Genomic DNA, 112,455 nt, shown 5'->3' on the forward strand with positions numbered 1-112,455 from the left:
GCAGCAGAATACTGCGGCGGATCTTGTCTGAAATGATCCCCATCGGCCATTGCGCCAGTAGTCCGGCAAAAATGGTGATCGACATAAACAGCGCGATCTCTTCTGCATTAAAGCCCGATGAATGGGCGAAGGTCGGGGCAAGGCCATAAAAGCTGCCATTGATGATCCCGGCAAACAGGATGGCTGTCATTGACTGGGGCACCTTACGGATGTAACTGAACAGGCTGACCTGAATAGGTTTAAGCGGTTTAGGATGGATCCGGCGGGTAGTTGAAATCGGAATGATCCCCACCGACAGTGCCATGCACACTAAAAACAAAGGTGCATAGCCCAGCTCCGGAAAGTGCGACAACGCATATTGTCCTGCCACCATGCCCAGATAAGAGGTGATCATGTAAAAAGAGAACACCCGGCCACGGGATTCCGGCGCGGCTTGTTCATTTAACCAGCTTTCCAGCACCATGAAGTTACACATCATTCCGAGCCCGACAAATAAGCGCAGTGCCAGCCACAGATAAATGTTATCGCTCACCCCGTGGGCAGCCACACAGGCGATGACCGCAGCCGTACTGGCAGCAAAGGTCCTGATATGCCCCACTGATTTGATCAGGTGATAGCCCAGTTTGGAACCCAGTAACAGGCCCAGGTAATAGCACGAGGTCAGTAAACCTATCCAGAAGGTGGAGACCCCTTGTTTACCCAGGTACAAAGCCAGATAGGTGGTCAGTAAACCGGTGCCACTGATCAAAAACAGATTGGTAAAATAGAGCGACGGGAATGATTTCATTTGATTATTATTTATGCGTCAATACAGTCACATAGTAGATGAAGAATCGCGCTTTGACTAGCAAACTTTGGGGGGCTGGCAGTGGGAGTGTGTGCGCTTTATTTCGAGGTTTGCGGGGGCACGGGCCCCCGACACGCCGGCAGTCTTACAGCGCCCGGACGTGAGATTTGGCTTAGTTTTTAATACTTTTCCATAGTGATGACGCTAGTGTCTTCAGCTTGTTATTAGACTCCTTCTCCAGGGCATTGGTACCTACAAACTGTTGGTATGCATCGTAAGCAGGTACAGATAGAGTCAATAAGTGAACATCCTGGCACTGTTTAAAAATCTGGTCTGGATGAACATCCCAATCAGCAGCAATCATTTTTAGCAGTTCAATCCCATCGATTTCTTTAAGTGTTGACGGACATTCACTCAACCCGTGAATAGCATACTCCTGGGACAGGGCTGTTTCTATGGGTGTAGGGTGCCCAGAGCTAAAATAAGCCTTTTCCGGGTTGTTGCTCTCGCACAAGTCGTCATTCTCTTGTGGCTCAGACACAAATGATCTGACAAGCTGTCCATTTGCTGATTGAAGCCAAAAGAAAGAATTTCCTGAGCTTCTGATGCCATAAAAATGAGTTTTGCCAAAGCGCTTACTCAGAGCATTGGCAAGCGCCCCCTGTAAGTTGATTTGCTTTTTCAAAGCATCAGCTAGCTCGTAATCTACATAGTATGGAAAGTTACTTGGTCTCAATGATGAGTGGGTGTAGGGTAAGCCCCAGCCACCGAGGTAGATGTGATCATCTAGTTTCGCTGCGACGATCCCTGTTGCGTTGTAGACTTTAGACTGATTGAAGTCGGGCTGAGATCTTTGTGTTTGTTCTATTTCAACGAACTCATCAAGAAAGTTCAGTATACCGTTAATATCCTGAGATTGAATGGTCATCCAGATAAAATTACCATGCAAAGTTGGAAAACACATGCGCTTAATACCTCGTTATTCAAGCTGGTGTATGGAAGCAGGTAAACCATTTTAGATCCACCCTGAAAATCGCTACTGGTTCAAATGGACGGTGTGGGAGTATAAAAATAAAGTCAGGCGTCTAGTCACTTGGTACAGCAACATTATAAGGTTGATAAAATATCGGCCACTCAGATTCTGCCAACAATAAAAACACTCATCTTCTCTGTCAGCACGGTACATCTTGGCTATTTTAAAGTAAGTAAATTCAGAGATCTATTATCACAACTCGCGATGCGTGTTTGAAGCGGATAAGGCCATAAAAAAGGCGATACCTAAGTACCGCCTGACTGCTTGTTCTCAATAGTAAATCATGGGGTGCTTAGTTACAGGCACCTAAGTCTGTCCAGACTTTCCAGGCATTACCCACGTTGGAGTTTTGTGCCGGGTTCTTGCCACGGTGCCACCAGTTGCTGTGGTATTTACGACCATTGTAGGCAACTTCATTGCCTGAGCGATAAATCTTGCTGGCAGACCAGGTTTCCAGGCCAGTACAGCCGCTATTATTATTGCCATCCGTGACGGAGACCGACTGAGTCACGGTGTGTGTAGCACCTGCATCGTCTGTTACCGTCAGTGATACCTGATAGCTGCCGGCGTTAGCAAAAGCGTGGTTCACGTTTACACCTGTGGTTGCGAAGCCGTCGATATTCCAGTCATAAGCAACAACCTGGCCATCCGGATCGCGGCTGGCACTGGCGTTAAACCCACAGGCAAGGTCGGTACAGCTGGCGGTAAAGCTGGCTACCGGAAGTTGGTTTTCCTGCGTGCCGCTACAGCCATTGGTAGTGATATAATCAGACGCAGCCTTGGCCTGAACTAAGCCATGGCCGTATTCATGGTCGCGACCTGCTGAGCCTAAGTCGATGGCGGTGGCATTCAGGGCATTACGGATATCGACATTGGTACAGCTTGGATGCTGGCTCCAAACCAGCGCGGCAACACCGGCTACGTGTGGGCTGGCCATAGACGTACCCGACTTTTCATCGTAATCCAGTATGGCTTCTAGCTGCACTTCGACCGTGCTGCCCACAGATGCCAGAAGGGCTGTGCCGTCTTCCTGAGACAGAGAAATCACCGGGATGGTCACACCGTGTACCCCGTCACCCAGCGTACCACCAAAGGAGCCCGGGGCATTGTTATAGACTATGGCTGCCACACCACCACCGGCCTGGCAGTTTGCCGCCTTATCTTTGAAGGATGCACCACCACGTTCAATTAAACACACACTTTGCGTGGCCGCACAGGCGCTCAGACCTTGGCCACAGTCGACGAGTTCAGCACTGACCTTACCTTCTACCGAGTTGGTCATACCGCCACCTTTAACAAACACCCCATTCGCGGTGACGCCTGCTGCAACCCCGGTGCCACGCGGTACCGTTGATAAAACGTTGGTGCCAGGTGCAGCAATCTCGACCTGCGCATTGTACTGAGATGAGCTGTTTTTAACGCGGTTTTCGTCAATGTTGGCCACCGATACCACCGTATCGTAGCTGGCAGGGTAGCTGAGGGTCGCGTCGCCGCCGTTACCGGCTGCTGCAATCAGTAATACGCCTTTGTCGTAGGCTGCCTGCAAGCGCTCCTGAAAGTATTGGCTGGGGCTGCCACCACCTAAGCTCATATTGATGACTTTAGCGCCATTTTCAACACAGTTATCAACGGCGCGGGCAATACGAGAGGTTAAACCTTGTTTGCCGTCATTGTCGAATACGCGCACGTTATGTACGCCAATTTTATCATTGGGCAGCACACCCACTACACCCTGGCCGTTTTTCAGCGCCACTATGGTACCTGCAACGTGGGTACCATGGCCGGAGCCATCCTGATACCAGGTCAGACCGCCCGGCAGATCGGTAAAGCCAGTGGCGTTTTGCGGCAGGTCCGGGTGGCCCAGATCATAGCCTGAGTCAATCACACAGACCTTAAACAGATCAGCATTGGTGTCTTGCAGCAGAGGAGCCTGGACTTCAGCAAGACCATACGGTGAGACTTCCGCGCTGGTAGTCGATGAGAAAGGTACGTACTCATAATCTTCTTCAATGTAGGCATACTGGCCAGATGCTTTCAGTTTAGCGACTTGCTCAGCAGTCAGCTCCATGGTTACCACAGTGCCATTGTTATCATTTGACAGTACTTCTGCCACAGGCTCAGCGGCAAAGTCCTGCGCAATAGCTGCGCGGGCAAAGCGGCTGGTTTGCGGTGCAAAAATGGCTAAATCGCTTTGTTTAAGAATGTACTGTTTGGTTTCTTGTGCGGTGACGGCGGTGGACGACAGGGCCGATAAGGCAAGCGCCAACGAGGTGAGTGTGAATGTCTTGTTCATCTTGCTTCCTACTGATTTATTATTGTTGCTACTTGTTATGTTTGCTGCGTCCGTTGCAATGGTGTCCTGTTTGTTGGTTATTTTGTACCCCAATAAGGATCAAACTAACCTTTGATGTTTTTATTTGCAACCCATTGTTAATTTAAATGACACAAATAAGTAAAAATGATGAACAATTCGGGTACATACTCATGCTGAGGTGCTTTGATAAGATGCACTTTTGCCGATTGGCTGACAATACCTGGTCTGGAAAAGAAACTGGCGACTGTAGAGGCACATATTCGCGGTTGTCATCGTGATACTCGTCAAGCCCGGGATGATATTGCCGCTATGTAAGGTGGGCTTAAACTGGAACAAGTGCAGCGCTGAAGAGAGCCGCCGCACTTGTTCCGGATAGCCAGAGGTTAAGACCCCCGGGCTTCTTTTGAATAACTATTGAAGTCGGAGATGTAATTAGGGTCTTTTTCCGACACAACCCCGAACACGTGCTCGATGGCGTTATGGATCCCCCAAATATCTATGTACTCAGGTTCACCCTCGGCCAGGTTATACAGGGCTTTTTCGCGGTTATATCGCGCATTTACCCAGTCAAAACACAGTGGTTTTCGGTGATGGTAATCGTGCTGAGGTAAGTCGCCTACCAGAATAAACAGGCGCACTGGCAGATGGTAAAACAGTTGCACAAAATACCATTTCAGTTTGCTGATGATGCCTTTTTCCGGATATTTTGAGCCACAAAAGCGTCCCCACGAGATATCGCTGTAGAAGTAAGGATCTTCCAGCAGATCTTCGGTACTTTTAATGTTATTTTCAAACCAGGCGTGCTCACTGCAAATCTCTATGAAGGCACTGATCTGATATAAGAAAACGACGGGTACGATGAAGGCGAAAAACAGAGCGCTAAAACCACCGGTCAGATAGTAAGGTACGGCCAGCAGGGCGGCAATATAGGCGATAGACAGCAGGCTTCGGATGCTTCGTTCGGCACTGATATTGTAGCCCAGGCGGGTAATAAAGAACGACAGGTGGAAGATTGGCGAGAAAATGCTGATGAAGAAATTCAGATACAAATTTTGCTTTTTCGCCCCTAAATCTATACCAAATACCGAGAAAAACTGCACGATAGGGTCATACTTGGTCGCAAAGGTCAGCGGACCATGATGGATCTTACAGTGGTCGACCTTATAGGTTTCATAGTCCTGAGTCAGCATGAGTAGCGTCACAAAGTCGCCTAATAATTTATCAAACAGGCCGTTGCCACTGAGCCTCTCGTGAACGCTCTGATGGAGAATAACCGCCGCCATTCTGCGCGTAGAAAACACCAAACCAGCCCAGCACAGCAACATGATGGCAATGCTTTGATCGGCAACCTGATTGTAAAAGCCGCCAATATAGGAAAGAAAGAAAATAGCTAGCACAAACGCGACGTACAGTATCCAGTGTAGTTTGAATAGTGGCTTTTGCCCGGCACATGGCTTGCCGGTAAGCCAGGTAGCGACTGCTTTTGGAATAAGAGTACGATTGTATGACTCTCTGATTAACGCACTCTGCTCTTTATTTAGTTTCATTGTCTTAGTTCACTCTATTGAATAATTTCAATGTCAGATCTTGGGTAACTTTGGCATGCCAGATAACCACCGGCATTGGGGTTGCTTTCAACTTCACCTGACACCAGGTGATAGCGACACTGGCCACATTCGCCCGAGCCACAGCTGTATTTGAAATTGATTTCATTGGAGCGCAAGATGGTATCCAGGATGGTCTTACTGTCCTTTCCTTGCACTTGTGAATTGTTCACTGTTATCGTGAACTTTTTGCTTCTTTTAAAAAACATACTATCTCCTTTAGCTTAATGCTGTGTTTTAAAGTTGCTTTAATAAGTTGTTGTCAGAGCATGGTTTTTAGAGAAAAGAACACCCCCATACTGGCCAGTACAACGAATAAGGTATTTTTTACCAGCAGGCTCAATACGATCGCGATAATACCGGCCAGTAAAAAGGGGTTAGTGATGTCTTCGGCCGTAAAAACCATCTCGCCAAATACAATGGGCGCTGCCATGGCGGTCAGAATACAGGGGGCGGTAAAACTTAAAAATCGCTGTACTCTCAGGTCGAGCTTGATAGGCAGTTTTTCCATAAAAAAAGCGTAACGCATGAAAAAGGTGATCAAGGCCATTAACAGGATCAGGTCATAACTCATTGCTGTGCTCCTACAGTGCTTCTTTATCCAGGCTATACCCCACGACCATGCCTATCAGTGCAGAGAGCAACAGGTCATTGGGTACATCGAGTTTGTGGAACAGCACAGCGCAAAACGCCGATACCAGTACCGCGACTAACACGGGGGATGATTTTATGTTGGGCACCACCATGGCGATAAAGGTTGCGGCTATGGCAAACTCCAGCCCCAGGCTTTCGAGGTTAGGAATGCTGGTGCCAGCGATAATGCCTGCCAGCGTAGACAGGTTCCAGATAACATAGAAGGTGGCCCCTGAAATCAGCGCATAATCCAGCGGAAAGCGTCCCAGCTCTTTGCGTTTGTTTTCCGTGACCGCGAACATTTCATCGGTGAGTAAAAAGGCCATGAGCATCTTGTGATGCAGTGGCAAAGCGATGGCGCTGTTACGAAAGGTGGCGGAATACAGCAGATGGCGTGAACTGATCACCGCAGTACTGCCCAGAATCGTGGCGATCCCACCGCTGGCACCGACTATGGTCAAAGAAGAAAGTTGTGCCGCCCCGGCAAACACCAGCAGTGACATTAATTGGGATTGTAAAGGGCTCAACCCCACTTGTATTGCCAGTGAGCCGCATAAAATACCCCAGGGGATCACGGCAATAGACAAGGGAAGGATATCAAAAAATGCGGCCAGTCTGAGTGACCTGACTGGCTGTGTGCTCATGGTTCGCTCCGTGCTCATGGTGTCTACCTAACTTGTTTATGAATGTAACAACCTAAGCGGACCACGATCATGACTGAACGGCTTTATTTCGCTGAGGTTGATGATCTTTGCTGTTTTTTTGCGGAAGAATGTACCCTGAATAGAACCCGGTTGCAACAATAAATACCCATAAATAAAACGAAATATTTTCAATGTTGCAGTAATTTTATTATTGTGTTTTTCGAAGCGTGAGGGTATTCGTCTTCAGTAAGAAAAATTTAATATAAATAAATACTTATAATTAGTTTGTTGGGGCGTTCATTCGCTGCCTGAACTGCTTAAAGGAGGGCCAAACAAGCAGCAATGATGCCTGGCCCGGTGAGGCTAATAATCTTGATACAAATAATGGATTTTCTGACTTTTGTCTGGCTCGCAGGAAGAATAGCCAATCTTGATTATTGTTCCGGTCGCAGCAGCTGACAGCAGCATGGCAGTATTAATGTCTGCGGCACCATCAGACAGCTCGTAGTACCAGCAGGTGTTACCATTGTTTGCGTTTTTTTTGCATTCATCTCCTTTCAGTCGAAAGTTGACCCTTGTATCAGTGGGGTAGATACGTTCAACCATGCCGACTCCTTTTGCCGCCATTGCCGATGGTGCAAGTGGCAGTAGCAGCGAAAATGCTAACATCAATTTGGTATTCATTGTTGATTCCTTTTATCCGGATAAGTAGGTTGTTACTTTTTTAACGTGCCGTGTTTTTGTCGTCAAGCTGGTTCAAGCTGGTTCAAGCGGTGTCATTCGGCGTTTTCAAGCGTGTTTGGCAGCACTATGGTGTAGCGACACCCTTGTCCTGCCTCACTGTGGCACTCTATGGTACCTTTGAGTTTTTGCGTCACAATATTAAAGACTATGTGCATCCCAAGCCCAGTGCCACCGTTGCTGCGCCGGGTGGTATAAAAAGGCTCGAAGACTTTACTTAGGGTGTCGTCACTCATGCCAGCACCATCATCAGATACAATCCAGGTGATCTGTTCGTCACTGGTACTGAGCGAAATCGTGACCGTACCGGGTTGGGTGCCCTCATCAAAGCCATGCTTAATGGCATTATCCACCAGATTTGTCAGGATCTGAGCAATCGCGCCCGGGTAAGTCGACATCCTGGCTTCACCGGGAAAGTCGGTTTGCACTGAGACCTGAGTATGCTTCCACTTAGGGTGCAAACTGGTGAGTACGTCGTTCAGGTAGTCTGGCAGGTTAATGGTACTTAGCTCTTCAATGGACTGGTCGACAGCCACCTGTTTGAAGTTCTTTACTAACTGAGCCGCACGATTCAGGTTGGACTCAAGCAGTTGCAGACTTTCTTTCAGCAAAGCCATAAACTGCTCAAGGTTGTCTTTGGTCAGTTTGCCACTGGCCAGCTTTTGCTCGCACTCCGAAAGCGCCTTGCTGGCATAAGACCCTGCGGTAATGCCAATGCCCAGCGGTGTGTTGATCTCATGGGCAACGCCAGAGACCAGTCGGCCAAGTCCCGCCATTTTTTCCTGCTGGACCAACTGTTGCTGGGTCACTTTGAGATCGTCATGGGCGGTTTGTAGCTGCGCAAAGGTACTTTCGAGCTGAGCAACAGAGTCGGCGTTGGCCAGTGCGATGGCGGTATAGTTGGCTATGGTGCGTAACATTTGTACGTCGTTGTCGCTGAAGGCATGCGGCTGAAAGCTTTGTACGGTTAAGCAGCCAATGATACGGGTATCAATAATCAGAGGCAGGTAGATCAGCGACTCACTTTCGGCACCACTGACCGGCGCTGCAATGTGGCCGACATAGTGCGTTAGTTCACTGATCTGATTGACCCTGAGCTCTTTTTGGTGGGTGACGCACCACACGGCAGGGCGCTGAGTGTCGGACAGAGCATATTCAAATTCGGGTAGCTTTTGCCCTTTTTCAATCGCCAGTCGACAGGAAATCCGCTGCTTTTCGGTATCCAATATCCCAACCACAAAAACATCGGCGCCCATTAACTCATTGACGTGTTTATAAACACGTTCCAGCACAGACGAAAGATCTAAAGTAGAGGTGATGTCTTTGCCTATGGTGCCCAGCATCGAGATATTGGCGGTGCGCGATTGCACAAGACTGTCCAGGGCAACCTGTTGCTGCTTGAGTTCTTTGATCCGCCATAAATACGCCAGGTATAACAAAGTGGTGATCAGTAGCAGTAGCCCCAGGCGAAACCACCAGGTTTCATACCAGGTCGGTAACTGAATGACTGCCAGGTTTAACTGCTGCTTGCTCCATTGTCCCTTACGGTTGCTGCCTTTGATCTTGAGTTGGTAGTGACCGGGCGGCAACCGGGTGTAGGTAATATGGCGTTTACTGGCATCCACCGGGATCCAGTTGTCGTCATAACCGACAAGCTGATAGGCATAACGATTGCTGTGTGGTGCAGTATAATCCAGCGCGGCAAATTCGACTGAAAAGCTGCGGGTGCTTGGCGGCAGCACCAGCTGCCTGGATACTGTGACAGGCTGATTATTAACAGCAAGCTCACTGATCACCACTGGCGGGTGATAGGTCCACTGCGTCCAGCGTTCGGGGCGCAGCAACAGGAGCCCTTTTGTGCCACCAAACACTAAGGTGCCATCACGTAGTTTAGTATAGGAGCCCGTCCACATGGTCCCTGTGTCCCAGTCATCGGCAGTGCCCAGATCTTCAAAGCTTTGCGCTGAGGGGTCCAGCCAGCCATAGCCATTCCAGATCCGCCCTTGTGCATCTTCCATCAGGTTCCCTGCGGTACCAGTTGGCCTGCCAACCAGTTGATCCAGGGATTCGAACTGTGCGTGATGACCATCGAAGTGAACCAGCCTGTCGAGCCCATGTGGGGTAGCGACCAGCAGGCGTCCCTGACTGTCAACCAGTAAGCTTTTTATGTAATTGTCTGAAAGCGTTTCAGTGGTCAGTGCCTGGGCACTGATCTCGGTCACGGTTTTCGCTGTCAGGTTAAGTACAAATAAACCAATACGGGTGCCGACCCACAGCAGATCCGGGGTCATATAGGCCATGGTCAGGACGGGCTTACCAGACAACAGGGTATGATTTTTAAAGGTGTTCAGGGGCTGCAACTGGCGGGTCTGAATGTCCATCAGCGCTAACCCGTCGTCGGTGCCAACCCACAGCTGACCATTGGCGGTTTCCTGTAACATCACCACCTGATAACCGGGCAGACCATCGGCTTTGCTGTAACGTGTGAACTGCTGACTCTGGGGATCAAAATGGTGCAATCCGGTATTTGCTGAGCCGGCCCAGAGGCTGCCATCAAAGGTTTGCCGGATCACCCGGACATAGCCGTCGGCGAGTTTGCTGGGATCCGCAGGATCGGGTCGATGACCTGTTACCACGCCAATACGGGGATCTATGATGTCGATCCCTGTTTGTGCATTGCCAACCCAGATCTGACCATTGTTCAGTTCTGTAATGCTGCGGACATCCTCATGACTGAGTGAATGTGGGTAGGATAATCGCCGGACAAACGTTCTGAACGCACCATTGTGGGGGTTATGACGATTCAGCCCGTTGCCCCAGGTGCCAGCCCAGATCAGTCCGGAAGCATCAATAAGCAGGGCACCCATAGAGTCGAGATTGATGCTGTAGGGGTTAAGCGGATCATGGCGAATATGTCGGATCACTGCACCGCTGTTGGCATTCACCACAGTGATCCCGCCTCCGGAGGTGCTGAGCCAGATATGATCCGGATCCGGTTGGATAATGCCATTCACCCAGTGATGGCTGAGGCTGGTTGGATCGCCGGGGCGATGGCGGATACGGGTCACCTGATCCGAACCGGGCGTGAAAAAAGCAGCACCATGATCTGTGGTGCCAACCCAGATAGTGTGATCGGCTCCCTGAAACAGACGAAATACGTTTTGCTGATTAAATGCCGACTCAGTTTGACCACGTAGTGGTTGTTGCCAATCGGCCTCCCCGGAAGTATGTCCATTCGGTAAGGAGACGCGGCAGAGTCCCGTTTTGCTGCCCACCCACAGTGTATTTGTATCCCTGAGCAACAGTGAACGCAGGCGTGGTTGTGCAAGCGGCTGATCGCAGCCAGTAATTTTCAGTCGTGAAATCCGACCTGTGGTGGCCTGAATGTGATTCAGGCCGTTATCCGTTGCGGCGTAAATGTTACCCTGATCATCCCCGATTAGCGCACGTACCGTGTTGTTATACAGGCTGTTGCTCTCGGAGCGGTTATGTTCAAACCGTTTAAAGCGCCCCGTTGCAGGGTTGTAGACGGATATCCCGTCAGCAAAAGTCCCTATCCAGATCCGGCCATCCTGAGCCACCCATAATGACCTGATAAAGCTGCCCGACAGGCTTGTATCATCTTTCGGGTCATGAAGAAATGACACAAAGCGGTAGCCATCAAAGCGGAGCAGGCCAAATTGGGTGCCTATCCAGATAAACCCGTCCCGGTCCTGCGCTAGTGCGGTGACCACCCCCTGGGGAATTTGCTCGTTGTCGCCTATGGTCTGAAAAATCAATTCGCCAAGATCGAAAAACGCACTGCCAGTCGTTGGTTGTTGCTTCTGATGTGTGTTTATCTCAGTTGCTGTAACCGCCGCCCAGATCTGAATGGGTATCAGGTAAATACCTAGCAGTAAAAATAAAGCCGCCACGCGCAGCTGGCTGTGTACTCGAGTCACTAGTGCTCCCCCAGGTTTAGTGCGCTGAGGTAAAACCGATATAGTCCTATCCAGTATAGATAATCTGGCACGGTGTGCGCCTTGTTTATTCCGGTTTATTCTGTTTAATGGCTTCAAGATAGCGACTTTCCACGAAGTTCTTCTCTTTACTGAGATGTTTTAGCTTTTGTCGGGTTTGGTCTAGCTCCGCTTTCAGGGCGGCCACTTCGGCACTGCTATTGTCTCCCTCATGTTCGACCGACAGCTGATCTATCAGTTGATTCTGCTCCTCGATTTGCCGCTTGTACTGATTAAGTAAAGTTTGGGTTTGCTGGTCGCTCATAACGTTAGCGGAGGATCCGGCTTTGTCTTGTTTTAGTTGTTCCAGCTCTTCCTGTAACTGCGTATTTGCCTGGCGCAGTGTGTCGGCAGACTGGAACTGGTGCTCCAGTTTTGAGCTGACATGGCGCAGTTTTTTACCGCTGCTATCCAGCTCGCCTTTCAGCCGCTTAATTAACTTATGAGAGCGGATGAGTTTTTTATTCAGTTCATTGATTGAGCCCTGTTCTTCTTTGGTGATGTGATCAGCGGTTGATGCTCGGATCTGGGAGAGCTGATTTTCGAGTGTCATTTGTACCTGCAAAAGTTCCGCAATGGTTTTGCTGTGCTGCTGTGTAAACTGGCTGGCCCGGGTCACCGATTCGCGGCACTGTGCAAGCAGTTCGTCGTTGTCTGGTGAGGCTTGTTTGTGGTTTAAAAAAGTTCCGGCAAACTGGCGAAACTCTCTTAAAATCAATAATAAAATATAGAACCAGGCTGCCAGGATCAGCAGCCCGACATTCAGCGCTACGTATTGGTAAACTTCGAGAGGAACCATAAGCTGTGATACGCCGCTTTTGTTTATCAATAAGATAAGTTTAGTTTTCGTTGAAAATTCTGCCTATACTTAACAAGAATAATTGCGTTAGGGTTAAGAGTGAAAGTTCTGATCGTTGACGATAGCCATGCGACCTGTGAAATCATCCGGCGTGCTCTACAACAGTTTGAATACCGAAAGCTGTTTTTGCGCTGTGCCAGTCGTGTGGATGATGCACTGGAACAGATTGATAGCTGGCAACCGCAGATCATCCTGACTGACTGGCATATGCCAGACAAAACAGGCATCGAGTTGCTTGAAACTCTGCGTGTTAGCCACCCAGAGCTGCCGGTAGCGATGATTTCTACCGTTGATGACACAGCACAGATAGAATACGCGAACTCTTTGGGCTGTGCGTTTTTTCTGTCCAAACCCTTTAGTGACGATGCGCTGCGTAGTGCGATTATGCCATTGGTGCTGGAACTAGAGGCCAATGAAGTGATTGCTGAGGATGAGGCAGTGCCACTTCGAGAAGAGCTGGCATTACCAAAAACCGATATGCTGGAGCGCCTGATGCAGAAAAATATCAGCGACTCCCTGATGTTAAAACCCATTAAGGCGCAACAGTTGGATGAAAGCAAAGTCCCCTGTGTGATGGTGGTGTATGCAGAACGTGGCAGCCAGAAACCCCGGGTAATTGGGGTGCTGGATGTGTACGCAGCCTGTGTATTAGCCAGTAGTTTGCAAGTGATCCCCGAAGAAGAGGCACACAGTGCCATTCATTTAAATCAGGTGAATCCGGAAATCATGACGGCCTGCAAAGAGGCATTATCTAAAACGGCCTATGCATTTTTGGATAAACAGAGCAAAATGAGTCTGTTTGTACGAAGTTGCACCTTTTTGTACCAGCGCCACCCCAAGCTAGAGCGCTTGTATCAGTACCCACTCGATAGCCGCCTGGACTTAAGCTGTGAGCGTGAGGGCATGGCTCAGGGAAAAATGCTGATTGTCGGGGTTTAATGCCGGGTGATTCAATTCGCAATCATGTATGTGGGCAGGTCTTCAATGGTGCTATCGTAAAGTAACAGAATAACCAATTGTCCGCAGGAGGGACGATGTTATTTAGTTCTGCCTTAGGAAAGCACTGGCTTTGTCACCTTTTAACCGTCTCTGGTTTGAGCTGTGTTTTAGCCGGATGTGTTGTAATTCAAGAGCAGGTGCCCGGTGCTGCTTTGACACATCGTTATATAGATAACCAAAATGGCATCGACGGGCTGGATAATGTACGACGCCTGCTGTTCGATGAGTCCCGCAACCTGCTATATGCAGTCAGCGCGGATGATGATGTTCTGGCAGCGTTTCGTGTGGCTGATGACGGATCGATCAAAGGTTGATTCAGTCAGGGTGAAAGGAATGTCGAGCGCTGAATTATTTATGCGTGAAAGTGGCGTTATTTCTATAGAGTTGTGTATTTTGAAACAGTTAGACATATTTGCAATAAGTTTTAACGCTCACAGAAATGTGTTTAGCAGGTTTTAGTTGAACTTGGTTTCTCTTCCCTGCTAGTCTTGTCAATTGTGACGATTTGAAACTGTAAAATACTCTTATTATTGAATAATACTGCACTTGCTGACTATGTAATGATGATAGCTATGCTATCCAAGCTAAGTTAGTTACCTCGTCGTCTATCAATTTCATGAAATTTGACCACTTTAATTGGGTGACATGTCTTCGTTAACGGATATTAAACTGACTAAACTTGGCACGTTCGTTCTGGATTTGGACGATCAGGTTTTGTATTGCGATGCTGACGAGGTTGCCATTGAGCCCAAGGTCATGGCGTTGCTGTTGTATCTGTATGAAAATCGGGACAGATATGTGAGCATCGAAGAACTTCATCAGCAAGTCTGGTCAGATCGTATTGTCTCTGATACCGCTGTGCGCAGTGCCGTAAAAAAACTCAGGTTGATTCTGGGAGACAGCGATATTGCCAACGCACGCTATGTGAAGTCGGTTTCTAAACGGGGTTATAAACTGGTCTGTGAGGTTGCGCCCGTGGATAGTCTCGAGCCAGACGACGTGCCACCCAAAGACATACAAATCAATGACGCATTACCCAGAGACACCAGTGATAGTGTAAAAACGCTACCAGCGCCAAGCCTTGATGCTTCTGAATTAACCTCTGAGCCTGATAAATCCGCTAGTGACAGATGGTTTGCTACTTGGCTGGCGTTTGCCACGGTGTTGGCGATGGTGGTGGGTTGGGTAAAGTATGATGCAATTAGCACCTTTATCAAGGAAACTCAGGTGGTGAAGGTGGCCGATTTAGATCAGATTACGTCTTTCAATGGTGAAAAGCTGGATATTTCGGTTTCCAGTGATGGCCGTTACGTTGCTTTCAGCGGTCGTACATCGATAGAGGACGATCTTCAAGTATATATTTTTGATAGACAAAATGGCACCACCAGGCAGCTGACATATAATGCAGAGAATGTTGTTAATGTACAGTTTGCTCAGAATGATAAAGTATTAGTGTATACAGATGCTATAGACGGAAACACTGCCTTACGTTTGCTTCCCCTGACCATGGTGGAACCGGAGCAGGGTCAGATAACCTTGATTGAAGGTGTTGAGTCTATAGGTGACCTTTCACAAGGGCGACACCCTTCAGAAGTGCTGTTTCCCATGATCCCAGCCGGGGCGGGAGATAGCATGCTTTATGCACTGGATCTGCAGTCTCGCCAATACTCTCGATTATTCACTCTCAGTGAGCCTAATGAGCTCCTTTATCATGCCAGTATATCTCCTGACCTGCGACAGCTAGCTGTGTTAAAAGAAGGCCAGGGGCATTATCACGTGGTGTTGCTAAACCTCGAAAATAGAGAGGAAACACTGGTATATAGCAGGAAGGCACCCATTCGCCACGTGGATTGGAAAAACCTGCAAACCTTATTACTCCTGGGCAGAACAAGTCTTATTCAGCTTGAGCTGGAGTCGGGGGAAGAAATCAAACTCATTGAGGACAAAGAGACACTGCTACGCTCTATAGATTCGCACAATGGAACCGATATTTTCCTGACTAAACGAGCGTTGACCCGGGCAAATCGTTTGTATCTGGAGCAATCGCTAGGGGCACAGAAGCAGGTTTTGAATATCATTGATGCGGAGCCTCAGATTGTAAACATGTACTATGATGAGACCTCTGACACGCATAAATGGGTGTTACTCCTGCAAAATGAGATCTTTACAATAGGTCGGCTGTCACTCGATACACGTAAAGTAGAACCTTATTTGGTTAGTAAAGAAGTTCTGGAGCTGTTAAGTATTTCTCATGCCGCCAAAGGCATACTGCTGAAGCAAGGGGGCAAATTAGCACTCTTATCTATGGAAGACAGGCAGGTTGAATACATCACTTCCTCATCAGAAATTACCAGCGATGCTGCGTTTAGTATGGACAACCAGCACATTTACTATGGAGTAAATGTCGCCGGGGAATGGGAAATACAGCGTTATAGTATCGAGACTAAAATGAGTACTCTACTGCTGCCTGAGTACCGCTCCATTCGCCCGGTTGGCGATGGCTATATAGCAGCTAAAGCAGCCCCGGGTGATGGCCCGCTTTATTACTTCAGTGATTTGGACAGTGATGCAATTGCCCTTAATCATAAAATCGACTTCAGACACATTTGCCGCTGGTATGTCAGAGGGGACCTTGTTATCTGGAGTACGTTTGATACCCGAAAAACTTACCTTCATACACTAAACTGGCGTACCGGTGAATATAGCCAAGACGCACATCGTATTTACGCATTTTACCCCACCATATCCACAGATGCTGCAGGCAGTAAGGTCTTAGCCTTATCTGTACAAATAAATGACACTGCTGTTGTCGGAATGACAATAAAACACTAACATAGATCCCTGAAAGAGGTCCCTCAATAATAACTTTTATTGGCCTCTGTTTGTACTTTACCCAATCAAATAAAAGGATCATCATTTTGAATAAAGTAATTAAAAGCATTGCCTATGCATTGACTGTGGTATGTGTATCAATGACATCGTCGACCGCCGTTGCTTCCAGGGAAGATCATATTGGCCCAGTAAAAGACTGTAAAAGCGCGACTGTTTGTGAGTGGCCCTGGGATTTGTTTAATACGAAGAGATAGTGTTGTTATTTTTTTTAAATAAATAATTAAAATAAGTCTTTGATAAAAAGGCTTATTTTTTTGGTTATAAAAAAGAGATGTAACAGTTGTTTCGAAACTTGAGATAAATTTTTATAGTTTTAACCGAGTTAACAACAACCGGACAAGGATTGATGAATGGTTGTAACTTAGTCGGTAATCTGGCGCAGTTTGCCAGCGCAACCAAGGGAGGTAAGCGAATTACGGACAATACTTCTTGCAAGGAAAGGAAGAAGTAAGTACCAGGCCCTGAAGGAGCGATAAAGGAATGCCTGGTGTTAGCTCAGAATGTACCGCAGAATTATTTAGTGGTTAATTCGGGTACGTTTGTTGCATATAGTGCAACTTGCAGGTGGTGCAATAACAATAATAATAAACAGATCTGGACCAACACAAGGAGAGCAACAGGAATAGTGTTGGAAGCATAGGGTGAATGCCTGCCACCCGTTGTTATGCGTCCCAGATGTTCACAAGGAAAGGTCGATGATGATCAAGGAGTGAGTTCCAGCGATGCAGTGGTCCTACTGCTGCTGCATCGCTGGTTAGATTCATCAATACCATTCACAGGATACCCGTGCTGTAATAGGATGATCGTATTCCGTACTAAATAATAATAACAATAACTATGTCACCCCTAGATATAGGGCCGCAGAGATAACAAGTCGTCACAGCTACATTGTCAATGCACACCATTATTGGCAGTTATCTTTCGGCCCTATTTTTTCTCATATCCGGGGATCTTTTCGTGTATCACTTCATCGATTTGCTCTGGCTTTAGAAATTGCTGCGCGTACTTTAGGTAGACCCGCGAGTTGACAAATACATCGAATAAATCGGGATCTATATGATCTCCGAGCTTCATTTTCCCCATGATAAATAGGCATTCACTGAGCTTTTTGGCATCTTTGTAGGGGCGATCTGCCGCCGTAAGCGCCTCAAAAATATCAGCTATCGCCATGATGCGAGCCGGAACGGACATCTGCTCACGGGTTAGCCCCCTTGGGTAGCCTGTGCCATCCATTTTTTCATGATGACCTCCGGCAAATTCCGGGACACGACGCAAATGTTTAGGAAAGGGCAATGCTTCTAACATTTCCAGTGTGATGTCCATATGACGATTAATGATCTGCCTTTCTTCTGTGGTCAAAGTGCCGCGCGCAATACTGAGGTTATACACCTCATTTTCGCTGAGTAAGGAGTGTATGTCGGTGCCTATCCTGACTTTAGTTTGCTCTGCAATCTGCTTAACACGCTGTTGATCTTCTTCACGCATAAACTCACCGCCGATATTGGCGTGACGCAAAAATTGACGGTCTTGCTCTAATTGCGCCAGTTTCTCGTCCAGTTCCGCGCTCAGGTGACACACCTGTGCCTCATCCCCACCGCGTTCAAAGCGCAAAATACGTTTGGTGTAGTCAAGCTCGAGATCGCGCTTTGCAATTTCTATCCGGGCATCTACGAGCGCAATACGGTCATGGACGGACTCTAATTTTGTGGCTTTATCCATGACATATTCAGGGATGGCGATTTTGCCACAGTCATGCAGCCACCCGGCCAATGACAGCTCGGCGCGATCGGCCTCCGTCATGGAAAAATCTGCCATTGGGCCTGACTGCGTTTCATGAACCGCCTCTGCAATCATCATGGTAAGTTCAGGAACCCGTCGGCAGTGTCCGCCGGTATAAGGGGACTTTTCATCAATGGCTTTTGCAATCAAGCGGGTAAATGCCTGGAACAGGATTTCCATGCCATCAATTAACTGTCGGTTAGTCAATGCAACGGCAGCGAGTGCTCCGATTGAACAGATCATGTCGGTCTGTTGGGCAGAGAAAGGCACAATCTCTCCTTTGCTATGCGGGTTGATCAGTTGCAGCACACCATTGAGTTCATTTTCGTGATTGAGCAGTGGAATTGTGAGTACTGATTGTGTGTGGTAGCCCGTTTTTGCATCCATGGCTCGCGCCGCAGATAAGTCGTACTCACTACACTGATAGACATCATCAATGCGGATCACCTCCCGTTTTGCTGCTGCCAGTGCTACCAGAGCACTCTCGTTACACTGACCGTTCTCGAGATAAATGGGTATAGGCGCAAATGGGATAGGTTGATTCGATGTACCACCCATATGAAGATCCAATGGCCCGTTGATGAGCGTGGCGAAGTGCAGCTGCATATCTTCAGACACTGAGTATATCGTGCCACCGTCTGTGGCGTTCAGCTCCATGGCGGATAGCAGGATGTTTTCAAGTAGCCTGTTGGTGTCGTGTTCTGATGCCAGTTCAATGGCTAGCTTAAGCAAATGTTGTAACGCCACCTGTGAGCCTGCCTGCTCGAACTTATTTGCAATGTTTCGAATATGCTGTTCCATAACTTACCTGCTATTTCGATGTATGGGTGTAGCTGCCATCCCACTCTTCACCGGGCGGTTGCGCCTGTAATGTCAGGATGCGCTCGTACATTAGCGCATAGATTTTTCGCTCTGGTGACAGCTCTTTAAGTTTAGTAAAAGCTGCCAGTGCCTGCTGCCATTGTTGTGATAAATAAAGTGCCCAGGCTTGTTGATGTGTCTCTAATTCATTGCGCTGTGCTGGGGTCAGTGCATCGCTGCTACATATGGGCTCGTACACAGTGACGGCTTGGTTTTTACCTTTTACTTTCACCTTGTCGATAGGGCGGCAAACGAGCCCGGGACACTGTGCGTGTGTGGTTTCATTAATTAATATGCCGACTCCATAGTATTTCGTCAGGCCTTCAAGACGTGAGCCCAGGTTCACGGCATCACCCAGCACAGTATAAGCGCGGCGATACTCCGAGCCCATGTCGCCCACGTTCATGTCTCCGGTATTGAGCCCAATACCAATTTTAAAAGGCGGTAATGATTGTTGGCGCATTGGTTCTTGTAGTGCATCCACCTGATCTTGCATGGCCATGGCACAGCGCACAGCAAGCTCCGGATGTTGCTCAACGGGTAAGGGGGCGTTCCAGAATGCCATCACCATGTCCCCGACATATTTGTCTATGGTGCCCTGGTGTTCAAAAATAATGCGTGTAATGGGTGAAAAGTATTGGTTGAGGTAGGACTTGAGTCGGCCTGCATCTAACGACTCAGAGATAGTGGTAAAGGATCGAATATCGGCAAACAGCACAGTAATATCACGTTTTTCACCCTCCATGGACACACTATCCGGGTTGTCCAGCATTGCCTGTATATGGGCCGGTGGGACATATTGGTCGAAAATCGATTTTATTTGCAGTCGCTCTTTGTGTTCGCGGACGAAGCCCAGGCTGCCCAGGATCATGGCCTGGCTGATCAACATGGATAGTACAGCAACCTGTGGCAAATCCAGCCGCAATTCGACCCATAAATAGACACTGAGTGTAACAAATAACCCACACAGACACAGAGTAAATACTGCGATCCCCAAGACTTCAAGCCGAGGCAAAATAACCACACAGAGTAACCCTGAGAGCAATAACAACATTATGACAGCCCCATCCATCCAGTTTGGTCGGCTGGGTAACAGCTCAGGGAATACCAGTCCTTCGAGTACATTGGCGTGCACTTCCACACCTGGGTACTGGACGCCGACTGGTGTGGTCCGTAAGTCGGCATGACCGACCGCCGATGTACCAACAAACACAATTGCCTGATCAAATAGTTGAGGGTCAATATTGCCACTCAATACGTCAGAAGCAGACACATAGGGAAAACTGAAGGCGGGGCCCCTGTAGGGAACATTAACCCGGCCGTAATCATCGGTTGGGATCAGCTGGGTTCCGAGGCGGATCCCTTCTACACTATGCCCTTCACCAAACGGTTTGGCGACCACTTCTACGTGTTCGGCCATGGTGTAGAGTCGGGCAGCTTCCAGCGCCAGTGCTGGATAAAGCTGACCCTGGTGTTTAGCCAGTAACATGGAATTACGAATAAAGCCGTCGCTGTCCGGGGCACTATTGATAAAGCCGCTTCCCGGGCTTTGCTGTTGCAGATCTGGTACGTTGGCAACGTGGCCGGCAAAGGCCGGAACTGGCAATGCGGTGGCTGGCACTGCGCTGAAAAAAATCGTTTCCGGCAAGGTGCCGACCTGGATCTCCGGCTGGTGCTCAAATAACAGTCCCAGTACGGTATCAGTATCCTGCAAGCGAGCAGAGAATGCACTATCGGCATCTATGGTGGGTGCCAGAGTTTGCAGTGTCTGAGACACCGCCGGTAAAGTGTCTGTAAGGTGACTGAGCACTTGCTGTGCGGGGTTGAGTTCTGGTTCTGAAAACAGGATATCGTAGGCGATAACCGCCACACCAGCATCTGCCAGTTGAGACTGTAAGCGTGCCATAACATGGCGACTCCAGGGAAAGCGGCCGACTTGTTTCAGACTGGGTTCATCGATATCGACAATCACAATAGGCAGAAAAGAGCGTGATTGCAAAGAGAGTGTTGATTTAAGGCGCAGGTCATAACCCAGGCCTTCGAGTCGTTTAAAGGCATCGCCATAGGGAGAAGCGGGGGACAGGGTTAACAGCTGTAAAGCCATAAACAACACAACCAAGAAGCAACCGCACACCCACTGCTGATAGTATTTGCGCCATAGTTGCGTGAGGCTCATGGGAGTGTGAGTCCTTCTCTGGCCAGAATGGTCGCAAATGACCAGTTCTGGCTTTTGATATCTGCGGCTATCTGGTCCAGTTCTGCATCGCTGCGGTCTGGATCATGGCTTATCAGTACCAGGTGCTTTACTGCTCCTTGATCTGCCAGCAGCAGGGCGTCTTTAATCAGTGAATGCCCCCAGCCATGTTTTAATGGATAATCATCCGGAATAAACTGGCCATCATGGATCAGGTAATCAGCTCCTTTTACAAAATCCACCCATTGCTGAAACGAGGTAACAGGCAAACCCGGTGGGTTAAGCTCATTGTCTGTGGCATACACAATGTCCATACCATCTGCACGAATGCGATAGGCGCTGCCACCACCTGGGTGGTTCATGGCGCAGCGTTGAATGTCGAAGTCCTCGTACTGCCAATGGTCTTGAGTTTGCGGAGTCACTCGAATATCTGCCGCTAAAGATGTATGTGGCACAGGAAAATAACTGCCAAACATTTGTTTTAGGATGGCATCGGGGGCGTGCTCTTCTGTCACGCCAGGTACTATGGTTATCTGGCGTTTGGCAATATAGGCGGGAATGAAAAAGGGAAAGCCCTGAATATGATCCCAATGATTGTGGCTCAGTAATATATAAAATGGCTGGCGGGTATGCATCATTTCCTGGCCCAGTATTCGAAGCCCAGTCCCCGCATCCAGGATCAAGCGCTTTCCTTCGTCACTCTCAAGGGTTACACATACCGTATTGCCGCCATAGTGCACGGTGGTTGGACCGGGTGTGGGGGTAGACCCCCGCACACCGTAAAACTTTATTTTCATACCTAACCCTTTGGTGATGGATATTGATTACCATCACTGTTGATCGACCTGGCCGGCTTGTAAACTCACTCTGGCGGGCGCCGACTGCTGCAACACAAAAACAAATTCAGTACTGCTGCTTTGTTCTAGTACGGTGACCAAATTGCCTGTCACTGAACTACTGAAAAGCTGTGCACCGGTGTCATTAAAGCTACTATCCCAGCTTCCAGGAGATTCGCTGAGCAACAGCTGGCCGACATACAAGGATTTCGAGCTGCTTGCCTGCGCAAATAGCAGTAACTTTCCATTGCTTTCAATCCAGGCCTGATTAACCAGTACGGCTTCGCCTTCGAGCTGTGTAAATTTCAAAATACCGCCGTCTGCAAAGCTGGTATCCAGTGCGCCAGAGCTGGTCACCCGAACGATAAAGTTATTGGTGCCAGCGTAGCCAAAGACAATAAAGCCCTGGCTGGCATCAACCACAGACCCTTTAATGGTGATGTCGTCGCCTGCGCTCAGCCCTATGTCCAGCAATGCCATACCACCTGTTCCGAAGCTGGTATCCGGGACGCCCGTTGCGCTGGCTTTGGCCAGTAGTAGTTGAGGGGCAACCGGACCTGGTTGGCTTTGCCCAATGCCAACCAGACTAGTACCTACAGTATGGATCATAGATACTCTGTGTGCATTAGGGCTACAACTGGGTTCACCTGGAATTGTGTATTCGAAGAAACTCGACAAAGTACCTGAGCTGGACACGATGAAGGCCATACTGTGTGTATAGCAGCTGGCTGTCGCTTGCCCCAGAGCGAGAATATCCCCTGAGGGCAGCACCGCAAGCTGTGTTAAATCCAGGGCAGAGGCCTCTGCTTTGTACTCACTGGCGGTCAGACTAAATACGCCACTGTTGGCAAAGCTGGTATCCAGAGTTCCCAGGTTACTAAGTTTGCTAATCGTTGCCATGGCCTGTTCATCACCTGCAGACACGGATACCGTGCCCGATGCGCTCAGCAAAACAGCACCGGTACTGTCTTCAGTAATGGCACCTACAGTGGCACTGGACATAGTTCCCATCGTTGTGACAGGGACTGTGGAGACTAAACCCAGGTTAGCAAAGGCGCTGGTCCGCTGGCCAACGCCATCCAGTTTCAGTACATATGGCACCGCCTGCGGGGTGCTTTGCCAGTTGTTAGCCTGGCCACTGAGCAGCAAATGCCCCGCCGATGCGCTAAAGCTGGAAGTGTGTCCAGCGACAAATGTTTCATCTCGACGGCCGACACTGACTGTGCGTTGGCCAAATGAGCCAAAGTTCTGGTTAAACTCAGCGGTTGTGGTTACTTCGCCCAGCCAATGCTCAGACAGATAATTATTGCCAAGATAATTAAACTTCTGACCACTGAGCAGCAGCCCGCCTTGCGTTTCAAGCAAGCCGAATACCTTGAGCCCCGTGCCATGATACACACTGAAGCCATTGTTGCCCGGCAACCAGTTGGTGTCTACATCGCCATTGAGACCTACTTTTATTATCTGTACGACCTGCTCAATACCAAAAATGCTGCGTTGTAGAGCCAGATAATAAGTATCACTATCTGCGACGATGCCGATACCCGTCGCAGAGTAGTCGGATACATCATTGGCTGAATCAGTCGGCAGTTCACTGAGCATATAAGTGCGCTTACCTGTGCCTGCAAATGCGGTGTCTAATACACCATCCATGGTGATTTGCAGCAAGTACACCGAGCGCTCTTCCCCAGATTCATCCAATGTTGTAAGCCCAGTGACCAAGAGAGTGTTGCTGTCTTTGACCTGTACATGACGCGTTGTGTCATTGAATTGGCTACCGTTGGCACCATCCGGCACGGGAGTAATATTGATTTGTAATAATCCATTATTCTGAAAGCCACTATCCGGAGCCAGCGAGCTTCTTGTGAGGCGCATCAACATGATATCTTCACCGGTTTCGCTGGAAGTGATCTCTCCATAAACAAGGTAATCACCGGCAGGCAGAGTGACCATACCTCGAGCATTTTTAGTGGGGGTGTCTGCGAGCGCCTGAGTAACGGCGACTTCTCCCTGTGCAGTGATCCTGGACAAGGTGACAGTGCCTGAGGTTGCGCTGCTTGTTGCCCTGATATTACTTAGTACGGTGATCGTCTCATTGTCTTCCAGTGCTATGGCGACAGGTGTCACAAAGACGTTGCTGCCCAGGGGCAAGGTCATATACCCATTGCCATTGGCATAGCTGGTATCCAAAGAGCCATCGCCCAGCAGACGGAAAACCAGCAATTGCTGTGAACTGGTGAAATTAACGTACCCGGCCACATAAATGCGCCCTTGCGAATCAACAGCAGCCACCTTGGCCCAGACATCCTGTGGAATGCTCTCTATCTCTATACCAAAACCACTTTGGAAGTTACCAGCCTCGGCAAATCCATTATCCGGTCGGCCATCACTGAGTTGTCTGCTCACATAAGCCCGGTGGATGTTGCGACCGGCGGCATCATTAAAATGACCAACGGCTCCAACACTTACCAGCTTACCATCGCTTTGCAGGAGTGTTTGCCCCGGGCTGTGAAATTCGAGACTGGCATTGAGTGCCACCATTAAGCTGCCGTCGCTACCAAAGTTGCTGCGCTTACTGGCCACATAGCTCGGCGCTGCTTGTGTAACAAAAATACTGAGCTCACTTTCAGCACACAAGGGTGGGGTGCCCGAATCACAGACCGTGATGGTCAGGGTATAGGTTTGCGCGCCATTGCTGGCAATCTGATCGGCATTTGCTACGGTCACTTTGCCATTACTGTCAACGGAAAACAAGGTTGAGTTTGTGCCAGACAGCGCATAGCTCAGAGTGTCGCCATCGGGATCTGAGGCGCTGATCTGCACAATCTCAGTCCCATTAGTGACATTTGTGTCGATTTCTGCCGAGCCTGGCTCCACGGTAGGCGCGTAGTTTTTGTCGTTTACGGTCAGTGTGACCGTTGCGGCATTCGACGTTTCGGCCAAATCGTTATTCACGGTGTAACTGAAGCTATCGCCGCCAACGAAATTAAACTGCGGGGTGTACTGGACTGAGCCGCTAACACTGTCAATCGAGACGCTGCCATGACTTGGTGGCGTTACAAAAGTGATACTGCTGATGATCAGGCTACGGCCTTTCGCCTGATCGTTGTTTAAAATGGCGATGTTCACGGCCACATTTTTGTCGGTTTCAGCACTGTCATCAATGGCCACCGGCGTGGTGTCGGGAGCGGTAATTGTGACTGTCACAGTCGCGGTATTTGAGAAGACGCCGTCGTTGTCTTTGACGCGATAAGTAAAAGTGTCTTCTCCTTCAGAAGTGCCGGTATGGAAATAGCTGATCGACCCATCACTGCTTACTTCTGTGGAGCCCATCATAGCGGGCTCTACTATCTCTATGCTGTCAGTTTGTAATGTTCCGTCGCTATCGCTATCGTTCTCCAGGACCGCAATGGTAACGGACTGACCAATTTCCAGTGTGGCCCTGTCGTTGTTGGCCTCGGGGGCCACATTAAGCCGTTCAACGGTGACGGTCACCGTGGCTGTTTTGGACATACCACCTTCTGTATCCTGCACCTGATAGGAAAAAGTATCGACGCCAAAGAAGCTGCTTTGCGGCGTATAGATAAAGCCACCCAAACCAACGAGATCTAGGGTCACGCTGCCATTGGTTGGTGCCGTCACTACGGTTAAGCTATTGTAATTCAGACTGCCGTCGACGTCGCTGTCATTGGCCAGGACATCAATGGTGACTGGCATATTTTGCTGTGTTGTTGCGCTGTCATTGGTCGCGACCGGCGGGATATTGTCTCCGGTAACTTCAATAAACACATTTGCGATATTGGACAGGGCGCCCCTGTCATCTTTTATTTGATAGGTGAAGCTGTCGCTGCCACGGTAATCCGCATCACTTTGGTAAATAAAATGCGTATTGTCATTACTCAGGTTCACAGTGCCATGGCTGGGCCCCTCGACCAGGGCCAGACTGGTCAGGTTTAAATTGCCATCTATGTCCTGATCATTGGCGGCCACCAGGATGCTAACGGCTTGTCCCTGCGGGGCCTCAATGCTGTCATCATTGGCCAGTGGTGCATCATTCACCTCAATTACGTCTATTACAACAAAGGCCTGCACACTGACTGCCCCATCGTCCACCTGATAAACAAAATAATCCTGTCCGTAACTGTTCTGCTGAGGGGTGTAGCGAAAACTGCCTGTATCACTGAGTTCTAACGTGCCCATGGTTGGTTGCTCAATGATTGAAAGCGCAAGCGGGTCTTCATCGGCGTCACTGTCGTTGCTCAGTATGCCCGGGATGTCGACAAACAACTGCTCATCTTCATTGGTTTGGTAACTGTCATTGATTGCGACAGGTGGAAAATTGCTGACTTCAACTTCTATGCTCAGGGTGATGGTGGCGGTATTAGAGCCGCCCTTACCATCCTCAACCCGGTACTCGAAGCTATCGGTACCAATAAAGTCAGTATCGGGTTGATAGTTAAAGCTGCCGTCGGGACTGAGTGTCAGTATACCATGCTGCACATCGGTTACCGGGGTTGTGTCGACGGTCAATGGATCGCCATCAAAATCAATATCATTGACCAGAAGTCCGGCCCCGCTGATGGTTAATTCGCTATTTTGTTCAAGCGCATAGCGGTTATCAAAGGCAATGGGGTCCTGATTGACTTGCTCAATTAGCAGCGATACTTCGGCCTCGGCGGTCGCGCCCTGGCTGTTGACTATTCGATAGCGAAAACTGTCTGAACCAAAGAAAGTTTCTCTGGGGACATAGGTAAAGCGACCATCCGCAAAAAGCGTCAGGGTCCCATTTTGTGGTGCTCTGACTGGCGTGGTAACCAAAGTCAACGGAGGCAGGCCATTGGCGTCGTCATTGGTTAGCAGGTTGCCAGAGACAGACTCAAACTGGATACCACTAAAGCTGTCCGAGACGGCTGTCGGTGTGATCAGGTTCGAGGCCGCCAGCATGCGAGACTCACTGAAGGCACTCTCACCACTGCCATCAATGGCTGAGATCCGGGTGTAATAGTGCTTTTGTGGGTCGAGCCCGCTAAACACATGGCTTGAATCCGTTAGGGCGATCGCCCGCTGACCCCCAGGTAATGTGGTGACGGTTCGTACATCATCTATAGGCGACTCGGCAAGGTAGGCATTGTACCGTAAAAAGCTCGACAGAGGCTGCCAATCGAGAGAAGCGCTACCATCGCTGCGCTGTGTACTATTAAATACGACGCTGCGTGGGAGCCAGGTGATTTGCTGGGTGGCAACTGTGCTTAGATTACCCCCGTTGTCTTCGACCCAGACTTGCAGTTGCACACTTCCGGGTTGCTGTCCGAAATTCATCGGATTAATACCGGTTTCGGTAAAGGCAAAGGGGTCGCTGCAATTCCCATCGCACAGCACCTGTGCCAGCTCGGCATTCTCAAAGCCCAGCAAGACCCGACCAACCCCATCCGGATCAGTAATGGATCCCAAAGATACTGTGATGTTTCCCCGATAAGTACGCTGTGTATCGGGAAACAGCACGGTACCTGTCCCGTTTACAAATTGTGTATTCACCACTTGTCGGGCGGCCAGGTTGCGGCTGGCGAGCTTGGGCTGATAGTCAAAGGGGATCAGGGTTACTTGTCCTGACGGCGCGTCAGACTGATCCGTGTTTTGGTCCTGCGTGGGTGGTACACCTATGCTGTCATTGTTCGGTGTTGTTGCGTTGTCACCATCGCCTGAGCAACCCGTTATCAGCGCGCCACAGATCAGCGTCAGTAAGCCCAGTTGGTGTAATTGCGAGCGCTTCATCCCGCATCCCCCTTAAGGTTGGCTCAAAGTAAACAAGCCCGAGGCGGTTACATCTGGCTCGTCAATTTCATTCAAATTAAAGCTGCCACGTAACTTGCTCAGCTCATCGCTAAACAGTGTTTCTATGGTCCCCTCTGCCAGGTTCTGTCCATGAGAGGCAAAATTCACACCCAGAGTCATGCCATTGGCGTCTATCAAGCCGTTAAAGGCTGCAAACCACTCACCTTGTGGATCGTTGAACGACAGTACCCCCTGAGGGACTGTGCCGTTATCAAAATCGACACTGATCTGCATCTGAATATCACTCACGGCCCCTGCAGAAGCGCTAAATTCTGCGCGCTCAAGGACGGTGTAAAGTGCGGTACCCGTACGCTCTGCGATCAGGTCTTCAATTGGCTCTACCCCAAAGGTGTCGAGACTTTCCTCGCTAATAAAGTCGTTGTCTGAGATATCTCGGCCAACATCCGGCAAGGCGGTTTCAAAGGCCGCCTGAGCAGCAGGGGCTGTTGTAACGGGGGCTTGTGCAATGGCCAGAGACGTCGACTCGGTGGTTATGTCATCAGGCCCGGACGATGTGTCGCTTTGATCGGCCTGTGTGTCTGGCTCTGAATCGCTACCGGAGGCCTGGCTTTGGGGGGTAAGTCGTGACAGCTGCTGTGGTGGGGCAAGTAACGTTGTCACTTCGCCGTTTTGACTGACGCTGGCAAACGAATAGTTGCCTTCCTGACCGAGTAACAGTGGCTGGTCATTGACACTGACTTCAATGGTGCCATCCCAGACCGCCAATAACAGCGTATCACCTTGCCATTCCACCTCGTAGTGGGTGCCTCGGATCCCGATACTGCCCACAGGTGTTTTTAGCTGGTAATTGTCTTTATTGCCTTTAATTTTTCCGGTAATGGTACGCAAACCACCAGTAACCAGCTCCATAACGACAGAACCATCCTGTTCGGAAGAGCCTGAGTATTCACTGATAATGAGTTGAGTATTTTCTTTCAACGCGATAAGTGCACCATCTTGCATGCGCAGCTGGGCATTACTTTGTTGACCCGTGTTCACTACATCAACATCAAAGATTGGGCTGCGCCGCTTTAGCGCGCGTTGTGCTTCACTGTCGGTAGCTGTCGCAACCACTTGTCCCCGTGACATCAGGGTTTTGCCTGCGGGTGCGGCCAGGCTTGACTGGGCTGTGAATAAACAAGGCAGTAACACTGCTGAGAGTGCGGATTGTCTGAGTGGCCCGAAAAACTGCCACACAGTGCGGGATTTAGAAATCATAATGTACTCCTAAGGACCATTCAGTACGATCATAGCTGTACAGCTGCAGCGAGCTGTCTTTGTCGTAATAAGCCAGTTTTGTTTCCACGCCCCAGGCGGGTGATATCTGATAGAGCCAGCCTAATTGGGCGATATGGAGTGTTTCGTCTCGTATCTGCAAGAAAAAAGGGTGGGCAGCGCGATGTGTTATATCTCGATACTGTACTCTGGCGCTGAGGCGATGAGCGTCGTTCAGACGATAAATGAGTGCAGCACCTAAGTGGCTGTAATCGCGCGCATAGTGCTCCCCTGACGGTTCTTGTGCAGGCTGCCAGGTATAGCCTGCATTAAAGCGAACTAGCCAGTTTCGACCGGTTCTGCTGAGTGCCAGCCCGGATGTATAAAGGCGACTGTCCAGTGCGCTGTCACGCACGTTATTGAGATTAAATGCACTGACATTAAAAGTCGCAGACCAGTGTGCGCTCATGGTGTAACGGAGCGCGCCAAACACGCCGGCATCTTGTTGATAGGTGCCTGAATCCAGAGACATAACGCCGAGCTGAGTCCCCAGGTGGAGCTGAAATGCGTCTATATCCCGGATGTAACTGATGTTGGCGCTGAGCTGCGCTCTGTCAAACTCATCGCTGTCCTGGTGGACCTGGTTCGATAACTGAATATTTGCCCGCCAAGCCTGATGCTGAGTTTGCTGCCAGCGGCCATCAAAGCGATAGCTGGCACGGGCAAAACCATCCGATGTTTCACGGCTGGTGTCGTCGATAAACAGAGGTAAGCCACCAATGACAATACGGTCGTCAGTCGTACCACTGTTTACATTGCTGTCGTGGCCCAGCGCCAGTGATACCCGGTGCTTAAGTTGTTGTTTCAGACTGGCCAGGTTTTCTTCAATCGCGTCCAGCGCGCGCTCTACCCGTTGACGAAACTCGTCGCTGAGCGGTGTGGCTAGCAGATTATTGAGGGTGCTGGCGGCCTGTGGGTAGTTCTTTTGCTTGTTATAGGTCAGGCCCAATAAGAACAAACTGGGCTGGTGGTTGGGCTTCACAGCGAGGACCCGTTCAAGCGCAAAAACGGCCTCATTATAGCGGTTGGTCTCCAATGCGGCTCTGGCATATAAAAAGTCGAATTCGGGGTCGCCCGCCGCATCTTCGAATTGCGACTGAGCCAATGCATAAGCTTGTTCAAACTGGCCCTGATCCAGTGCTGATTTGAGTTGTGTAAGCGACGTTGTTGCCAGGGCGGTACTGGTGTGTAGGCCCAGGAGCAAAACGACCGGAATAAACGCGCGTTGAAGTAATAGCTGCATAACAGATCACCCAAAGTTCGATTATTCTCTGGTACTGCCAGTCAACTTTGTTTGTAAGCATTATTTCATACCCAGACACCTTTACAGGGGGCTCATACAGCATGAGTACGAGCGCAGTTGCAAGGCGCTGTGATATCACTGATAACAGCCTAACAGCCTAATCTCTATCAGTTTTAAGTTAACGGACCAAGAGAGCGTGATTAAATTATAGTCAGCACTTTCAATATTTCACTCTAAGTTACGGGTACAAATGATTACTGTGACTGAATTGCTCTCAGGTCAGAGCTAATCATAGGATAGTGTGAGAGTAAGTGATTGTAGGTGCCGTCCTCGATAATCTCAGCCAGCCCCTGATTAAATAGCTGAATAAGCTGCTGAGCGCGAGGATGGGTTTTGATGATACCGATGTGCAGAGGCCAGGAGGCCACGACCTGTGGATGCAAAGTAAATGTCTCCTCCTGAAAATGATGGGTGATGGTGTACGCAGCGGCAAACCTGTCTGCGATCATGCCATCGACCCGGCCTCTTGCCAGTTGTCGCAGGCATTCACTCAAATGCAGTTGGGTGATAACGTTGACTGTGGGGTGCCCACTCAGCAGGTTTTGATAAGCGAACCCACGGATCATACAGACGTTTTTTCCGGCCAGTGACGCGAGTCCAGAAAAAGAGACAGGCTGAGTTGCCTGAGAGATGAAAATGAGTTCGTTATGCAGATACGGCTGGCTAAACAGAAAGTGCTCTGCACGTGCCTGAGTAAACCACAGTGCGGGGATCATATCGATATTGCCATTGTGTGCCAGGCGCATGGCTCTGCTAAATGGTGCGGTCTGCAATGCAAATGTTTCGCCACTGCGCGCAAATGCTGCAGCGACAATATCGTAGCTGAGGCCACTATCGTCATTCTGTACGTAAGGCGGCCAGACGCTGTGACTACCAAGCAGCATGGGCTTTGCCACCAGAGGTAGGGTGACCATCAGGCAATAAAGTAAGATTACAGGCATCAACTTGCGCAAAACTCACCCACCCTTTATGACCGACCATGCTTAAGTCTAGTTTAGAAAACCCGAATTGGTATGCCTGGGTCGCACTGCAACGCAAATGTGCTCTTTTGTCGTGTTTGTGCTAAACAATGTCATTTTCAGTAAAGTGTCATGCAGGTGTCACAATGACAGTTTTATAGTGATATACGGCCAACTGAAACGACGACAAGTTATGACAACAAAACAACGTATACACTGGGTCCTGATGATCTGTGTGGTGGGTATGTGCCTGGATCAGCTCTCAAAGTGGTTTGCTGGTAACTATCTCTACGGCTGGCAGATGACCAGCTACTGGCATGATTTGGTGCGCATTGGTTACCGAGAAAACGCAGGCGCCTTCTTAAGTCTGGGCAGCGATCTGCCTGCGCCGCTGAGGAGTGTGTTATTTATCGGTGTCATTGCGCTGTTGCTGATCGCAATACTGGTGTACACATTGAAAAGTGAGGATCTCAACCGCCATCAGATCACGGGTTTGTCTCTGGTGTTCTCAGGTGGGGTAAGTAACCTGATTGACCGGATCCTCAATAATGGTGCGGTGATCGACTTTCTTAATCTGGGTATTGGTGAGCTCAGAACGGGTGTATTTAATATTGCAGATGTCGCGATTATGCTGGGGGCGGTGATGTTGATAGTGTATACCACCCACAACCAGACTACTGCACCGCAGAAAACCTGATGACAAACGAACACCCAGCCGCAAAAGTACTTAGCTGACGGGCAGGTGCGAGGGTTTACTGAGTAAATAGGCCATAACCAATAGCTCGGTGAGGGCGACACCAGCCAACACATACCAGGGGGCAGACGTGGTACAAAGGATCACAAAGCCAAGCAGCATACCCAGGCCTGCGCCCCACTTCCCTTTAACAGGCACGACTTGGTGTGTTTGCCAGGCGTGCAATGACGGGCCAAATTTCGGGTGAGATAGCAACCAGTTTGCAAGTTTGGGGTTAGAGCGCGTAAAACAGGCCAGTGCGAGGATAAAAAAGATCGTTGTCGGCATGACCGGAAGTGCCATCCCGATAAACCCCAGTGCAACACACAGTATTCCTGCAACGTGCAACCAGAAGCAGCGGTTAAAGAGTTTTTGAGCGTGTTTTTTCATCGCCATCCTTCCCGGTAATATCCAATGTCGTTACTTTTGCATTGGCTAACTTTTTTCATTATAGCCAAAAACCGACAGACGAATAGCAGGCGTAATATTTTTGTGTTGTCTGTAATATTTCTCTGCGGAAGATAACTAATATCATGCGTAAGTGTGTACTTACTCTTGCTCGGTGTTTTAACTGCTGTTTAAAGGGAGGTTTGAACCGGGCTGTTCATGGACGGTAAGCGGCGCACTGGCCGCTCCCGTGAATCAGTGTTAAAAATAGTAGCCGATGTTGATATTGAAGCGGCGCTCTGTCTCATCGCTGTTCCCCGCAATAGAGCCGCCCACAAAAGGTTGGTTTTTTGCGAGCACGTAATCAATGTACGTAAAGAAGGCACCAGCAGAAAGCGAGACGCCTGTCACATTCATCCAGGTGTCTTCAGTCTCATCCGATTTATCGTAGATAATGCCGTAGTCATTGTAGAATTGTAAGCCTGTGATTGGGCCAAATTCTACGGGTAAACTGTAGGCAATATTGGCGTTGCTCATGGTTGCTTCAGCCGCAATGGAGTCGAAAAATGCATAAGCACCAACCGCCATTCGTGTTGCCGGGGTATCGACGTCATATTCATACTCGCCATGCTGTAGTTGCAGGTTCCACGGACCATAGTTGCCATTCAGGTGAATGGCCCAGGCCATATAATCACCCGCCTTATCAACGCCATCATGTAGGCCACCACTTAAGCCAGACACCCCAACCTCAGTGGTGCCGCCTTTATGTTTGAAGTGATAGGCATAGCGGCCGGCAAAGGTGTTATATTCGCCCAGGGGCTGAGCCGGATCATCGTAAACCCCATCTGAGGCCTTACGAAAACCCACGATATCGTAGGAGTAGCGGTCGCTGCGATCTTCCACATAGCCGTCTACGCCACCGAGTTCATCGTTTTTGAAAAAGCCCAGATCTATTTGCCAGTTATCCGCAACTTTGCGTTTAAATAACACGCCCATGTCGTGATCGTCTTCTAACCCGATGTAATAAGTCGTGTTAAAAAAGTAATTGTGTGAATTGTATGGCCAGTTGCCAAAGGGCACTTTGGTCATGCCCAGCTGTGCCTGCCAGTCTTTGGCAAAGTCATAGTGTAAATACGCGTATTTCACAGCGGTCATGTAGTCAAAAAAGCGGATCTCAGCATTGAGACCAAAACCGCCAACGTTGCCGGAGAAATTCAGACGGAAAATGTCAAAGTCAAAGTCGCCGCCGCGATTTTTGTTATCATCGTCATACGACGTATGGCTAAGGTTAGTCCGTACCGCCCCGCCGACCTTAATGCTGGGTTTGGCAGGCGCCGTTTGCTTGGCCTTTTTATCGGCCTTGGCTTGTGCTTTTTCACGTGCCTGTTCACGTTCCATTTTATGAACCTTCTGCTGGAGCAGTTCAAGCTGCTTCTTCAGCTGTGCCAGTTCATCTTCACTGGCAATAGCGGGGCCAGAAGACAACATCATAGCGCCGCACAGAGCCGTCATGAGTCGAGAGAGTTTTAGCATGGGAGAACACCCGTTTGTTTGAGTTAGTGAGAATAAATTATCTCTAAATAGCCTAGACCATCCACTCTCAGGTTCCAAGTAATCAGCCATGAACAACAGTAATTTCTCTTGATCCTTTGGATAGTTGCGCAACTATCAACTATATTTTTGAGCAGTATCGTGCAATTTGAATACTGGCGCTAGGCAGCCTATGCCTTAGCGTGTTGGCGCAGTCAATCAGTCCAGTGAGGAATCCACTCTATGACTATTTCGCAAAAGCTCAGGCTGGCTTTTATCGTTGCTATCGTCTCGCCTATTTTGATCATTGCTGTTCTGATAGTGTCCCAGACCCGGCAGCTGGCACTGGATAAATTTGTCGAGATGAGTGGTCGGGAGGCGTTACAGGTCGACAACGGGATTGGCATGTTTTTCGATGAAATAGCCAAGAATGTTGAGTTTCTGGCCACTAACCCCAAACTGACCCGCGCACAGAGCGAAGTCAAGATTTACACCGATAAGGGCACCGCCACACAGCTGAATTCACGCTCAGGCAGCGAGACTGAGCAGGCAGTATATGATTTGTTTGAACGCTTTGGTGATACTCACCCGGGAATTGCCTATATCTACTTTGGCAATACCGAAGGGGGTTATATTCAATGGCCTCAGGGTGAGGTCAGTGCCAATTATGACCCACGGCCCCGGCCCTGGTATCGCAGTGGGCAAGCGGCCAATGGCAAAACTGTGATGACCGATGCGTATTACTGGGCCCCGGATGATATGGCCATCGTCTCCACGGTGCGCTCGGTCAGGTCGAATGGCCGAGAGATAGGTGTAACTGGCATGGATGTGTCTTTACAGGGTCTGACCAAGATTATCCGTGAAGTTAAGCTCGGTGAAACCGGCTATCTGATGCTAGTGGAAGACACAGGTAAAATTTTGGTCGATGCCAAGCACAGTGACTATCGGTTTAAGGATGTTAATCAGGTCGATAACGGCCTGTATCGTACTGTGGCCAGCAATCAGTCCGGCTTATATGAAATCCAGATTGATGACACGGACTACTTTGCCAGTATCTACACGTCGAAGAAACTGGGCTGGAAATTCATCGCTTTTGTGGAGCAAGGAGAGGTGATGGCGGCGGCGAATGCCATGACCTGGACGCTGGTGATCCTGAGCGTGGTACTGGTTGCGCTGTTTGTTGTGTTGGCGAATTATATTGCCAATGTATTGTCTGGGCCAATTGTTGAGGTGAGTGATGGACTGACAGTGATCTCTCAGGGGGGAGGCGATCTGACCCAGCGGTTGGAGGTCGACAGCAAAGACGAAACGGGCAAACTGGCGGACAGTTTTAACAGCTTTTTAGACCTCATTGCCCAACTGGTGATGGACATCAATGCCTGCGCTCAGCAACTGAATCAAACGGCCTGTGCAACCGCCACGGAGTCTGAGGAACTGACCAGCTCGACGGCACAACAGCAGCAGGCGCTTGAAATGGCCGCAACGGCAATTAATGAAATGGCTGCCACGGCGAATGAGGTGGCGTCCAGCTGTGCCAATGCCGCCGACTTAGCCACTCAGACCCAGCAGGCGTCTGAGCTGGGTCAGTCTGTTATGACCGAGGCGGTTGACAGTGTGGCTGCCTTGTCGGACGTGATTAAGCGCGCGACCTCAGATATCAATCAGCTCGACAGTGAAAGTGAAAATATCATGTCTATCCTCAGTGTGATCAGAGGGATCGCCGAGCAAACCAATTTGCTGGCACTGAACGCGGCCATTGAAGCGGCCCGAGCAGGCGAACATGGGCGGGGGTTTGCGGTGGTGGCAGACGAAGTAAGAGCCTTGTCGCAGCGCACCTCGGAATCGACCGAAGAGATAGCATCGCAGCTCGATAAGTTGAGAAAAATGACGGAAGGCGTGTCTCAGGATATGCGTAGTAGCTTAACCCGTACCGACAAAACGGTAGAACTTACGGGATCTGCGCAAAGTCAGTTTAGTGAAATCACTCAGTCTATTCAGACCATCAGTGATTTGAATACGCAAATAGCAACCGCCGCAGAAGAGCAGCAGCATGTTGCAGAGGATATCAACCGTAATGTGATAGAAATCAAGCATGCGGCAGACACAGTCAGTGATGTGGCAAACAACACCAGCGAAAATGGCGATAAGATGCAGCGATTGTCTGAACAACTGACAAAATTGGTGGGTCAGTTCAGAGTGTGATTAACGTACTCTTGATGAAGATCACTCATATTCGATGGGTGGCTCTTACACCGTCAGTGCATTTTAGGTAAGGTAGTGCCAGTTTAGTTTAAAAATAGGTGTTATATGGAACTTTCTGCCTCAGTAAAATTGGCACGTACCGAGTCCGGCCTGGAGTATTTTGACGTTAACGGCCCACAGTGTCAGGCTAAAATTTATCTTCAGGGTGCTCAGATCACCGAATTCATTCCCACAGGCAAGAAAAACCTGCTGTGGGTATCTCAGGACGAAACCTATCTCGAAGGTCAGTCTATCCGTGGTGGCATTCCAATTTGCTGGCCCTGGTTTGGTGTTCATGCCGAAGCGGATTGGCCAGCCCATGGATTTGCACGCAAACTGGTCTGGCGCGCGGAGCGTGTTGAGGAAGATGACACCGCAATCCGGATTGTCTTGTCTTTGCCGATGACCAGTGTTGACCGCACCTTCTGGCCACATGAGTCAGGTCTGACTGTGGAGTTTATATTGAGTGAGCAGCTAGAAGTCAGGCTGACCAATGTGAATACCGGCAAAGAAACTTTCTCGCTCACCCAGGCACTGCATACGTATTTTCCAACGCCTGAAATTGAACAGACCCGAGTGGACGGTCTGCAAGGCGCGCAATATATCGAGTTTGGTGAAGGGCCATTTACGCAGGATGAGGTGGTCTCATTCGCCCGTGAAACGGACATGGTGTATACCCAGGCGCCTGGGGTGCAAATCATCGATACACCAGATGGCAAAATTGAGGTTGGCCGTGAGCATTCTGCCTCGTGCGTGCTGTGGAACCCCTGGATAGAAAAATCCAAGCGTCTGAGCAATTTCCGTGATGATGAGTATCACGTGATGTTGTGTCTGGAAGCTGCCAATGTGATGGACGACGCCGTCACCCTGGCACCGGGTGAATCCCACACCCTCACCACCAAAATCCGTTGGATTTAGTAAGACCGAAACACGGCTTCGCAGCTATCGTGCAAAGCCGTGCTTTAGCGCGGCCTTTGCGCAATGGTGAGCAACGTCTCGAATCTTGCAAGAGCGTGCAGCAAGATGAGTTGCGAATGTAAGGCCGCGGATGGCCGAACCGCAAGCCCTTCATATATGTGCCAACTCATACCTCCACACAGACCGAAGCAACGCTTATTCTATGACTTAGCCTGAATCACCATCGAGGTTACCTGGGGCGTCAGCACCCTGTAACTCGGTGCTCGCGCTTTTCGTCTCCATTAAATTCCCGTATTCTGAGTGCAGTGATAAACGAACAGGGAACAAAATGGCAGTACTCGTTGTAGATGATAATCCAGAGGTGCGATTAAGCGCCGCATTTTTGCTCGAAGATCATGGTTTTGAAGTGTATGAAGCGGAGCACCCTGAGGTCGCAAAACAATTTTTGAGTTGTAAATCCATTGACCAGATCTTACTGGATATGAATTTTACCCGGGATACAACCTCAGGTAACGAGGGCCTCACCTTTTTGCGCTGGTTGCAGTCTCAGTCCAGTGCTCCTGCGGTGATCTGTCTGACTGGCTGGGGCAGTGTGCCACTGGCCGTTGAGGCGATGCGTCTGGGAGCGGCAGACTTTATTGAAAAGCCCTGGCAAAATGCGCAACTACTGGATGCCATTCGTAAGCAAAGTAAGCTCAACCTGCTGCAGGTAAAGCAGGGCATTGTACAGAGCACAGAAACTGACATCCCTTGCTATACCTGGCGTTCCACAGCCATGAAAACCTTGCTGAACAAACTGTCGCGTATTGCCAGTACCGATGCCAGCGTACTGCTGTGTGGCGAAAGTGGCTGTGGTAAAAGTCATTTGGTTGAAGCATTGCACAGACAGTCGCCACGGCGCACAGGCCCCCTTGTCAGCGTCAATATGGGCGCTATTCCTGACAGCCTGTTTGAAAGTGAAATGTTTGGTCATACCAAAGGCGCATTTACCGATGCTAAGTCTCAGCGTAGCGGGCGCTTCGAGCTGGCAGGCGGGGGCACCCTGTTTCTCGATGAAGTGGCCACCATACCTTTGGCGCAACAAGCAAAACTGCTACGGGTGCTGGAAAGCGGTGAGTATGAGCGGGTTGGCAGCAGCCGAACTGAGCATGCTGATATCCGTCTTATCTGTGCCACCAACAGTGATTTAGAGCAGGATGTGACGGCAGGCCGCTTTCGCAGCGATCTGTTTTATCGCATCAATACCTTTACGTTTGAACTGCCCCCACTGCGTGCACGACTGGATGACATTGTGCCGCTGGCAAATCACTTGCTGGCGCGCCATGCTGCACGTTATCAGCTGGCCGCTAAATCGTTGGATAGTGAAGCGCAAGCTGCTTTACTGGCATACCGCTGGCCTGGCAATATTCGTGAGCTCAGTCATGTGATGGAGCGAGCACTATTACTGAGCGAAGGAGCACAGATCACCGCTTCCGATTGTCAATTACGCCTGGCAGCCCCTGCACCGGAGCAACAACCGGGCACTCAACCACAGCCAGCGGGAACGACGCTCGCTGAAGTGGAGAAAAACCTGATTGAACAGACGTTAGCTTTACACCAGGGCCAGGTCAGTGAGGCAGCTAAAGCGCTGGGGCTGACTAAATCTTCATTGTATCGTCGGCTGGATAAATACGGGCTGCGAAGTGAAGACTAACTTTGAGTGGACGGTACGCTGCCACTTTACCCTGCTGGCTGGTCTGGTGGTTGCTTTGCTGGTGGGGGTATTGTGGCAACTCGCTCTGCCCTGGTGGCAGATAGGGCTGATCTGTGGCGCCGTCAGCTGGGTACTGTGGCGATTGCAAACGCAGCGGCTGGCCCAGCTACATAGCATTTTTTCCCGTGCTCACTGGCAGCTCGAAGCCATGCTGCAGGCCGATTTTAGTCAGCAGATCCGGCCACATTTTTCCTCGGGTCAGGTGGCAGCTTTTGAGCAGCAGCTGATAGCGCTGGGCGAGCAGCTTCATCGTCAGAAGTCGCGTTACAACTCGCAAATTTTTGTTATCTATCAGCTGATAGATAAACTCAATACACCCATCTTGGTCTTTACCGAAGATACACGTTTAAGTTATGCAAATCAGGCGTTTGAAAGCTTGTATAGACAACCTTGGCAGCATTACAAAGGTGCCACGGCAACCTCACTGGGGCTGGAAGAGGCGCAGCATGGCTGGCGGTTTTTCAGCAATACACAGTCAGCACGCTGGCAGCTTCACAGCAGCTATTTTTTTGAACAGGGTCAGCGACACAGTTTATTAGTGGCACTGGATATCACCAAAGCGTTGCGGCAAAAAGAACTGGCTGCCTGGCAACAACTGATCCGGGTGATCAGCCATGAAATACGTAATTCACTCACGCCGGTTAGCTCCCTGGCTCAGAGTCTGGCCGAACGTGCGGCCAGTAGCAGGGAACGTCAGGCTTTGGGGGTGATAGAGCAGCGCTGTCAGCATTTGCAGCAGTTTGTGGCGCGTTATGGTCAGCTCAGCAAGGCCATTGAACCTCAGATCCAAGCTACACAGGTGCTTGCGCTGTTCGACTCTGTCCGGGATTTGTTTGCATCACAGCATCCGGCACAACACATTGAATTGCATTGTCAGGCTCCTCAATGCCATTGCGATCCCGAGTTGCTTGAGCAGGTACTGATCAACCTGGTTAAGAATGCCATTGAGGCCAATCAGGCTGCGGATCCGCCCGGTCAGCGAGTAGAGCTGCGTAGCTATTACCTTAGTCCCGCGGTGGTGATTGAAGTTGCCGACGAAGGTGGCGGGTTTGCCAACCTCGACAATGTGCTAACACCCTTTTATTCTACCAAGCCAGACGGGCAGGGGATTGGGCTGACACTGAGTCAGCATGTGGTCGAGAGTCATGACGGCCAGCTTGAAGTGAGCAATGCTGAATCTGGGGAGCGAATGGGCGCGGTGATTAAGGTTACCCTTCCTAGTTGATAATAGTTATCATTTGCGTATAATCTTCATTACCGTGATCTCTAATGGCACTGGGGCCGTATAACTTAGTCGGCATACAGTGACCCGGGAGTGGACTATGTTGGTTTTAATCCCCTTAATCGTATTTATCATTGCGGCTGCGTGCGTCAGCCAACTCAAACTGGCAAGCCTGATGACGGCCCGGCTCAGGATAGTGCTGGCCTGGGGTAGCGCAGGTGTACTGGCACTGGCAAAAGTCTATGCAGGTCTGAGCCTGGCTTCAGCACTGGCGGTGTTCATTGTGGCCGGAGGTATTTTGCATTTGGTGAGTTCGCTGGACCCCAATCACGACACCTGAACCTTGTTGTTTAAAAGTGTTTCAAAAGATAAATACCCGCTGATTTTCAAGCACATTATTTGCCATACTAGGTCCTGATTCGGATCACTTCATCGAGGATGAGAATGGCTGTGCGATTGATGAACTCACCCGCTGCGTTACTGTGCGTCGCGTTGTTACTGCTTTTTTATACCACACTGGTACGTGCCGGGGACTGGCAGACCCTGCATACTGAACATTTCAGGGTGCATTATACACCTGCACAACAGGATTGGGCGCGCTCAGCGGCTGTCGAGTTAGAGCTGGTCAGAACGCTGGTTTTGCAGCAACAAGGCCGGGCACTGGACAGCATAGCCGATGTCGTGGTGTTTGATCCCATCAATGGTGCCAATGGCTTTGCACTGCCGAGTACAGACACGCCTTTGATGGCGTTATTTACCACACCGCCTCAATCAGACTCGGTGATTGCAAACAGCCCGGGCTGGCAGCAGTTGCTTATCCTCCATGAATACATTCATCTGGTGCACTTATCTCAGCCCAGTCGCAGCCGGTGGCGACAGCATCTGCGTGACTGGTTTGATATCTATGATCTGTCCAGTGCGGTGTTGCCGCGCTGGGTCGCTGAGGGGTATGCCACGTTGCTGGAGTCACGCCTGACCGGCCGGGGGCGGCTCTATGACAACTACAGCGAAGCACTGCTGCGCGCTTTTGCCCGCCAGGGCGCATTGCTGTCGTATGGCGCACTGAGCAATGGCGACGGCAGCTATCGTTCCGGTGCTATGGCTTATTTACTGGGTGTGCGGTTTCTGGCCTGGCTTGAAGACAACCATGGCAAAGAAACGCTGGATGCGGTCTGGACCCGCGTACACGGGGTTCAAAAACGTAATTTTGAAACGGCGTTTAAAGGGGTTTTCGGACAAAGTGCAGGTCAGCTGTATCGGCGCTTTATTGCCGAATTTACATACCAGGCGATGACGCAGGAACGCGATCTGGCCCTGTTAAACAGCCCGTTGTGGTTTGAGCCTGATTTTGCGGCGAGCGATGCAGTGCTGTCGCCAGATGGACTGCAAATTGCCATGACCGAACGCGATCGGGAGGGAGAGACCTGGCTCAGAGTCTACAAAACCGAAGACAATGAAGAAGCAAAAAAGGCCTTTGAGAAAGCCCAGCAGGCGATACTGGCGGCTGATCCGGCAGACATTGCCGATAAACCGCCTGAGGTCTTTGAACGTGAGCTTGTCGCACAGCTGGCAGCCAGCGATTTTTCTGGCATTCTTTATCCGCAATGGGCTGATAAAGACACCTTATACTTTGTGGCGCGTGCCCGGGTCGATGAAGTCCGGGACAACCGGGTTAACGATCTGTATCGCTGGCATATACCAAGTGGCGCGGTTACCCGGTTAACCCAGTCACTTGGGATAAGGCGTTTTACACTGCTGGATGCAGACACCCTGTATGCCGAGCAAGTGCGCAGTGGGTTCTCTGAACTGGTACGGGTGGAGATCAGCAGCAATTCGGTCAAACCGCTGTTTTCCCGCGATCTGGGTACTGTGTATGACTACCCGCAGCTGGCACCCGATAAACGTCAGCTGGCGTACCTTAAAACCACGCTGAATGGCAATTGGCAGTTGTATATACAAGATTTGCAAAGCGCAGAAGTGCGCACTGTACCTATGCCTGAGGGTTATCAGTATCTGACGGCGCCAGCCTGGCAGCATCAAGGTCAGGGGCTTTATTTTATCGCGGGTCTGCACGGTGAGGTGGGCGTATATCGTTACGACTTGCAGCACAATGCTTTATATCAGGTCGCAAACGGGCAGGCCGTTTTTGAGCAGCTACTGCCGCGTGAAAATGCACCGCTGCTGTACTTGCATACCACACCTTCAGGTACCCGATTGCATGAACTGGATGCTCAGATCGGTGAGCAGCGTGTGGCTAAACTTAGCAGCAGTGCGGCTGTACCTCTTGGTAAAACCGATACCTTTGTACTACCTGATGCACAAATTTATGTGGGCGAGGGGGCGGACATCACGCAGAGCGAGTACCAGTGGCTGGCGCAAGATGCCTCCGCGGCATTATCGCTGCAGGGCAGCAGTGCGGTCAGCGAGTTACTGAGTGTCGGGGTCAAAGGCAGCGATCTGCTCCAGCATTTATCATGGCAGTTGGGGCTGGCTCAAAGCGGCGACAATGTGCTGGACGGCAGCTTTGCTGCGCTGCGTTATCGCGCTGGCGACTGGCGCTTTGATGCGCACCTGAGCGACTATCGCTTTGACAGTCGCCGACAGCGTGCACAGGCCGAGCAGGCAAAACTAACAGGTAGTGCGGTGAGTGGCCGTTTGGCCTATGAATGGCGCTCAGGCACCTGGTCGGTGTCGCCGTTTGTGTCCCTTATTCATTTCGATGATCAGGGCCGGGATGCCATAACCACGCAATGGAGCGGACTGGAACAAGGGTGGCACAGCTACCGGCAGGATTTTGCGCTTGGTTATCGGGTCAAAGCCGGCATACTCAGTGGCGATGCCAGGGGCCATGGCTATGACTGGCAAGGGTTTGGTAAGGTCTGGAACTGGCCCTGGTTTGCTGGCGTACAATCTCAGTACCGTGAGTCACAGTTGCTGCGTCTGGGCGGATTCGATAACAATATTCTCAGCGGGCGCACACGCAGCGATCTGGTACTTAGCCCGGAGTTGCCGTTCCAGTTTGCCTCTGGCCGACATTATTACGGCTATGAGCTGGCGACGAGCTGGGCGCTGAATCAGCCCAGATTTTTTATGAAGCAACACCGTTTTGATGGTCAGCGCAGCGCGACCAGTTATGGGTTAAAGTGGCAAATTGATCTGAGCCAGCAGGCACTGGGATGGGCAAACTGGTTCGCACCGGCTGGTGTTACCGATCTGCGTTTTGATTTGGGTGTTGCCCGGGTTGAGAGTGATCTGGCAGAGGATGACCTGCGTGCCTGGCTGGGGCTGTGGTATGCACTATAAGCCGGTACTTTACGGGCCAACGTACGAGGTGATGCTAATTTAACTGGGCGTAGAGGCGGAGATCCCGGATAAACAAAAAGGCAGCTCACGCTGCCTTTTTAGGGAGAAACATAGGAAGTGGGATTACTGGTAATCCGCAACCAAACTCAGACCTGAGTAGGCGTTGTAAGCACGAATGCCAACCCAGTAGCGGCCTGCACCGTCATTACGGGTACAGTTTTCAGTGTTACCCCAACGGTAAGGACGACAGTCATAGGTCGAGGTGGTTGGTTGCTCACCTTTACGTACATACAGATCCGCATCACCGCTGCCACCTGAGATATCGAAGGTGATGTTGGTTGCACCCGCTGGTACGTCGAAGTAGAAGTAAGTCATTTCACCACGAGCAGCAGACAGGTCTGTTCTGGCAACGCCTTTTTGCAGCTGATCTTCACCACCCGGGCCGTATACAGGCACTTGCTTAGTCACGGTTGCAGTTGCACCCGAGTTATCGGTCACAGTCAGTGAAACGCTGTAGTTACCAGCAGCCGCATAGGTGTGGCTGGCTGTCGCACCAAAACCAGTGCCGTTGTCACCATAGCTCCACTCGTACTGAGAAATTGAGCCATTTGGTGAACTTGAGGCGCTGCCGTCAAAGGTACAAGCCAGTTCTGTACAGCTGGACGTGAAGTCAGCGGTAGGCATTGGATCGCTGTTATTGTCGCCATCCGGGATGCCGTTAAAGTGGCTTGATACTTCAGGCCAGATCTTGCTGATCTTAACGCCCTGATTAGTACAACCACCAAAGTGGTGCAAGGCAATGACTTTGTTGCTGGCAGCTGCCAGAACCGGTGAACCTGAAGAACCGCCTATGGTGTCACAGTAGTAGCCCATGTCGGTCCCTGTGCCACGACCATTTGCTGTAACAACATCTGCCTGACACAGGCCATTGCTGTTCTGATCTGATTCAATAGCCAGCTCTTTCGGGTTACCTGCGCCGTGCTGAGGAATGTAGATGCGCTCGCCTTGCGTTGCATCACGTACGTCCAGGCCAAAGTAGCCAAATGGCTGTGCTTTGTTGAATTCATTGATGGTGAACAGGGTGTAGTCCAGCGTGTAGTCAGAAGACAGGAAGTCTTTACCGGTTACTTTGACCACTGTCTCCAGGTTTGAGCCATTACAGCTGGTGTGCTGGTAGTTAAACCACACCTCAGTGTTGGCCAGCTCAGAGGCAGAACCCACACAGTGCTCGTTGGTGAACATGCGGTTGTCCGGGCCAACACGCCAGCCAGTACACAGGCCGCTACCATTCATTAGCAGGCGGGCAACCGGGCGTGAACGCTCAAACTCAGTTGGGTTTGATCCTGCCCAGCACTGTACATCGCGGCGCTCATTCACACCACAAGTTGACTCAATGCCCACATCTGTTGATGCGTTCATGGTTTCCAGCATAGGTGTGTTTTCAATGCCGTGGTCATAAAAATCAATCACAGCTGGTGCAATGGTTTGTGCAGACATCAGGGTTGAGTTTGACGCTGTACCCGGTGTGTATTCAACGACTGCGGTATCTGCAGAAATTGACATTGCAGAGAAGCTGCTAACGCCGTCATCGCCCAGTTTGGCATTGACCGTCGCGGCACGCATATTCGCTTCGGTATATTCGTAACGCTCGCTGCCGTCCTTTGAACGTACAACCAGCTTGCCACCATTTGCCAGGTTCACATTTTTAAAGTGTAGTTTGATGTAGCTGGCATCTGGGTGCGTAATGGTGCGGGTGATCACGGCACTGCCCGTGCTGCTCATTGTCGCAAATTCCTGAGAGAGAGACAGGTTTGCGTCGGCACGTGCACCAATGATGGTTTTGTTAGCCTTACTGGTGTATTGCAGCATTTGTGCTTCTGTGAGTGGCGCGGTGTTTTGTGCCAGTGCTGCGGTTGAGAGTAAGCCTAGCGCAGATACAAGATAGGTTAGTTTCATTGCTGTTCCTTTTCACTTGTTGTTGAATGATTTTTTAGAATAAAAAGTTATTGAATAAATTTCGCACAGGTACAAAGGTAATCATAAATATTATTTTTGTAAAGAAAGTGATAATAAAAATTTAATCAAGTGAGTTTCCACTGCGCTGTTAAACACTGTTATTTCGTACAATCGGGGGCGAAAATTTTTATTCCAGGCGGCCGCATTTTCCGTATTTATCCCTTTTTTAGCTAAAAAAGGGACGATTTTCCGTTAATTCCCACAGTATGCTGGCTGTTTTACTGCTTTGAACGTTCAGGCACATCAGTCCGTTGAGCCCCATAGGTGCAAAGCATAAAGTTTAACGGTTAATTTACATGTGCGTCAGTGGATGACCAATAGGGTGTCATGCTGAGGTAATAACTAAGAGGGCAGAAGCAGCCAGGGTTGCACGTCTGGCACCAGCCTGGCTGTCGGGTAGATAAGTGAGAAAAAGCGCACTAATGCTGAGCGTTGTGGTGTGGCTGTCAGAGGCGTTGGATACGTTTACGATAACGGCGGGGAGCGCTTTCGAATTCGTTCCGCCTAGTTTCCCGCACCGTCCGGCACGGAAGTTTATATAGCAAGCATGCCAGGCCGACATGCCGTATTTGATACGAGCACAGTCCGGCGACAACATTGAGCCGTTATCCGCATTTGAGGCGAGCTTAGCCCAACGCCAGCACAGAGCTGTTATCCGCATTTGAGACGAGCATAGCCCGACGCCAGCACCGAGATAATATCCCGTATTTAAGACGAACTTAGCCCAACGGCAGCATCGAGTCGTTATCCGCATTTGATACAAGCACAGCCCAACGGCAGCATCGAGCCGTTATCTGCATTTGATACGAACACGGCCCAACGGCAGCACCGAACCGTCATCCACATTTGATACGAGCATAGCGCGATGACAACACCGAGTCGTCATCCCGTACTTGATACGGGATCTACTCAACGGCAACACTGAGCTGTGAAATATCATATTCTATGAATCAATTCATAATTTAAAACAACTAAAAGTGCACTTAGTTATTTTTATTTATTTCTGACATCTCCTGATTTACTGCTCATTTAAATCGCAATGCGCCTGTGTTGTTCTATTAACTTTAGCAGAGGCTAGCTGGGCAATTTCAGAGCGTTGTTTCTGCCAACGACAGTACTCTTCATTTTTAATGAATAAATTAATAAGCTCGAATGTTTAACCTGTATAGGGTACTTTTTTCTTTTTCTCAAAAGGGGGATCGAACGGTACCATTCTAGGTAAGGTTGATCTATCGGGATCTCCACTGACTCCACCTGCAACCTGAGTCAATAAAACACGTTTAATTATTTTCATATTGTAAAGTTCCTTGCGTTCTTTTAATCACAAAAATGTATGTAATAAGTGATAGAGATTGCAATACATGAAGTGCATACATAACGGGTACCCAAACATGGTGATAAATGAATGGATATTCAAGAATCTTATAATAATAGAGTTGAATTTCAATCCACTGTGCACCGCAAAGTATCATAGATACAAGAGCTAACACATAATATGCACATTCAGGTACAGTCAATGAATAGTTTTCTCCTGCAAGCTTAAAGAAATTTAAGCCTGAAGCCTTGTGTAGTCTGCGAGCAAGTACGCTGCGAGTCAAAAGAAGTAACAAGTACAAAATGTTAGCGAATAACAGCCATAAGTAATAATGCTGAGTCCACTGAATGGCAATTGGCTTTACTGTAGCTTCAATTGACTGCACTAAAATAAGAATTAAAAACAGCCACCTGGCGTTATAGTGCTGCCATGTCATGATTAGTCCAATCAGTGTTACGGAAGAGAGCAATACCTCAACAATATGCATTAGTCTTCTCCCTTGTCTTCTGCGTTTGGTTCCATAGGTGGTTTTGTCTGTAATGGTTTTTTTGTTGTTCTTTTTTCGGCGTTATCGGCAAGTAAACCAAAAAAGCTTTTCCAGTCTTTGCCGAAGATCATCAGAATATCCAGCAGCTGTTCCAGGTCCATAATGGTTTTACCACTTTCCCAGTTTGAGATAGTGGATTGGTCGACCGGGACGGACATTTTTTTAGCCAGCTCGGCTTGCGACATTTTTTGTTGTATTCGCAGACTACGCAGTGACGCCTGAATGTCCCGTCGGGCGCTGTTTAGCCAGTTCAATCGTTGACGTGTATTCATTGTACATCCGTATATGAATATTAAAACAGTGAAGTTACATTTTGTTTCTTTTTATTATACCTAGTGTAATTTAACAGCTGTTTAAAAAATGTAAAGTGTTAAAGGGTTGATTTGTACCCAAAAATTTTTATCGTGACGGAACAAAAGTGTGTATAAGCGGTATGTGTTTAGGTAAAAACTATTAATTATAAAGGCTTTTTCGAATACTTGCCTTGACCAGATGAGCTGGGAAACTGTTGAAACTTTATGAATGCATTCATAGTGCATAGATATTATTATGTAAACAGATTTGGATTTTTATTGTGCATTATCGTACGATGAAGCTTTTTCAACTCCCCGTGTGTCGGGGCTCGGTGTGAATTAAACGTCACATTTTTTGGTTTGCTTTTTCACTTTTCGCCCGCTTGTTTTCCTTATTCAGACTGTTTTATCAAGCCAATACACCAGCCTGATCTGTGCTCTTACCAGTTTTGCAGACAGTAAAACTCATCCTTTTTACCCAGTCTGAGTCCATAGTCATTGCACAATTGTGGCTTATAAATTCCATGATCAAGATTTCTTTGCGCAAATCTTTACCTAACTCATGGAGACTAACATGGTGGTTTATCAAAAGGCACTCCTGGCAGCGGCGCTGTCGCTGACCTTGCTGCCCAACAACGCGCTTGCCACGCGGCTGGCTGCACCTGGCGCTTACTGTAATGGCCTGGATCGGACCCAGATAGACATCGGCGAGCATGTTGAAAATCAATATATGATTTATCTGGCATTGAGCCCTAAGCTGGCTGACACCGCGCTGACCGTGAGGGGAACTCAGAATTCTATTGTGGTCTCGTACGGTGGCCGCTGTGAAGTGCTCAACGGCACTAGCTATAACGGGCTACACGTGAACCTGCCGGACAGTGGTGAATATTACAATGGTGCGAACCTGGATTTTCATCAACAGGTTTATGGTGGTGAAGGGAACGACACTATTCTCACCGGCAATAAAGTCGATTACGTGTATGGAAACGGCGGTAATGACCAGATCCATACGTTTAGAGACTATGAGCGCGTGGATGGCGGCGCCGGCGCAGACTGTGTTGAAGAAGGGGATGAAGGCACGATCCAGAGCCGATTCGAAAATGTTGAATCAACCAGCTGTGCCAACTATGCACCGGCCAGTTGTGAAGGCCTGGATCGTTCAAAAATAGCTGTTGCCGATGATAACTCCTTAAACCCATATATGAATTACCTGTCGGTATCACCGAATGTAAGTGGTGAGAAGCTGACCGCCGAAGGCGATGATGCGCTGGTCACTGTGTATTACGCTGGCAGCTGTGAAACTTTCGATGTGAGCAATCATAACGGCTTCCAGGTGAACCTGGCCGATAGCGGTGAAGAATATGACGGTACAGCGCTGAACTGGCACCAGCTGGTTTACGGCGGTGATGGTAATGACACCATCTTAACCGGTAATAAAGTGGACTATGTCTATGCCGGTAAAGGCGACGACACCATTTACACTTATGGCGACTATGAAAAAGTGGATGGTGGTACGGGCATGGACTGTCTGACGGAAGGGTCGAGCGGCAGTATCCAGAGTAATATCAGTGGCATCGAGCAATATTCCTGTACGCCGGCGGGTAATGTACCAGACAGCCTGACGGCCGCATACGCGCGTTGTCATATGCAGACCGGCAGTTTCGACAGTGAGCTGAATAATGGAGTGTGGAAACTACGCGCGCTGGACAGCAATCTGACCCTGTTTGTCGAAGAGCACGACGAGTATGTGTTTGCTTACTCGGCAGGCTATCAGCACTGTGCCTTCAGCAACGCCGTAGAAGAAGTTGAGGTGCAGTTGTCAAATGGCAACGATACCCTGTCGGCGAGCGGCGTTGGTCGCGATATGACAGTGTATGGCCTCAATGGTAATGACACTATCCAGACTGGTCGTGGTAATGACCTGATCTTTGGTGGCGACGGTAAAGACAAGATCCGCGCAGGCGACGGTAACGACTGGGTTGCCGGTGGCTCTGAGATTGAGACTGATCACGATGGTGTGGTACATCGCGTACGCATCAGCGGTTACAATAATGATGGTGCAGACGACATTAAAGGTGAAAACGGCGACGATGTGCTGTTTGGAAACCGGGATGGCGATGACATCTCAGGTGGTGATGGGGAAGATATCATCTTTGGTAATGATGGTAACAAAGACCGTCTGTCTGGTAATTCAGGCGCCGACATCATTGTTGATTCCGGTGGTGGCTCATGGGGCAACCGGGCTAAATCCTGGGGCGGCAGTGGTCAGGACATTTTGGTGTGTGAACGCGGCCATTGTGAACTCAGCGGCGGTGGCAGCAAAGACTTCTTAGCAGCAATTTCTACTTTCTCAGATATTGGTCTGTATGGCGGCGGTGGCGGCGATATTCTCTTCGTACGGGGTGATGAGTTTCCCTCTGGTACTGGTGGCAGCGGTAACGATGTGATCTATAACGAGTGGAGTAAACGCGACGTCAGTGGTTATGTGAGCAGTGCCAAGCATAGATCAGGCTACTTTGACCGTGCGGTGCGTAAAGCCGGCACTGGTATGTCGTCACGTCACGAAGAAGTACTCAGACTTAAGCAGTTTTACAATGAGAAAGGCTACAGTGAATTTAAAGGCCGTATCGCGGATCTGGTTGACGAGGACACCTTTGAGGCCTGGCTGAAAAATCGTAGTAAGAGTGTGTACGACTTACAGTAAATCCATCGCTGCAACGCTTGCCCGATGAGGGTAGGCGTCAGGCAGCGATTCTCATCATTTATGGCCCGTGACAAGGCCATCTAAGCCCGAGACCTAGGGAAGTCAGCGTGACTTCCCTATTTACTTTTCCGCCCCGCCCAACTTGTTTCAGTTCATTGTGCTACATCTGGCCGGTGTGCGTTTCAATTCCGGAAAAATTGTCCGGTTCTGCCCAAACACGTATCTTATAAATAGTAAGATGCTGATATTTAATGGATAAATTTCTGGCATGAAATTGGCTCCAGGGGGATAGAATCAAGATACCCGGAGCAAACATGGATCTAATTAAACCGCCTAAACCCACCCGCCGCTGGCGTCGCTGGATGTGGGCTCTGGTGCCCGTTATTTTTGCGGCGAGTGTGTGGCTGGTCGGTCCCAGCGATCAGAGCACTCGACTGGGGCGTCACGAGGTGCTGATAGCGACAGTGGAATATGGACCGCTGGCGATTGGTGTCGACAGCTTTGGTGTACTGCGCAGTGCAGAGCAACACTTGATCACAGCCGACAGCGATGCCGTGGTGAAACAGATCCACCTCAAAGCGGGGGCCTCGGTATCTGTCGGGGAGATTATTGCAACGCTTGATAACCCGGACCTGTCACTGGCGGTGGCGCAGGCACAACAGGCTTTGCAGGACAGTGATATGGCGCTGCAACAGCTGACACTCAATCAGCAGCGGGAATTTCTCAGTGAACAGACATTACTGGATAAACTAACCGGGGATCTGGCAACTGCCCAGCTAAGGCAGCAGGCCGAGCAGGGACTGGCTGAAAAAGGGATCATCTCACAACTGGCGTTTGCCCAGACTCAGTCTCGTGTTGCTAATCTGGCCCGTCAAATGCGAAGCGCACAACAGCGTCTGGAGCAGCTAAAAAAGCTTCATGCCAGTGCGCAGCAGCTGGCATCGCAGCGCATTGTTATCCGGCGCCAGGAGCTGGCGCGCAGCCGTGCTAGGTTAGCTGCCCTGACGATCACGGCGCCCGTAGCGGGTATTTTGGAGCGGATGCCGCTGGCTGTGGGTCAGCGATTGAGTGTGGGCGACGAAACCGCGTTGATCGGCAGTCAGACGCATTTACTCGCCGAGCTGCAGGTGCCGCAATCCCAGGTACAAAAAGTCGCACCAGGTCAGGCTGTGACGGTGCGGATCCGCGACCAGCATGTGAATGGCACGGTAGGTCGTATCGATCCTGTGGTGGTTGATAACAGTGTCAAGGTAGAAGTGGTGTTGCCCCAGGCGCTGCCGAAAGCAGCCCGGCCGATGCTGAGCATAGATGCAAGCATTACTGTGGCGCAGCTCGAACAGGCGCTGTATATCCGCCGTCCGGCAAATGTGCGTGAACAACAAACAGCTCAGATGTACAGGTTATCGCAGGATGGTTCGACCGAGCTGAAAACTGTGCGTTTTGGTGCAACGGCTGGTCGTTTTGTGGTGATTGAGCAGGGGGCCGGGAAAGGTGAACGCCTGATTATTTCCGATCTGAGTAATCTGGCGCAGCAGGGCGTGCAAGTCGCGCTGGATTAAGGTTTTAAGGGTCAAATATGGCACAATGGGGTGCCGATTTGTCAGCGGGGAAAATATGACACATATAATAGAAATGAAGCACATCAGCAAAGTGTTTGAAACCGAAGAATTGCAAACCCATGCGCTAAGACAGGTAAGCCTGACGGTAGATGAAGGAGAGTTCGTTTCAATATCAGGCCCTTCTGGGTGTGGTAAATCCACTTTATTGTCTATCATGGGCTTGCTGGACGAAGCCAGTGGCGGGCAATACCTGATCCAGGGCACCGAGGTGAGCACTTTGACCGCAGATCAGAGTGCCGAGTTAAGAAACCGTCATATCGGGTTTATTTTTCAGTCTTTTAATCTGATAGATGAGTTGTCGGTATTTGATAATGTGGCATTACCACTGCGTTATAGCAGCGAGAAAAGGTCGCGTGAGGCGGTACAGCATGCGGTGCACAGCTGTCTGGAAAAAGTCGGACTGTCTCATCGTGCCGCTCATAAGCCCGATCAGCTCTCAGGTGGTCAGCAGCAGCGCGTGGCCATTGCCCGGGCATTGGTGGCCAATCCCAGTATTTTGTTGGTCGATGAACCCACAGGTAATCTGGACTCAAAAAGTGGTGATGCGGTGATGCAGCTGATTGCGCAGTTGCATCAACAGGGCACCACCATTTGCATGGTGACACATGACCCCAGATATGCCGACATGGCGCCCAGGCAGATACGTTTGCTGGACGGTGAAATCGTGGGTGGCAGCCATACGCGCGAGTCAGCACATAGTGCGACTGCCTGAGGGAGCGCGGCGAGATGTTGTTAGATCTTCAGGATGCGGTGCGGGCACTGTATAACCGCTGGCGAATGACCCTGGTCTTTGTCACCTTACTGTCCAGTGCGATGACGGCTTTGCTGGTCGCCGGAGTTGTCGCCTGGCAGGCCCATGGCCCTTTACCTTATGATGAGCCTGAGCGACTAGCCTGGGTAGAAGGGACGCTGTTTAATGAGCAGGGTGAAACCACATTGAGCGCGTCTTTGTCGGCGCCAGCAGCCTGGACCTTGCACCAGACGCCGGATCTATTCGAGGTGTCTTCCCCGGTATTTTACACCGATATGTTGTACCTTAATCATGCAGAGCACCCCCGTATTTCAGCGGCTTTGGTTGAACCCGGTTACTTTTCATTATTTACGATGCCGCTGCAAAGTGGACACTACTTTTCAGCCTCGACAACACAAGGTCTGCAGCCTCAGAGCGTCGCCCAGGCCATTGTCAGTGCCCGTTTTGCTCGCGAGTATTTAGCAACGCAAAAAGCTGCGGGACAGATACTTCAATTCGATGACCAGCGTTTTCAGGTGGTGGGTATTCTCGCTGAAACCAGCCAGGAGCCTGAGCTCTTTCGGGCAGCACAACACAGCGATGTGTTCTTGCCTTTTTTCAGTCATACCGCAACTGACATGACGCCCTTTGCACACATGGCAATCCGCAATAATGTGATGCTGGTTGGCCGGACCTTGCCACAGGCCAGTGCAGTCTTGCAGGAGCAGGCGCAGATACTCAGCGCTCAGGTCAATGAACTGGCAAAGCAATATGGTTTTGGGGAGACAAAGCTGACGCTGGCGCTTCGTCCGCTCACGATTAAGCTCAAAGGGGCGCTTCAGGAAACCGGACGCTGGCTGCTCGGCGCTGCGATCGGTGTCATTGTAGTGACGCTGTGTAATTTGTTCGCTCTATATCTATTAGACTTTAAAAGCCGTCAGTCACAACTGGCGCTGCATCTGGCCCTGGGTGCCCGCCAGTCTCGTTTATTTCGTCAGGTGCTGATGCATGCAACGGCCTTATTTGCGCTGTCTGCTCTGGTGGCGACGGCATTGGCGCCGGTGTTGTTGGCACTGGTGCAATATTGGGGTCATGCCGTATTGGGAAGCATTACCTGGCTGAACGTATCGTGGTCAGCGTATCTGGCTATGTGGCTGGTGGCTCTAGGTCTGGCCTGGGGGTTTGCCCGCAGTGTCTTTCTCTTTGTTGATTTGCGAGGCCTGAGGCAGCAGCTCAGCGGCTCAGGTAAAGGGCAGGCCAGGCAGTTACCTGGCTGGCTCAGCCAGTTACTGGTTAATGGCCAGCTGACAGTAGGGACTGTGGTCTTGTGCTTTAGTATCTGGCTGTTAAGTCATTATGGAGCACAAATGAATACCGCCCAGGGCTTTGATGACCATGGCCTGGTGCACCTACAGCTACAGCAGCTGGACTTTGAGCGTAGCGAACAAAAAGCACGGGCCAGGCGTCAGCTTAGCGAGGCCAATATTGAGGCATTGCTGACACAGCCTCAGATAGCAGCAGTGAGCCTTGCAGCGAATCATCCGCTGGAGATGTCCTGGGTTGAACCTATAGGGACTAGCCCCGATTCTGCGCAGCAGTTGACTGCTTTTGGGCAGTGGACTGGTGAGGGCTATTTTGCAACCGTCGGACAAAATATCCTTGCGGGCAGTGAGTTCAGTGCACAGCAGCTTACCCTGGATGCGCCTGCAGAGGCCGTGATCCTTTCCCTGAGTCTGGCAACCAAACTGGGGCTAACGCTCGAAGATGTTGGCACCACCTTGTATTCTCGAAATCAGCGCCCGGTAAGGTTACAGGCCATTGTTGCGGATATTTACTCTCCCACCCTGGGCACCCCGGATATTGTTTACTTGCCACATAACTTCTTTGTCACCAATCTGGTGGTCAGATTAGTGCCAGGGCAAAAGCTGGCAAAATCTGATCTGAATGCGCTACTGCGCGTACAAGACAGTACACAAAGCGTGTTTCAGGTCGTGGATATGACCCGACAGTCTCGTGCTATGAGCAAATTAGCCAGATTAAGCGCCTACACCGGCAGTGCATTGAGTGCGCTCATGATCTTGCTGGTTGGGGTAGGTCTGTATGGCTTGCTGGGCTACCTGGCATTGCTGCATAAACCGGTATGGCAAATAAAGTGGCAGCTGGGTGCGAAGACGGGCACATTAATGTCAGAGCAGCTACTTGGTCGTGTCTGTAAGGTCCTACCAGTTGCTTTTGTGTCTTTTTTGTTACTTTATTTATTGTGTTGGTTTCTCGGTATGGCGTGGCTGGGATTGGCTGCAAGCTTTGTAATTGCAGTTACTTTTATGTTTTTAATGGTTTTATTCTTGGATTACTACCACACTAAAAGTCAACTGAAGAGTTTTCTCTGAATTAGTAACAGATTCTTACAAATGTCACGTTATTGAACGTCAGTATCTTGGTAAGATAGTGGGTAGGAAAATATCAATAGGTAAAGTCATGAAAGCACAAGCACTAAAATGGATCTTTCCCTTTGTTGCGCTAGGCCTTGGGGGGGCAGGTTTCGCAGCCGTGAATGCGGTGGCAAAAAGCGAAGAAGAACAACAGGTCGTAGATACGCGTCCGGTGGTACAGGTTGAGTCGGTTCAGGCACAGGATCATCAGGTACTGATCCAAAGCTATGGCGAAGTTATGCCGTTGGAAACAACGCAATTGTCTGTTCAGGTTGCAGGAGAGGTCGTGTACTGGCACCCCAGCTTTGTAGCAGGTGGCGTAGTAGCTAAGGGCGATGTGTTGCTTAGCATTGAGAAAGACAACTACGAAGCTGCGGTACTGCAAGCGGAAGCCCAGTTAGCCAGTGCACAGGCTGCATTGATCGAAGAGCAGGCACAGGCTGAGGTAGCGGCAGATGAAGCCAAACGCTTCCCAAACAAAAAGCATACCGATCTGTTTTTACGCAAGCCTCAGGTAATGAGTGCCAAGGCTGCGGTTAAATCGGCCAAAGCAGCACTGATGCGTGCACAGCGTGACCTGGACAATTGTGACGTTGTCGCCCCATTCAATGGTTTAATTGTGTCTCGTGACGTAGGCCTGGGTCAGTTTGTCTCAACAGGCAGTGTTGTGGCGCAGCTGAATAACATTGAGCAAGCTGAAGTGGTGATCCCGATTGCTGGATTCGATTCTGTATTTTTGCCAGAAACAGTCAGCGGGACAAAAGCGACCATATTCAACAAAGGGGTGAGTGGTTTTTCTCGCGAAGCATACATTGATCGCGACTTGGGTACGGTAGACACTCAGACCCGAATGAGCAACCTGGTGGTGCGTATTGACGACCCATATGGTCTGAACAGCGATCAACCTAAAGTGAAGTTTGGTACCTATGTTCAGGTGAGCTTCCTGGGCAAAACCCTCAAGCAGATTTACCGTTTACCTCAGGAGCTGGTGAATAACCAAACCGTGTGGTTGTTAAATGACAATGCTGAACTGGAACCCAGACAAGTACAAGTTGTCCGCGAAGAAGGGGAGTATTTCCTGGTTGCAGATGGGTTGAGCAACAGTGACAAAGTGGTCGTGACTTTACCTGAATATCCACAGCGCGGTATGGCTGTAAAAGTGGCAGGGGCCGATCAGTCAAACACACAGGGCACCAGCCTGGAAAAGCTATAACGGCAGGGACGGACAATGAGTGAACAACATACACCCAGGCAAACAGGGCTAATCGCCTATTTTGCAAATAACTCGGTCGCTGCCAATCTGATGATGGGTTTTATCCTCATCATGGGGATCATCAGTTACTTTACGATCCAGCGGCAGATGTTTCCGAGCATTGAACTGAATCTGATCTCAGTTAATGCAACTTACCCAGGTGCTTCACCACAGGAAATCGAAGAGAGTATCCTGATTAAAGTCGAAGAAGCCCTTAAGGACGTGACGGAGATAGACAAAGCCGTTTATCGTTCGTTCCGCAACGGGGGGAGCGTTCAGCTGGAAATAGACACCAGCGCTGAGCTGGCCGATGTGGCCGATAAAGTGCGCTCGCGGGTCGATGGTATTGCCACTTTCCCGGCGTCGATGGAACCGATCCGAGTACAGCAAATTGAGTTTACACAGGATGTTGTGCAGATGGCGCTGGTAGCTGATCTGCCGTTAACGCAACTCAAGCCGTTGGCGAAAGAAGTTGAAGACGAGCTACTGCAATTGTCTAATATTTCTCTGGTTGATCGGAATACGCCTGAGTACGAAATTGCCATTGAAGTCGATCCAGATGCATTACGTCGTTACAACATGTCAATGCAAGAGGTGGCGGCTGCAATTAGCCGTTACTCAACCAATGTATCGGCAGGTCAGATCCGCACCAATGCTGGCCTGATCTCAGTGCGGGTCGAGAATCAGAAGTACCGCGGTAATGAGTTCCGCCGCATTCCGGTCAAGGTCGGCGCGAACGGCGCGAAAGTGCTGTTGCAGGATGTGGCTGAAATCAAAGACGCTTTTGTTGAAGGTGAGTTTTACTTCAGACTCAACGGGATCAATGCCGCGTATCTGTCGGTCAGGGCAACCAATGATCAAAACATGGTGCCAATTGCCAATACCATCCACTCTTATATTGAAGCAAAGAACAAGACCCTGCCAGAAGGGGTTGAACTGAAAGCCTTTGTTGATATGACCTACTATCTTGAAGCGCGTCTGGACATGATGAAAAAGAACATGTTCCAGGGGGCGATCCTGGTGGCCATTATGCTGACCATCTTCTTGCGCTTTAAACTGGCGTTCTGGGTGATGGTCGGTCTGCCTGTGTGTTTCCTGGGTGCAATCATGATGATGCCAGTGTTTGGGATCAGTATGAATATCGTCTCCCTGTTTGCGTTCATTATGGTTCTGGGGATCGTGGTCGATGATGCCATAGTCATAGGGGAAGCGGCCTATACGGAGATAGAACGTAAAGGACCGGGCGTGAATAATGTAGTGATCGGGGCTAAGCGGGTTGCCACGCCGGCCACCTTCGGCGTACTGACCACCATGGCCGTATTTGCGCCTATGGTGCTCTCAAGTGGACCCGAAGCGGCATTCTTTAAGTCTATCGCCATCGTTGTCATGTTGTGTCTGGCATTCAGCCTGATCGAGTCTAAATGGATCTTACCTGCGCATATTGGTCATACTAAATTCAAGCCTTTGCGTGAAGGCAGCTGGCGTGCCAAATTTAACAAACGCTTCTTCGAATTCGTTAATGGACCTTACCGTAACCTGGTCGAAAAATGTGTGCAATGGCGCTGGACCGTGCTGTGTGGGTTTATCGGTATGCTGGTATTGAGTGTGTCGCTGATCACCTCGAATCAGGTTCGCTTTGTTGCTATGCCTAAAGTGCCACACGATTATCCTATGGTGAAACTGACGCTAAACGACAATGCGTCGGACTCACAAACACTACAAGCGCTCAGCACCATTGAAAGAATGATGCTGGATGTTGAACAAGAGGTGGAGCGAGAGTTTGGTCAGGGTATGATCAAGGACATCATGGTATGGAACGAAGGGCGTACCGAGGGTAACGTACTGGCTGTTCTGGTTGAAGAGGAAGACCGCCCCTTTGATGCCTTTGAACTATCTCGTCGCTGGCGCGAAAATATGCCTGCTATCGCGGGTGTAAAGTCTTTGCTCGTCATTGATGATGTAAATGATGAAGGTCAGGGACAGGGTGAGTTCGGTTATCTGCTGTATGGTCCGGACATAGATATGCTCAACGCTGCGGGCCGACAGTTCATTGCAATGCTACAGCAGGAAAAAGGTCTGTTTGATGTGAGTTCCAGTATTGACCCTGAAAGTAAAGAGGTACAGCTGGCATTGAAGCAGGTTGCATATGATTTAGGACTGAGCCTGTCGGACATTGCTAACCAGGTGGGCATGAGCTTCTATGGTGGCGAAGCCCAGCGGGTGATCCGTGACGGCGAAGAAATCAAGGTTATGGTACGTTATCCACGACTGGACCGGGAGGCCTTCTCGTCACTGAAGCACACGGTCATCACAACACCTGAGGGCAAAGACGTTATGCTGGGTGATGTGGTTGAATTTGTTGAACGCCCGGGGGTGAGCTATATCCGTCGTGAAAACGGCTATCGTACTGTCTATATCTACGGCAATATTGATGAACAGGTTATTGAGCCAAACCAGGTCGTTGAAAACATCAATAAAAATCTGCTGCCAAAATTACTGGAGCAGTTCCCTGAGGTGAAAACCGAACTGGGTGGTGATATTGAAGAAGATCAGGCACAGGCTAATGAGCAGATGATGTTCTTTATTGCTGGTATGTTCATTGTTTACATCTTGCTGGCAGTCCCGCTTAAGAGTTATGGCCAGCCATTAATCATAATGTCTGTAATCCCGTTCAGCCTGGTCGGCGCTATTTGGGGACACTGGTTCTTTGGTTTGGATATGAGCATGATGTCGACTTATGGTCTGATCGCAGCGGCGGGTGTGGTTATCAATGACTCGCTGGTTATGACGGATTATGTGAATCAGGTACGCAAAGAAGGCGTAAAACTCAAAGACGCAGTTGTGGAAGCGGGTTGTGCGCGATTCCGTGCGATCACTTTGACCTCAATCACGACCTTCGCAGGTGTTATGCCGATTATCTTTGAAACCAGCCTGCAGGCGAAGTTTGTTATACCTATGGCGGTATCACTGGGCTTTGCAGTGCTGTTTGCAACGTTAATCACACTTATTCTGGTTCCTTGCCTGTATATCATTTTGCTTGATGTAAAAGCCCTGCTGATTAAGGTGTTTGCTTTCATCTTAGAAGTCTTCATTTTAATGTTAAACAGGCTAAAGCAATTGCTTAACCTTAACGTGGATAAGCGCCCGAGCTAATTGCACGCGTTGTGACAGACTGTTCAGAGGCCAGCATTTGCTGGCCTTTTTCTTTTACAGCTAGAATCTTGCGGCTCGCAGTGAATTAAATGACATCTCTGGCGTTTATTTGCTATGTTAAGGTCACAATGGTTTTTAACAAATTAGGAACAAGTGAGTGACCAAAACGCTGACCCCGCCCGTGGCTAAAAAAGTGCCACACATCATGACCCACCACCAGGATCAAAGGACAGACAATTACTACTGGATGCGTGACGATAATCGTCAGGACCAGCAGATATTGGACCATTTACATGCTGAAAACGCCTACTGTGAGGCGGTGATGGGCGAGCACAAAACATTGCAGGACCAGTTGTTTGAAGAAATGAAAGGTCGCATTGTCAAAGATGATAGTACGGTGCCGGTTAAGGACGGGCGTTTTTGGTATATGAGTGAGGTCAGTGGCGACGATGAATATTCGCGTCATTACCGTGGCAGCGATGAAGCCATGACTGACAAGCAATTACTGCTGGATGTCAACGCGCTCGCCACGGCTTATGAGTTTTATGAACTGGGTGATATCGCTGTTAGTCCAAATGACAATGTGCTGGCTTACAGTGAAGATACAGACGGCCGGCGCATTTATACTGTGCGTTTTAAAGACTTACAAAGCGGTGAGATGCTGAGTGACGTACTGACTGAAACCGAAGGGGAAGTGGTCTGGGCCAACGACAATAAAACCGTGTTCTACGTGCGTAAAGACTTGCAAACTCTGCTGGGCTATCAGGTTTATCGCCATGTATTAGGCACACCGCAAAGCGATGATCAACTGGTATATGAAGAGCAGGACCGTCAGTTTTATATGGGTCTGGGTAAAAGCCGCGATGAAAGCGAGATCTACATTCATCTGGCTGCTACGGAAACCACAGACATCCTGGCGTTGTCGGCCGATGAACCGCAAGGTCAGTTTGAGCGCTTACTGACCCGCACCACAGGCCACGAGTATGGCTTGGATAAACTGGGCGAGTATTACTATCTGGTCTCTAACCGGGAAGCCAAAAATTTCCGTCTGTTACGTGCGACCAAAGCGACGCTGGCCAATCCTGAACAGTGGCAAGAGTTGATTGCGCATCGCGAACAGGTGCTGCTTGAAGGTTTGGAACTGTTCCACAGTCATTATGTGGTGACGGAGCGAGAGCTGGGTCAGATCCGTTTTGTTGTACATGACTACGTGGGCAACAGTTATCAGCTTAAGTTTGATGATGCCTGCTTTTTTGCCGGATTGGGCTATAACCCCGAGCCAGAGGCCGAAACCGTTCGGATCTATTACTCAAGCCTGACAACCCCAAGCAGTGTTTATGACTTTGCGCTTGTCGGGGGTCAAAAGACCCTGAAGAAACAACAAAAAGTATTGGGTGACTTTAACCCTGACTATTATGCTTCTGAGCGATTACATATCCCTGTGCGTGATGGGGTCGAGGTACCGGTGTCATTGGTTTATCGCAAAGATAAGTTCAGTAAAGATGGCACTAACCCGCTGCTGCAATATGGATATGGTGCTTACGGCATCACCATAGATCCAAATTTCTCGACTAACACATTGAGCCTGCTGGACCGCGGCTTTGTGTATGCCATTGCGCATATTCGTGGTTCAGAGATGCTTGGCCGTAACTGGTATGAGCAAGGTAAAAAAGCGCATAAGCAAAATAGCTTTAATGACTTTGAAGACGTCACCCGGGCTTTGGTTGAGCAAGGATATGGTGCTGCGGACAAAGTGTTTGCCTCTGGCGGCAGTGCTGGCGGTCTGCTAATGGGGGCTGTGGTGAATCAGGCGCCAGAGTTATATCGTGGTATCGGTTGTCACGTGCCCTTTTTGGATGTGCTAACCACCATGCTGGACGAGAGCATTCCGCTAACGACCAACGAATATGATGAGTGGGGCAATCCGAACGATGAGGCGGACTACCGTACTATCTTAGCGTATTCACCCTATGACAACCTGCGCGCCGCTGACTATCCTAATATTCTGGTAACAACAGGACTGCATGATTCTCAGGTGCAATATTGGGAGCCAATGAAATGGGTGGCCAAATTGCGCGAACTGAAAACGGATAATAATCTGTTGTTGTTTAAAACCGATATGGATGCCGGGCATGGTGGCGCGTCGGGTCGCTTTAAAAGCTTGCACGAAAAGGCGCTTGAAATGGCCTTTTTCATTGGTTTACTCGCCCGTTAATTGAGCGCTTTGACACAGACTGATATAGATCAGTCTGTGTGCGGGTCACCTGGCATATCATGTGAAAAATAGACTTGGAGAGCAGGTATGTTTGCAGCACATGGAAAATGGCAAATTAATATTGCCCCGCCAGTGATTTTTGTGAATCTGATCGGTGCTTTTAACCGAGAAGGGGTTCGGGCGTTCGAGCAACAGGCAGTGACTGAAGTGTCATTCTTTCCTGCGGGGTCGCTGCAGCGAGTTGTGATCAATCTGGCTCAGTGTGAGCTGGCAACGTCGGACAGTATGGAGGCACTGCAAAGCTATTTCTCAGAAGTGGCGCAACGAGGTTATCAGGAAATCGATTTTATTGGTGTGAATGCCTTGTCTCGTCAGTTGCTGACGCGGTTGTGGCAGGAGCAGCCTGTGAAAGTGCTATTTTATCTTGATGCGGATGCTTATCTGATTCAGCACCCGCATTATCGTGATGCAGCACCCTGGCTGAGTGCATCGATGACTGAATGATAAAGTAAATGGAGAGGCTCAGCCCCTCCATTTTGCAAACTTTGTCAGCCTGTTAGGCTAAATAAGCTTTTAACATCCACACCAGTTTCTCTTGTTCTTTAATGTAGTCGCTCATCATTGCCGCGGTACCCTCATCACTTGCATCGCCAGCTTGTTCTAAAATGGCGCGCTGCATTTTTATCAGGGTGGTAAACCCGTCCAGCAGGTACTTCACCGCTTCCTGGCCATCACTGATCCCTTTGGCCTCGTTGATCTGGCTGTGCTCAAGATAATCACTGAAAGCATGCAGCGGCGTGCCTTCTATGGTCAGAATACGCTCCGCGATTTCATCTACTTGAAGCAAAAGTTGATTGTAAATCTCTTCAAACTTGACGTGCAGCTCAAAGAAATTTCGGCCTTTGATGTTCCAGTGGACACTGCGGGCGTTCATATATTGGATCTGATAACTACTTAACAGGATATTGAGGTTGCTTACTAACGCCTGACTCTTCTGGCTGTCTAATCCAATGCTGTTGCTCATAGTTTACTCCTGTATTGCGGTTAAAAAAGAAGACGCAAACAGGTTGCGTCTGAGTGATTCTTAGTGTGACTAAAAAGACGGCAGATGCCAAATGGGAAAAGTCGATTGCAGGCATCAACATTATTGAAGACAGCACCGTACTGACTGCGCCACACTGTTGGACAAAAGCTTATACAACAGCGGCTTAATCTGCACTTAATGATGCTTAAAGTTTGCCACTTTGATACTTGAGGCCATAACAACAACCACTAAGTTGATCTATCTCAAGCAGAAAATAGGTTGCTTTTTCACCGCTGTGGCAATTTGATTTAGGTCAAAATTCCCCCGGCTAAGGGGCGCATAATGGCTTCAGCAGGCGGAAGATGTGGATTGAACCGAGGTTATCTGAAACGCACATCTGAGCCATTCACTAAGTTTTTTTAGGCGTGTCAGAGCACAGTATACAGGTGCCACACCCAAGGAGCGTATCATGCAAGGTAAAACCCCTTCTCAACATAAATCTGAAATTGCTGTGGTTGTTATTGCACTACTGACGTTTGTGGTTGGTCTGGTCGGCCACCTGGCAGGTGCAAGTTACGCGAATTCAGACGCATTCGGCTATATTGCTGCGCCGATCCCCCTGATTGTCGGGATCATCGCATTGGTGGCTTACAAAATAGCAGCAAATGGCGATCACTGAGATCGCTGTAGTATCTCAACGATGTAGTTGAGCACAGTACGAGAGTAAATTAAGGTGGTATGGCTGAGACGAAAGATTTTGTGCTCGGCCATGCCTTTTAACTTAGTTTCATCCAGCAGCACAGTACCATCTGAGCGACTGCCTTTTTTCAGCAGCGGCATCAGGCCAATTGGCAGATCTCCGGCGATGCTGTATAACTTGGCTTTGAATGGCCAGTTATGCTGCTGACTGAGCAAGTATTCCACGCTGTTTCTGAGCACCATATCAAAACCATGGTCATGCATATGTTTGGCGATATAGCTGCCTTTGTGCGGGGTGCCCAGCGTGATGACTTTGCTGATAGCCTGACTGGCCTCAGACTGGTGGGTGAGGTAATCTCGGGCAACCAGTCCACCCATTGAGTGGCAAACCAGTGCTGCATCATGGCCCGCAACAAAGGCGTCTATCTGCGCAAAGATAGTCTGTTTGTCTGGCGTCAGCGTGTTATAGCTGAGGTTTAGGATCTCGAAGCCGAGCTTTTCCAGCCGCTCACACAGCGGGCGCATGACAAATCCTGACATATACAATCCATGTAAAACGACGACTCTGGTTACTGCCATTGTGCTTACCTCTTGTGCATCCGGGTGAGGTTATCCCTGCAATGTTTCCGGGATCAGATGCACACTGTGTTGTTCATCACTGAACCAGATTTCACCGTCCTGTACCGTGACTGTCAAGGCCATTGTGCGAGTTAGCATCTCAGCCATTACGCTGGTGGCGCTGTAAGGCAAGCTGATGACCTTAAGGTTCGTGTACTGGCGCAGTGTGTTCTGGTTTTTTTGCCACCATGGGCCCTGATTGTTCTCACCATAGGTATAAAGTACCACTTGTTTAGAACGATTGCTGGCTTTTTTAAGCCACTTTTCTTCGGGTAAACCCACACTGAGCCACAGTTCAATTTCATCACTGTAATTTTTCAGCCAGATATCCGGCTCATCTTCGACACATAAGCCCTTACTGAAACTGAGTCCGTCCTGATACTCCAGCGCAAACGCCAGCAGCCGCACCATCACACGCTGGGCGTTTTCCGATGGGTGTTGTGCCAAGGTAACACCGATGTCCTGATATACATGACGGTCCATATCGCTGAGCGAGAGATTGGCCTTTAAAATAGTTGATTTGAGTGCCATTGCCTGTCCAATAAAGCAAAAATGCCATTATATCGGTAATTGCCCAGTTTGTGCGGGGAAAGTGATGTGGATGTCCGCTAGCGACTATTCAGGTGGTAATGGAACAGACAGGCCTGAGCAAGCGCGCAGCCGGGCAATAGCCATGGCCCGTTGTAGATAAGAGTGAGAAGTAAAACAGCCCCAGGCAGAGTTGCGTAGTACAAAAGGTGACCCTGGGTATAGCGGCTGCACAGCCAGTGAACCGGCAAACCGATGACGAGCCAGCCGACCAAAGAGAAAGCAAGGTAAAACGCGGATAATAAAGCGAAACTGGTAAGCAAACCCACCATTTTCATTGGGCTGAGTAAATCATCAACCATCAGGGTCGCCATACCCAGCAAGAGCAGCAGGCCGGTGTAAAAAACACTTTTTACCGCTGCACTGTCCCAGTTACTGTTCAAAATACATACTCCTTACTGCCCAGAGATGTGTGGCTGCTTATTCTATCCCCAATATCGCGGTTTATAGTACACTATGCGTTATTCATGTGTCGCGCGGCTGGGCAAACTAAATAGTGTGTTTTTCGAGCCATTGAACCAGACACAAGCAGATTTAATAAGGTAGAAAACGATGAGCAGAACAGGTATCCAGTGGTTTCCCGGACATATGAACAAGGCGCGCAATGAGATCAAAGAGATCATGCCGCAGATGGATGTGATTATTGAGGTACTGGACGCCCGCATTCCTTACAGCAGTGAAAACCCTATGGTCGCGCAGCTGCGTGGTGATAAGCCGGTCATCAAAATTCTGAACAAAGCTGATCTGGCCGATCCCGAGCTGACACAGGCCTGGATGGACTATTTTGAACGTGAAGATGGGGTGAAAACCCTGGCATTTGGCCATGATAAAGGCAATGACGTTCAGCGTATTAACGCGTTATGTAAAAAGTTGGCGCCGCATAAAGTCGGTCAGGATAAGCAGCTTAAGGCCATGATCATGGGTATTCCCAATGTCGGCAAATCGACACTGATCAATATTCTGGCAGGGCGTATCGTCGCGAAAACGGGCAATGAACCCGCGGTGACGAAAGCCCAGCAGCGCATTAAGCTCGAAGACGGCATTATGCTGTACGATACACCGGGCATGTTATGGCCAAAAGTTGAAAATGAAAACTCGGGCTATCGCCTGGCTGCAACCGGAGCTATTCGTGATACTGCAATCAACTATGAAGAAGTAGCCAGTTACACTGCCGAATATCTGCTGCAGGCATATCCACAGCTTTTACAGGCTCGATATAAAATTGACGAGTTGCCTGAGTGTGACTGGACCTTTATTGAAATGGCCGGGAGAAAGCGAGGGTGTATTCGTGGCGGCAACCAGGTGGATACGCACAAAATGTCGGAGATCCTGATCAACGAGCTCCGCGATGCCATCATAGGTCGCATCACCATGGAAACACCGCAAATGCGTGATGAAGAGGAAGAAATGGTTGCGCAACTGCGTCAGGCGGCAGAAGCGAAAAAGGCGGCCAAAGAGGAAGAAAAACGCCAGCGTCGTGCTCGTGCGCGTAAAAACCGTCGTTAATTCGTGGGTTGAATAAAAAAATCAGGCATAAAAAAAGCCCGGGGCAGGGCTTTTTGATTTCATATCTACCGTCACCGATATGAGCAATGTAGCAAGTAAAATGTGAGTTGGTTGCCTGTGAGCCACATTAAGGGGCGTTAATGTTTTTCACCTGCAACCAGAGCTTTTTGCGTAAGCAACACGTATTTCTGAGTCGAGAAACAAACTGAGTACTACAACAAATTGAGCCGTCAACCTCTCTTTGTTGATAATGATTATCAGTTAGATCCAATCAAGTGTCAATACCTATTTGAAATTAATTCTCATTTGCGTTTTGGTGGTTGGATCATCAAGCCGCAAATTTCAGGCATAAAAAAAGCCCTGAGCAGGGCTTTTTATGTTCATATCTACCGTCACCGATATGAGCAATGTAGCAAGTAAAATAGTAAGTTGGTTGCCTGTGAACCACATTAAGGGGCGTTAATGTTATTCACCTGCAACCTGTGCAATTAACGTGTGCATCACGTGTTTCAGGGTCGAGAAACAAAATACGTACTGCAACAAAGTGAGCCGTCAATCCCGCTTTGTTGAGAGTGATTATCAGTTAGATCTGTGTGCCTGTCAATTATTTTTTGAAAATAATTCTCATTTAGTTTGGTGTTTCCAAATTAAGCGTAGCTCGTCGCCATACTACCTTTCATGGCAGTGTTCTTTGTGATGTGTTTGTGGAAACCTAGTCTGTTTTTAGACCGGAAATGAAAAAAGCCCTGAGGAGGGCTTTTTGAGTTCATATCTACCGTCACCGATATGAGCAATGTAGCAAGTAAAATATAAGGTGGTTGTTGAGTTACACCAAGGGGCGTCAATGTAACTCATGAACAACCAGTGCTGTTATCGTGCGCAACACGCGTTTCAGGGTCGAGAAACAATTAGAGTAACAAAATGAACCGTCACATCACCTTGTTGAGATTGATTATCAATTAGATTTGGGGGCCTGTCAATATGTTTTTGAAAATAATTCTCATTTATGTTTTTTGTTTTTGAATGGGGCTGTGCGACTTTCCTTGTGAGGGTTAAGTTGCACCATATTAATGTCGTGAATTTATTAATTTACTCATATTTTACGCCTTGTTTGCTTTTTTGTTGGTGATATGATCAAAAGTATTGAAAAGTATAACAAAAACAAAAAGGAGTTTTAGATGCAGGGTTTGAATGCTGCAATACTGGTGCTGAGCGCTGTGAGCGTCCCGGCTTGGGCAAAGCAGGTTGTTGTTGAGGTGCCAGTGGGTTTCTCTTTCAATGCACAGGGTCACACTTTTTATGTGGATATGCTCCATACGAACTATAAGGTCTTACCCTTTAAACTACGTTTTTGGTCTGACTGTACCCAGGCGTGTGATAAACGTCAGGTGCAAAGAGCGATAGTACGTGAGTTTGAAGCCCAATTGCGGTCCGATACAATAAATGCACTACCTTCCAGGACCTGGTCTTGTGAAGATACATCCGGATGTGAGTACCGGGGAAAGCAGATCAGGGTGTTGTTTGATACTCTGTTTTCTGTTGAACAATTTTCACGGTTTGATTTACCCGTGTTTGACCTTAGGTTGTCCTATAATCGGCAGGATTCAGGCATACTCATGCCGAACGGTGCCTTTAATGTAGATGAGGGTCATAACTTTCTGATAAATGAAAACTTTGTTTTTACTCAGCTTGGTCCGTCGACTTTTCAGGTGCACTATAAAACCGATAGAAATGATATTGATCAGCAAGAAGACGAGCAACAACTGCTGGCACACGTTGAAAAAATGGCCTATCAGTGTACTGAGCAAGTGAGCGGGGCACTGCCCGAGCTAGAGGTGACACTGACGTGCCACCATAATGCCCAATAGCTGTCAGGTGACAGGACTTGCAACATGGTCAACCCCCGTTAAAGATAACCGTATTAAAAAACAAGGAATGAAATTATGGAGTCTCATTTTACGCCTTATGCACTGGCCGCGTGTCTGGTATTACCTGCCGCAGCACACGCCTCTTTCGATGTCAAAGCCAGCTGGCTGCTTTCCACTCTCAGGGCCACACAATTTATGTCGAGTTCTCACCTTCAACACAGAGTTATCAACATGTGAACTTACGATTTTGGGCAGACTGCCAGGCGCAGTGTGATAACCGCCGTTTTCAACGGCAGATGGTGCGTGACTTTGAACTGGCAATGCCACGCGTTCAGTTTACAACAAGGAACAAAGATCAGCTATTATCCTGCCAGGATGGTGAAAGGTGTACATCCAAGTCTCAGAGCATAGCTAAAACACTGGAAATAGATGTCACACTGGAAGAACTTGAGCGCTATGACCTAAGAGTATTTGATCTTGTTGTTATCGGGTCTACATCTGAGTCTGGCGCGGTGATACCACAAAGTGTGTGTAACCTAGATGCCATATGTACTCCAAATGACAACTTCCACTTTACCACGCTCAGCCCCGGCGTTTTCTCGGTCACTTATCAGGTCAACAAACAGGATGCAGATGAGCTTGATGACGAACAGAAACTGCGCGAGTTTACACAAAAAGCGAATTATCAGTGCACAGAGCAGACGAAAACTATGGCGTCGCATGTACAGGTGACATTGACATGCGAGCATCTGGGTGAGCAAAGGCGCGGGCTTAGTGTGCTTGCAGCCAGTAATAGTAGTCGGTGGCATCGTGAATATCGACACGCTGCTGCGCGGCTTCCAGTTCGTCAATGACCTGGTGTAAATGTGTCGGGTTTTCCCAGGTTTCACTGACATCCACGCCCAGTCTCACCGAAAATGTGGATGAGGCCAGTGCACGCTCAGTAACGGTCGCATTTAATATAGAAGTGCTGTTATCCCGCTCGTAGGCCATAATTGAATTACTATCTAACACCTCACTCAGCGCCGCAAAAAAGGCGGCGCCCTGATCTGGCCAATCAATTTTGGCTGAGCTGTCATACCAGGTGGGAATATCGGCATGCAGCTTTAACTGCGCCATCCCTTGATTATCCAGCTGCGCTCTGATTGCTTTAAATGTATCAATGAGCTGCCACAACAACGCCTGGCGAGACTGGGGCGTGCCTTGCTTCCATTCAGTCAGTGCATGGGGCTCAATATCCAGGTGAAGCGCCGTAAATTCAGCATGAGGCGCAGCATTGTGCTGGTAGTCGATAAAACGGGTCTGTAATTTACTCAGCATCTTGCTGTGGTTGTTTGGAAAAACCCAGGTGTTTTGTGCCATCAGATAGTGTGACTGAATCCCCTGTGTTGCAAGTGTTTGATTCCACTGTGCGACGGCCTGAGGGTGAGTCGATGTATATTGCCCATAGGAACCATAGACAACAGCAATACTCTGTTGCTGCAGTAAATCAATCAAGGTTTGTTGTTCAGATTGTGCGGTGATCATAGAGGAAGCACCCAGCGGGTCGCCCCCTTTTTTCCATAGCCAGGTTGCGCGTTCAGATGCCTGAATGGCAACACTGGTCATGAGTGCCAGTATCGAACCAAGAAAGATGTGGCGCTTAGGCATTGTTAGACTCCTTATTGATTGTTTTACCGTCGACAGTATGTGTCAGACATATTCCATGATGGGTGCTCGATCCCAGTGCCAAATTGCCGTATAACTAACCTTAAATAACAAAAAATAAACAGGATATTTATGCTAAGTTTGCTTGGCTTAATTGGTGCTTTGGCATTACTGATAGGCCTTACCCTGCGCGGGGTCAACTTGTTTATCGCTGCGCCCTTGTGTGCATTGATTGTGGCCCTGACCAGTGATATTGCCATTTTCAATGGCACCTCAGGACAACCCTTTGTGTCTCTTTATATGGCCGGATTTGCCGGATTTTTGCAAGCCTGGTTTTTAATGTTTCTGCTGGGCTCTTTGTTTGGCAAGTTCATGGAAGACACCGGGGCGGCTGATGCCATTGCCCATTACGTGATAGGCAAAATCGGCATGAAATACGCGGTACTTGCCGTGGTACTGGCGTGTGCGCTGCTGACTTACGGCGGTGTCAGTGTGTTTATCGTGGCTTTTTCTGTTTATCCGATGGCTTTGAGTTTGTTTAAAGATGCGAATTTGCCTCGGCGCTTTATCCCTGCCGTACTGGCCTTTGGCTCCGTGACCTTTACGATGACCTCAGCCGGCTCACCTGAAATTCAAAACTGGATCCCCATCAAGTACCTGGGTACATCGCCCTATGCAGCCTGGCAGGAGAGTCTGGTGGTAGCCATCTTTATGGCGGGATTAGGTTATATGCTGTTGAGTTGGATGATCCGTCGCGCAGTGGCGAACGGTGAGAGTTTTGTAGCCCGCCAGGATGATCCCGAGCAGGTTCAGAGACGCTTGCCGCATCCAATCACGGGTTTATTGCCTTTACTGGTCGTGCTTATATTGTCCTTTACCTTGCATGGTGCACTGCAACAAAACGCGCTGATCGTTGCTCTGCTGGGGGGAGTACTCACTATTTTAGCGATTAATTTTAAGCACTTTCGCGATTTATCTCAGGCGGTCAATCTTGGCACCACTGGCGCTTTGGTGGCAATCGGGAATACGGCTGCGGTGGTGGGCTTTGGCGCGGTAGCCAAAGGCACGCCAGCGTTTAATGAAGCTGTTGCCCTGATGACCAGTATCCCCGGCAATGAATTGCTTGGCGCTGCCATTGCGGTGAGTGTAATCGCGGCACTGACAGGATCGGCGTCGGGCGGGCAAGCCATTGCGCTACCACTGGTTGCGCCACATTATCTGGACTTAGGCGTCGATGCCAATCAGCTGCATCGGGTGGTGGCTATCAGCTCTGGGGCGCTCGATACCTTGCCACACAATGGGTATGTTGTGACGACCGTACGGGCAATTTGCGGGGAGAAGCATCAGGATGCGTACTGGCCATTAGCGGTACTGACGGTGCTGGTTCCATTATTGGGTGTGGGGCTTATTCTCGGGCTATTTATTTGGTTTTAAATGACTTGCAGGCAGGCGCTTTTGCCTGAACAGTATTGAGTCGTTTAGCCCCTGATTTGGGAAAGCAGGAGCAGAGTAAGCAGGTCATTTAAGTCATGAAAATGGCCGCTTATTTACGCCATTCGCGGGGTTTTTATTACCCATTAAAACAGAGGCAGCCTTTATCTGACGGTGTTTTGGAGCATACAAAAGCCCCATAAGCAAAATACATTCCACGATAAACCACTTTTTTCTCAAATTGATTGCATTTTAGACGACTTGAAGGATGATGTTCGCCTAAAGAGGTGATATACTCCCGCCGAATAATTTTTCTACTTTAAATAGAGTAAAACAATGGCAGATTTATCGAAATACAGAAACATTGGTATTTTCGCGCACGTTGATGCGGGTAAAACTACCACCACTGAGCGTATTCTAAAGCTTACTGGTAAAATCCACAAAACGGGTGAAGTACATGACGGTGAGTCTACTACTGACTTCATGGAGCAGGAAGCTGAGCGTGGTATTACAATCCAATCAGCAGCGGTAACTTGTGAGTGGAAAGGCCACCGTTTAAACGTTATCGATACTCCTGGACACGTTGACTTCACAGTTGAAGTATATCGTTCACTGAAAGTACTTGACGGTGGTATCGGTGTATTCTGTGGATCTGGCGGTGTTGAGCCTCAGTCAGAAACTAACTGGCGTTATGCGAACGAGTCAGAAGTTGCTCGTGTTATCTTCGTAAACAAGCTGGACCGTATGGGTGCAGACTTCTACCGCGTAGTTGGTCAGGTTGAGAAAGTACTTGCTGCTAACCCGCTGGTTATGACTCTGCCTATCGGTATCGAAGACGAGTTCTGTGGTGTTGTAGACGTACTTGAAAAGAAAGCGTACGTTTGGGACGAGACTGGTCTTCCAGAAAACTACGAAATCAAAGACGTTCCTGCAGACATGGTTGACAAAGTTGAAGAATACCATGAAATGCTGATCGAAACTGCGGTTGAGCAAGACGACGACCTGATGGAAGCGTACATGGAAGGTGAAATGCCTTCTCTTGAGCAAATCAAAGCATGTATCCGTAAAGGTACTCGCGAGCTGGCGTTCTTCCCAACTTACTGTGGTTCTGCGTTCAAAAACAAAGGTATGCAGCTGGTACTAGACGCGGTTGTAGATTACCTACCTGCGCCTACAGAAGTTGACCCTCAGCCTCTGACTGACAAAGAAACAGGTGAGCCTACTGGTGAAGTAGCAACTGTTTCTGCAGATGAGCCGCTTAAAGCGCTTGCGTTTAAGATCATGGATGACCGTTTCGGCGCCCTGACCTTTATCCGTATCTACTCTGGTCGCATGAAAAAAGGTGACACAGTACTTAACTCTGCAACTGGTAAAACAGAGCGTATCGGCCGTATGGTTGAGATGCAGGCAGACGAGCGTAACGAACTGACTGAAGCACAAGCGGGTGACATCATCGCGGTTGTAGGCATGAAGAACGTTCAAACTGGTCACACTCTATGTGATCCTAAGCACGAATGTACACTTGAAGCGATGATCTTCCCTGATCCGGTAATCTCTATCGCGGTAGCACCTAAAGACAAAGGTGGTAACGAGAAGATGGGTATCGCGATTGGTAAGATGGTTGCAGAAGATCCGTCATTCCAGGTTGAAACTGACGAAGATTCAGGCGAAACCATCCTGAAAGGTATGGGTGAACTTCACCTGGACATCAAAGTTGACATCCTTAAGCGTACTTACGGTGTTGAACTAATCGTTGGTCAGCCTCAGGTTGCTTACCGTGAAACTATCACGCAAGAAGTTGAAGATAGCTACACGCACAAGAAGCAGTCTGGTGGTTCTGGTCAGTTCGGTAAGATCGACTACCGCATCAAGCCTGGTGAGCCTAACTCTGGCTACACTTTCTCATCTTCAGTTGTTGGTGGTAACGTTCCTAAGGAATTCTGGCCAGCAGTTGAGAAAGGCTTCAAGATGATGATGGACGAAGGTGTTCTGGCTGGCTTCCCAGTACTAGACGTTGAAGTTGAGCTGTTCGACGGTGGTTTCCACGCAGTTGACTCATCAGCAATCGCGTTCGAAATCGCAGCGAAAGGCGCATTCCGTCAGTCAATCCCTAAAGCAGGTCCTCAGCTTCTTGAGCCTGTGATGAAGGTTGACGTGTTCACTCCAGAAGACAACGTAGGTGACGTAATCGGTGACCTTAACCGTCGTCGTGGTATGATCAAAGACCAGGAAGCTGGCGCAACTGGCGTACGTATCAAAGGTGAAGTACCACTATCTGAAATGTTCGGATACATTGGTCACCTGCGTACTATCACGTCTGGTCGTGGTCAGTTCTCAATGGAATTCTCTCACTATGCACCTTGCCCGGCAAACGTTGCTGACGCAGTAATTGCAGCAGAGAAAGAGAAAAAAGCTGCTAAGTAATTAGTTGACTGATTTCTGAAAAAAGGCCGCATTTGCGGCCTTTTTAATGCTTGTTACTGTAAGATGCGGCGTGTTAAATCCCGTGGCGCCAAAACTCTCCTTATCACTCATCTAAATAGTTCGCATGCTACTTAGGCACAAATATAAATAAAATCATACCCCGACCCTGCGTGGAAATTAATCGCTAATTATTGCTAAAAATAACACAAACGGACTTGATTTAGGAACTCTGCAACTTTATCATTAGAACTCAGATTCTGTTGATTCTGCCTGTAATTGAGTAAAATTGGGAGGTACTCATGAGAACCATAGATTTGGATATCAGCTGGTTTGCCGTGTTAGCCACGTTATGTGGTATTTCATTGTGTTATGGGATGATGACATTGGTGGCCCTAAATGGGATTGCGTCGTCATTGATGGTTTTAGCGTTATTGGTTGTTGCATTGGTTGTAGTGACGACACTCACCAATAAGCGCTTTGTACATATCGATAAAGCAGGAATTTGCTATCGTACATGGATGAAAACACAGTATGTGCATGCAGATGAAATAGTATCACTCGAGCGACAAAAGCTGGGTCCGTTGCGTTGTTTAAGGGTTGTGCTTAGTAACAACCGAAAATTAGCATTTCCCTACTGGTCTATTGATGATGCTGAGCTGCAAAAAGCTGCTCAGCTGCTATCTGTACCGGTATTGGAAAGCAGCAACCAAGTTAAAGCTTGAACATACCAAATCACCACACAAGGTGACCTGGTGTAAAAACTGAGAGCAAACAAAAAATGCGCCTTCTGGCGCATTTTTTCTATTTTTATAGTACAGACTTAACCTGATGATTCAGTCTGTCTATCTATTTACAGTGACTGGTTACTTAGTGCGACGACGCAGTAATGCCAGAGGCGCTGCTAACAGTGCCAGCCAGCCGAAACTACCTGAATCATCATCGTCGTTGTCATCGCCTTGTTTGACGTCTCTGACATTGACAACCACTTCAACCGCCTCTGACAGGTTACCTGCACTGTCCTGCGCCTGAACCATGAATTCGATACGATTATCGTATTCATAGTCTAACTCACCTGCTACAAGCAGCTGACCTGATGCGTTTACTGTGATGACATTGGTGCCAGTGACAATAAAGCGTTCTACAGGCGTGACCGCCGAATCTGCATCAGAGAAGTCCAGCATACCAATAACTGTTTGTAATTGTGTATTCTCATCAACAGTGAAGCGCTGACCTTCAGCAATGACCGGGCGAGGATCGACCGGCGGTTCGCCTGCAACGGTTTTCACTTCGATGATCACTGGGTCGTGATCTGATGCTCGATAAGCGTGCTCGGCATACAGCTCAGCGATTTGTGCGTCGGTACGGTATTCCGTATTGTAATCCAGCATACGTGGCTCATCGGCATTGATGTGCCAATCTGTTGCATCGGTTACTTTGCTCAGCAAAGACTGAGAAGCAACGGCATGGTCCAGACTGCCCAGACGACCAGAGTAGTTGTAAGAATAGCCCAGCGTATTGCTATCCAGGTGCGTTATGACGTTGCTCAGGCCTTTGTCTTCGAATGCGCGCATTGGATCTTCCATTGCGTACGCATTCATGTCGCCAACCAGAATCACATCAGCATCGTCGTTACCGGTAGGGTTAGTTGCAAGCCAATCTGCGAATGCATTGGCGCCTTCGGTACGGATAGCGTTCCAACAACCCTGACCGTCGCCCTGATCTGCATTGTCACCCTCTGCACTACCACAGCCTTTAGATTTCAGGTGCGCAACCGCAACCGTGAATTCTTCGTTGTTGTCTAGCTTACGGAAGCTCTGTGCTGTTGGTGGGCGGTTGCTATAGTCAAATGGCGCTGCAGTGGTAAAGCTGGCTGTGCCCGCTTCTTCAACCGTGTCAGTACGATAGATAATACCGGTTGTAATGTCGTCTGTACCAATCTGAGAGGCGTTAAAGTCGACATAGGCATAGGTGTGCTCAGATTCAGCATTAATGGCTTTCACCAGATCTGCGACTGCGCTATGCTCGCCGAAACCGTCGTTTTCTAGTTCCATCAGACCTACCACGTCTGCATCCAGTGCCGTAATTGCAGAGACCAGTTTCGCTTCCTGACGCACCAGCTCTTCAGCTGTATCTGCACCACGAGGAGTCGGGAAGCCACCACCTTGACCGTCGCCATTGAAATAGTTCAATACGTTGAAGCTGGCAATACGCAGATCGCCTTCACCTTTGAGCTCAGGTGCTTCAGTACGCTCATTGGTGTTGTTGAAAGTCGGCGCTTTAGTTGGGTTTAGGCGATACTTGCCAAAACTATAGGCAATAACCCCTTCCAGATTAGTGACTGTGTCACCCAGGCGGATTGTTTTATAGGCATCCAGACCTGTGCTTGGGTAAGGGATCACTTCTGGATTCTGAACAGTAGAGCCATCGTCCATTAGCAGGAATTTTTTGGTGTTTTCAGCTTCTAATGCGTTGGCTGCATCGCCAGGCAGTGCCACCTGTGTGCCCTGGTAAAGACGCTCTGTTGCCAGGCCAACTTCACCATAACGGCCCAGATTGTATGTATCCGCAACGACCATATCCTGAGACAGGCTAACCAGCATGCCTTCAACCGCTTCCAGATCGCTTACTTCTTTTACAGGCAGAGTCAGCATCTGTGCCTGAACATCGGCGCTGCCGCATACTTCAAGTTGCGTGACATTGCCTAATTGCGTTGCGTTGTAGAATTCCTGAACGGTACCTTGTACGCGAACCTGGTCGCCTACTTTAACATCGACATCTTTGTAGTATACAAACAGACCTTCTGAGGTCGTACTGTCTTCGTCCATATCCGCTGCCAGTGACTGGACAAAGAAGCCTTTGAGCTGGTTGTCTTCTTGAAGATCAGCAGTCACAACGGCTTCAATGGTCACAACCTGATCTTTTAGCGGGCTTTCATCTGTGTTGCCCTGAATTTCATTAATTTTTGTACTTGCGTCGCCACAGACCAAAGGCTCTGGCTTATCATCGCCATCACCACCGCCGGTGTCGCCATTGTGGCTACCCAGGCCACTGAAATCGTCTTTATCGAACTGTACCCACTCGGCGCTAGGATCAAACTCAGCATCAAAGGCGGTACGGCCTGTCTTTACTTCGATATTGCGGCGCAGTGTTTTATCTTGGGTTGCAACGCCGTTGTTTTCCCATTTACTGCCCGGGTCAAAGCCAACCTGGCCGAAGCTGTCCACAACAGTATCGCCATTGCGCAGCACAATTGCGTCGTCGCCATTGTACCAGCTGCCGCCAATAGTTAGCTGCGCAGCGTTGAGTACAGTATCGACTGCACTGCTGTTGGCGATTACATAGGTACCGCCTGCAGCAATTTCGCCGCTTAGCTCAATCGTATTAGAGGGATCGGTACCCCCATTTGAATAATAACTCAGCGTGTAGCCATCGAGTGATATTGCGTTTTCTGAAGTATTGAAAAGCTCAACTGCTTTGTTGTTTGAGCTGCCTTCAATGTACTCTGACATGATGACCTGAGCCTGCACAGGGGCAGTTGCTGCGGCCACAAGAAGTGCCAGTGGAGTGAATTTTGTTTTTATCATGTTTTTTCCCGTGTGTAGTTTAAACCCAAATGGGTACATAAGCTTACGGGGGCTATGTTACACAAAAATGACACAATGTTAATCAGAAAAATGCAAAAAAGGAGCAATTTATTGCTCCTTTTTTAATAATTACCTATTATTTATTTATCATTCAACCAGATAGCGGCTTGCTTTGCGAAATAGGTCAAAATGCCATCGGCACCGGCACGTTTAAAGGCGAGTAATGACTCCATAATGGTTGGCTTTTCTGCCAGCCAGCCGTTGTCAATCGCAGCTTTATGCATGGCATATTCGCCACTGACCTGGTAAGCAAAAGTGGGTACACCAAACTCATCTTTAACACGACGTACGACGTCCAGGTAGGGCATACCCGGTTTAACCATGACCATGTCGGCACCTTCTTGCAGATCGAGTGCAACTTCGCGCAGTGCCTCATCTGAATTGGCCGGATCCATCTGATAGGTTTTCTTATCTGCCCCTTTAAGGTTGCCTGCTGAACCGACCGCATCACGGAACGGGCCGTAATAGCTGGAGGCATATTTGGCGGAGTAAGCCATAATGCGGGTGTGGATATGTCCGGCTTCTTCCAGTGCATCGCGAATGGCGCCAATGCGTCCATCCATCATGTCTGACGGGGCGACAATATCAGCACCGGCATCGGCATGAGACAGCGCCTGCTTAACCAGTATCTCCGTCGTGATGTCATTGATCACATAGCCTTCATCATCGATGATGCCATCCTGGCCATGGGTGGTGAACGGGTCCAGTGCCACATCGGTGATCACTCCCAGTTCGGGGCATTCACTTTTCAGGGCGCGTACGGTCCGTTGAGCAAGCCCTTCGGGGTTATAGGCTTCTTCAGCGTGTAAGGATTTTTTGTCGGCCGGCGTAACCGGAAAAATCGCAATGGCTGGAACGCCTAACGCTACCAGTTCTTTTGCTTCTTCTACCAATAAATCAATCGACAGGCGCTCAATGCCTGGCATAGAAGGAATGGCTTCTTTGCGGTTCTTGCCTTCCAGAACGAATACCGGATAGATCAGATCGTTTACCGTCAGTGTGTTTTCACACATCATACGGCGAGAAAAGTCGTTTTTGCGCATACGACGCATGCGCGTATAAGGAAAAAGATCCAGTCCTGACTGAGCCACGTTAAGTCTCCTGCTTAGGTTGGTAAATACAGATCCGATTGCGGCCTTGCTGTTTGGCCATATACAGGCCCTTATCAGCCAAATCGGTAAATAGAGTGGGGTTGCCGGTGTCCTGTGCAATGGCACTGTAAACCCCTGCACTGGTAGTAAATTTAATATGGTGGCCAGCCACTTTTAGCTCATGTGCTTCAGTCGCCAGTCGGATCTGCTCAGCCAGTTCCAGGGCGCCGTCCTGTGAGGTGTTGGGCAGCAGGATCACAAACTCTTCGCCACCATAGCGAAAGACCTCATCATGGGGTCTTTTCAGATGTTGTTCTATCAGGCGCGCAAAGGCACAAATGGTGTGGTCGCCAGCCAGGTGCCCGTAGTTATCGTTGACCTTCTTGAAGAAGTCGATGTCCAGGATGATCAGGCTCAGGGTGGTTTGCTCTCGACGCGAGCGACGAACTTCCATCATCAGGCGCTTATCAAAGTAGCGGCGGTTTTTCACTTTAGTCATGGGATCTTCCATGTTGAGCTTTTCAAGCTCATGGTTCTTTTCTTCGAGCTCCCGAAGTGTGACCTGTAGTTCAAAAGTTCGCTCGTCTATGCTGTTTTCCAGTTCCTGCTGTGCCTGTTCCTGTAGTTTCAGTTTCTCCTTGAGCAGAGCGTCCTCAGCCTGAGTGCGGGCCAACTTATGTTGTTGAGCCTTAATGTGCTTTTCGCGCTCAAGTATAAACTGGCGGGTCAGAACGAAACTGAGGTAGAGGCTCAGGATCAGATAGCAAACATAGGTCACCGGGCGGTCCAGCTGTGCACCGCCAAAGACACCCAACTCAAAGCCAAATTGATAACTCAGCGTGACCAGCATGATGGTGTAAATCAGTATCGCGGTCATTTTGGTTGTGCGACGATACCGGCTTCGCATTGTACAAAGGATATAGCCCAGCACCAAAGTAAGTGCCATACCATAAGCTGCAAAGGTGGCCACAGGTAATGGCAGCAGCTGGCTGAGCAAAGTCATTATCACACCCAGGATCAGCAACTGGGTCAGTTTACGGTCGTGTTTTGCCTGTAGCAGATTGGGCAATGCTTTGCTGCGCTGGATAGGGATCAGAGCCAGTGTCGACAGCATCACCAGCAGGCTTTGCCCATATTGCTGTAGCCAGACATTGTCTCCGTACAGGTAGCGATAGCTAAATCCATAGAGGTGCACAATCAGCAACCAGAACAGCCCAATGATCACAGTACCATGTAAAAAGTAACGCCGGCGGGTAAAGCTATATAAGGTGACATTAATGGCAATCATGGCCAGGATAAATCCGGCTAAAATACCGTAAAGCAGATTAAACTTGCTCTTATACTTTAAGTATTCTATCGGATGCCAAAGGCTTAGCGGCGCATTCAGAGTGCCATGATGGCTGATCTTCAAGTACACCTGACTATGACTGTGGGCCGGCAGCTCCAGGGGGATCAACTGCGCTTCATGTTTAATCGGGCGCTGCAAGAGCGGGAGTGCATCGCCCAGTGCCAGGGTGAGAAAAGATGCCTCATCATGGCGGATATAGGCGGTGATCTTGTCCAATAAGTTGTTATCTATGCTCAGTAGCAAAGGTACTTCAATGGAGCCTGGGTTATGCAAGGTAACTCGGATCCAGGCATGGGTGTCAGCTGGCGGTTTTAGGGGGTGATATTGACCGGCCTGCCACTGTGGTTGACTAAGCAGTAAAGCCTGAATATTTTCTGCCTGGTTGTAGGTGTATTGATACGAGAGCGATTGGTGTTGCTTAAACTCAGCTGAAACCTCCAGTGCCTGAGTGGCGCCTGACAGCAGCATCATGAGTAACACCAAACGCCACAGCATTAGCCGGTTATCCCTTTAGCTAAAAACAGGGTTCTGAAATTGTCACAAGTTTGTTGCGCCAGCTGCGATACGGAGATGTCCTTGAGCGCGGCAACATGGTGTGCGATCTCAGGCAGGTACGCGGGTTCATTACGCCGTGATTTTGGTTTAGGCTTTAATGTCCGAGGGAGCAAAAATGGCGCATCGGTTTCCAGCAGGATCCGATCTTCGGGTATGTAACGTACCAGCTCTCGTAAGGTTTCTCCTCGTCGCTCGTCACATAACCAGCCAGTCAGGCCAATCATGAGACCATAATCCAGGTAATGACGCAGTGCGCGTTTATCGCCTGTAAAGCAATGCAATACACCGCGCAAAGAAAATTCATCCAGCATCGCGCTGAATGTGTCAAAGGCGTCACGCTCGTGCAAATAAACAGGCATATCCAGCGCCTGAGCCAGTTCCAGTTGTACCCCGCAGATCAGTTGCTGAACCGGACGCGGAGAGTAGTCGCGGTTGAAGTCGAGTCCGCACTCGCCGATGGCCACAACTCTGTCCTGTGCGGCCAGGTTGCGCAATTGCGCAATAAAATCGTCCGGTACGTCTTTGGCGTCATGAGGGTGAACTCCCGCAGTGGCATATTGACCATACTGCTTTGCCAGAGCCAGACTGTGTTCACTGCTTTGTAAATCGCAGCCAATCAACAGCATAGACTCTACACCCTGACTGGTAGCCCGGGTCACAATCGCGTCACGCTCGGCTTCAAACTGTGTACTGGTCAGGTTGACACCGGCATCTATTAACGTATGCATTTAGTCGATTCTTCTCACTTTAATTGTGCGGTTTGAGCCCACTTTCTGCATGATAAAGGAGTTGAAGGAACCTCGGCGGATAACCACGGTATCTCCTTCTTTAGCAAAAAATGCCTGGGTACCGATTTGCTGCCAGCTTTGCTGGTTGTCCAGCATAAACCGGCGTTGTCCGTTCGGTGACTTACTGACGTCAGAAAGCGTGGCACTGATCTCTTGGTCGCCTTCTTTTTTGTGTTCCAGCCCGAACGCTTCTTTACTTTTTGTCTCAGCATGGCGAGGTGCAGGGTGTGGCTTGGCGGCAAGATCTGCGGCCAGTTTATCGTAGCAGGCCAGACGCTGTGTATCTGCTTCGAGCTGACTGCATGCTTTCACTTTATGAAGTAAAGGTCCCTTAGCCTGTGCGGGAAATATACTCAGTACCGTGGAGAGTATGCAGGTGACCGCCAGCATCAGTTGGGGGTTATTCATGGCCTTGTTCCTCTGTTACTGGCTTTTTACTGTAGAGTCTTGCTAACAGCAAACCGACTTCAAAAAGCAATGCCATGGGTACGGCTAGCAGGGTTTGCGATAATACATCTGGTGGCGTTAAGAACATGGCAATCACGAAGACACCAACAATAATGTAAGGGCGCTTTTGTGCCAGGCTGTCGGTCGTTGTAACGCCACTCCAGCAGAGCAACATGATGGCCACCGGGATTTCAAATGCGACACCAAACGCAAAAAACAGTTTCAGAATGAAGCCAAGATAACTGCTGATATCCGGGGAGAGGGTCATCATATCTGGACCGACGGCGGTAAAAAAGCCGAGGATAATAGGCATCACAACGAAGTAACAAAAAGCGATGCCAGCGTAAAACAACAAGATACTGGACAGCAAAATAGGCATCAACATACGCTTTTCATGCTGATACAAACCGGGTGCCAGGAATCCCCAGATCTGATGCAGTATCATGGGCACTGCCAAAAACAGTGACACGAACAGCGTCAGCTTAAAAGGCGCAAAGAAAGGGGCCGTAACATCTGTCGCAATCATGGTGCTATTAGCGGGTAAACTTTCAACCAGCGGTGCCGCCACAAAAGCATAAATGTCATTGGCGAAGTAAACCAAAGACACAAATATAATCAGGACACTGAGCAGCGCCTTGATCAGACGATTTCGAAGCTCAATAAGGTGGCCAATAAAGCCACTGTTTGTCATATCTGACATGCAAAAACTCGTAGACAGTTAGTTTGGAGAGGACGGATCTTTGTCGTTTTTTGACGAATCTGGAGACTTGCTATAGCTATGGCGCACCGATTCTGCCGCACGTTGTAGCTCCTCCACCGATTGCTTCAGGCCCGGCGCGATGTTATCCAGACCTTGTTCTTCGGCTTTTTTAAGGTTGCTATGCAACTCGTGTACGCGCAATTCTTCGTTGACCTCTGCTTTCACAGAGTTGGCGACAGATTTGACGGTGTTGATCCAGCGACTCACTGTTCTGATTGCAACAGGTAAGCGTTCCGGCCCAAGCACTATCAGGCCAACGATCATCACTACAACGAGTTCCCACATCCCCATGTCAGATCACACCTTGTCTTTTTCTTTTTCGCTGGCTGTTTTAGCTTGTGCCGCTTGATCGGTCAGTTGCTCTTTATTTTCAGCTTTATCCGACTTTTTTTCTTCTTCGTCTTCTGCAACTGCGTTTTTAAAGCCCTTTACAGCGTTGCCTAAATCACTGCCGATGCCACGTAGTTTTTTAGTGCCGAATAAAAGCACAATAATGGCCAGAATGATAAGCAATTGCCAAATACTGATACCACCAAAACCCATGTTTACTCCGTTTATTGTGTTATTGAATTAATAAAGATTATACGCCGAGTGTGTAAAATATCACCCTGTTTTACGCCAAGCTTTGATAAATATTGCGATTGCCAGTATTGAACAGACACTGCTGGCGAGCTGGCGTTCGTCAATAAAACACAAACCGGCCACAATAGTGAGTGCAGCAGCGGCTATGCCAAGCAGCAGTGCACGCGTATCACTGCCGCGACTGGGAGCAATTGGCGTGCTCTGGCGCTGGCTGCGTTTCAGGTTCTGATAAATGAGATCCGGCAGTTCCGGCATTTTTTCAGCCCAAAATGGCAAATTAGTATAGAGTTTTTTTGCTACAGCCAGCGGGCCGACCTGATCCTGCACCCATTTTTCTAAAAAGGGTTTGGCGGTTTTCCATAGATCCAGTTGCGGGTAAAGCTGGCGACCCAGACCTTCGACATATAACAGGGTTTTTTGTAGTAGTACCAGCTGCGGCTGTACTTCCATGTTAAAGCGTCGCGCTGTATTGAACAGATTGACCAGTACATGACCAAATGAGATTTCGGCCAGAGGCTTGTTAAAGATTGGCTCACACACTGTGCGAATGGCAAACTCGAACTCTTCAACACACGTATCCGCGGGCACCCAGCCAGAATCGACATGTAATTGTGCTACCTGGCGATAGTCGCGGTTGAAAAAAGCAATGAAGTTTTCTGCCAGATAACGTTTGTCTTCGCGATTCAAAGTGCCAACGATGCCACAGTCAATACCAATATACTTCGGATTATGGGGGTCTTCCCGAGAAACAAAGATGTTGCCCGGGTGCATATCGGCATGGAAAAAACTGTCGCGGAACACCTGGGTAAAGAACACTTCGACGCCTCGCTCTGCGAGTACTTTCATATTGGTGCCCTGCGCCAGCAGCGACTCAGTATCTGAAACTGGAATGCCGTAAATACGCTCCATTACCAGCACATTCCGTCTGGAATAGTCACTGTATACCTCAGGAATATACAGTGAGTCAGATCCTTCAAAGTTGCGGCGCAGCTGAATAGCGTTGGCCGCCTCACGCATCAGATCCAATTCATCCAGCAAGGTTTTGCGATATTCTCTGACCACTTCCACGGGTCGCAACCGGCGTCCAGCGCTGATCAGGCTAGCCAGTAAGCGGGCAAAACGTTCCATCAGCGACAAGTCTGCGAGTATTTGTTTTTCAATATTTGGCCGGATCACTTTGACCACCACTTCTCTCAGCTCGTCATCAACCATCAGTTTGGCGCAATGAACTTGTGCGATGGAGGCAGATGCCAGTGGGGATTGCTCAAACTCAACAAAACAGTCGCTAATGGTGTCCAGCCCCAGTGCTTTTTCTATTAACGACTGTGCCTGATCGCCGGGAAAGGGAGCGACTTTGTCTTGTAACAGGGCGAGCTCTTCAGCAATATCCGGCGGCAGCAGATCGCGGCGTGTGGATAGCATCTGGCCAAACTTGATCCACACCGGCCCCAAAGTTTGCAGCGCCAGCCTGAGTCGTGCTCCTAGGGGTTTGTCGCGATGCTGGTTTGGCAGCCAGAATAGGCTACGTCTTATTGCCCGGGCATACCAGGGCTGTTTTTGCCTTGGCAGCAAGTCGTCAAGGCCATAATTGAGAAACGTTTTACCGATTTGATACAGACGAGCGATGGACAAATCCAGCTCCTTATAATTCGCTTAAGGCGTTAATACGTTGTTCCAGTGCTGCGAGCTGTTGCGCCAACTGTCTCGTATGGGATTTGAACTGACGAACTTCAAGTGGATGAACGGCCACTTTCAGCTCATCCTGACATAACTGAGCAAAGGTTCGTTGTAGTACTTTTAGGTGGCCAGTCCCTTTTTGAGCGGCTGAATTACAACGTTCGACAAGCAGTTGCGCCGGCGCATCTCCAAGGTGAGCCGACAAGTGTTCGGCCCAGTCAATACGTAATCCGGAAAAGGCTTTACTGTAACTTTGTGCCAGTTGCAGATCGCCATCCAGGTCCAGCTTTTCTTCACGGATCAGGCGCGTTAGCTGGCTTGGATCGGAGATTTCACCTAAGGTCGATAAAGTCGTGGTGATGTGGCAGTCAGCCTGGTCCCGATAATGACCATAGACGAAACAGCGCGGCTTACCTTGCTGTTCCCCTACATAGTGTAGCGCGCAGCACAGCCCCAGATCCGTTAAGGTAATGGCCAGTGTTTTGTGTTGTACAGAGGAAAGCTGAACGGCCAGAGACGGCTCTTTGTCCAGCAGTTTTTCCAGTGCGCTTTCGGCAACGGCAGTGAGCAGCGTGATCCACATACAGTTTCCTTTGTTCCCCGGAGTTAGAATTTAAAGCCTCGGTGAAGTGCCACGATACCGCCCGTGAGGTTTTGATAGCTTGCCTGTTCAAAACCGGCTTCTTCCATCATTGATTTGAGTGTTTCCTGATCCGGATGCATACGAATGGATTCAGCCAGGTAACGATAGCTCTCACTGTCGTTGGCAACCAATTTGCCCATGGTTGGCAGAATGTTGAACGAATAAAAGTCGTAGAGCTTAGATAGCGCCTCGTTGTCTGTTTTTGAAAACTCAAGAACAAGAAGCCGACCACCGGGCTTTAATACGCGATACATGGAACGTAGCGCTTTGTCTTTATCGGTGACATTACGTAGTCCGAAAGCTATGGTGATCACATCCAGGCTATTGTCCGGGAAGGGCAGCGCTTCGGCATTCATCTGCACATATTCGATATTACCGACCCGACCGAGGTCGCGCAGTTTGTCTCGTCCAACGCGTAACATTGAGTCGTTGATATCACCCAGGATCACCTGACCTGATTCACCCACCAGTTCACTGAACTTAGCGGTCAGATCACCGGTGCCACCGGCCAGGTCCAGCACTTTGTGACCCTGACGGACACCTGAACACGCTATGGTCTGGCGCTTCCATAAGCGATGGATGCCAAATGACATGAGGTCATTCATCACATCATACTTTGCTGCCACTGAATGGAAAACATCAGCCACCATGGATGCCTTTTCCTGTGTTGCTACTGTTTTATAGCCAAAGTGTGTGGTGTCGCGATTTGCTTCTTTCATGTGTGTTATTTGTGCCGGATCTGGGTGTCAATAGTGTACTTGATCGCACTCAGTGAGCGCAATCGGTGTCAGCAATTTAAGTAGATTTATCAATAGCCCCTGATGTGGTTAACCTGTTGTGCCTCCAGGTACGATGGGTAAGCTCTAATTGGGCGCAGAAATATAATAGTGTTGACCCAGTGTCTGGGCTTTTTTAGCTGCAAAGGCGGCACGTTGCGCCAGGGTGTTGAAGTCATGATCCGGTTGATGCTGTGCAATCCCGATGGCCAAATCGATTTCCGGAAACGACACATCACCTTTGGCACTGACAAACTTCAGCCTGGTTACGCCGCGGCGTATTTTTTCTGCCACCACCACCGCGGTATCTGCTTCACAGTCAGCCAGCACTATGGTGAACTCTTGCTTACCCGTTCTGCCCGGCAGGCCACTTTGTAGCACGTATTTCTGGATCCGTTTTGCGACACGTTGCAGCACCGTTTCGCCAACCAGTTCACCAAAGTCCTGACTGAAGGCATCCAGGTTTTCGATCAGCACGGAAATGGCGCAGATTGATTTGTCCTGAGTCAGCCACAGTTGTGTTTTATGACCCAGATAATGACGTTTATAAAGGCCAGTTTGCGGGTCCAGAATACGCTGTTTTCGCAGTTTCAGTAACTGCTGTTGCTGCTTTTCATGAATTTCGCGTGCTCTTCGTAAGGCATTTTTGAACTGCTGGTGTTGTTTCAGTAGCTGTTCAGTGTGTCCGCCAAAATCTTTCAGGGCAGCCCGGGTTTTGACGACATTGTGTTCATCCAGATTATGAATGCAGTGATTGATTTGTTTGGCAAAGCCGATGAGGCTTTGCTGTGACTGTTGTGCGGAGTCATTGAGCTGATCGATCATACCGCCGACTTGCTGGATTAGATTGGCTTCGGTCTGATGCTCTTTTTGCAGGTACTCATAGTAGAGCTGCTCGATATAAATGCTGTCAATGCCAACACGGTTGCGGATGTCCCGATCCAGGCGTTCAGTCAGGTCACGATTGTTTTGACTGATATAGACATAGCCAATATGGTAATTCAATGGCGTAGGGGGCAGCTGATTCTGTTCCAGAAACTGACAAACTTTAGTCATTTTTTCTTGTGCTATTGCCATGGAATCATGGAACATCATTTCACTTACCACAATAATCAGTTGCTGTTGTACGGGTCACCGAAGCGTCTAACATAACACCTGTGAGGTGCCAGCTTCGCTGCGGCTACATTAATCGCTCTCCCGAGTTTTGCAAAGCAAAATTCAGCGTTAAGGGGCAAATTTATTGCTTTTCTGCGGGGGCTGATGAATTAGTAATCACTTTTTCCTTGGTCTTTAGGGCCGCGCATGATTGATGCGTGACAGGCGCCATTCTGTGACTGGTCGCTTTAAGTTGCAAGCCTCTCACTGGCGTGTTTAGGTGTTGCGTAAATTTCACATTATTGTTAAAGGATCACTCGCGTGAACGCTTCACTTAAAACCACTTTATCTCGCACTGTGTGCGCTGTGACTTTGGCTCTGGGACTGGCGGGGTGTGAGCTGACTCAGGTCAACGCCGATCAGCAATTTACCAGTTTGGCTGAGCAAGTTATGACGTTTCGTAACGACAATCGAGACACGATTAAAACTCAGTTACCCGACCTAAGTGCGAGCGCTTTGGCGACTAAAAATGCGGAACGTGAACACTTTCTTCAGCGATTAGACGCACTGAACACGGGAAATTTAAGTGAAGAAAACCGTATCAATCTGACGATTTTACGCGCTCAAATCCAGGATCAGGTCGATCGTTACCGCTTCAATACACATTACATGCCGCTTAAGTCTGAGAGTGGGTTTCACAGTAGTTTGCCCTGGTTGTTCAATGATGTGGATTTGAGCACTCCAGCGGGGTATGAGGTATATCTGAACAAGCTTGCAGAGGTGCCGCGTTATTTCCAGCAAAATATTGACTGGATGCGTAAAGGGTTGGCCGTGGGATTGACTCAGCCCAAAGCGGTGCTGGCAGGATATGAATCATCCATCGAAGCGTTTATTGTCGACGATGTAACACAGTCGCAGTTTTTCAAGCCTTTTGCGGTTAATCGGCATAACTTGTCTGAGCAGGAATTTGCCGCGATCCAGACGCGAGCACAAGCGATACTCGCAGAGCAGGTGATCCCTGCTTATCGCGATTATTTAAGGTTTTTTGTCGAAGAGTATCGACCAGGTGCACGAGATGACATCGGCATTTCCAGTACACCAAATGGTGTTGAGTTTTACCGTAATCGCACTGCGCATTTCACCACTACGCAAATGACACCTAAAGAGATCCACGAACTCGGGCTGAAAGAGGTTGCCAGGATCAAAGGTGAAATGATGGATATCATCAGGCAAACCGAGTTTGAAGGAAGCTTTGCCGAGTTTGTACAGTTTTTGAGAACCGACCCCCAGTTCTATGCCAACAGTGCTGAGGAGCTGCTTAAGGAAGCGGCGTATATTGCAAAGCAAATGGACGCTCAGCTCCCTAAGTTGTTCCATACGCTGCCGCGCCGTCCTTATGGTGTTGCCCCGGTACCGGATGCGATTGCACCTAAGTACACTACCGGCCGTTATCTGGGCGCGGATAAGGACACGGATGCGGGTTATTACTGGGTAAATACCTATGCTCTGGACAAACGCCCCCTGTATGTACTTGAAGCCCTGACATTACACGAAGCTGTGCCTGGACACCATTTGCAAATTTCACTGAACCAGGAGTTAGATTATTTACCTGACTACCGTCGTGAATCATATATTTCAGCATTTGGTGAGGGCTGGGGACTGTATGCGGAATACCTGGGACTGGAAGCGGGTTTCTATCAGGATCCGTACAGTAACTTTGGGCGTCTGACTTATGAAATGTGGCGGGCGGCACGCTTGGTCGTGGATACCGGTATGCATATGTATGGCTGGAGCCGCGAACGGGCGATGAACTTTATGCGCGATAATACTGCCTTGTCACTGCACAATGTTAAAACCGAAACCGATCGTTATATTTCATGGCCGGGGCAGGCTTTGTCATACAAGGTGGGAGAGTTAACGATTAAACGCTTACGCGCAAAAACAGAGGCGGCCCTGGGCGATGCTTTTGATATTCGTGAATTCCACCATCAGATCCTGCGTCATGGTTCAGTACCATTAAGCGTGCTGGAATCGCAGATCGATAAGTACATTGCATCGGCGCAACAAGCGAGTCAGGCCCACTAAATCACAAGCAGATCAATCCGTATATTTGGCTTGATCTGCTTTGCTCCTTATGCTGAATTACTGCAATACACTGATGATCAGCTGGTAGCAGGCCTGTTTACTGTGACAGCTACGAGCATGCAGGATCAGTTGTTCACCTACCTCCAGTGCCAGACGCTGAGCGCGCAGGCGAGCTTGATCATCTTCAATTTCATCCAGATCGCTGACATGGGCCAGACCTATGGTACGTCGGATCATTTCGCTGCCACAGAAGCCAATGGCATCCTGAAAGACGTCATGTAAAAAGTGTTCTGCATATCCCGGCACCAGCAAAGTGCTGTCGTTGCCCTGTTGTTCGCACAACTTCAGCCACTGCTGCTCAAACTCGTTGAGACAACTATCTATGGTGCGCAGTAAATATGTATGAATATCACGGCGTTTTGATGGCTCTTTGATGCGACCATGCTGGGCGCAGAAATTCAACAGTAAATTGCCGATGAAAGACCCCAGATCGAACCCAATGGGCCCGAAGAAAGCAAATTCCGGGTCGATAAATTTGGTTGTCGCGTCATCTACAAACAGGCTGCCACTGTGGGCGTCACCATGTAACAGTGCCTGGGGCGAAGACAAAAAGCGTGTTTTGAGATGGGCGATTGCCAGCTTTAGTGTTTTATTGTGGCGAAGTTTGCTGACTTCAGGGCTCAGCGCCTCGGGATAGTGGTTGCGCTCAGCGTCCTGGTAAGGGTCATCAAAAAACAGCTCTTCTGTAATGGCGCACAGTTCCGGATTCGTAAAAGTCTGTACCAGAGATTTTTTTTCGACGGCGCTGAGGTAGAAGTCGCTGTGATAAAAGCTGGTTGTGGCCAGGTATCGGGCAACATCCCGGCCCAAATTTGCAAAGGTACGACCGGCATTGAGTTCACCACGCAGTATACGCAGGTGGCCCAAATCTTCGAGTATGGTAACCGCCTGTACGCTATCATGATGTATCACTTTAACGGTGTGCGCCGGACAGACCTTACCATGGCGGAGCAATGCGTTGGCTTCAATACGCGCCCTGTCCAGTGTCAGTGGCCAGCTTTCACCAACGCAGCGGGCATACGGGAGTGCCTGCTTAAGGATCACACTGTGGTTATGCTGATCAATGACCCTAAACACCAGGTTTAAGTTGCCATCGCCAAACTCATAACAACTCAGTTGTGCGTCTGGCGGGAAGATCCCCCCCAGATTATTGATGTATTCAATGGCCATTTCATTGTCAAACGCCTGATAAGCACTCATCCGGATCATCCACATAGAATAAAATTAGATCAGCATTCTATACCTGCAAACGTTTAGAAGTCTATACATCTTTAGATCTTGATGTAGAATAGTAACAGGTCATTTCATTAAGAGATCACGCTAAACGCGCTGCTCTCGCTGATGATTGGCATTACTCAGGAGCAAGCCGGAGGAAGCAAGGTTGAAAGAGTTAATCGCACGCAGTCTTAAGTATCAAAATGGCATGGTGCAAGTATTGGATCAGTATTTGTTACCACACCAGGAAACATGGCATCACTGCGAGAATGTAGAGCAGATGAAATCGCTGATCTTGGCGCTGAAAGTACGCGGGGCACCTTTAATTGGCCTGGCTGCCAGCTTATTAGTGGCTTATCTGGCAGAGCAGGGCAGCAGCAAAGCGCAATTGAACGACGCCATTGATGAATTGACCGCGACACGTCCAACCGCAGTAAACCTGATGCATTGCATGGCCAGACTACGCGAAGCGCTGCAACAGCCCGAGTATGCGCAAGCCGTGGTCACAGAAGCGGAGCGTCTGTTTGAGGAAGACTGTGCCTTGTGCGATCGAATGGCCACATTCGGAGCTGAGCTGGTTGAATCCGGAGATAATATTCTTACTCACTGTAACACCGGGGCATTGGCAACCGCAGGTGTCGGTACGGCACTAGGGGTTATCCATCATGCAGCCAGGCAACATTCGAATATTCATATCTGGGTTGATGAAACCCGGCCTCTGTTGCAAGGGGGACGCCTGACGGCCTATGAGCTGGCTCAGTGGCAGATCCCATACACGCTGATCTGCGACAATATGGCAGCCAGCCTGATGGCAGCGGGCAAAGTCGATAAGATTTTCGTCGGCGCAGATCGCATTGCGGTTAACGGCGATTTTGCTAATAAGGTGGGGACTTATAACCTGGCTGTACTGGCGCATTATCACCAGATCCCCTTCTATGTTGTCGCACCAGTGACGACGCTGGACAGCAGCTGTGCATCTGGGCAGGACATTCCTATTGAACAGCGTGCAGAAACAGAGGTTACCGGAGTGAGTGGCAGTTTTGGCAGCTGCCAGTGGGCACCGGAGCAGGCAGAAGTGTACAATCCTGCCTTTGATGTCACGCCAGCCGCGTTAATCACGGCCTGGGTACTCGATACTGGGGTATATTATCCGCAACAGGTTGCAGCTGGCGTGTTAGGCACGGTATGAGAGGACCGTGCCGTAAGAGCGCTTTAATCCAGTAACGGAAAGCGCTCTGCGATTGGGCTGTCGGTACTTTGTGCCACCCAGCCCTGTTCATTGTTGAATAGCCGGATCGCCGTAAACTCAGGATCGCTGCCCATATCAAACCAGTGAGGTGTATTGGCAGGGACTGAGATCAGGTCGCCCTGCTGACACAGCACCTGGTACACCCGCTCGCCAATATGCAGGCAGAATAGCCCCTGTCCCTGTACAAAGAAGCGGACTTCATCTTCGCTGTGAGTATGTTCAAAGAGAAACTTCTGACGCAGTGAGGCGGCATCGGGGTGGCCTTTGGGTAAGGAGATCACATCTACCGTTTGATATCCATCTTGTGCTGTTAGTCGCGCAATATCGGCCTCATATGCCGCAAGAATATCGTCATGAGAGGTGGCCTGGGCGACATCGTAAGCGGCCTGCCATTGTTCAAAGCGCACGCCTACTTCACTAAGCTGGGCTGCTATCTGGTGATGTGCTTGACTCTGGAACTCTACTTTATTCGGGTGCTGGTCGTGGAAAACGGTCAACTGGCTCATAGCGACTCCTGTGCATGGTATTGGCTGAAATCTTCAATATATTTGTGCTGTTGTGCACGTGGCTGTGCATCACGCCACAGCTGCAAGGTCTGCATACCGGCTGCTTTGGCGGCATCCAGTTCGGCCACTACATCACTTAGAAAGAGAATTTCGTGCGCCGCAAAAGATAACTGACTGACAATGGTTTGATAGGCTTCGGGCTGTTGTTTGGCACCGACCCGGGTATCAAAATAGCCACTGAACATAGGTCGCATATCACCATAGTCTGAATGCGCAAACAGCAGTTGTTGAGCCTGAACGGAGCCGGATGAATACACATAAAGCGCCTTGCCAGCGTCATGCTCGGTACACAAAAACTGGTAGGCATCCGGATAAATATGGCCAGTAAAGTCGCCATTCTGATAACCATGCTGCCAGATCATGCCCTGCAATTGCTTTAGCGGGGTTATTTTTTTATCTTCGGCGATCCAGTTAAGTAGCGCCTGAATAACCTGATCCAGTGTAGCGTGTGGGTCGCCCAGTTCTGCGCGTACGGCATCTAGTTGCGTACTGACTTCGGGTTGTTGTGCGTACTGAGTGACGAAATCTGTCAGGTTATTTGCGGCATAGGGAAACAAGACCTCTTTGACGAAAGAGATACGCGTAATGGTGCCTTCGATGTCGGTCAGAATAGCTTTGATCATGCGTTTTTTTCCAGTTGTCGTCGCGTCAGTTCGCAGTTAAACAAAAATTCCAGTGCCTCGATATGGCGACGGGTTTCGTTGATATCGGCACCCATGGCATACAACCCATGGCCGCGGATCAGCACGCCGTGTTGGATAGGCGTATGGGAATGATATTCAGCTACTCGACCAGCCAGGGCGGGAATATCCTGATCGTTATCGAATACCGGAATGGCCAGAGTTTCCAGGTGGCTGGTATAGCCATGCAGGGCTTTTTGCATTTCATACCCAGTGATGTCCAGGCTGTGATCTGCTGTCAGGTGTGACAAGACTGTGGCGGCAACAGAGTGGGTATGTAAGATACAATGGGTACGAGGGCTGAGTGCATACAGCGCAAGATGTAGCTCGGTTTCAGCCGAGGGATTACCAGTGCCGGCTGTCTGTGTGCCCTTGGTGTCGAACTCCAGAAAATGCTCAGGTTGCAATGCGCCTTTGTCATGACCACTGGCCGTGACAACAAAGCCTTGCTCTGTTCTAATGGAGAAATTGCCTCCGGTTGCCGGTACCCAGCCCTGTGCGCTGAGCCAGCCTCCGGCTTCTATCAGGGCATGTTTTGCTTGTGCTGATTGCATACGCTTACCTCTCACGAGTAATATCGTGGATAATTTTAGACGGCTATACTTCTATTCGAAGCAATGATAGCATCGCTTGGGCCGTTACACCACACGCAAACGAGGACTTGGCCGTGGAAAGTAAATTACCTCATGTAGGCACCAGTATTTTTTCAAAAATGACCGCGCTGGCCAATCAGCATGGTGCACTCAATCTGTCTCAGGGTTTTCCTGAGTTTGATGCGCCTGAACGGCTCAAACTCGGACTGACCCGGTATGTTCAGGCGGGTATGAACCAGTATGCGCCTTCGCCCGGCATGCCGGCTTTACAACAGCAGATTGCCGCATTGGTAGAGCGAAAATACGGGGCTAAGGTCCAGGCTGCGGCTCAGGTTACCGTGACAGCTGGCGCCACAGAAGCACTGTTTGTGGCCATTCAGACGCTGGTGCGCCCGGGTGATGAAGTCATCGTGTTCGACCCTGCGTATGATTCTTATCATCCAGCCATTGAACTGGCCGGCGGTACCAGTGTACATATCGCGCTGCAGGCACCGGATTACCTGATTGACTGGCAACAGGTTGCAGCCGCTGTGACGGCAAAAACACGTGCTATTATTGTCAATACACCCCATAACCCAAGTGCAAAAACGCTAAAAGCAGCAGATATGACAGCGTTAAAGGCATTGTTGAATGAGCACGACCTGTATCTGATCAGCGATGAAGTGTATGAGCATATTACCTTTGATGCTCAGCCACATATGAGTGCACTACGGGACCCTGATCTGGCAGCCAGAGCGATGGTGGTGGCCAGTTTTGGTAAGACTTTTCATTGCACCGGCTGGAAGCTGGGATATTGTATTGCACCTGAGGCGCTCAGTGATGAATTTCGTAAGATCCATCAGTATGTCACCTTCTCTTGTTTTACCCCGGCGCAGCTGGCGCTGGCTGATATGCTCAAAGAGGAACCGGAGCATGTCGATGCATTGTCTGACTTCTATCAGCATAAGCGCGATCTGCTGGTTGAGGCACTTCAGCCGGGAAGATTTACCATTTTGCCCAGTGAAGGCAGCTACTTCTTGTTACTGGACTACAGCGCCATTTCGTCGCTGGATGATGTACGCTTTTGTGAATACCTGGTGGAGGAAGTCGGAGTTGCGGCGATCCCCCTCAGTGTATTCTACGCAGGCGGCAGTACAGATAAGGTGATCCGTCTGTGTTTTGCCAAAGAAGACAGTACCTTACAGGAGGCTGCGAAGCGATTATGTCAACTTTAACCGTTGCGCTGGTGCAGCAATCGATTGACTGGCTGGCACCTCAAAATAATTTTGCTCAGCTGCAAACTCAGCTGCAAGCTCATCAGACCCAGTTGCACAGCTGTGATTTGATCATTTTGCCGGAAACCTTCGCAACTGGTTTTGCGCTGGCCGAACCTTGCGCAGAACCTCCCCTGGAGGGGAAGGCCCTGGCTTTTTTAAAACAACAGGCGCAGCGCTGGCAGGCGGTTGTGGCGGGCAGTGTACTGGTCAAGCAAGGTGACAAGAAAGCCAATCGCTTTTACTGGTGCTGGCCGGATGGCTCGGTGCGCTACTATGATAAACGTCATCTGTTTTGCCTTGGCAAAGAAGGGGAGTATGTCATTGCCGGAGAGGAGCGTGTGGTATTCGAGGTGAATGGCTTTAGGATCTTGCCGCAGGTGTGTTATGACCTGCGTTTCCCTGTGTTTCAGCGTAATCGCAATGACTATGATGTGATGATCAATGTGGCAAACTGGCCGGCTGCCCGACGTCGCATCTGGGATACGTTATTACAAGCCAGAGCGATTGAAAACCAGTGTTATGTGCTGGGCTGTAACCGGGTTGGTGAGGATGGATATGGCACGGCACACAATGGTGGGACAGCTGCATATGATTATACCGGCGCCTTACTGGCGGAGGTAGCGGATGATCAAGCCGGTGTGCTGGTGGTCAGCCTGGACAAGGCGTCGCTGGAGTCCTTCAAGCTGGGCTTTCCTGCGCACCTGGATGCGGACTCATTTGCCCTGCAATAAGAAACCAGATACAACGCGGTGAACCTAAACCGCGCTGTACATACACTGATGGACCGCTGTGCGGATTTAAGAGGCGTTATAGCTGTGGATCAGTAGCTCCTGCTCAGGTGACGCCAGGGCGCTCTGTTGACGTGCATTCACTTCAAAGTAACCGAGTAATTCACGCATGGCATTGGCCTGCTCAGACATTTGTCGTGCTGCCGCCATCGTCTCTTCCGTGATAGCCGAGTTTTCCTGAATTAAGTCCGTCAGACGTTGTACCACGATATCCACTTCTTTGATCGACTGCTGTTGTGTGGTGGTCGACAGATTGATTTTTACTATGTTTTGGCTCACATCGGCGACGGCTTCGACTATTTGATCCAGCTTCTCACCTGAATAATTAGCCAGCTGTGTGCCTTGCTCCACTTTCTCGTTACTATTTGCAATGATCTCTTTGATTTGCTTGGCAGAAGCGGCACTGCGACCCGCCAGCTCACGCACTTCGTTGGCAACGACCGCAAAACCCCGGCCGTTTTCACCTGCCCGTGCCGCTTCCACGGCGGCATTGAGTGCCAGCAAGTTGGTTTGAAAAGCCAGTGCATCGATCACTGACACAATCTCATTAATGTCTTTGCTGGCCCGGTTCACTTCACCGATGGCTGTGACTGTGTCCTGTGACAGAGAGCCGCCTTCTTTGGCTATGGTTTCCGCATTGCTGGCCAGTTCAACGGCGGTGCCTGATTGCTTGGCTACTAAGGTCAGCTCTTCGAGCATATGGCTGGTACTGGCGCTGGCTTCTTCCAGGTTGGCTGCCTGCTCTTCGGTACGCTGGCTGATCTCAGTGTTGCTGGCTGCAATTTCGCCGGCGCTCTGGGTAACCTGACCCGCCGCATACTGGATCCCTTCAATCACTTCAGTCAGCTTGGCGATGGTGGCATTAACATCGCGTTGCAGGGTTTCAAAGACGCCTTCATAGTGGCCATTGATCTGTTCATTCAGCCGCCCTCTAGCTAGCGCGCTCAATACCCGTGTGACCTCATTGATGGCGTCAGACACTGTGGTTGTGGAGGCGTTGACGTCTTCTTTTAGCTGCAATAACTGGCCCTGCAAGTCGGACTCAATCTGAACGGTAAAGTCGCCCTGACTCATTGCCGACATGACGCTGGCCAGCTCTTCTATGACACGGCTGAGATTATTCACCGAATGGTTGATATCGCCTTTAAGTGTATCCAGCTGACCACACATAGGAGAATTGATGGTGCGGTCGAAGCGACCATGACTGATTGCCATCATCACGGATGAAATTTCGCTGATGGCCTCATCGACGCTGCGTACCGAGACATTAATATGCTCTTTTAGCTCCCCAAGCTGTCCCTGAGCTGGTGTCGACACAGTTTGTTTGAAATCTCCCTCGCTGACGGCAGCCATAGTGTGGCCGATGTCTTCGATAATGGCGGCGAGGTTTTCAACACTGGAGTTGGTGTCTTCTTTGAGCTCCTCAAGCTGGCCGCGTAGCGGCAATTCAAGACGCTGACTAAAGTCGCCCTGTCGCAGTGCACTCATCATGGCTGCGAGTCCATCAATGGCCCCGGCAACACTGCTTACGGAGTTATTTACGCTCACTTTTAGCTGTTGCAGGCTACCTAGCGCCTCAACCTGTACTTGCCCCCGGAAGTGACCTTGTTCCATCTCCGACATCACGCTGACAATTTCTGTCATAGTCGCATTGATAGAATGCATAGAGGTGTTGATATGCTGTTTGAGGGTTGCCAGATCACCACTCATTTCGGACTGGAGCTGTTTGTCAAACTGGCCTTCTGACATTGCATGGATCACTTGCCCCACATCGCTCAATGCCGTTTGCAGGCTTTGCGCGCAGTCATTCGTGGCACGCTTCAGGGTATCCAGTTCCCCTTTACACGGCACACTGATCCGGTCGTCAAATCTACCTGAGGCCATGCGGTTCATCACTCGGTTTGTCTCTGAAATAGACAGCTGCAACGCATCCAGCAGAGAGTTAAACGCCTGGCCGCAGCGGCCAATTTCATCCAAAGTATTTATCTCAGTGCGTAAAGCGAAGTCACCCTCTTGCTCTACTTTGCGAATGGTATTCACCAGCGCGTGGACCGGGCGAGTCAGAGTACGAGCGAACCAGAATGCGGCCAGAATTATCATAATAATACAGGCTGCCAGCACCATAAGTAATTGGGTACGTAAGGTATTTATCGGCGCAAAGGCTTCTGCTTCGTCGATTTCAGCCAGCAGCGCCCAGCGTACGTTAAACACATCAACGGAGGTATAAGCCGACAGAACGGGGTTGCCATTATAATCGAGTACGACTTTCTGTCCTTGTTGTCCCTGCATGGCCAGTTTGAATGCTTCGGTATTCACTGTGCCTCTTTCCGGATGACGAAATGAAGCTGTCACTGAGTGATGAACCGGATCCAGATAAGAGTCTGAGCGCATCAGGCCTTCCGGACCAACTAAGTAGGTTTCTCCGCTTTCTCCCAGTCCCTGACGCTCTGTCATAATGGTATTCAGGGCGTCAATAGAGAGCTGGTAGATTAATGTGGCTGGTACCTCACCATCAATGACCAAGGGGGCCGCGACAAAACTGGCGGGGGCATTGTAAGAAGGCAAATACTGCTCATAATCAACAAACGCCATATCGCCTTCCTGGCTTAATTCGCGGGCTGCGAGAAACGCTTTGGCAATATTGCTCTTTGAGTAAGGGCCGTAGAGCAGTGAGGTGGCAAAGTCGCTCTCTTTGTAGACCGAATAGATAATATTGCCACTCAGGTTATCGACAATGAAAATATCATAAAACTCGTAAACGTCGGCAATCTTAGTGAAAAATTCATGGTATTGCCTGTGCACTTGATCGTATGTGTCGTCAACAGGGCTGCTGAGCAGATTAAGCTTTTCCCCCAGTGGATGCGGGTTCTCGGCCAGGTAACGGGTTTGCAAAGTGATCCCCTGAGGGGACAAGTTGTCTAAGAGTATCGCGGGTGGTGCGGCTTGCTCATTGAGCGATTTAAAGCGTGGCGCAAACTGCTCGCGGTAAAAGCGTGTCAGGCTGGCGGGTGTCGCAACGGCATCATCGACTTCAGCATAGGCCCGGATGAAGTCGCTGGCGGCCTGTTTTACATAGGGGTTCACCGCCAGCGATACCAGTTTATCCTGCACGCCATTGAAATGACGCTCAATGGCGCTTTCTTTAATTTCACCGACCGCCCCCAATTGGGCATAGACCTGTCGGGTCATGGCATCGGACGATTGCATCAGGGCCATAGTGATGACGATGGCAGTTGGGATCAGGGCGACCAGTAGAAAGGCCGAGATCAATTTTTGTGTCAGGTTAAGTGACTTAAAGAAGTGGCTGAGATCAGACATGCTCCCTGCTCCTTGTATTAGCTGATATACCCGTGAGGCTGTGTTGGTGGGCGGCCTCGCTGCGCCGCCATCATAGCATGAGCCTGACGATAGAGTATCCTATTCAGTGACACAGTTTAGAACAGTTCTCGACAATATCCAGCATGCAGAGCGGGACAAGCCGAGGTATGTAAGGCATTGTTGCCAGAAGATAAATGCGCAGATAGAGGGATTGGCGAAAAAAAAGCAGCCAATCGGCTGCTTTAGCAATGAAACGATCTGGTTTTAGTGTTTCCAGTGATATTTATGTGCTTTTTCTTCCATATATGCTTCCGTTGCCGGATGCATTGGTGTCTTACTGCCATTTTCGAAGAACAGCGGTTGACGTTTCACATTATAATTACCCGTTTCGTTCATCGTCGCAGCGTCATAGATACGACCATTCAGCACGGTATAAGCGACTTTTTCTGATTCGCGAATGTCGTTCAGTACGTCACCATCGATGATCACTAAGTCAGCCAGCTTGCCTTTTTCAATGGTACCGATGTCGTGGTCCATGGCCAGGTATTTTGCCCCATCAATGGTACCACTGCGCAGCGCTTCCCATGGCGTAAAGCCACCTTGCGCCATTGACCACAGCTCCCAGTGGGCGCCCAGGCCTTCACGCTGGCCGTGCGCACCAATGTGTACCGTTACGCCTTTATCACGCAGTTGTTTCGCGGATTTCGCTGCGTTGATATGGTTATAGTGGTGTTCTGGTGCCTTTTCACGGCGCACTGAACGCGGGTTAAGGATGTAGTCCGGAACAAAGCTGGCCAGACGTTCGTTCTTCCATACATCTGTGGTGTCGTAGAAGTAGTCTTCTCCTTTGATACCACCGTAGGCCACGTTAAACGTTGGGGTGAAACCGGCTTTGGTCTGGCTCCACATTTGCGTAACGTCAGAATAGATGTTCGGGATTGGCAGAGCATGCTCCAGACCGGTGTGACCATCGATGATCATATTCATGTTCTGCTGGAACTTAGAACCACCTTCCGGTACCACCATGATTTCCATTTGCTTTGCTGCTTCGAGCACTTGCTGGCGCGTATCACGACGTGGGTGGTTATAACTCTTCACTGTGATAGCCCCCGCATCTTTGAGACGTTTAACATGGAACTGCGCGTCTTCCAGGTTACTGATTGGGGTTTTATATCCCGGTGCATTACCTGCGTAAAGAATACGGCCTACCGAGTAAATACGGGGTGCGACGGTCAAACCTGCACGCTGTAATTCGGCCATAGAGAAGACTTCGTTCGAGTCATTGGATGGATCATGAATCGTGGTAACACCAAAACTGACGTTGGATAGCTGATTCCAGTTTTGTTCCGGTTGCAGGTTATGGCTGCCATAGCTGCCGTGGGCGTGCGCATCTACCAGGCCAGGGATCACCGTTTTGCCGGTGATATCCATCACTTTGGCTTTACTTGGGATCTCAATATCGGCACGAGTGCCCACTGCAACAATGCGGTTTTCCTCAATCAGGATCACCCCATCTTCGATGATTTCTTGCTGCTCGTCCGCGTTACGCATAGTCACAACTTTACCACCAACCAGGGCCAATATACCTTCTGGTTTGTCGGCCTTTTTCTCAAAGCTCAGATCAATGCCTTGCGCTGTCAGTTCTGCCGGCTCAGCTGCGGCGCCTTTCAAGAATGCAAAGGTATCTGTCAGCTTACGCTGATACAAAGTAGGACCAAAAGCCCAGGTTAACGCACTGCTGTCTGCTTTCCAGTTCAGGAAGTCACCAGAATACTTTGATACTTGTTGTACCGGGAACGACTTAGTTCCTTTGTTAATTGACAGGGTTTTACCTGTGCTGGTAAATGGCGCTACAAAGGTGTTGAAGTTTTCGATGAAGGCAACATAGTGACCATCAGGAGAAACACGGTAGTCAAAAATGTAGTCGCCCTTGAAGTGTGAACGCTCTTTTTCACCAGTGAGGTCAACAGATTTTAGTTCACGGTGTGTACCATCGCTCATGACGCTGAAATAAATACGGTCTTTTTCTGCGCCGAAGTGGGGATTGTCACCATGTTTGATGATGCGCTTGGCTTCGCCACCTTTGGCACTGGTCAGGTAGATACCCGGTTCCATCGACCAGTCACCGCTGAGCAGGTAACCCCCTGTCACTTTGCGGTACAAGACATGTTTACCATCTGGTGAAAAGCTCGGGTTGATATAGTGACCTGGGTCTTGGGTGATCACTCGGCCTGTGCCGCCACTGGCTGATACTATGCGTACGGCACCTAAGTCCTGATCGTCCCAGCTGGTGTATACGATGTATTTGCCATCACGTGAGAAGCTTGGGTAGAACTCAAAGTGGTCGTTTTGCTTTGTTACACGGCGTACTTTACCTGAAGCGATGTCTTTGGTGTACAAATGACCTAATGCCTGAAACAGCGCCGTTTTACCATCCGGAGAAATCTGTGACCAGCGCGCCAGCTTGACTTTGAAAGTATCCGGTGCCACGTCGACAGCAAATTTAAGCGCAGGTGTGATTTCTTTCTCAGCAACAACACGAGTTGGGATCACCTTGGCTTGTTTACTGGCAATGTCGACTTTATGGAATACGCCGCCCGCCCAGAAAACTAAGGCTTTGCCATCCGGTGTATAGGCAAATGCCGGGGTGTTACCTTGTGCACCATTGGCTTCTTGCAGGTCACGGTCCAGGCCGGCAAAGATCTCAGTTTCGATACCTGATTTCAGATCTTTAATATACAAGGCGCTTTGCATGACCTTGCCATTTTCAATACGCTTAACGAACGCCAGTGATTTACCATCCGGGCTCGGTGTTGGGCGAATCGCGCCGCCGGAGCCACGGATCACGGTTTCTTCTTCACCAGTGGCCAGATCCCATGAGCGGATCTCAAACACGGATCCCAGGGCATTTTTGTTGTATTCCCAGGTGACACCAGGTGTGGCATCGACTGAGTAATACAGCTTCTTACCATCGGTTGAGAAAGCGGGTTCAGCGATGTTTTTCTGCGACTTAGCACCATGTAAACGATCTCTTACCACCACACCTTTACCACCTGAGATATGGTACATGCGGATTGAACCACCCGGAATCGTACGACCCGTTACCTGACCTTGCTTAACCGCGATGTACTGACCATCTGGTGACCAGGCGGGGTTATGCAGTAGGTTATGAGACTCATCAGAGACTTTGCGCATGTTGTCGCCGTTGACGTCCATCACCCACAGGTTCTCTGCCCCTTCACGGTCCGAGATAAAGGCGATTTTTGTGCCATCGGGAGAGAATTTAGGCTGGAAGTTCCAGGCTCTGTCACTGGTGATCGCTGTGGCTTTACCACCGCTCATTGGCATCACGTAAATGTCACCCAACATGTCAAAAATGATGGACTTACCATCCGGGCTGACATCCAGGTTACTCCAGGTGGTCTCGTTGGTGTCTATGGTAATGGTTTGTTTTTCACCCGGTGGGGTCAGCACGTTCCACTCTTTTGTGCTGGCTTGTTCTGCTTTATCTGTGGTTGCCGCCACTGAGGGCGTGCTGAGGCCGATCATGGCCGCACCAATGGCAATGGCCAGCGGTGATTTAAGTAGTGTCATAATGAAATTTCCTTCAGATTTCTTGTTATTTGGGTAGCACAGCACCCTGTGTCAGCTAGAATGACTAACTTTTCCCATAAAGTCGACATTCTGGCGATAAAAGTAATGCTTTGCGCGTTTGCATGAAGCTGCCTAGTTGAGCGTGTGATGACGCACATACTGCAGGTAGGCTTCCAGGCTTTGCTGCCATAACACCATGGCATCGGATAGCTCTTCATCGCAGCGCTTTTTATCCAGCAGCCTGCGCTCGATTTTTTTTAGCATTAAACCATAGCGATTAAAACCAAGCTGGAGCGCGGTGCTGGCCTGGCGATGCAAGAGCTTAATACACTGTTGATCATCTTCATCCAACAATTGCTGAATGTGGCGTAATTTAGTCCGGGCAGACAAAACAAATTCGTTATAGATGGATGAGACTTCATCTTCGCTGAAGCCGCTGAGTGAGCCTACCGCGCTTTCATCATAGAGGGTATCGCTCAGTTCGACACTGATATCTGGTTTTTGCGCTTTTTGCGAATTACTGATGGCCTGGCGCAGCTTATCTTGTTTGATGGGTTTACCGACTACATCGCGGATCCCCAGTGCCAGATACTCTTTGATTTCTTCCGGACTGAGGCTGGCGGTAAAGGCCAAAAATGGGGTACGCCGATTCTTGTGTTCAATGTTTTTAAGTCGCTTGAGTACTTCCTGACCGGTTAAATCAGGTAAATTCATATCCAGTAATACCACATCAAATGCATGTTCGGTAAGCTGCTCGATGGCACTCTCGCCATCGTTGGCCAGTTTTATCCTGTGTTCGTCACTGGCCATAAATTCAATGGCAATCTTACGGTTCAGATCCAAGTCTTCGACCAACAAAATGTCCAGGCCGGTGGCATAGTCGACATTATGATGGCGCTTCTCGACCAGGCTGAGCTCTCCGACAGTCAGCGTTAAATCAAAGCTAAATGAACTGCCTTTATCGAGCTCACTGAGGATTTCCAGTTGGCTGCCCATTTTATCCAGCAGTCGCGCAGTGATGGCCAGTCCAAGCCCGGTGCCTCCTTTGGTTTTACCGGCACTGCTTTGCACGTAGGGCTCGGTGAGCTTCTCGATGTCTTCCTCTTCAATGCCGGGGCCGGTATCGATCACACTGAAACGTACCCTGTGAGCCATATTGCCTTCCTTGATCATCTCAACACAGACCTTTACCTCACCCTGATCGGTAAACTTGATGGCGTTACCTACCAGATTTAACAGGATCTGACGCAGTTTTTGCTGGTCGCAGTAATAGCAAACCTGCTCAGGCATATCGTATACCAAGGTAAAGGTTAGCCCGCGTTGCTCTGCCATGGGCGTCATTAGCAGACACAAGTTGTTGAGCCAGCTCTTAAATTCAATGTCCTCGGCGGCCAGTACTTCGTCGCTTTGTTCCAGGCTGGCGTAATCAAGTACCTTGTCGATGAGAAGATTAAGAGATTCAGCTGAATTAATAATGGCTTCGCAGTATGCCTTGCTGGCCTGATCGCCAATGCGATTGAGTACCAGCTGAGCGCTGCCGAGTATGCCATTGAGTGGGGTGCGGATCTCATGGCTGACCGTAGACAGGAATAAGCCCCGGATCTCCAGATCTTGCTGTGCTTTTTCTGTCAGGCGGTTAAGGTTATGTTCGCGTCGTTCATTACATAAAATTGCCATACCGGTGGCATAAAAGATGGGTGCCAGTACACCATTAAAAAACAGGGTGATGGTAAACCACGGGCTGTCGAGCAGATTACCATGATGAATCTCTCCCATGAGCAAGGTACGACCGGTAAAGACGCAAAGGATAAAGCTCAGCACAATGAGGTAAACAATGCTGCCATTGGGATATAAAGGATGGGCATAGCGGACAAAATAATATAGCAACAGCAGTGCCTCAGCGATGTGCTGGAGGTCGGAGATCAGAATACGCTGCCTGAGGCCCGGCGCGATGGCGCTGAAATAGACCAGGGCACAAAATAAAACGCCGGTGACGATGAGATAAAACTGGAAGGCTTTATCTCGGACCCCTAGAAACTGGCTGATCGCCCAGCAGTGAAGCATAGAGGCGGCAAAGAGTAGGCCGTTAGCTATGCCTATGGTCTGCCACTGCTGAAAGTGGCTATGAAGCGCAAAGCCGATGATACCGGCAAACAACACCATAGGATAGAAAATGTAAACCAGTGTGCCTGGAGTGTCTTTATTCGCACGCCATGTCAGATAGTTAAGAAGGGTCATCATGGCAGTCATGACGACGCTGGTAACGTATAGAGTTTTAGGATCCAGCATGGTGCGCTCTAGCAATAAATGAACTTTGCTAGCATAAAAGGAAGATTAGGAACAGTAAAGCGGTGCTAAGAGGTTAAATGTGCCGAGTTGGCCCCGGCACACTCACAATGAGACGTAAACTAGCGAATTTCGTCTGGGATATTTTGTTGCGCCCAGGACAATAATTCGATCCGGTTACGGCATTTGGTTTTTCTGAATGCACTGTACAGGTGAGTTTTCACTGTGTGTGGGCTGATGTTCAGATCTTCCGCAATTTCTTTGTTCTTTGACCCTTTACTCATTAAGGTAATGATGGCCTTTTCACGCTTGGTGAGTTTAACCGGTTCAATATCACCTTCAGTCAGCTTGTGTAGTGCGTCTTTGTTAAACTGCAGCATGCGGTTCAGTGCATTACACATAATCTCACGACGATACCATAGCTGATCTTCCATCAGCAGGCGGATCCCTTTCATCAGCACATCCGCATTATCCGTGGTATAGAAGACGCCACGGATACCGCTGAGCAGGGCGCGATTGGCCAGTTCAGGGTTTTCATCAAGATTAAACAACACAATGTCGCAACTAACCTTGAGGTTGACAAGCTGCTCTTTTAACTTGCCCCAGGCATCATTGACAGCCGTTTCAATGAAGAGTAAACGAGTGTTCTCTGGTACTTCTGAAATATCGGTCCCAGTGATTACGTCCAACCCCTGAGTTTTCAGCAATGGTTGTAATACATTGACGCCTATGGTGTTAATAGGTTCTTTGTCTAGCAATAAAAATGCAGTACTGCTCATGTGGAAAACACTCTCATTCTGTCTGATTACGCAATGCTATCACGGGACTCAGACCTTTTGTATTAGAAATATCATCAATAAATAGATCGTTCTGCTATATATTGTGGCATTTCTGATCTTGTTGTCGAATTAAAGCCCTAGGTAAAACCCCAAGGCTTTGATATTTATATTTTTATTTTTTTATTTGCTAATATGTTAGTAAATTACATTCATTAACAAAGAATAATTTAGCCTACTACTTTTTTCTTATCCTGGTATGGAGGCCAGCCCATTTCTTTTCCTGCAAGTACATGTAAATGAATGTGGTAAACAGTTTGACCGCCATCATTATTGCAGTTCATAACCGCACGATAGCCGTCGTCTGCAAAACCGTGCTCTTTAGCAAGCTTAGCTGCTACCAGATACAAATGCCCAACCAGGTGTGCATTTTCTTCATTAATGTCATTCATGGTGGGGATCGGGGTTTTTGGGATCACCAGAACATGAAAGGGAGCTTGCGGATTGATGTCCTTAAACGCCAGGGCCAACTCATCTTCATACAGGATATCGGCGGGAATTTCCCGGTTAATTATCTTGGTAAAAATTGTTTCTTGGCTCATTATTTTTCCTTGTATACGAAAGTTTAGCTGATCAGCATAGCGTGCAAAGAGTAAGATACAAGCGAAAAGTGTTGTTCAGAGTTTAGTCACTCGACAAGCGGATACCAATCTGTGGCAAGTGAGTGCTTTAGCCCGAACAGGACGCTTAATTACTCTGTATCTATTTTAGGTTCACAGCTAAGTGTCAGCCACATTAACAACAAAATAAAGAGGAATTATGAAGAAAATACGCATTTTTTGCTTTCTGTGCGTCAGCCTGTTTTGTGGGCGTGTCATGGCGGCGCAGGTGCATTTTCCAGAAGAACTCTTGCCGTTACAGGTAGGGCAGCAGGAAATAGAGCATTCATTCTTTAACAAAGTGCGAGATCTGACGCTTTCGACAGGGATGCATCAGATCCGGGTAAAGTATACGGATTTGTATGAAATCGACTATGACGACCATGAAGTGATTGAGTCTAAGCCTTTTTGGATCACCATTGAGGCGAGTGCTCAGGGAGATTATCACGTGCAGTTTGATAGGGCCGATACACTCAAAGCCGCTAAGCAGTTTGCAAAGCAGCCACAGCTGTGGCTTAAAGCGCCAGATGGGACGCGTACGCCAGTCAAAACGCTGACTGAACAACTGCGGATCCGCTCAGTACCGCAGGCGACAGAAAGGCTTAAAACCCCGGTGACTAAGCCAGATCATGCCGACTCTTTACCTGTAGAGCCACCTGTGGCGCCTCAAGCTAGTAAACCTGCTTTGTCTGACGCTTTGCCTGCAGCACCTCAGGCTGGCAAGCCTGACGCAGCGGCGATGCTAGAGTTCTGGTGGCAGCAGGCGAGTCCGGCCCAGCGCGCGGCATTTTTAGAAAAAGTACAGCCTCGATGAGGCGGTACTTTTGCCGGTATCAATTAGTTAGCAAAGATGGCATCTATGGTGCCTTGTGCTAACGGGTGATAGCCCGGGCGGGCTTGTTGATACACTTTATATGCCCAGTCGCGTTTGCCGTTGGCAACCAGTGACTTGTATAAGCGGACAATGAGCTTACGGCGGCCAATCCCGGTCAGGTGCTTATCAAGTGCAGGGTAGATGGCGTCGTATCCATTGCCGACAGCCAGCATAAACCAGGCAAAGGCCAGCTCGGCATTGGTTGAATTTGTTAGCCCAAACGCCTGATCGAGCGCAGTCATTTTATCCTGAGCCAGGTCACGTGGCAGGTTGTTGATAAAGTGCAGCCACTCGTGCACCGTCCAGCTGGCGGTGGGAATAGCACTAAGCGTGCTGTTTCCAGCTAACCAGGCTTTCGTCGCGGCATCGACTTTATCAAATGCATCTGAGGTCGGATTCGGTGCGTCGGCCGGTAATCCCGGTTGATGGATCCACTCATTGACCTTATCCATACTGACTATGCCAGGATGTTTGTTGATGAGGTGTTTCTCGATATACTGAACAAACTCGGCGGTGGTCAGCGATTTAAACGCGTAGGCGTCAAAGTAGCCTTTCACAAAAGCATCAAACACTTTACGACCAAACTTTTCTTCCAGGTAGATCAGGAACAGCTGACCTTTAGTATAAGGAATGGTGCTGAATGCATCGTCCGGATCGCGACCGTTTAGGCGCAGGTTCAGGCGCGTATCTGGTGCCGGCAACTCCTCAACGACGGTCCGCAGTCTGGCAGAATCCAATGCCTGCTCCATGACCGCGCGCTCACGACCAAACACTTCTTCCATAATGCGGTTTTCGACATAAGAGGTAAAACCTTCATTCAGCCATAGATCTTCCCAGGTGGCGTTAGTAACCAGGTTGCCTGACCAGGAGTGCGCTAGTTCATGGGCGATCAGGTTAACCAGGCTTTTATCACCCGCGACGACGGTTGGGGTAATAAAGGATAAACGTGGGTTTTCCATGCCACCAAACGGAAAGCTCGGCGGCAGCATTAGTAAGTCATAACGTCCCCAGGCATATTCGCCGTACATGGCGTTGGTTTTATCTATCATCGCCTGGGTGTCATTAAACTCGGCAACAGAGGCATCTAATATCTGTGGCTCGGCAAAAATGGCGGTTTGATGCGACATTTCTTTGTATTCGAGGTTACCGGCACCGATGGCGATAAGATAAGGCGGAATGGCCTGCGGCATATCAAACCAATAGTCGCCATCTTTGATTAACGCGCCACTGTTGTCGGCACTCATGACTGCACGCACATCTTTAGGTGTATTAACACGCGCAGAGTAGGTAACGCGCATCGCTGGGGTGTCCTGGACGGGGATCCAGCTGCGGGCATGGATAGCCTGAGACTGGCTGTACATAAAAGGGTGCGACTTGCTGGCGGTTTGCTCTGGCGTCAGCCATTGCAGACCGGATGCCTGTGGCAAACTGTTGTAGTAGATGCGCGCTTTTTTCGCTTGTTGCTTAAAGCGGATAGTCAGTTTGGCGCCTTTCACATCATCGCGTTGAGCAAGGGTGAAAGAGGCTGGGTACCATTTCCCGTTGCTGCCCTGATACATCACCTTGTCTATTTCAAGGTCTCGGGTATCCAGCACCAGGGTTCTGGCTTGTTTGTTTTGCCATGCCAGCGTGTGTTCCACAAAACCTTCCAGCTGTTTGTCTGCAAAGTCAACATCCAGATCCAGGTGAAGGTGTGTACTGATCACGTCGTTGAGGTTGGCATAGGTGTGTTCGTCCACCGCCTGAGCACTCAACGCGGTATGTGACAGGCCTGCTAAGGCAAGACCAAAGGTTAGGGCAGAAAGTTTCATTATTATCCTTGCTCATGATGTGAGTAGAGGCGTTGTTATACCACTTAAGTGCCAAAATGACACCTTGATGCGCCAAAGCCAAGGATAGGCTACACTAGCGGCAATTTTGCATTTGTTACAAGGTTTGGGTGTGCATTCTTTGCAGTCATTACACACATTCTCGCTACCGGCGTCATGCAGCACCTTGCTGCGTGTAACGGATCCGGCGCAGCTTTACGACCACGATTTTAGTACGCCGTTTTATATTCTGGGTGAGGGCAGTAACAGTGTGTTCCTGAGCGATTATGCGGGCACAGTGATCCAGATGGCCAATCATGGCGTGGTACTCGAAGAGCAAGCCAATCATTATGTTGTGCGCGCCGCTGCGGGTGAGTCCTGGCACACACTGGTAATGCATCTGCTGGCACAAGGGATTGGCGGACTGGAGAATTTAGTCTTGATCCCGGGCACTATTGGTGCAGCACCGATCCAGAATATCGGCGCTTATGGTGTGGAACTGGCCGATGTATTGTTTCAGGTGACGGGCTTTGATATTGCCAGTCGCACCATACAAACGTTAGATAAAGCGGCCTGTGAGCTTGGCTATCGCGACTCTGTGTTTAAACATGCGCTAAAAGACCGTTTTATCATTACTGAAGTGACTCTGCATCTACCTAAACAATGGCGGCCTGTGCTGAGTTATGGTCCGTTAAAGGCGCTGTGCCGTGATACTGTGACTCCTCAGGCGGTTGCTGAACAAGTGATGGCAACCCGGCGCAGTAAACTGCCCGACCCTCAGGTGCTGGCAAATGCCGGAAGCTTTTTTAAAAACCCGGTGGTCGACAAAGCACAAGCCGACGCTCTGGCCAATCGTTATCCCGACCTGCCCAGTTACCCGGTCGATGCGCAGCATAGCAAGCTGGCCGCTGGCTGGCTCATTGAACGCGCCGGGCTTAAAGGTTATCAGCGGGGTGGGATCAGAGTGTATGAGCACCAGGCCCTGGTGCTGGTCAATGAAGGCCACAGCAATGGTGAGGACCTTAAGGCGGTGATCAGCCATATTCAGCACACTATACTCACTCAGTTTGACATTGTGCTGGAGCATGAGGTCAGGCTGATAGGCCCGCAGGGTGAAATTACAATACAGGAAGCGCACTATGGTTAAAGCACCCGATGGCAATAAGCTGGCCATTTTACATGCCCTGAAGTGCGGCGAATTTGTTTCCGGGCAGGCACTGGGCGAACAGTTGGGGATCAGCCGGGCGGCGGTGTCTAAGCACATTAAGTCTTTACAGCAAATGGGCATCGACATTTTTAAGGTAACGGGCAAGGGCTATCGGCTCAATAACAGTTTGCCTTTATTAGAGGAAGCCGAGATCCGTCAGAGCTGGGCGCAGGTCAGTGACACGCCGTGTCAGATTGAAGTGCATTCTATTATTGATTCAACCAATAGCGAGCTGATGCGTCGTATTCAGGCTCACCAGTCTATTCCCAAAGGGCAAGTGCTGGTTGCGGAAATGCAGCAGGCTGGGCGAGGCCGACGTGGCCGTCAGTGGCAGTCTCCATTTGGTGCGAACCTCTATTATAGTTGCTATTGGCAATTGGATGAAGGTATGCAGGCCGCCATGGGGTTGTCGATAGCCGTCGGGCTGGCGGTACATGATGCGCTTAAAGCCTTGTTCGATCTGGATGTGCAACTGAAGTGGCCAAACGATGTTTACCTCAATGAACAAAAACTGGCGGGCATTTTGGTTGAGCTGGATGGCCAGGTTGAAGGCCCTTGTCATCTGGTGATTGGTATTGGGCTGAATGTGGCGATGCCAGAGAGTGCTGCCGGGCAAATCGACCAGGCCTGGACCGATCTGAGCCAGCACGTTAATGCGGTAAATAAAAACCAGCTGGTGGCCGTGCTGACTTTGTGTTTGCAAAAACGCTTAGAGGTATATCAACGCCATGGGCTGAGTGTGATGACTGAGCAGTGGAATGCATTGAATGTGCATCGTCAGCAAGCCGTAACGCTGACCACAGGGCAAAAACAGTGGCGGGGCATTTGTGAAGGCATAGACTCACAAGGTGGTTTGGTGCTGCGTCAGGATGGCGAGCTTAAAACCTATTACGGCGGCGAAATCTCAGTGCGTAAGGAAGCCTCATGAAACTGCTGGTAGATGTGGGTAATACGGCTTTGAAAACCGCGACACTGGCAGGGGAAGTGATTTCCTTAGTGGCTGAGGCAGACATTCCCTGGCCAGAGATAGAAGAAGTGCTGATTGCGCAGGTGGGTAAGGGAGAGCTGGTAGCGCCACTAATTGCACGTGCGCAGCAACTGGCAATTCCACATTATCAGGCTAAGACCAGTGCAACATTGGGTGGGTTAACTTGCGCTTATCCGCAATTTGAGAACTTAGGAGTCGATCGCTGGCTGACGGTGGTGGCCTGTTATCATCTTTATCCGCAACAAAGCTGCGTGATACTCGATTGTGGCACCGCCAGCAAAATAGATGTGCTAAATAAAGCCGGACAACATCTGGGTGGCTGGATCTTGCCCGGTCTGGATATGATGATCAGCAGCCTGGTCAGCAATACCCAGAAAGTCTTCAGTGATGACACCAGCTTATTTTTGCCTGAGCTGGGTACCAATACGCCAAATGCGGTCAAAAATGGTGCCCTGGTAGCAACCTTAGGCGCGCTGGAATACTATTTAGGCCAGTCTGACGACACGCCTGTGATTGTTTGTGCTGGCGGATATGGCGAATTAATGCAACAACACTTAGCCCGACCAAGTACATATAATGATATTTTGGTGTTGCAGGGCCTGATGTACTGGCGTAAATATCAGCAGTTTGCATAATAATTTGCCTGCAATACAGGTTTTTGCTGTAAATGTGACCATTTAAACAATTATCTGTGATTTTTTTTACTTTGGGTGTTGCATAGTCCCGGCCATTCCTCTAATATCTCGCCCCGTACTAAAGCAGTGCCGACTTAGCTCAGTTGGTAGAGCAACTGACTTGTAATCAGTAGGTCATCCGTTCGACTCGGATAGTCGGCACCAGTTTTTAAACAGCAACGCTTTAGACAAGAATTTTTTGACGTGGAGGGGTTCCCGAGCGGCCAAAGGGATCAGACTGTAAATCTGACGGCACTGCCTTCGCTGGTTCGAATCCAGCCCCCTCCACCACTTTATTCTTGACGGTTAGAGGTAGTTAAGAACAGGTTCCTAAAGCGGGCATCGTATAATGGCTATTACCTCAGCCTTCCAAGCTGATGATGCGGGTTCGATTCCCGCTGCCCGCTCCAGTTTTCTGGTGTGCTGATATAGCTCAGTTGGTAGAGCGCACCCTTGGTAAGGGTGAGGTCGGCAGTTCAAATCTGCCTATCAGCACCAGTCTTCGGATCTTCCTAAATACTTCCTTTGATTTGTCATAAAAACATTTATAATTGTACTTAATAATTTTAGTCTGCCGCCGTTGTGGCGTGTGGATTATTTTTATATGTAATCTAGATACACAAAAACTTATAGGTTCCGTCATGGCAAAAGAAAAGTTTGAA

85 protein-coding genes and 4 tRNA genes (1 of these 89 cut by a window edge) are annotated in these 112,455 nt (G+C 49.4%); 39 read left to right on the forward strand and 50 right to left on the reverse strand.

Annotated features, from left to right (window positions below; translation table 11 throughout):
* The 10 genes from CWB99_RS17565 to CWB99_RS17610 form a co-directional block, all read right to left on the reverse strand.
* Positions 1–787, reverse strand: partial view of an MFS transporter gene (locus CWB99_RS17565; RefSeq protein WP_138552255.1) — the 5' portion only. 620 nt of this gene lie to the left of the window's left edge; 787 of the gene's 1,407 nt are visible here — the first part of the coding sequence; its start codon is at positions 785–787; its stop codon lies off the left edge, out of view.
* A gap of 172 nt (positions 788–959) precedes the next feature.
* Positions 960–1,751 (reverse strand): hypothetical protein, encoded by a 792-nt coding sequence (locus tag CWB99_RS17570; protein ID WP_138552256.1) that lies wholly within the window; start codon positions 1,749–1,751, stop codon positions 960–962.
* Positions 1,752–2,112: 361 nt separating this feature from the next.
* Positions 2,113–4,113 (reverse strand): S8 family serine peptidase, encoded by a 2,001-nt coding sequence (locus tag CWB99_RS24820; protein WP_138552257.1) that lies wholly within the window; start codon positions 4,111–4,113, stop codon positions 2,113–2,115.
* 404 nt (positions 4,114–4,517) lie between these two features.
* Positions 4,518–5,681 carry a fatty acid desaturase gene (locus CWB99_RS17580; RefSeq protein WP_138552258.1) on the reverse strand — a complete coding sequence of 388 codons (1,164 nt, stop codon included), beginning with the start codon at positions 5,679–5,681 and terminating at the stop codon, positions 4,518–4,520.
* 14 nt (positions 5,682–5,695) lie between these two features.
* Positions 5,696–5,947, reverse strand: a complete 252-nt coding sequence (locus CWB99_RS17585; RefSeq protein WP_138552259.1) for a 2Fe-2S iron-sulfur cluster-binding protein — start codon at positions 5,945–5,947, stop codon at positions 5,696–5,698.
* A 53-nt stretch (positions 5,948–6,000) separates the two neighbouring features.
* Positions 6,001–6,312: an AzlD domain-containing protein gene (locus CWB99_RS17590; protein WP_138552260.1), complete on the reverse strand. Its 312-nt coding sequence runs from the start codon at positions 6,310–6,312 to the stop codon at positions 6,001–6,003.
* Positions 6,313–6,322: 10 nt separating this feature from the next.
* Positions 6,323–7,015 carry an AzlC family ABC transporter permease gene (locus tag CWB99_RS17595; RefSeq protein WP_138552261.1) on the reverse strand — a complete coding sequence of 231 codons (693 nt, stop codon included), beginning with the start codon at positions 7,013–7,015 and terminating at the stop codon, positions 6,323–6,325.
* Between the two features lie 363 nt (positions 7,016–7,378).
* A complete protein-coding gene (locus tag CWB99_RS17600) occupies positions 7,379–7,699 on the reverse strand; it encodes a hypothetical protein (RefSeq protein ID WP_249331976.1) in 321 nt (106 codons plus the stop codon).
* Positions 7,700–7,791: 92 nt separating this feature from the next.
* Positions 7,792–11,697 carry a two-component regulator propeller domain-containing protein gene (locus CWB99_RS17605; RefSeq protein WP_138552262.1) on the reverse strand — a complete coding sequence of 1,302 codons (3,906 nt, stop codon included), beginning with the start codon at positions 11,695–11,697 and terminating at the stop codon, positions 7,792–7,794.
* Positions 11,698–11,782: 85 nt separating this feature from the next.
* Positions 11,783–12,553: a chromosome partitioning protein ParA gene (locus CWB99_RS17610; protein ID WP_138552263.1), complete on the reverse strand. Its 771-nt coding sequence runs from the start codon at positions 12,551–12,553 to the stop codon at positions 11,783–11,785.
* A gap of 99 nt (positions 12,554–12,652) precedes the next feature.
* Here CWB99_RS17610 and CWB99_RS17615 point away from each other — a divergent pair, with 99 nt between their 5' ends.
* The 3 genes from CWB99_RS17615 (at position 12,653) to CWB99_RS17625 (ending at position 16,444) form a co-directional block, all read left to right on the forward strand.
* Complete coding sequence (locus tag CWB99_RS17615; protein WP_138552264.1) at positions 12,653–13,552, forward strand: response regulator; 900 nt, start codon at positions 12,653–12,655, stop codon at positions 13,550–13,552.
* A gap of 95 nt (positions 13,553–13,647) precedes the next feature.
* Entirely contained in the window at positions 13,648–13,926 is a 279-nt protein-coding gene (locus CWB99_RS17620) for a hypothetical protein (protein ID WP_138552265.1), read from the forward strand.
* 331 nt (positions 13,927–14,257) lie between these two features.
* The gene (locus tag CWB99_RS17625) at positions 14,258–16,444 is read left to right on the forward strand and encodes a winged helix-turn-helix domain-containing protein (RefSeq protein WP_138552266.1); all 2,187 of its coding nucleotides are present in this window, start codon (positions 14,258–14,260) and stop codon (positions 16,442–16,444) included.
* A gap of 987 nt (positions 16,445–17,431) precedes the next feature.
* On the opposite strand, the gene CWB99_RS17630 is transcribed toward CWB99_RS17625, so the two are convergent.
* The 7 genes from CWB99_RS17630 to CWB99_RS17660 all read right to left on the reverse strand — a co-directional run bounded on the left by CWB99_RS17630 (position 17,432) and on the right by CWB99_RS17660 (position 31,537).
* Complete coding sequence (locus CWB99_RS17630) at positions 17,432–19,084, reverse strand: HD domain-containing phosphohydrolase (RefSeq protein WP_138552267.1); 1,653 nt, start codon at positions 19,082–19,084, stop codon at positions 17,432–17,434.
* A 10-nt stretch (positions 19,085–19,094) separates the two neighbouring features.
* Complete coding sequence (locus CWB99_RS17635) at positions 19,095–21,320, reverse strand: CHASE2 domain-containing protein (protein ID WP_138552268.1); 2,226 nt, start codon at positions 21,318–21,320, stop codon at positions 19,095–19,097.
* Positions 21,317–22,135, reverse strand: a complete 819-nt coding sequence (locus CWB99_RS17640) for an MBL fold metallo-hydrolase (protein ID WP_138552269.1) — start codon at positions 22,133–22,135, stop codon at positions 21,317–21,319. The genes CWB99_RS17635 and CWB99_RS17640 overlap by 4 nt, the downstream gene beginning before the upstream one ends.
* Before the next feature lie 33 nt (positions 22,136–22,168).
* Entirely contained in the window at positions 22,169–27,946 is a 5,778-nt protein-coding gene (locus tag CWB99_RS17645) for an Ig-like domain-containing protein (RefSeq protein WP_138552270.1), read from the reverse strand.
* Between the two features lie 12 nt (positions 27,947–27,958).
* Positions 27,959–29,224 (reverse strand): FecR family protein, encoded by a 1,266-nt coding sequence (locus CWB99_RS17650; RefSeq protein WP_138552271.1) that lies wholly within the window; start codon positions 29,222–29,224, stop codon positions 27,959–27,961.
* Entirely contained in the window at positions 29,214–30,524 is a 1,311-nt protein-coding gene (locus CWB99_RS17655) for a tetratricopeptide repeat protein (RefSeq protein ID WP_138552272.1), read from the reverse strand. Before CWB99_RS17655 ends, CWB99_RS17650 begins: the two co-directional genes overlap by 11 nt.
* A gap of 254 nt (positions 30,525–30,778) precedes the next feature.
* On the reverse strand, positions 30,779–31,537 hold the full coding sequence (locus CWB99_RS17660; RefSeq protein ID WP_138552273.1) for a substrate-binding periplasmic protein: 759 nt from the start codon (positions 31,535–31,537) through the stop codon (positions 30,779–30,781).
* Between the two features lie 199 nt (positions 31,538–31,736).
* On the opposite strand from CWB99_RS17660, the gene lspA reads away from it, so the two are divergent.
* Positions 31,737–32,240 (forward strand): signal peptidase II, encoded by a 504-nt coding sequence (gene lspA / locus CWB99_RS17665; RefSeq protein ID WP_138552274.1) that lies wholly within the window; start codon positions 31,737–31,739, stop codon positions 32,238–32,240.
* Positions 32,241–32,270: 30 nt separating this feature from the next.
* Here the strand turns inward: lspA and CWB99_RS17670 are convergent, their stop codons facing one another.
* Both CWB99_RS17670 and CWB99_RS17675 read right to left on the reverse strand, forming a co-directional pair.
* Positions 32,271–32,666: a YbaN family protein gene (locus CWB99_RS17670; protein ID WP_171045384.1), complete on the reverse strand. Its 396-nt coding sequence runs from the start codon at positions 32,664–32,666 to the stop codon at positions 32,271–32,273.
* Positions 32,667–32,924: 258 nt separating this feature from the next.
* Positions 32,925–34,196, reverse strand: a complete 1,272-nt coding sequence (locus CWB99_RS17675) for a porin (protein WP_138552276.1) — start codon at positions 34,194–34,196, stop codon at positions 32,925–32,927.
* Between the two features lie 240 nt (positions 34,197–34,436).
* Between CWB99_RS17675 and CWB99_RS17680 the strand changes: the two genes are divergently transcribed.
* From CWB99_RS17680 to CWB99_RS17705, 6 genes are all read left to right on the forward strand, one after another.
* Positions 34,437–36,395 carry a methyl-accepting chemotaxis protein gene (locus tag CWB99_RS17680; protein ID WP_138552277.1) on the forward strand — a complete coding sequence of 653 codons (1,959 nt, stop codon included), beginning with the start codon at positions 34,437–34,439 and terminating at the stop codon, positions 36,393–36,395.
* 105 nt (positions 36,396–36,500) lie between these two features.
* Complete coding sequence (locus CWB99_RS17685) at positions 36,501–37,352, forward strand: D-hexose-6-phosphate mutarotase (protein WP_138552278.1); 852 nt, start codon at positions 36,501–36,503, stop codon at positions 37,350–37,352.
* A 328-nt stretch (positions 37,353–37,680) separates the two neighbouring features.
* Complete coding sequence (locus CWB99_RS17690) at positions 37,681–39,045, forward strand: sigma-54-dependent transcriptional regulator (RefSeq protein ID WP_138552279.1); 1,365 nt, start codon at positions 37,681–37,683, stop codon at positions 39,043–39,045.
* A complete protein-coding gene (locus tag CWB99_RS17695; RefSeq protein ID WP_138552280.1) occupies positions 39,035–40,330 on the forward strand; it encodes a sensor histidine kinase in 1,296 nt (431 codons plus the stop codon). The genes CWB99_RS17690 and CWB99_RS17695 overlap by 11 nt, the downstream gene beginning before the upstream one ends.
* A gap of 97 nt (positions 40,331–40,427) precedes the next feature.
* Positions 40,428–40,667 (forward strand): hypothetical protein, encoded by a 240-nt coding sequence (locus CWB99_RS17700; protein ID WP_138552281.1) that lies wholly within the window; start codon positions 40,428–40,430, stop codon positions 40,665–40,667.
* A 104-nt stretch (positions 40,668–40,771) separates the two neighbouring features.
* Entirely contained in the window at positions 40,772–43,630 is a 2,859-nt protein-coding gene (locus CWB99_RS17705) for a TolB family protein (protein WP_138552282.1), read from the forward strand.
* A gap of 123 nt (positions 43,631–43,753) precedes the next feature.
* Here the strand turns inward: CWB99_RS17705 and CWB99_RS17710 are convergent, their stop codons facing one another.
* The 4 genes from CWB99_RS17710 to CWB99_RS17725 all read right to left on the reverse strand — a co-directional run bounded on the left by CWB99_RS17710 (position 43,754) and on the right by CWB99_RS17725 (position 47,780).
* A complete protein-coding gene (locus tag CWB99_RS17710) occupies positions 43,754–45,586 on the reverse strand; it encodes a PKD domain-containing protein (RefSeq protein ID WP_138552283.1) in 1,833 nt (610 codons plus the stop codon).
* A gap of 385 nt (positions 45,587–45,971) precedes the next feature.
* Positions 45,972–46,307 (reverse strand): hypothetical protein, encoded by a 336-nt coding sequence (locus CWB99_RS17715; RefSeq protein ID WP_138552284.1) that lies wholly within the window; start codon positions 46,305–46,307, stop codon positions 45,972–45,974.
* A 619-nt stretch (positions 46,308–46,926) separates the two neighbouring features.
* Positions 46,927–47,448, reverse strand: a complete 522-nt coding sequence (locus tag CWB99_RS17720) for a hypothetical protein (protein ID WP_138552285.1) — start codon at positions 47,446–47,448, stop codon at positions 46,927–46,929.
* Positions 47,448–47,780 (reverse strand): helix-turn-helix transcriptional regulator, encoded by a 333-nt coding sequence (locus tag CWB99_RS17725; RefSeq protein ID WP_249331979.1) that lies wholly within the window; start codon positions 47,778–47,780, stop codon positions 47,448–47,450. Before CWB99_RS17725 ends, CWB99_RS17720 begins: the two co-directional genes overlap by 1 nt.
* A gap of 595 nt (positions 47,781–48,375) precedes the next feature.
* Here CWB99_RS17725 and CWB99_RS17730 point away from each other — a divergent pair.
* From CWB99_RS17730 to CWB99_RS17765, 8 genes are all read left to right on the forward strand, one after another.
* The gene (locus CWB99_RS17730; RefSeq protein ID WP_138552286.1) at positions 48,376–50,505 is read left to right on the forward strand and encodes a calcium-binding protein; all 2,130 of its coding nucleotides are present in this window, start codon (positions 48,376–48,378) and stop codon (positions 50,503–50,505) included.
* Between the two features lie 314 nt (positions 50,506–50,819).
* Positions 50,820–52,064, forward strand: a complete 1,245-nt coding sequence (locus CWB99_RS17735; protein WP_138552287.1) for an efflux RND transporter periplasmic adaptor subunit — start codon at positions 50,820–50,822, stop codon at positions 52,062–52,064.
* Positions 52,065–52,119: 55 nt separating this feature from the next.
* On the forward strand, positions 52,120–52,836 hold the full coding sequence (locus tag CWB99_RS17740) for an ABC transporter ATP-binding protein (RefSeq protein ID WP_171045385.1): 717 nt from the start codon (positions 52,120–52,122) through the stop codon (positions 52,834–52,836).
* A 14-nt stretch (positions 52,837–52,850) separates the two neighbouring features.
* Positions 52,851–55,244 (forward strand): ABC transporter permease, encoded by a 2,394-nt coding sequence (locus tag CWB99_RS17745; protein ID WP_138552288.1) that lies wholly within the window; start codon positions 52,851–52,853, stop codon positions 55,242–55,244.
* 88 nt (positions 55,245–55,332) lie between these two features.
* Positions 55,333–56,499, forward strand: coding sequence for an efflux RND transporter periplasmic adaptor subunit (locus tag CWB99_RS17750; protein ID WP_138552289.1), 1,167 nt, complete (start codon positions 55,333–55,335; stop codon positions 56,497–56,499).
* 15 nt (positions 56,500–56,514) lie between these two features.
* Positions 56,515–59,691 (forward strand): efflux RND transporter permease subunit, encoded by a 3,177-nt coding sequence (locus CWB99_RS17755; RefSeq protein WP_249331981.1) that lies wholly within the window; start codon positions 56,515–56,517, stop codon positions 59,689–59,691.
* A gap of 157 nt (positions 59,692–59,848) precedes the next feature.
* On the forward strand, positions 59,849–61,906 hold the full coding sequence (locus tag CWB99_RS17760) for a S9 family peptidase (RefSeq protein WP_138552290.1): 2,058 nt from the start codon (positions 59,849–59,851) through the stop codon (positions 61,904–61,906).
* Between the two features lie 87 nt (positions 61,907–61,993).
* Positions 61,994–62,410, forward strand: a complete 417-nt coding sequence (locus tag CWB99_RS17765) for a hypothetical protein (protein WP_138552291.1) — start codon at positions 61,994–61,996, stop codon at positions 62,408–62,410.
* A gap of 52 nt (positions 62,411–62,462) precedes the next feature.
* Here CWB99_RS17765 and CWB99_RS17770 read toward each other — a convergent pair whose 3' ends face one another.
* Positions 62,463–62,930, reverse strand: a complete 468-nt coding sequence (locus CWB99_RS17770) for a Dps family protein (protein WP_138552292.1) — start codon at positions 62,928–62,930, stop codon at positions 62,463–62,465.
* A 65-nt stretch (positions 62,931–62,995) separates the two neighbouring features.
* Between CWB99_RS17770 and CWB99_RS24825 the strand changes: the two genes are divergently transcribed.
* Both CWB99_RS24825 and CWB99_RS17775 read left to right on the forward strand, forming a co-directional pair.
* The gene (locus tag CWB99_RS24825; RefSeq protein WP_283235369.1) at positions 62,996–63,118 is read left to right on the forward strand and encodes a hypothetical protein; all 123 of its coding nucleotides are present in this window, start codon (positions 62,996–62,998) and stop codon (positions 63,116–63,118) included.
* A gap of 281 nt (positions 63,119–63,399) precedes the next feature.
* A complete protein-coding gene (locus CWB99_RS17775) occupies positions 63,400–63,609 on the forward strand; it encodes a hypothetical protein (RefSeq protein WP_010384994.1) in 210 nt (69 codons plus the stop codon).
* Here the strand turns inward: CWB99_RS17775 and CWB99_RS17780 are convergent.
* The 3 genes from CWB99_RS17780 to CWB99_RS17790 all read right to left on the reverse strand — a co-directional run bounded on the left by CWB99_RS17780 (position 63,603) and on the right by CWB99_RS17790 (position 65,218).
* Complete coding sequence (locus CWB99_RS17780) at positions 63,603–64,208, reverse strand: alpha/beta hydrolase (protein ID WP_138546008.1); 606 nt, start codon at positions 64,206–64,208, stop codon at positions 63,603–63,605. The genes CWB99_RS17775 and CWB99_RS17780 overlap by 7 nt on opposite strands.
* A gap of 30 nt (positions 64,209–64,238) precedes the next feature.
* On the reverse strand, positions 64,239–64,778 hold the full coding sequence (locus CWB99_RS17785; protein WP_138552293.1) for a YaeQ family protein: 540 nt from the start codon (positions 64,776–64,778) through the stop codon (positions 64,239–64,241).
* A 77-nt stretch (positions 64,779–64,855) separates the two neighbouring features.
* Positions 64,856–65,218 (reverse strand): hypothetical protein, encoded by a 363-nt coding sequence (locus CWB99_RS17790; RefSeq protein ID WP_138552294.1) that lies wholly within the window; start codon positions 65,216–65,218, stop codon positions 64,856–64,858.
* Between the two features lie 169 nt (positions 65,219–65,387).
* Between CWB99_RS17790 and ylqF the strand changes: the two genes are divergently transcribed.
* From ylqF to CWB99_RS17810, 4 genes are all read left to right on the forward strand, one after another.
* Positions 65,388–66,341 carry a ribosome biogenesis GTPase YlqF gene (gene ylqF / locus CWB99_RS17795; RefSeq protein WP_138546011.1) on the forward strand — a complete coding sequence of 318 codons (954 nt, stop codon included), beginning with the start codon at positions 65,388–65,390 and terminating at the stop codon, positions 66,339–66,341.
* 1,178 nt (positions 66,342–67,519) lie between these two features.
* Complete coding sequence (locus CWB99_RS17805) at positions 67,520–68,209, forward strand: hypothetical protein (RefSeq protein ID WP_138552296.1); 690 nt, start codon at positions 67,520–67,522, stop codon at positions 68,207–68,209.
* Between the two features lie 75 nt (positions 68,210–68,284).
* On the forward strand, positions 68,285–68,446 hold the full coding sequence (locus CWB99_RS24165) for a hypothetical protein (protein WP_171045386.1): 162 nt from the start codon (positions 68,285–68,287) through the stop codon (positions 68,444–68,446).
* Positions 68,443–69,063 carry a hypothetical protein gene (locus CWB99_RS17810; RefSeq protein WP_138552297.1) on the forward strand — a complete coding sequence of 207 codons (621 nt, stop codon included), beginning with the start codon at positions 68,443–68,445 and terminating at the stop codon, positions 69,061–69,063. Before CWB99_RS24165 ends, CWB99_RS17810 begins: the two co-directional genes overlap by 4 nt.
* On the opposite strand, the gene CWB99_RS17815 is transcribed toward CWB99_RS17810, so the two are convergent.
* On the reverse strand, positions 68,981–69,859 hold the full coding sequence (locus CWB99_RS17815) for a hypothetical protein (protein WP_138552298.1): 879 nt from the start codon (positions 69,857–69,859) through the stop codon (positions 68,981–68,983). The two genes, CWB99_RS17810 and CWB99_RS17815, sit on opposite strands and share 83 nt — an antisense overlap.
* Before the next feature lie 129 nt (positions 69,860–69,988).
* Between CWB99_RS17815 and CWB99_RS17820 the strand changes: the two genes are divergently transcribed.
* From CWB99_RS17820 to CWB99_RS17830, 3 genes are all read left to right on the forward strand, one after another.
* Positions 69,989–71,290, forward strand: coding sequence for a GntP family permease (locus CWB99_RS17820; protein ID WP_138552299.1), 1,302 nt, complete (start codon positions 69,989–69,991; stop codon positions 71,288–71,290).
* A 333-nt stretch (positions 71,291–71,623) separates the two neighbouring features.
* Positions 71,624–73,711, forward strand: a complete 2,088-nt coding sequence (gene fusA / locus CWB99_RS17825) for an elongation factor G (RefSeq protein WP_138552300.1) — start codon at positions 71,624–71,626, stop codon at positions 73,709–73,711.
* Between the two features lie 299 nt (positions 73,712–74,010).
* Positions 74,011–74,433 (forward strand): hypothetical protein, encoded by a 423-nt coding sequence (locus CWB99_RS17830; RefSeq protein ID WP_138552301.1) that lies wholly within the window; start codon positions 74,011–74,013, stop codon positions 74,431–74,433.
* Between the two features lie 141 nt (positions 74,434–74,574).
* On the opposite strand, the gene CWB99_RS17835 is transcribed toward CWB99_RS17830, so the two are convergent.
* From CWB99_RS17835 to CWB99_RS17890, 12 genes are all read right to left on the reverse strand, one after another.
* Complete coding sequence (locus tag CWB99_RS17835) at positions 74,575–77,295, reverse strand: ExeM/NucH family extracellular endonuclease (RefSeq protein ID WP_138552302.1); 2,721 nt, start codon at positions 77,293–77,295, stop codon at positions 74,575–74,577.
* Between the two features lie 140 nt (positions 77,296–77,435).
* A complete protein-coding gene (gene hemB, locus CWB99_RS17840) occupies positions 77,436–78,446 on the reverse strand; it encodes a porphobilinogen synthase (RefSeq protein ID WP_138552303.1) in 1,011 nt (336 codons plus the stop codon).
* Between the two features lies 1 nt (position 78,447).
* On the reverse strand, positions 78,448–80,289 hold the full coding sequence (locus CWB99_RS17845) for a sensor domain-containing diguanylate cyclase (RefSeq protein ID WP_138552304.1): 1,842 nt from the start codon (positions 80,287–80,289) through the stop codon (positions 78,448–78,450).
* Positions 80,289–81,077, reverse strand: a complete 789-nt coding sequence (locus CWB99_RS17850; protein ID WP_138552305.1) for a TatD family hydrolase — start codon at positions 81,075–81,077, stop codon at positions 80,289–80,291. The genes CWB99_RS17845 and CWB99_RS17850 overlap by 1 nt, the downstream gene beginning before the upstream one ends.
* Positions 81,078–81,545, reverse strand: coding sequence for a hypothetical protein (locus CWB99_RS17855; RefSeq protein ID WP_138552306.1), 468 nt, complete (start codon positions 81,543–81,545; stop codon positions 81,078–81,080).
* A complete protein-coding gene (gene tatC, locus CWB99_RS17860; RefSeq protein ID WP_138552307.1) occupies positions 81,538–82,284 on the reverse strand; it encodes a twin-arginine translocase subunit TatC in 747 nt (248 codons plus the stop codon). The genes CWB99_RS17855 and tatC overlap by 8 nt, the downstream gene beginning before the upstream one ends.
* Before the next feature lie 18 nt (positions 82,285–82,302).
* Positions 82,303–82,635, reverse strand: a complete 333-nt coding sequence (gene tatB / locus CWB99_RS17865; protein ID WP_138546024.1) for a Sec-independent protein translocase protein TatB — start codon at positions 82,633–82,635, stop codon at positions 82,303–82,305.
* Between the two features lie 6 nt (positions 82,636–82,641).
* Positions 82,642–82,887: a Sec-independent protein translocase subunit TatA gene (gene tatA, locus CWB99_RS17870; RefSeq protein WP_054016084.1), complete on the reverse strand. Its 246-nt coding sequence runs from the start codon at positions 82,885–82,887 to the stop codon at positions 82,642–82,644.
* 60 nt (positions 82,888–82,947) lie between these two features.
* Positions 82,948–84,558, reverse strand: coding sequence for a ubiquinone biosynthesis regulatory protein kinase UbiB (gene ubiB, locus CWB99_RS17875; RefSeq protein WP_138552308.1), 1,611 nt, complete (start codon positions 84,556–84,558; stop codon positions 82,948–82,950).
* A gap of 10 nt (positions 84,559–84,568) precedes the next feature.
* The gene (locus CWB99_RS17880; RefSeq protein WP_138552309.1) at positions 84,569–85,186 is read right to left on the reverse strand and encodes a ubiquinone biosynthesis accessory factor UbiJ; all 618 of its coding nucleotides are present in this window, start codon (positions 85,184–85,186) and stop codon (positions 84,569–84,571) included.
* Between the two features lie 23 nt (positions 85,187–85,209).
* Positions 85,210–85,965, reverse strand: a complete 756-nt coding sequence (ubiE, locus tag CWB99_RS17885) for a bifunctional demethylmenaquinone methyltransferase/2-methoxy-6-polyprenyl-1,4-benzoquinol methylase UbiE (protein ID WP_046005834.1) — start codon at positions 85,963–85,965, stop codon at positions 85,210–85,212.
* A gap of 144 nt (positions 85,966–86,109) precedes the next feature.
* Positions 86,110–87,117 carry a GGDEF domain-containing protein gene (locus CWB99_RS17890; RefSeq protein ID WP_138552310.1) on the reverse strand — a complete coding sequence of 336 codons (1,008 nt, stop codon included), beginning with the start codon at positions 87,115–87,117 and terminating at the stop codon, positions 86,110–86,112.
* A 321-nt stretch (positions 87,118–87,438) separates the two neighbouring features.
* On the opposite strand from CWB99_RS17890, the gene CWB99_RS17895 reads away from it, so the two are divergent.
* Positions 87,439–89,202 carry a DUF885 domain-containing protein gene (locus tag CWB99_RS17895; protein WP_138552311.1) on the forward strand — a complete coding sequence of 588 codons (1,764 nt, stop codon included), beginning with the start codon at positions 87,439–87,441 and terminating at the stop codon, positions 89,200–89,202.
* A 57-nt stretch (positions 89,203–89,259) separates the two neighbouring features.
* Here the strand turns inward: CWB99_RS17895 and mtnK are convergent, their stop codons facing one another.
* On the reverse strand, positions 89,260–90,462 hold the full coding sequence (gene mtnK / locus CWB99_RS17900) for an S-methyl-5-thioribose kinase (protein WP_138552312.1): 1,203 nt from the start codon (positions 90,460–90,462) through the stop codon (positions 89,260–89,262).
* A gap of 181 nt (positions 90,463–90,643) precedes the next feature.
* On the opposite strand from mtnK, the gene mtnA reads away from it, so the two are divergent.
* Positions 90,644–91,666 carry an S-methyl-5-thioribose-1-phosphate isomerase gene (gene mtnA, locus CWB99_RS17905; RefSeq protein ID WP_138552313.1) on the forward strand — a complete coding sequence of 341 codons (1,023 nt, stop codon included), beginning with the start codon at positions 90,644–90,646 and terminating at the stop codon, positions 91,664–91,666.
* A gap of 23 nt (positions 91,667–91,689) precedes the next feature.
* On the opposite strand, the gene CWB99_RS17910 is transcribed toward mtnA, so the two are convergent.
* Genes CWB99_RS17910 through CWB99_RS17920 form a run of 3 tightly spaced genes read right to left on the reverse strand, consistent with a single transcriptional unit; the run spans position 91,690 to position 93,526 of the window.
* On the reverse strand, positions 91,690–92,232 hold the full coding sequence (locus CWB99_RS17910) for a 1,2-dihydroxy-3-keto-5-methylthiopentene dioxygenase (protein WP_138552314.1): 543 nt from the start codon (positions 92,230–92,232) through the stop codon (positions 91,690–91,692).
* Positions 92,229–92,915 carry an acireductone synthase gene (mtnC, locus tag CWB99_RS17915; protein WP_138552315.1) on the reverse strand — a complete coding sequence of 229 codons (687 nt, stop codon included), beginning with the start codon at positions 92,913–92,915 and terminating at the stop codon, positions 92,229–92,231. The genes CWB99_RS17910 and mtnC overlap by 4 nt, the downstream gene beginning before the upstream one ends.
* Entirely contained in the window at positions 92,912–93,526 is a 615-nt protein-coding gene (locus CWB99_RS17920; protein ID WP_138552316.1) for a methylthioribulose 1-phosphate dehydratase, read from the reverse strand. The genes mtnC and CWB99_RS17920 overlap by 4 nt, the downstream gene beginning before the upstream one ends.
* Positions 93,527–93,684: 158 nt before the next feature.
* Between CWB99_RS17920 and CWB99_RS17925 the strand changes: the two genes are divergently transcribed.
* Complete coding sequence (locus tag CWB99_RS17925; protein WP_249331988.1) at positions 93,685–94,779, forward strand: methionine aminotransferase; 1,095 nt, start codon at positions 93,685–93,687, stop codon at positions 94,777–94,779.
* A complete protein-coding gene (locus CWB99_RS17930; protein WP_138552318.1) occupies positions 94,767–95,552 on the forward strand; it encodes an amidohydrolase in 786 nt (261 codons plus the stop codon). The genes CWB99_RS17925 and CWB99_RS17930 overlap by 13 nt, the downstream gene beginning before the upstream one ends.
* Before the next feature lie 66 nt (positions 95,553–95,618).
* Here CWB99_RS17930 and CWB99_RS17935 read toward each other — a convergent pair whose 3' ends face one another.
* The 5 genes from CWB99_RS17935 to CWB99_RS17955 form a co-directional block, all read right to left on the reverse strand.
* The gene (locus CWB99_RS17935) at positions 95,619–98,927 is read right to left on the reverse strand and encodes a methyl-accepting chemotaxis protein (protein ID WP_138552319.1); all 3,309 of its coding nucleotides are present in this window, start codon (positions 98,925–98,927) and stop codon (positions 95,619–95,621) included.
* A 264-nt stretch (positions 98,928–99,191) separates the two neighbouring features.
* The gene (locus CWB99_RS17940) at positions 99,192–102,521 is read right to left on the reverse strand and encodes an amidohydrolase family protein (protein WP_138552320.1); all 3,330 of its coding nucleotides are present in this window, start codon (positions 102,519–102,521) and stop codon (positions 99,192–99,194) included.
* 132 nt (positions 102,522–102,653) lie between these two features.
* A complete protein-coding gene (locus CWB99_RS17945; RefSeq protein WP_138552321.1) occupies positions 102,654–104,810 on the reverse strand; it encodes an ATP-binding protein in 2,157 nt (718 codons plus the stop codon).
* A gap of 119 nt (positions 104,811–104,929) precedes the next feature.
* Positions 104,930–105,586 carry a helix-turn-helix transcriptional regulator gene (locus CWB99_RS17950; protein WP_054016069.1) on the reverse strand — a complete coding sequence of 219 codons (657 nt, stop codon included), beginning with the start codon at positions 105,584–105,586 and terminating at the stop codon, positions 104,930–104,932.
* A gap of 227 nt (positions 105,587–105,813) precedes the next feature.
* The gene (locus CWB99_RS17955) at positions 105,814–106,185 is read right to left on the reverse strand and encodes a histidine triad nucleotide-binding protein (protein ID WP_138552322.1); all 372 of its coding nucleotides are present in this window, start codon (positions 106,183–106,185) and stop codon (positions 105,814–105,816) included.
* 217 nt (positions 106,186–106,402) lie between these two features.
* On the opposite strand from CWB99_RS17955, the gene CWB99_RS17960 reads away from it, so the two are divergent.
* On the forward strand, positions 106,403–107,056 hold the full coding sequence (locus CWB99_RS17960; RefSeq protein WP_138552323.1) for a DUF2057 domain-containing protein: 654 nt from the start codon (positions 106,403–106,405) through the stop codon (positions 107,054–107,056).
* A 23-nt stretch (positions 107,057–107,079) separates the two neighbouring features.
* On the opposite strand, the gene CWB99_RS17965 is transcribed toward CWB99_RS17960, so the two are convergent.
* Positions 107,080–108,927: a M1 family metallopeptidase gene (locus CWB99_RS17965; RefSeq protein WP_138552324.1), complete on the reverse strand. Its 1,848-nt coding sequence runs from the start codon at positions 108,925–108,927 to the stop codon at positions 107,080–107,082.
* 130 nt (positions 108,928–109,057) lie between these two features.
* On the opposite strand from CWB99_RS17965, the gene murB reads away from it, so the two are divergent.
* The 7 genes from murB (at position 109,058) to CWB99_RS18000 (ending at position 112,291) form a co-directional block, all read left to right on the forward strand.
* Complete coding sequence (murB, locus tag CWB99_RS17970; protein WP_138552325.1) at positions 109,058–110,071, forward strand: UDP-N-acetylmuramate dehydrogenase; 1,014 nt, start codon at positions 109,058–109,060, stop codon at positions 110,069–110,071.
* Positions 110,064–111,059 carry a bifunctional biotin--[acetyl-CoA-carboxylase] ligase/biotin operon repressor BirA gene (gene birA, locus CWB99_RS17975; RefSeq protein ID WP_138552326.1) on the forward strand — a complete coding sequence of 332 codons (996 nt, stop codon included), beginning with the start codon at positions 110,064–110,066 and terminating at the stop codon, positions 111,057–111,059. The genes murB and birA overlap by 8 nt, the downstream gene beginning before the upstream one ends.
* A complete protein-coding gene (locus tag CWB99_RS17980; protein WP_138552327.1) occupies positions 111,056–111,754 on the forward strand; it encodes a type III pantothenate kinase in 699 nt (232 codons plus the stop codon). The genes birA and CWB99_RS17980 overlap by 4 nt, the downstream gene beginning before the upstream one ends.
* A 128-nt stretch (positions 111,755–111,882) precedes the next feature.
* Positions 111,883–111,958: transfer RNA gene (locus CWB99_RS17985), tRNA-Thr, on the forward strand.
* A 41-nt stretch (positions 111,959–111,999) separates the two neighbouring features.
* Positions 112,000–112,084, forward strand: a tRNA-Tyr gene (locus CWB99_RS17990).
* Between the two features lie 44 nt (positions 112,085–112,128).
* A tRNA-Gly gene (locus CWB99_RS17995) sits at positions 112,129–112,203 on the forward strand.
* Positions 112,204–112,215: 12 nt separating this feature from the next.
* A tRNA-Thr gene (locus CWB99_RS18000) sits at positions 112,216–112,291 on the forward strand.
* Positions 112,292–112,455: the final 164 nt, after the last annotated feature.

The organism is Pseudoalteromonas rubra, from assembly GCF_005887095.1.
In the GTDB taxonomy this organism is placed as follows: Bacteria; Pseudomonadota; Gammaproteobacteria; order Enterobacterales; family Alteromonadaceae; genus Pseudoalteromonas; species Pseudoalteromonas rubra_E.

Coding starts and splice junctions, on each gene's coding strand:
- fusA (WP_138552300.1), top strand. CDS start 71,624: ATGGCAGATTTATCGAAATACAGAAACATTGGTATTTTCGCGCACGTT.
- CWB99_RS17780 (WP_138546008.1), bottom strand. CDS start 64,208: ATGGCAGTAACCAGAGTCGTCGTTTTACATGGATTGTATATGTCAGGA.
- ubiE (WP_046005834.1), bottom strand. CDS start 85,965: ATGAAAGAAGCAAATCGCGACACCACACACTTTGGCTATAAAACAGTA.
- CWB99_RS17710 (WP_138552283.1), bottom strand. CDS start 45,586: ATGAAACTAACCTATCTTGTATCTGCGCTAGGCTTACTCTCAACCGCA.
- CWB99_RS17740 (WP_171045385.1), top strand. CDS start 52,120: ATGACACATATAATAGAAATGAAGCACATCAGCAAAGTGTTTGAAACC.
- CWB99_RS17935 (WP_138552319.1), bottom strand. CDS start 98,927: ATGTCTGATCTCAGCCACTTCTTTAAGTCACTTAACCTGACACAAAAA.
- CWB99_RS17820 (WP_138552299.1), top strand. CDS start 69,989: ATGCTAAGTTTGCTTGGCTTAATTGGTGCTTTGGCATTACTGATAGGC.
- CWB99_RS17735 (WP_138552287.1), top strand. CDS start 50,820: ATGGATCTAATTAAACCGCCTAAACCCACCCGCCGCTGGCGTCGCTGG.
- CWB99_RS17630 (WP_138552267.1), bottom strand. CDS start 19,084: ATGGAACAGCATATTCGAAACATTGCAAATAAGTTCGAGCAGGCAGGC.
- CWB99_RS17930 (WP_138552318.1), top strand. CDS start 94,767: ATGTCAACTTTAACCGTTGCGCTGGTGCAGCAATCGATTGACTGGCTG.
- CWB99_RS17685 (WP_138552278.1), top strand. CDS start 36,501: ATGGAACTTTCTGCCTCAGTAAAATTGGCACGTACCGAGTCCGGCCTG.
- tatA (WP_054016084.1), bottom strand. CDS start 82,887: ATGGGTTTTGGTGGTATCAGTATTTGGCAATTGCTTATCATTCTGGCC.
- CWB99_RS24165 (WP_171045386.1), top strand. CDS start 68,285: ATGGAGTCTCATTTTACGCCTTATGCACTGGCCGCGTGTCTGGTATTA.
- CWB99_RS17805 (WP_138552296.1), top strand. CDS start 67,520: ATGCAGGGTTTGAATGCTGCAATACTGGTGCTGAGCGCTGTGAGCGTC.
- CWB99_RS17940 (WP_138552320.1), bottom strand. CDS start 102,521: ATGACACTACTTAAATCACCGCTGGCCATTGCCATTGGTGCGGCCATG.
- CWB99_RS17645 (WP_138552270.1), bottom strand. CDS start 27,946: ATGAAGCGCTCGCAATTACACCAACTGGGCTTACTGACGCTGATCTGT.
- CWB99_RS17580 (WP_138552258.1), bottom strand. CDS start 5,681: ATGAAACTAAATAAAGAGCAGAGTGCGTTAATCAGAGAGTCATACAAT.
- CWB99_RS17745 (WP_138552288.1), top strand. CDS start 52,851: ATGTTGTTAGATCTTCAGGATGCGGTGCGGGCACTGTATAACCGCTGG.
- CWB99_RS17570 (WP_138552256.1), bottom strand. CDS start 1,751: ATGTGTTTTCCAACTTTGCATGGTAATTTTATCTGGATGACCATTCAA.
- tatC (WP_138552307.1), bottom strand. CDS start 82,284: ATGTCAGATATGACAAACAGTGGCTTTATTGGCCACCTTATTGAGCTT.
- CWB99_RS17955 (WP_138552322.1), bottom strand. CDS start 106,185: ATGAGCCAAGAAACAATTTTTACCAAGATAATTAACCGGGAAATTCCC.
- CWB99_RS17670 (WP_171045384.1), bottom strand. CDS start 32,666: ATGAAAAAACACGCTCAAAAACTCTTTAACCGCTGCTTCTGGTTGCAC.
- CWB99_RS17730 (WP_138552286.1), top strand. CDS start 48,376: ATGGTGGTTTATCAAAAGGCACTCCTGGCAGCGGCGCTGTCGCTGACC.
- mtnK (WP_138552312.1), bottom strand. CDS start 90,462: ATGAGTGCTTATCAGGCGTTTGACAATGAAATGGCCATTGAATACATC.
- CWB99_RS17625 (WP_138552266.1), top strand. CDS start 14,258: ATGTCTTCGTTAACGGATATTAAACTGACTAAACTTGGCACGTTCGTT.
- CWB99_RS17945 (WP_138552321.1), bottom strand. CDS start 104,810: ATGCTGGATCCTAAAACTCTATACGTTACCAGCGTCGTCATGACTGCC.
- CWB99_RS17815 (WP_138552298.1), bottom strand. CDS start 69,859: ATGCCTAAGCGCCACATCTTTCTTGGTTCGATACTGGCACTCATGACC.
- CWB99_RS17635 (WP_138552268.1), bottom strand. CDS start 21,320: ATGAGCCTCACGCAACTATGGCGCAAATACTATCAGCAGTGGGTGTGC.
- ylqF (WP_138546011.1), top strand. CDS start 65,388: ATGAGCAGAACAGGTATCCAGTGGTTTCCCGGACATATGAACAAGGCG.
- CWB99_RS17770 (WP_138552292.1), bottom strand. CDS start 62,930: ATGAGCAACAGCATTGGATTAGACAGCCAGAAGAGTCAGGCGTTAGTA.
- CWB99_RS17610 (WP_138552263.1), bottom strand. CDS start 12,553: ATGGTTCCTCTCGAAGTTTACCAATACGTAGCGCTGAATGTCGGGCTG.
- lspA (WP_138552274.1), top strand. CDS start 31,737: ATGACAACAAAACAACGTATACACTGGGTCCTGATGATCTGTGTGGTG.
- CWB99_RS17980 (WP_138552327.1), top strand. CDS start 111,056: ATGAAACTGCTGGTAGATGTGGGTAATACGGCTTTGAAAACCGCGACA.
- CWB99_RS17890 (WP_138552310.1), bottom strand. CDS start 87,117: ATGATGTTCCATGATTCCATGGCAATAGCACAAGAAAAAATGACTAAA.
- CWB99_RS17640 (WP_138552269.1), bottom strand. CDS start 22,135: ATGAAAATAAAGTTTTACGGTGTGCGGGGGTCTACCCCCACACCCGGT.
- CWB99_RS17720 (WP_138552285.1), bottom strand. CDS start 47,448: ATGCATATTGTTGAGGTATTGCTCTCTTCCGTAACACTGATTGGACTA.
- CWB99_RS17715 (WP_138552284.1), bottom strand. CDS start 46,307: ATGCGGATAACAGCTCTGTGCTGGCGTTGGGCTAAGCTCGCCTCAAAT.
- birA (WP_138552326.1), top strand. CDS start 110,064: ATGGTTAAAGCACCCGATGGCAATAAGCTGGCCATTTTACATGCCCTG.
- CWB99_RS17690 (WP_138552279.1), top strand. CDS start 37,681: ATGGCAGTACTCGTTGTAGATGATAATCCAGAGGTGCGATTAAGCGCC.
- CWB99_RS17850 (WP_138552305.1), bottom strand. CDS start 81,077: ATGCATACGTTAATAGATGCCGGTGTCAACCTGACCAGTACACAGTTT.
- CWB99_RS17750 (WP_138552289.1), top strand. CDS start 55,333: ATGAAAGCACAAGCACTAAAATGGATCTTTCCCTTTGTTGCGCTAGGC.
- CWB99_RS17920 (WP_138552316.1), bottom strand. CDS start 93,526: ATGCAATCAGCACAAGCAAAACATGCCCTGATAGAAGCCGGAGGCTGG.
- CWB99_RS17705 (WP_138552282.1), top strand. CDS start 40,772: ATGGCTGTGCGATTGATGAACTCACCCGCTGCGTTACTGTGCGTCGCG.
- mtnC (WP_138552315.1), bottom strand. CDS start 92,915: ATGATCAAAGCTATTCTGACCGACATCGAAGGCACCATTACGCGTATC.
- CWB99_RS17675 (WP_138552276.1), bottom strand. CDS start 34,196: ATGCTAAAACTCTCTCGACTCATGACGGCTCTGTGCGGCGCTATGATG.
- CWB99_RS17775 (WP_010384994.1), top strand. CDS start 63,400: ATGCAAGGTAAAACCCCTTCTCAACATAAATCTGAAATTGCTGTGGTT.
- CWB99_RS17960 (WP_138552323.1), top strand. CDS start 106,403: ATGAAGAAAATACGCATTTTTTGCTTTCTGTGCGTCAGCCTGTTTTGT.
- CWB99_RS17830 (WP_138552301.1), top strand. CDS start 74,011: ATGAGAACCATAGATTTGGATATCAGCTGGTTTGCCGTGTTAGCCACG.
- tatB (WP_138546024.1), bottom strand. CDS start 82,635: ATGGGGATGTGGGAACTCGTTGTAGTGATGATCGTTGGCCTGATAGTG.
- CWB99_RS17600 (WP_249331976.1), bottom strand. CDS start 7,699: ATGAATACCAAATTGATGTTAGCATTTTCGCTGCTACTGCCACTTGCA.
- CWB99_RS17855 (WP_138552306.1), bottom strand. CDS start 81,545: ATGAATAACCCCCAACTGATGCTGGCGGTCACCTGCATACTCTCCACG.
- CWB99_RS17755 (WP_249331981.1), top strand. CDS start 56,515: ATGAGTGAACAACATACACCCAGGCAAACAGGGCTAATCGCCTATTTT.
- CWB99_RS17650 (WP_138552271.1), bottom strand. CDS start 29,224: ATGATTTCTAAATCCCGCACTGTGTGGCAGTTTTTCGGGCCACTCAGA.
- CWB99_RS17585 (WP_138552259.1), bottom strand. CDS start 5,947: ATGTTTTTTAAAAGAAGCAAAAAGTTCACGATAACAGTGAACAATTCA.
- CWB99_RS17880 (WP_138552309.1), bottom strand. CDS start 85,186: ATGTGGATCACGCTGCTCACTGCCGTTGCCGAAAGCGCACTGGAAAAA.
- CWB99_RS17785 (WP_138552293.1), bottom strand. CDS start 64,778: ATGGCACTCAAATCAACTATTTTAAAGGCCAATCTCTCGCTCAGCGAT.
- CWB99_RS17620 (WP_138552265.1), top strand. CDS start 13,648: ATGTTATTTAGTTCTGCCTTAGGAAAGCACTGGCTTTGTCACCTTTTA.
- CWB99_RS17765 (WP_138552291.1), top strand. CDS start 61,994: ATGTTTGCAGCACATGGAAAATGGCAAATTAATATTGCCCCGCCAGTG.
- CWB99_RS17680 (WP_138552277.1), top strand. CDS start 34,437: ATGACTATTTCGCAAAAGCTCAGGCTGGCTTTTATCGTTGCTATCGTC.
- CWB99_RS17835 (WP_138552302.1), bottom strand. CDS start 77,295: ATGATAAAAACAAAATTCACTCCACTGGCACTTCTTGTGGCCGCAGCA.
- CWB99_RS17910 (WP_138552314.1), bottom strand. CDS start 92,232: ATGAGCCAGTTGACCGTTTTCCACGACCAGCACCCGAATAAAGTAGAG.
- CWB99_RS17595 (WP_138552261.1), bottom strand. CDS start 7,015: ATGAGCACACAGCCAGTCAGGTCACTCAGACTGGCCGCATTTTTTGAT.
- CWB99_RS24820 (WP_138552257.1), bottom strand. CDS start 4,113: ATGAACAAGACATTCACACTCACCTCGTTGGCGCTTGCCTTATCGGCC.
- CWB99_RS17925 (WP_249331988.1), top strand. CDS start 93,685: ATGACCGCGCTGGCCAATCAGCATGGTGCACTCAATCTGTCTCAGGGT.
- CWB99_RS17950 (WP_054016069.1), bottom strand. CDS start 105,586: ATGAGCAGTACTGCATTTTTATTGCTAGACAAAGAACCTATTAACACC.
- CWB99_RS17590 (WP_138552260.1), bottom strand. CDS start 6,312: ATGAGTTATGACCTGATCCTGTTAATGGCCTTGATCACCTTTTTCATG.
- CWB99_RS17965 (WP_138552324.1), bottom strand. CDS start 108,927: ATGAAACTTTCTGCCCTAACCTTTGGTCTTGCCTTAGCAGGCCTGTCA.
- CWB99_RS17845 (WP_138552304.1), bottom strand. CDS start 80,289: ATGCTGTGGCGTTTGGTGTTACTCATGATGCTGCTGTCAGGCGCCACT.
- CWB99_RS17700 (WP_138552281.1), top strand. CDS start 40,428: ATGTTGGTTTTAATCCCCTTAATCGTATTTATCATTGCGGCTGCGTGC.
- CWB99_RS17655 (WP_138552272.1), bottom strand. CDS start 30,524: ATGCAGCTATTACTTCAACGCGCGTTTATTCCGGTCGTTTTGCTCCTG.
- CWB99_RS17725 (WP_249331979.1), bottom strand. CDS start 47,780: ATGAATACACGTCAACGATTGAACTGGCTAAACAGCGCCCGACGGGAC.